The sequence below is a fragment of the Nocardia sp. CA-120079 genome, from assembly GCF_050955745.1.
GTDB lineage: Bacteria > Actinomycetota > Actinomycetes > Mycobacteriales > Mycobacteriaceae > Nocardia.
Window position 1 is genome coordinate 6,284,287 of record NZ_CP192088.1, and the last position, 115,343, is coordinate 6,399,629.

Annotated in this window: 93 protein-coding genes and 1 pseudogene (2 of these 94 only partly in view); 65 read left to right on the plus strand and 29 right to left on the minus strand. The window is 65.3% G+C overall.

Features of this window, described 5'->3' with window-relative positions; all coding sequences use genetic code 11:
- The 4 genes from ACQPYR_RS29090 to ACQPYR_RS29105 form a co-directional block, all read left to right on the plus strand.
- Positions 1 to 179 carry the final stretch of an acyl-CoA dehydrogenase family protein gene (locus ACQPYR_RS29090; protein WP_433622120.1) on the plus strand. Its footprint begins 1,087 nt before the window's first position, so the window shows 179 of its 1,266 coding nt (coding positions 1,088-1,266); its start codon lies off the left edge, out of view; its stop codon occupies positions 177 to 179.
- A gap of 80 nt (positions 180 to 259) precedes the next feature.
- Positions 260 to 781 (plus strand): flavin reductase family protein, encoded by a 522-nt coding sequence (locus tag ACQPYR_RS29095; protein WP_433622121.1) that lies wholly within the window; start codon positions 260 to 262, stop codon positions 779 to 781.
- 195 nt (positions 782 to 976) lie between these two features.
- Positions 977 to 1,207, plus strand: coding sequence for a hypothetical protein (locus tag ACQPYR_RS29100; protein ID WP_433635270.1), 231 nt, complete (start codon positions 977 to 979; stop codon positions 1,205 to 1,207).
- 375 nt (positions 1,208 to 1,582) lie between these two features.
- Positions 1,583 to 1,711 (plus strand): FCD domain-containing protein, encoded by a 129-nt coding sequence (locus ACQPYR_RS29105; protein ID WP_433622122.1) that lies wholly within the window; start codon positions 1,583 to 1,585, stop codon positions 1,709 to 1,711.
- Positions 1,712 to 2,318: 607 nt separating this feature from the next.
- Here ACQPYR_RS29105 and ACQPYR_RS29110 read toward each other — a convergent pair.
- Both ACQPYR_RS29110 and ACQPYR_RS29115 read right to left on the minus strand, forming a co-directional pair.
- The gene (locus ACQPYR_RS29110) at positions 2,319 to 3,323 is read right to left on the minus strand and encodes an alpha/beta fold hydrolase (protein ID WP_433622123.1); all 1,005 of its coding nucleotides are present in this window, start codon (positions 3,321 to 3,323) and stop codon (positions 2,319 to 2,321) included.
- A complete protein-coding gene (locus tag ACQPYR_RS29115; RefSeq protein WP_433622124.1) occupies positions 3,320 to 3,463 on the minus strand; it encodes a hypothetical protein in 144 nt (47 codons plus the stop codon). The genes ACQPYR_RS29110 and ACQPYR_RS29115 overlap by 4 nt, the downstream gene beginning before the upstream one ends.
- Positions 3,464 to 3,911: 448 nt before the next feature.
- Between ACQPYR_RS29115 and ACQPYR_RS29120 the strand changes: the two genes are divergently transcribed.
- The gene (locus ACQPYR_RS29120) at positions 3,912 to 4,946 is read left to right on the plus strand and encodes an AraC family transcriptional regulator (protein WP_433622125.1); all 1,035 of its coding nucleotides are present in this window, start codon (positions 3,912 to 3,914) and stop codon (positions 4,944 to 4,946) included.
- Positions 4,947 to 5,463: 517 nt separating this feature from the next.
- Here ACQPYR_RS29120 and ACQPYR_RS29125 read toward each other — a convergent pair.
- From ACQPYR_RS29125 to folP, 6 genes are all read right to left on the minus strand, one after another.
- The gene (locus tag ACQPYR_RS29125; RefSeq protein ID WP_433622126.1) at positions 5,464 to 5,589 is read right to left on the minus strand and encodes a hypothetical protein; all 126 of its coding nucleotides are present in this window, start codon (positions 5,587 to 5,589) and stop codon (positions 5,464 to 5,466) included.
- A gap of 18 nt (positions 5,590 to 5,607) precedes the next feature.
- Positions 5,608 to 7,527 carry a maleylacetate reductase and hydroxyquinol 1,2-dioxygenase domain-containing protein gene (locus tag ACQPYR_RS29130; protein WP_433622127.1) on the minus strand — a complete coding sequence of 640 codons (1,920 nt, stop codon included), beginning with the start codon at positions 7,525 to 7,527 and terminating at the stop codon, positions 5,608 to 5,610.
- Between the two features lie 471 nt (positions 7,528 to 7,998).
- Complete coding sequence (locus tag ACQPYR_RS29135) at positions 7,999 to 8,580, minus strand: TetR/AcrR family transcriptional regulator (RefSeq protein WP_433622128.1); 582 nt, start codon at positions 8,578 to 8,580, stop codon at positions 7,999 to 8,001.
- Positions 8,581 to 8,702: 122 nt separating this feature from the next.
- Positions 8,703 to 9,086, minus strand: a complete 384-nt coding sequence (locus ACQPYR_RS29140; RefSeq protein ID WP_433622129.1) for a RidA family protein — start codon at positions 9,084 to 9,086, stop codon at positions 8,703 to 8,705.
- Positions 9,086 to 9,811: a hypothetical protein gene (locus tag ACQPYR_RS29145; protein WP_433635271.1), complete on the minus strand. Its 726-nt coding sequence runs from the start codon at positions 9,809 to 9,811 to the stop codon at positions 9,086 to 9,088. Before ACQPYR_RS29145 ends, ACQPYR_RS29140 begins: the two co-directional genes overlap by 1 nt.
- A 146-nt stretch (positions 9,812 to 9,957) precedes the next feature.
- Positions 9,958 to 10,872, minus strand: coding sequence for a dihydropteroate synthase (folP, locus tag ACQPYR_RS29150; protein ID WP_433622130.1), 915 nt, complete (start codon positions 10,870 to 10,872; stop codon positions 9,958 to 9,960).
- A 376-nt stretch (positions 10,873 to 11,248) separates the two neighbouring features.
- On the opposite strand from folP, the gene dxs reads away from it, so the two are divergent.
- Positions 11,249 to 13,192 carry a 1-deoxy-D-xylulose-5-phosphate synthase gene (gene dxs / locus ACQPYR_RS29155; protein WP_433622131.1) on the plus strand — a complete coding sequence of 648 codons (1,944 nt, stop codon included), beginning with the start codon at positions 11,249 to 11,251 and terminating at the stop codon, positions 13,190 to 13,192.
- 105 nt (positions 13,193 to 13,297) lie between these two features.
- Here dxs and ACQPYR_RS29160 read toward each other — a convergent pair whose 3' ends face one another.
- Entirely contained in the window at positions 13,298 to 14,095 is a 798-nt protein-coding gene (locus tag ACQPYR_RS29160; protein WP_433622132.1) for an IclR family transcriptional regulator, read from the minus strand.
- Between the two features lie 434 nt (positions 14,096 to 14,529).
- Here ACQPYR_RS29160 and pabB point away from each other — a divergent pair, with 434 nt between their 5' ends.
- A complete protein-coding gene (gene pabB, locus ACQPYR_RS29165) occupies positions 14,530 to 15,690 on the plus strand; it encodes an aminodeoxychorismate synthase component I (protein ID WP_433622133.1) in 1,161 nt (386 codons plus the stop codon).
- On the opposite strand, the gene ACQPYR_RS29170 is transcribed toward pabB, so the two are convergent.
- The 6 genes from ACQPYR_RS29170 to ACQPYR_RS29195 are packed head-to-tail and all read right to left on the minus strand — an operon-like array spanning position 15,677 to position 21,379.
- Positions 15,677 to 16,591, minus strand: a complete 915-nt coding sequence (locus tag ACQPYR_RS29170) for an HpcH/HpaI aldolase/citrate lyase family protein (protein ID WP_433622134.1) — start codon at positions 16,589 to 16,591, stop codon at positions 15,677 to 15,679. The two genes, pabB and ACQPYR_RS29170, sit on opposite strands and share 14 nt — an antisense overlap.
- Positions 16,592 to 16,648: 57 nt before the next feature.
- Entirely contained in the window at positions 16,649 to 18,031 is a 1,383-nt protein-coding gene (locus ACQPYR_RS29175) for an MmgE/PrpD family protein (protein WP_433622135.1), read from the minus strand.
- Positions 18,028 to 19,218, minus strand: coding sequence for a CaiB/BaiF CoA transferase family protein (locus ACQPYR_RS29180; protein WP_433622136.1), 1,191 nt, complete (start codon positions 19,216 to 19,218; stop codon positions 18,028 to 18,030). Before ACQPYR_RS29180 ends, ACQPYR_RS29175 begins: the two co-directional genes overlap by 4 nt.
- Positions 19,202 to 19,723 (minus strand): MaoC family dehydratase, encoded by a 522-nt coding sequence (locus tag ACQPYR_RS29185; protein WP_433622137.1) that lies wholly within the window; start codon positions 19,721 to 19,723, stop codon positions 19,202 to 19,204. Before ACQPYR_RS29185 ends, ACQPYR_RS29180 begins: the two co-directional genes overlap by 17 nt.
- A gap of 19 nt (positions 19,724 to 19,742) precedes the next feature.
- Positions 19,743 to 20,900: an acyl-CoA dehydrogenase family protein gene (locus ACQPYR_RS29190; protein ID WP_433622138.1), complete on the minus strand. Its 1,158-nt coding sequence runs from the start codon at positions 20,898 to 20,900 to the stop codon at positions 19,743 to 19,745.
- The gene (locus ACQPYR_RS29195; RefSeq protein WP_433622139.1) at positions 20,897 to 21,379 is read right to left on the minus strand and encodes a MaoC family dehydratase; all 483 of its coding nucleotides are present in this window, start codon (positions 21,377 to 21,379) and stop codon (positions 20,897 to 20,899) included. The genes ACQPYR_RS29190 and ACQPYR_RS29195 overlap by 4 nt, the downstream gene beginning before the upstream one ends.
- Positions 21,380 to 21,648: 269 nt before the next feature.
- Between ACQPYR_RS29195 and ACQPYR_RS29200 the strand changes: the two genes are divergently transcribed.
- The 6 genes from ACQPYR_RS29200 to ACQPYR_RS29225 all read left to right on the plus strand — a co-directional run bounded on the left by ACQPYR_RS29200 (position 21,649) and on the right by ACQPYR_RS29225 (position 30,190).
- Positions 21,649 to 22,428, plus strand: coding sequence for a FadR/GntR family transcriptional regulator (locus ACQPYR_RS29200; RefSeq protein ID WP_433622140.1), 780 nt, complete (start codon positions 21,649 to 21,651; stop codon positions 22,426 to 22,428).
- Between the two features lie 309 nt (positions 22,429 to 22,737).
- A complete protein-coding gene (gene ccrA / locus ACQPYR_RS29205) occupies positions 22,738 to 24,012 on the plus strand; it encodes a crotonyl-CoA carboxylase/reductase (RefSeq protein WP_433622141.1) in 1,275 nt (424 codons plus the stop codon).
- Positions 24,013 to 24,287: 275 nt separating this feature from the next.
- Positions 24,288 to 25,553: an acyl-CoA dehydrogenase family protein gene (locus ACQPYR_RS29210; protein WP_433622142.1), complete on the plus strand. Its 1,266-nt coding sequence runs from the start codon at positions 24,288 to 24,290 to the stop codon at positions 25,551 to 25,553.
- Between the two features lie 52 nt (positions 25,554 to 25,605).
- On the plus strand, positions 25,606 to 26,829 hold the full coding sequence (locus tag ACQPYR_RS29215; protein WP_433622143.1) for an acyl-CoA dehydrogenase family protein: 1,224 nt from the start codon (positions 25,606 to 25,608) through the stop codon (positions 26,827 to 26,829).
- A 38-nt stretch (positions 26,830 to 26,867) separates the two neighbouring features.
- Complete coding sequence (locus tag ACQPYR_RS29220) at positions 26,868 to 29,078, plus strand: acetate--CoA ligase family protein (RefSeq protein WP_433622144.1); 2,211 nt, start codon at positions 26,868 to 26,870, stop codon at positions 29,076 to 29,078.
- Positions 29,075 to 30,190 carry an acyl-CoA dehydrogenase family protein gene (locus tag ACQPYR_RS29225; RefSeq protein WP_433622145.1) on the plus strand — a complete coding sequence of 372 codons (1,116 nt, stop codon included), beginning with the start codon at positions 29,075 to 29,077 and terminating at the stop codon, positions 30,188 to 30,190. The genes ACQPYR_RS29220 and ACQPYR_RS29225 overlap by 4 nt, the downstream gene beginning before the upstream one ends.
- A 257-nt stretch (positions 30,191 to 30,447) precedes the next feature.
- Here ACQPYR_RS29225 and ACQPYR_RS29230 read toward each other — a convergent pair whose 3' ends face one another.
- Entirely contained in the window at positions 30,448 to 32,523 is a 2,076-nt protein-coding gene (locus ACQPYR_RS29230) for an acetate--CoA ligase family protein (protein ID WP_433622146.1), read from the minus strand.
- Positions 32,524 to 32,922: 399 nt separating this feature from the next.
- Between ACQPYR_RS29230 and ACQPYR_RS29235 the strand changes: the two genes are divergently transcribed.
- From ACQPYR_RS29235 to ACQPYR_RS29245, 3 genes are all read left to right on the plus strand, one after another.
- Positions 32,923 to 34,107 carry a thiolase C-terminal domain-containing protein gene (locus ACQPYR_RS29235; RefSeq protein ID WP_433622147.1) on the plus strand — a complete coding sequence of 395 codons (1,185 nt, stop codon included), beginning with the start codon at positions 32,923 to 32,925 and terminating at the stop codon, positions 34,105 to 34,107.
- 6 nt (positions 34,108 to 34,113) lie between these two features.
- Positions 34,114 to 34,542 (plus strand): Zn-ribbon domain-containing OB-fold protein, encoded by a 429-nt coding sequence (locus ACQPYR_RS29240; protein ID WP_433622148.1) that lies wholly within the window; start codon positions 34,114 to 34,116, stop codon positions 34,540 to 34,542.
- A gap of 69 nt (positions 34,543 to 34,611) precedes the next feature.
- On the plus strand, positions 34,612 to 35,457 hold the full coding sequence (locus ACQPYR_RS29245) for a MaoC/PaaZ C-terminal domain-containing protein (protein ID WP_433635272.1): 846 nt from the start codon (positions 34,612 to 34,614) through the stop codon (positions 35,455 to 35,457).
- Between the two features lie 128 nt (positions 35,458 to 35,585).
- On the opposite strand, the gene ACQPYR_RS29250 is transcribed toward ACQPYR_RS29245, so the two are convergent.
- Entirely contained in the window at positions 35,586 to 36,293 is a 708-nt protein-coding gene (locus ACQPYR_RS29250) for a TetR/AcrR family transcriptional regulator (protein WP_433622149.1), read from the minus strand.
- A 176-nt stretch (positions 36,294 to 36,469) separates the two neighbouring features.
- Between ACQPYR_RS29250 and ACQPYR_RS29255 the strand changes: the two genes are divergently transcribed.
- From ACQPYR_RS29255 to ACQPYR_RS29270, 4 genes are all read left to right on the plus strand, one after another.
- Complete coding sequence (locus tag ACQPYR_RS29255) at positions 36,470 to 37,345, plus strand: SDR family NAD(P)-dependent oxidoreductase (RefSeq protein ID WP_433622150.1); 876 nt, start codon at positions 36,470 to 36,472, stop codon at positions 37,343 to 37,345.
- Positions 37,346 to 37,947: 602 nt separating this feature from the next.
- Entirely contained in the window at positions 37,948 to 38,157 is a 210-nt protein-coding gene (locus ACQPYR_RS29260) for a hypothetical protein (RefSeq protein WP_433622151.1), read from the plus strand.
- A complete protein-coding gene (locus tag ACQPYR_RS29265) occupies positions 38,111 to 38,368 on the plus strand; it encodes a hypothetical protein (RefSeq protein WP_433622152.1) in 258 nt (85 codons plus the stop codon). The genes ACQPYR_RS29260 and ACQPYR_RS29265 overlap by 47 nt, the downstream gene beginning before the upstream one ends.
- A 191-nt stretch (positions 38,369 to 38,559) precedes the next feature.
- Positions 38,560 to 38,961: a hypothetical protein gene (locus ACQPYR_RS29270; protein ID WP_433622153.1), complete on the plus strand. Its 402-nt coding sequence runs from the start codon at positions 38,560 to 38,562 to the stop codon at positions 38,959 to 38,961.
- 590 nt (positions 38,962 to 39,551) lie between these two features.
- Here the strand turns inward: ACQPYR_RS29270 and ACQPYR_RS29275 are convergent.
- Complete coding sequence (locus ACQPYR_RS29275; RefSeq protein ID WP_433620857.1) at positions 39,552 to 40,760, minus strand: IS4 family transposase; 1,209 nt, start codon at positions 40,758 to 40,760, stop codon at positions 39,552 to 39,554.
- 551 nt (positions 40,761 to 41,311) lie between these two features.
- On the opposite strand from ACQPYR_RS29275, the gene ACQPYR_RS29280 reads away from it, so the two are divergent.
- From ACQPYR_RS29280 to ACQPYR_RS29345, 14 genes are all read left to right on the plus strand, one after another.
- Positions 41,312 to 42,217, plus strand: coding sequence for a bifunctional 5,10-methylenetetrahydrofolate dehydrogenase/5,10-methenyltetrahydrofolate cyclohydrolase (locus ACQPYR_RS29280; protein WP_433622154.1), 906 nt, complete (start codon positions 41,312 to 41,314; stop codon positions 42,215 to 42,217).
- Between the two features lie 36 nt (positions 42,218 to 42,253).
- Entirely contained in the window at positions 42,254 to 43,147 is an 894-nt protein-coding gene (purU, locus tag ACQPYR_RS29285; protein ID WP_433622155.1) for a formyltetrahydrofolate deformylase, read from the plus strand.
- A gap of 114 nt (positions 43,148 to 43,261) precedes the next feature.
- Positions 43,262 to 44,740, plus strand: coding sequence for an aldehyde dehydrogenase (locus ACQPYR_RS29290; RefSeq protein WP_433622156.1), 1,479 nt, complete (start codon positions 43,262 to 43,264; stop codon positions 44,738 to 44,740).
- Positions 44,741 to 44,797: 57 nt separating this feature from the next.
- Complete coding sequence (locus tag ACQPYR_RS29295) at positions 44,798 to 45,712, plus strand: VOC family protein (RefSeq protein ID WP_433622157.1); 915 nt, start codon at positions 44,798 to 44,800, stop codon at positions 45,710 to 45,712.
- A gap of 20 nt (positions 45,713 to 45,732) precedes the next feature.
- Positions 45,733 to 46,521, plus strand: coding sequence for a 2-keto-4-pentenoate hydratase (locus ACQPYR_RS29300; RefSeq protein ID WP_433622158.1), 789 nt, complete (start codon positions 45,733 to 45,735; stop codon positions 46,519 to 46,521).
- 1 nt (position 46,522) lies between these two features.
- Positions 46,523 to 47,290 carry an HpcH/HpaI aldolase family protein gene (locus ACQPYR_RS29305; protein ID WP_433622159.1) on the plus strand — a complete coding sequence of 256 codons (768 nt, stop codon included), beginning with the start codon at positions 46,523 to 46,525 and terminating at the stop codon, positions 47,288 to 47,290.
- Between the two features lie 67 nt (positions 47,291 to 47,357).
- The gene (locus ACQPYR_RS29310; protein ID WP_433622160.1) at positions 47,358 to 48,800 is read left to right on the plus strand and encodes an aldehyde dehydrogenase family protein; all 1,443 of its coding nucleotides are present in this window, start codon (positions 47,358 to 47,360) and stop codon (positions 48,798 to 48,800) included.
- A 298-nt stretch (positions 48,801 to 49,098) separates the two neighbouring features.
- Positions 49,099 to 49,731: a TetR/AcrR family transcriptional regulator gene (locus ACQPYR_RS29315; RefSeq protein WP_433622161.1), complete on the plus strand. Its 633-nt coding sequence runs from the start codon at positions 49,099 to 49,101 to the stop codon at positions 49,729 to 49,731.
- Between the two features lie 121 nt (positions 49,732 to 49,852).
- Complete coding sequence (locus ACQPYR_RS29320) at positions 49,853 to 51,181, plus strand: hypothetical protein (protein WP_433635273.1); 1,329 nt, start codon at positions 49,853 to 49,855, stop codon at positions 51,179 to 51,181.
- A gap of 172 nt (positions 51,182 to 51,353) precedes the next feature.
- On the plus strand, positions 51,354 to 52,370 hold the full coding sequence (locus ACQPYR_RS29325; RefSeq protein WP_433622162.1) for a LacI family DNA-binding transcriptional regulator: 1,017 nt from the start codon (positions 51,354 to 51,356) through the stop codon (positions 52,368 to 52,370).
- A gap of 13 nt (positions 52,371 to 52,383) precedes the next feature.
- A complete protein-coding gene (locus tag ACQPYR_RS29330) occupies positions 52,384 to 53,361 on the plus strand; it encodes a C-terminal binding protein (protein WP_433622163.1) in 978 nt (325 codons plus the stop codon).
- The gene (eno, locus tag ACQPYR_RS29335; RefSeq protein ID WP_433622164.1) at positions 53,358 to 54,650 is read left to right on the plus strand and encodes a phosphopyruvate hydratase; all 1,293 of its coding nucleotides are present in this window, start codon (positions 53,358 to 53,360) and stop codon (positions 54,648 to 54,650) included. The genes ACQPYR_RS29330 and eno overlap by 4 nt, the downstream gene beginning before the upstream one ends.
- Positions 54,647 to 55,639, plus strand: coding sequence for a phosphotransferase (locus tag ACQPYR_RS29340; RefSeq protein WP_433622165.1), 993 nt, complete (start codon positions 54,647 to 54,649; stop codon positions 55,637 to 55,639). The genes eno and ACQPYR_RS29340 overlap by 4 nt, the downstream gene beginning before the upstream one ends.
- A 31-nt stretch (positions 55,640 to 55,670) precedes the next feature.
- The gene (locus ACQPYR_RS29345) at positions 55,671 to 56,453 is read left to right on the plus strand and encodes an enoyl-CoA hydratase/isomerase family protein (RefSeq protein ID WP_433622166.1); all 783 of its coding nucleotides are present in this window, start codon (positions 55,671 to 55,673) and stop codon (positions 56,451 to 56,453) included.
- Positions 56,454 to 56,633: 180 nt separating this feature from the next.
- On the opposite strand, the gene ACQPYR_RS29350 is transcribed toward ACQPYR_RS29345, so the two are convergent.
- The 3 genes from ACQPYR_RS29350 to ACQPYR_RS29360 form a co-directional block, all read right to left on the minus strand.
- Positions 56,634 to 59,921, minus strand: a complete 3,288-nt coding sequence (locus ACQPYR_RS29350; protein ID WP_433622167.1) for a protein kinase domain-containing protein — start codon at positions 59,919 to 59,921, stop codon at positions 56,634 to 56,636.
- 532 nt (positions 59,922 to 60,453) lie between these two features.
- The gene (locus tag ACQPYR_RS29355) at positions 60,454 to 61,341 is read right to left on the minus strand and encodes a class I SAM-dependent methyltransferase (protein WP_433622168.1); all 888 of its coding nucleotides are present in this window, start codon (positions 61,339 to 61,341) and stop codon (positions 60,454 to 60,456) included.
- Positions 61,342 to 61,360: 19 nt separating this feature from the next.
- Positions 61,361 to 61,990 (minus strand): TetR/AcrR family transcriptional regulator, encoded by a 630-nt coding sequence (locus tag ACQPYR_RS29360; protein WP_433622169.1) that lies wholly within the window; start codon positions 61,988 to 61,990, stop codon positions 61,361 to 61,363.
- Positions 61,991 to 62,178: 188 nt separating this feature from the next.
- Here ACQPYR_RS29360 and ACQPYR_RS29365 point away from each other — a divergent pair, with 188 nt between their 5' ends.
- The 9 genes and pseudogenes from ACQPYR_RS29365 to ACQPYR_RS29405 form a co-directional block, all read left to right on the plus strand.
- The gene (locus ACQPYR_RS29365; RefSeq protein ID WP_433622170.1) at positions 62,179 to 62,532 is read left to right on the plus strand and encodes a hypothetical protein; all 354 of its coding nucleotides are present in this window, start codon (positions 62,179 to 62,181) and stop codon (positions 62,530 to 62,532) included.
- Positions 62,533 to 62,685: 153 nt separating this feature from the next.
- Positions 62,686 to 64,125: an MFS transporter gene (locus tag ACQPYR_RS29370; protein ID WP_433622171.1), complete on the plus strand. Its 1,440-nt coding sequence runs from the start codon at positions 62,686 to 62,688 to the stop codon at positions 64,123 to 64,125.
- Positions 64,126 to 64,326: 201 nt separating this feature from the next.
- Positions 64,327 to 65,034 carry a DedA family protein gene (locus ACQPYR_RS29375; protein ID WP_433622172.1) on the plus strand — a complete coding sequence of 236 codons (708 nt, stop codon included), beginning with the start codon at positions 64,327 to 64,329 and terminating at the stop codon, positions 65,032 to 65,034.
- Positions 65,035 to 65,218: 184 nt separating this feature from the next.
- Positions 65,219 to 65,848, plus strand: a complete 630-nt coding sequence (locus ACQPYR_RS29380; protein WP_433622173.1) for a TetR/AcrR family transcriptional regulator — start codon at positions 65,219 to 65,221, stop codon at positions 65,846 to 65,848.
- Positions 65,849 to 65,947: 99 nt separating this feature from the next.
- Positions 65,948 to 66,145 (plus strand): ferredoxin, encoded by a 198-nt coding sequence (locus ACQPYR_RS29385; protein ID WP_433622174.1) that lies wholly within the window; start codon positions 65,948 to 65,950, stop codon positions 66,143 to 66,145.
- Positions 66,142 to 67,347: a cytochrome P450 gene (locus ACQPYR_RS29390; RefSeq protein ID WP_433635274.1), complete on the plus strand. Its 1,206-nt coding sequence runs from the start codon at positions 66,142 to 66,144 to the stop codon at positions 67,345 to 67,347. Before ACQPYR_RS29385 ends, ACQPYR_RS29390 begins: the two co-directional genes overlap by 4 nt.
- Before the next feature lie 539 nt (positions 67,348 to 67,886).
- On the plus strand, positions 67,887 to 69,074 hold the full coding sequence (locus ACQPYR_RS29395; protein ID WP_433622175.1) for a cytochrome P450: 1,188 nt from the start codon (positions 67,887 to 67,889) through the stop codon (positions 69,072 to 69,074).
- Between the two features lie 66 nt (positions 69,075 to 69,140).
- Positions 69,141 to 69,815, plus strand: coding sequence for an MspA family porin (locus tag ACQPYR_RS29400; protein ID WP_433622176.1), 675 nt, complete (start codon positions 69,141 to 69,143; stop codon positions 69,813 to 69,815).
- A gap of 282 nt (positions 69,816 to 70,097) precedes the next feature.
- Positions 70,098 to 70,430 (plus strand): annotated as a pseudogene (locus ACQPYR_RS29405) (transposase); the annotation flags it as partial.
- Between the two features lie 62 nt (positions 70,431 to 70,492).
- Here the strand turns inward: ACQPYR_RS29405 and ACQPYR_RS29410 are convergent.
- From ACQPYR_RS29410 to ACQPYR_RS29425, 4 genes are all read right to left on the minus strand, one after another.
- The gene (locus ACQPYR_RS29410; protein ID WP_433622177.1) at positions 70,493 to 71,884 is read right to left on the minus strand and encodes a 4-hydroxyphenylacetate 3-hydroxylase N-terminal domain-containing protein; all 1,392 of its coding nucleotides are present in this window, start codon (positions 71,882 to 71,884) and stop codon (positions 70,493 to 70,495) included.
- 104 nt (positions 71,885 to 71,988) lie between these two features.
- Positions 71,989 to 72,300, minus strand: coding sequence for a hypothetical protein (locus ACQPYR_RS29415; RefSeq protein WP_433622178.1), 312 nt, complete (start codon positions 72,298 to 72,300; stop codon positions 71,989 to 71,991).
- A gap of 31 nt (positions 72,301 to 72,331) precedes the next feature.
- A complete protein-coding gene (locus ACQPYR_RS29420; protein WP_433622179.1) occupies positions 72,332 to 73,522 on the minus strand; it encodes a CaiB/BaiF CoA transferase family protein in 1,191 nt (396 codons plus the stop codon).
- 25 nt (positions 73,523 to 73,547) lie between these two features.
- Positions 73,548 to 75,362, minus strand: a complete 1,815-nt coding sequence (locus ACQPYR_RS29425) for a flavin-containing monooxygenase (protein WP_433622180.1) — start codon at positions 75,360 to 75,362, stop codon at positions 73,548 to 73,550.
- A gap of 672 nt (positions 75,363 to 76,034) precedes the next feature.
- Here ACQPYR_RS29425 and ACQPYR_RS29430 point away from each other — a divergent pair.
- From ACQPYR_RS29430 to ACQPYR_RS29475, 10 genes are all read left to right on the plus strand, one after another.
- Positions 76,035 to 76,166, plus strand: coding sequence for a hypothetical protein (locus tag ACQPYR_RS29430; RefSeq protein WP_433622181.1), 132 nt, complete (start codon positions 76,035 to 76,037; stop codon positions 76,164 to 76,166).
- Positions 76,167 to 76,371: 205 nt separating this feature from the next.
- Positions 76,372 to 78,714, plus strand: a complete 2,343-nt coding sequence (locus tag ACQPYR_RS29435; protein ID WP_433622182.1) for a LuxR C-terminal-related transcriptional regulator — start codon at positions 76,372 to 76,374, stop codon at positions 78,712 to 78,714.
- Positions 78,715 to 79,120: 406 nt separating this feature from the next.
- On the plus strand, positions 79,121 to 81,127 hold the full coding sequence (locus tag ACQPYR_RS29440) for a flavin-containing monooxygenase (RefSeq protein ID WP_433622183.1): 2,007 nt from the start codon (positions 79,121 to 79,123) through the stop codon (positions 81,125 to 81,127).
- A 33-nt stretch (positions 81,128 to 81,160) separates the two neighbouring features.
- A complete protein-coding gene (locus tag ACQPYR_RS29445; RefSeq protein ID WP_433622184.1) occupies positions 81,161 to 81,904 on the plus strand; it encodes an SDR family NAD(P)-dependent oxidoreductase in 744 nt (247 codons plus the stop codon).
- A 266-nt stretch (positions 81,905 to 82,170) separates the two neighbouring features.
- Entirely contained in the window at positions 82,171 to 83,424 is a 1,254-nt protein-coding gene (locus ACQPYR_RS29450) for an LLM class flavin-dependent oxidoreductase (RefSeq protein ID WP_433622185.1), read from the plus strand.
- A 37-nt stretch (positions 83,425 to 83,461) separates the two neighbouring features.
- Positions 83,462 to 84,322, plus strand: coding sequence for an SMP-30/gluconolactonase/LRE family protein (locus tag ACQPYR_RS29455; protein ID WP_433622186.1), 861 nt, complete (start codon positions 83,462 to 83,464; stop codon positions 84,320 to 84,322).
- Complete coding sequence (locus ACQPYR_RS29460; protein WP_433622187.1) at positions 84,322 to 85,107, plus strand: SDR family NAD(P)-dependent oxidoreductase; 786 nt, start codon at positions 84,322 to 84,324, stop codon at positions 85,105 to 85,107. Before ACQPYR_RS29455 ends, ACQPYR_RS29460 begins: the two co-directional genes overlap by 1 nt.
- A gap of 310 nt (positions 85,108 to 85,417) precedes the next feature.
- On the plus strand, positions 85,418 to 86,626 hold the full coding sequence (locus ACQPYR_RS29465) for an acetyl-CoA C-acetyltransferase (RefSeq protein ID WP_433622188.1): 1,209 nt from the start codon (positions 85,418 to 85,420) through the stop codon (positions 86,624 to 86,626).
- A 1-nt stretch (position 86,627) separates the two neighbouring features.
- On the plus strand, positions 86,628 to 88,778 hold the full coding sequence (locus ACQPYR_RS29470; protein WP_433622189.1) for a 3-hydroxyacyl-CoA dehydrogenase NAD-binding domain-containing protein: 2,151 nt from the start codon (positions 86,628 to 86,630) through the stop codon (positions 88,776 to 88,778).
- 6 nt (positions 88,779 to 88,784) lie between these two features.
- Positions 88,785 to 89,927 (plus strand): acyl-CoA dehydrogenase family protein, encoded by a 1,143-nt coding sequence (locus tag ACQPYR_RS29475; protein WP_433622190.1) that lies wholly within the window; start codon positions 88,785 to 88,787, stop codon positions 89,925 to 89,927.
- A 1,149-nt stretch (positions 89,928 to 91,076) separates the two neighbouring features.
- Here ACQPYR_RS29475 and ACQPYR_RS29480 read toward each other — a convergent pair.
- Entirely contained in the window at positions 91,077 to 92,561 is a 1,485-nt protein-coding gene (locus ACQPYR_RS29480; RefSeq protein WP_433622191.1) for a hypothetical protein, read from the minus strand.
- A 128-nt stretch (positions 92,562 to 92,689) separates the two neighbouring features.
- On the opposite strand from ACQPYR_RS29480, the gene ACQPYR_RS29485 reads away from it, so the two are divergent.
- The 3 genes from ACQPYR_RS29485 (at position 92,690) to ACQPYR_RS29495 (ending at position 95,851) form a co-directional block, all read left to right on the plus strand.
- Entirely contained in the window at positions 92,690 to 93,457 is a 768-nt protein-coding gene (locus ACQPYR_RS29485) for an enoyl-CoA hydratase/isomerase family protein (protein ID WP_433622192.1), read from the plus strand.
- A gap of 370 nt (positions 93,458 to 93,827) precedes the next feature.
- Positions 93,828 to 95,402 carry an ISL3 family transposase gene (locus ACQPYR_RS29490; RefSeq protein ID WP_433622193.1) on the plus strand — a complete coding sequence of 525 codons (1,575 nt, stop codon included), beginning with the start codon at positions 93,828 to 93,830 and terminating at the stop codon, positions 95,400 to 95,402.
- A 263-nt stretch (positions 95,403 to 95,665) separates the two neighbouring features.
- Positions 95,666 to 95,851 carry a hypothetical protein gene (locus ACQPYR_RS29495; protein WP_433622194.1) on the plus strand — a complete coding sequence of 62 codons (186 nt, stop codon included), beginning with the start codon at positions 95,666 to 95,668 and terminating at the stop codon, positions 95,849 to 95,851.
- 469 nt (positions 95,852 to 96,320) lie between these two features.
- Here ACQPYR_RS29495 and ACQPYR_RS29500 read toward each other — a convergent pair whose 3' ends face one another.
- The gene (locus tag ACQPYR_RS29500; protein WP_433622195.1) at positions 96,321 to 97,226 is read right to left on the minus strand and encodes an enoyl-CoA hydratase-related protein; all 906 of its coding nucleotides are present in this window, start codon (positions 97,224 to 97,226) and stop codon (positions 96,321 to 96,323) included.
- Between the two features lie 259 nt (positions 97,227 to 97,485).
- Positions 97,486 to 99,348, minus strand: a complete 1,863-nt coding sequence (locus ACQPYR_RS29505; RefSeq protein ID WP_433622196.1) for a GAF domain-containing protein — start codon at positions 99,346 to 99,348, stop codon at positions 97,486 to 97,488.
- Between the two features lie 268 nt (positions 99,349 to 99,616).
- Between ACQPYR_RS29505 and ACQPYR_RS29510 the strand changes: the two genes are divergently transcribed.
- From ACQPYR_RS29510 to ACQPYR_RS29520, 3 genes are all read left to right on the plus strand, one after another.
- Complete coding sequence (locus ACQPYR_RS29510) at positions 99,617 to 102,574, plus strand: ABC transporter permease subunit (protein WP_433622197.1); 2,958 nt, start codon at positions 99,617 to 99,619, stop codon at positions 102,572 to 102,574.
- Positions 102,571 to 103,308: an ABC transporter ATP-binding protein gene (locus tag ACQPYR_RS29515; protein ID WP_433622198.1), complete on the plus strand. Its 738-nt coding sequence runs from the start codon at positions 102,571 to 102,573 to the stop codon at positions 103,306 to 103,308. The genes ACQPYR_RS29510 and ACQPYR_RS29515 overlap by 4 nt, the downstream gene beginning before the upstream one ends.
- Positions 103,309 to 104,459: 1,151 nt before the next feature.
- Positions 104,460 to 105,884: an ABC transporter substrate-binding protein gene (locus ACQPYR_RS29520; RefSeq protein WP_433622199.1), complete on the plus strand. Its 1,425-nt coding sequence runs from the start codon at positions 104,460 to 104,462 to the stop codon at positions 105,882 to 105,884.
- A gap of 953 nt (positions 105,885 to 106,837) precedes the next feature.
- Here the strand turns inward: ACQPYR_RS29520 and ACQPYR_RS29525 are convergent.
- On the minus strand, positions 106,838 to 107,812 hold the full coding sequence (locus ACQPYR_RS29525) for an NAD(P)H-dependent flavin oxidoreductase (RefSeq protein WP_433622200.1): 975 nt from the start codon (positions 107,810 to 107,812) through the stop codon (positions 106,838 to 106,840).
- Positions 107,813 to 108,103: 291 nt separating this feature from the next.
- On the opposite strand from ACQPYR_RS29525, the gene ACQPYR_RS29530 reads away from it, so the two are divergent.
- The 6 genes from ACQPYR_RS29530 to ACQPYR_RS29555 form a co-directional block, all read left to right on the plus strand.
- Entirely contained in the window at positions 108,104 to 108,892 is a 789-nt protein-coding gene (locus ACQPYR_RS29530) for an SDR family NAD(P)-dependent oxidoreductase (RefSeq protein ID WP_433622201.1), read from the plus strand.
- A gap of 444 nt (positions 108,893 to 109,336) precedes the next feature.
- Complete coding sequence (locus ACQPYR_RS29535) at positions 109,337 to 109,894, plus strand: hypothetical protein (protein WP_433622202.1); 558 nt, start codon at positions 109,337 to 109,339, stop codon at positions 109,892 to 109,894.
- Positions 109,895 to 109,936: 42 nt separating this feature from the next.
- Positions 109,937 to 110,686: a hypothetical protein gene (locus ACQPYR_RS29540; protein WP_433622203.1), complete on the plus strand. Its 750-nt coding sequence runs from the start codon at positions 109,937 to 109,939 to the stop codon at positions 110,684 to 110,686.
- A 467-nt stretch (positions 110,687 to 111,153) separates the two neighbouring features.
- Positions 111,154 to 112,389, plus strand: a complete 1,236-nt coding sequence (locus ACQPYR_RS29545; RefSeq protein WP_433622204.1) for a cytochrome P450 — start codon at positions 111,154 to 111,156, stop codon at positions 112,387 to 112,389.
- A 28-nt stretch (positions 112,390 to 112,417) separates the two neighbouring features.
- Positions 112,418 to 113,944 carry a class I adenylate-forming enzyme family protein gene (locus tag ACQPYR_RS29550; RefSeq protein ID WP_433622205.1) on the plus strand — a complete coding sequence of 509 codons (1,527 nt, stop codon included), beginning with the start codon at positions 112,418 to 112,420 and terminating at the stop codon, positions 113,942 to 113,944.
- 71 nt (positions 113,945 to 114,015) lie between these two features.
- Positions 114,016 to 115,343, plus strand: partial view of a class I adenylate-forming enzyme family protein gene (locus tag ACQPYR_RS29555; RefSeq protein ID WP_433622206.1) — the 5' portion only. Its footprint extends 172 nt past the window's final position; the window shows 1,328 of its 1,500 coding nt (coding positions 1-1,328); its start codon is at positions 114,016 to 114,018; the stop codon falls past the right edge of the window.

Genomic DNA, 115,343 nt, shown 5'->3' on the forward strand with positions numbered 1-115,343 from the left:
CCGCTCAGCTCGCGTTCCAAGCCGGCAGCGCGCGAGCCTCCGGCCGTAGCGAGCCACTGCAGCGATACCTCCGTGACGCGCAGATGTACCTCGTCCACGCCTCGTCCCAACCAATGATCGACGAGGCGCGCGGGCAGGCCGAACTGGGACAACCGCTGACGATGGTGCGCCGCCGGTGACCGCCAAGGGCAGGGGTTATGAGCCACACCACTAACTCACCAAATGCCTGACATGGTCAGTATTGTTCGGAGGAATTCCCATGAGCCTCGAGCCGGTCACAAGCCCGGTGCAGGCCGCAGTGCCCGACCGCTGGACCTTCCGCGACGTCGTGGGGCGGTTCACCAGTGGTGTCACCGTCATCACCACTGTGCACGAAGGCATCCGGCGCGGCATCACTGTCAGCGCCTTCACCTCATTGTCTGACGACCCGCCGTCCGTTGTGGTGTGTCTGAACCGGAAGTCGGCCACTGGCCGCGCCGTGCGAGTCACGCGGCGGTTCGCAGTCAACATCCTCACCGAGCAGCAGCTGGCGCACGCGGGCTCGTTCGCGCGGAGGGGCGATGACAAGTTCGCCGGCATCCCGATCGTCGACGAGGCCGGTGTTCCCCTGCTCGACGGAGCGTTGGCCCACCTGATCTGTGAGGTCGACCAGGACATCGAATCGGGAACGCATGTGGTTCTGCTCGCCCGTGTCACCGCAGTATGGGCGAGGGAGAGCATGCCGCTGGCGTACTACCGCGGAGCGTTCGGCAGATTCGTGCCGAACCCGTCCACCTCCTAAGGGCGGAGTCGCGCCCGAGGCACACGCCCCGAGGCGTCACGCGGCCGAGGACGGGTCGAAAGTTCAGCGGCAGCAGGCAGAGCGCTGCGACACCGAGGACTCGTTGCGAGAAATTCATTCGAACACCGCCATGCGGCCGCCACGCTTCACGCTCCGCTAGCTTTCCTACTCGGTCGCCGTCGCGAGACCGGCTCGATCAGCGCAGCCGCAGAACAGCAACATGTCATGGAGCCGGCGATCAGCATGACGCTCACCGAGCTGGAACGAGCTCTCGAAACCCAGCTGTGTGCGACGCCGCGCGCGGCGTCGAGCTCACCGCGAGTGGTGTCATCTCGTCGGACGAGCTGCCGATCTGCGGGCCGACACCGCGGCCCCACGGAGTCGGCCGGCGATCCGGTCTCCGGCACGGTGGCACGGACTGCATGACAGAACTCGCCCCGATGTTGCTGCCGCCGATCGTTGCTGCTTGTGCGGCCGACATGCCGGCGGTCCGCCTCGACTTGGAGCTATACGACACGACCACACTCGTCGCGGAAATCGATACGGGTGCCGGATCTGGCCATCGCGTCCAACGTCCACCTGCAAGTCCTGCTGCCCGCCGAGGCCGCAGCTGCGAGGGGCTACGCCTCATGACGCGTCAGTGGCTCTAGCCTCCGCGAACGAAGGATCGTCCTGGCCTGGAGTTCGCGGCGCCGGCTCGTGCCCTCCGCCCAGGCTATCGCCGACGTGGCGGTTCGCGAATGGGATGGCCAGCGAGCGAGCTCATGACGGCCATCGCATTCAGGCCAGTGTCGGCCTGCTGTGGCAAGTTCGCTCGGAGCCGCACCCGAGCGTCCGCGCATGTCGGTGGTGGAGATTCCACGGATCGTGGAAGCGGTTGAAGATCGGGACGCGGACACCGCGTCCGCCGCGATGATGGCGCACCTTTGAGCCGTTGCGCAGACAGGTATCAGCGCTGTCGCGGCGGCGACCGTCGATTGAGCCGCTCGAGAGCTCGCCTGTGTTGCAGCTTGGATAGGCTCGCTCGGAGCGCCGAGTTGCCGCCTCCCCGAGCAGGACCTCGTAGAAGCGGTCCTTCGCGGCCAGCACCTCCGGAGCCTCCGGAGCAGACGAGGTCCCGAAGCCGGGTCAATGCGCGGCGCAACTGGACGATATTCCCGGCCCGGGCCCGGTCGACGAAGCGCCGGATCAGGTGACTTTCCAGAACCTCACGCAGGTCATAGAGATCTTCGGCCTCCTCCGCCGACAGGGCCACGCCCCTGCGGAATCGTCTTGACCAGGTCCTCGGCCGACAGTTCACGCAAAGGCATCACGGATCGTTGTGCGAGACACCCCCGGTCATCGCGATGAGCTCGGCGCTCGACCAACCGTTGCCCCAGGCGAGCTGCATGGTCAAGATCGCGTGGCGGAGCACGTCCAGGACCTTTATGGGGCCCTTTCGATCTGTGCGCCAAGGCTGGGCCTCGCCGCAGTAACCACCTCAGAACCGCATGTTCGTCATACGCTCTGCCCTCGAGGTCGCGACCTACGGCCGGGGTCAAACGGCATTGCGAACCCAGTTCGCCAGGACCTCGACCGCCTCCGCGCCGTTGGACTCCATCATCACACCATGGCCGTTGCCGCGGACTCCGCGTTCGGCAAGGTCGATGTACTCAACCGGGACGCCCGCAACAGCGAGGAAATCGGCAACCTGCCTGCCCATGCCGGCCAAGGGCGAAGCCTCGGCCGTCACCAGCGCGACAGGTACCGCGGCCAGCGCCGGCCACCCGGCCGGCCCGTGCCTCCCGCCTTCCCGGAACCCGTTCGGGCAGGCCGTCAGCCCGTGTGCGAGTGTGTGCTGACTGCCGGGGATCGACGCAAAGGGCGGACCGATCGGCTCGATCGCGACGATCGCCTTGACCAGTCCCGGACGCCGATCGGCGGCCACCCAGCCTGCAGGCGCTCCGGCGGAGTGGGTCACCAGCACGGCGGGCCCGATGGCGTCGAGCAGGCGGGCGATTGCCTCACCGTCGCGCTCATGCGCGGCGGGTACGTCGGCCAGCATCGGGCCATTCGACGCGACCAACTGCTCGACGACCGGGTCACCGATCGCGCGCCCCCCCGGCCACGCCGTTTGCCGCTCGGCCACCGCCTCTGGGGCGAAAAGCGCGATCGCGCGCTCGTAGCTGAAGGCCGGGCCCGGCTGACCGATGACGTCCGGGTGCAACGGTGAGCGCCCGTGCCCCGGACGGTCGACCACGTGGACGGCGAATCCCGCATCCACGAAGCGTGCGGCCCAGCCTATGCCGCCGTCCACCGTGCGCAGCCAGTCGGTGCCCTGTCCACCGCCGCCGTGCACCAGCACCAGCGGATACGGTTCAGCGACCCGCTCTGGGGCTTCCCAGGCAACGAACATCGGTCCGCAGGGCAGCGTGCCCACCTGGTCGCGCAGGCGATCTCCCGGAACCCAGAAGACCCCTCGCCGGGACGTTCGGACCGGTGCGGCGGCCAGATCCCATGCCGGCGCTGGAGCCGCAGGATCGAGAGTCCGGTCAGCGCTCACTGCGCCACCCCCAGCTCCAGGCTCGCGATCAGCCAGAAGATCTGGTCCCGCTCAGCCACCTTGCGGTGCCCGGCACCCCGGGGGCTGAAGTGGTAGTCCGGCCTGCCCGGACACAGGTTCGCAATCTCGACAACAGACATGTGTTCCTCCTCGGGCTCACCGTGAGCCCTTGTCCTCGATCTTGTTGGACATCATTCGATCCGCGGTCATGTCAACGCCTTCGACCTTCCGCGCGGTGACTGTCGGGCGAGGCACGCCGCACGCAGAAAACGATCGCGACCGACATCAGGGGCGCTGGAGAGACCAGCGCCTCGAAGTTCGCCATTACCAATGGAGCGGATCAGCACGAATCGCCCGGTGACCACCGGCAACCGGCTTGAATGTCTGACGGCCTGGCCGTAATCTGGCCGCGGGAAACGTAAGCGCCCCCGGGCGTCGCCGCCCGATATCAGCAACCCAGGCCCCGGTGTTGCGGGCAGGACGCGGCAGCGCGTCCGCGAGCTGATCGATCGGACGTGCTAGCACGGCGCGTCGCTCATACTGTTCATCCTCTTCCCTGTCGGCCTTCTCTCGTGACCGGTCGTTCGGGTGACGGTAACCCCGAACGCCCCGCCGCTCGAACGCGTGGCGGGATTGTTCAAGTCACAAGTCTGCGAGGATCAAATGGGCACAAACGCCGACACAGCGAGCTTCTCTACCGCGAACGTTCCAGCTGACCTGCGGGTGCCCCTGTGGGAGGAGCACAACCGCCACTGGCTGCTGAACCTGCGTTGCCGCACGCTGTCGGAGGACGGCCTGCAGGCCGCCTTCCGTAGCATGAGGCTCGGCCAGGTACAACTGACCGAACTGGTTGCCCGCGACCACGTGGTGGAGCGCGCCCCGGAGCACATCCGCGCCGCGCCGAGTGGCACGATCAACCTCTGCATTCTGCTGGCAGGGGAAGCGTTCGTGTACCACCGCGGCGGCACCAGCTTGGTGTCCGCGGGCGACGCCGTGGTGTTCAACCCGAACACGCCCCACGTCTACGGCTTTCCTGGTAGGTTCCACGAACTCGTCGTCCACGTGAACCACGACCTGTACACCGAAAGGCACGGCAGCGTCGAAATCAGCGAGCCACAGATCATCCGCAGCTCGGATCATTCCGCGTTCGGAGCACATCTTCAGGCCACGGTGGGCATCTTCCGCAAGGCGGTGACCGGTGGGCCGGCCCCGTCGGAGTTCCTGGACGAGACCGCGCTCGACCTGTTCGACCTGGTGACGCGCGGCGATGGACACTCCTCCGCCGGATACTGGCTGCCGGCTAAGGAGTACATCCGCCGGAACGTGCACGACCCGGCGTTGTCGGTGCAGCAGGTCGCGAGCGCGGTCGGCATCAGCGAGCGGCATCTGGCCCGCGTCTTCGCCACCCACGCGACCTCCGTCGCGCAGACGATCTCCGACGAGCGGATCCGGCGAGCAAGGGATTTGCTCCTGGATCCAGGCCGAGAGTCCCAGACCATCGGCGAGATCGCGGCTCTGGCCGGCTTCACCTCACCATCCCACTTCGCGCGGGCGTTCCGGAGAGCCTACGGCTGCAGCGCACGCGAAATGCGGCGCAGCGCTACAACGGACCGATCGACTTGACACAGCCACCCGGCTGAGTCCGGACAGGCCACAACGGACAGTGTGATCGAAAGTCTGACGTGAAGGAAGCTCAGATGACGACTGGGCGGCCGGACTCCGATCGATCTTTCCGACACCGTCGTGCGGACCTGCATTGTGCCGACCTTCGGATTATGCCGAGCGGGGTGGTGAAGCCGCCGGTAGTGGGGGGTAACCGGGCTGGCGAGGTCGGCATAATCCGGTTATTGCCCGTCACTGAGCTTGCGCACGTGCCGGTGACGACTTCGCACCGAGATCGTCACGTAACGTGAGCGGTTCGAGCCGATGCTCACGGTGCACGTCGCGAAATGTGCATAGTGTCGCCGACATCAGCGACACTGCTCCCGTGTATTGCCCGGCTTTCTGCCGGTGAGCCGGCGCCGCGGGCGTAGCAGGCGCTGCGCTCGGCCACGTCGTGCACAGCGATGCGTGCGGATGCTGCAGCCGCGCCGCCAGCGCTGCTCCCGCATCGCCTGCGTAACGGCATCTCCGCGATCAGCTACTTGACCGCGACGACCCGGTGGAGACGTTGGTCCCGCGCCCGCCACACGATCCCCATCGAACCGCGCCCGACGTGCGATACCAGCCGGTAGCGGCCCGCGATCAGGTCTTCTTCGCCAGTCACGACGAAGAAGGTAGCCGCTCAGCTGGGCGTGATCCGGAAGGTGAACTCGAGCAGCCGCCACTCGCCGTGGACGGCTCGGCCATCCGGCGTCGGGCCTTGCTGTGACAGGAAATCCACCACGAGCTCGTCCTTCACGCCGAAGACCGTGTCGCCGCGTCCAGCGCTCGTGTCGAGGTATGGCCCGCCGCGCACAAACAACTGCGTGATCAGCTGCGAGTAACCCGGCTTGCTGATCAGGAAGTGCAGGTGCGGCGCACGCCACGGGTGCCGTCCCGTCGCGGCGAGCATCTGGCCGACCGGGCCATCGTCGGGGATCGGGTACTCGCTGGGCAGGATCGACCAGAATCGCAGCCGCCCGTCCTCGTCGGAGTGGAACCTCGCGCGCAGCACGGGACCGTCGAGGTCCGGCAGCTGCACGTCGTAATAACCGTCCTTATTGGACTGCCACACGTCCACGATCGCACCGGGCACCGGCTTGCCGTCGACGTCGGTGATCCGGATGTCCGCCCACAGCGGCGTACCCGGCAGTCCGCCGCTGATGTCGGCGCCCTGCTCGGCGACCGGCGGTCCCTCCACGTAGAACGGGCCGAGCACGGCCGAGGCTGTGGCGTCCGGGGTGCGGGAGTTCGTAAGCACGTCCACCGCACTGGACACGCCGAGCACGTCGGAGAACAGCACGAACTCCTGGCGCTTGTCGTCGGTGATGTGCCCGGCGCGGGTGAGGAAGTCGATCGCGTACTGCCACTCGTTCTGCGTGACGTCGTTGGTGCGCACGTAATGATGCAGGTGGCGTACCAGGTCGGCGACCAGTTGCTTGACGCGCGGCTCGGGCGCCAGGTCGAAACTCGCGACGACTTGCGCCGTCAACCAGGACATGTCCGGAATCGTCCGCCCGCCGCCCCGACGCGTACCGTTCCACGCGTCGCGGAGCAGCGCCTCGATGCCGTCGCGGGTGAGTTCGCGCGGGTTCGGGTAGGGCTGGGACACGGCCAGCTCCGCCGCACGCGGGATGTCGGTCTCGACGAATCCCAAGTCGCGCAAGGAAACCGGGCCGCCGCAGTTGGCGATGAGGTCGTACACCGCGCTGGGCGCATCGGTGGCGCCGAGCGCCTCGGCGATGCGGGCCATCACCTTGGGGGCGGCGGGGGCGTTGTAGGCCATCGCGTGCGGAAGGATCACGGTGTGCGTTTCGGCGTGCGGTAGGTCGAAGGAGCCGCCGAGGGTGTGGCAAAGTTTGTGGTGCAGACTCATGCCCACCGTCGCCAGGCAGGTCCCGGCCAGCCACGCCGCTTCGAGCAGGTCCTTGCGGGCGTCGACATTGGACTCGTCGGTCATGAGGACGGGCAGGGACCGGCCGATCCGGGCGATCGCGTCGAGCGCCATGCCATCGACCACGGGATTGGCCTGGGGCGAGTAGAGGGCCTCGACCGCGTGGGCCAAGGCGTTGATCGCGCTCACGACGGAGATCGGCACCGGCAGGCCGCGGGTCAGTTCGAGGTCGTAGATCACTGTCTCGGGCAGGATTTCGGGAGACGAACGCGTTGTCTTGCGCCCGTTCTCCGTCTCGCCGACGACCGGCGTGACCTCGGAGCCGGCGTACGTCGTCGGCAAGATCACCTGCGGCACCCCGGTGCGCGCGGCGAGTGCCTTCGACAGGCCGGTGGTGGACCCGCCGCCAATCGCGACGACGCAGTCGGCATCGTGCTCGGTGAGGATTTTGAGGGCCTGTTCGGTGACCGCGACAGGCGTGTGCATGGCGGCGCCGTCGAACTCTGCGGCCAGCAACGGCCCAAGCGCTTCGCGCACTACGGCCGCCGATCGGGGCCTGGCCAGCAACAACACGCGCGAGGCACCGAGCCGCTCCACCTCCGCGCGCACCTGCCCGACGGACCCGAACACGACTCGCACCGGCTGGGCCTGGTACACGAAGCTCCCCATGAAGCGCTCACCTCTCTCACGACGCGCGACGACCTCTCCTGAAGTGAACCCGCTTGTTCGTATTCTGTCCAGAAGTGCGTTATGCGCACACTTTTCGGTGTGGCCCGACCGCCACAACCAGCCTTGGAGCCTCACTATCGAGCGGACTATGTAAGTAGTGAGATCGCCCGATGCTTCTTCGAGGCCCCGTATTGCCTCGGAACGTTGGCGGCACTGGTCGCGACCGCGGCTACTTCAGGTCGGGCCGGTATCCTCCAGTGGCGGCGGCCTGCTATGGACCCTGGTTCTCGAGGCTAGATGACCTGACGTGCCGCAGTTTCGCGCGCGATGCCTATGCATCGACACTGCGCCTGCGTGAATACCTTTCGGACTTTTCATGCCCCGTTGGCACTGTGGTTCGGAGTTGGATGTTTGTTGATCGCTGTCGGAGCCCGATCATGCCAGCACGGTCGACGACATCGAGGCCCGCTCTTACCCTCGTTCGGGCGAGCGCAGAATTCCGTGTTGCAGCAGCGCGAGAAAGGCCGATCGGGTCTCCTTCGGCTCACCCGGACGCAGCTCGGTCCATACGGTGACGGTGTTCAAGGTATAGACGATGTACAGGGCCAGTAGTTCCACATCGATCTCACCCGCCAGGTACCCGTCGGCGACGGCCGCCGTCACGAGCCCCACCCAGAACAACCTGAAGTCGCCAAGTTCTTGTTGGAAGCGCTGGCGCAGTTCAGGAGGCAACTGAGGGAGGATCGCGATCGCCGCTGGCGCCAGCGACCCGGACTCGAGTATCGACCCGAGGTGCGCATCGGCGGCAGCCAGCAGCCGGTCCTTAGAGGTCGCCTCGGCGGAGCAGGTTTCCACCGCCTTTTGAGCGGCATTGAGACTGTCGAGCACGCCTCGCCTCGTCACCTCCTCTACGAGGGCAGCACGGTCCGCGAAATGATAGTAGAGGCTCCCGGTCTGCAGATTGGCCATCGCGGCTATCGCGGACAATTTGGTGCCTGTTAATCCTCGCTCGGCGATAATGCTTGCGGCGCAGTGCAGAATGCGCTCGCGCACAGCGAGCAGCCGAGCCGACGGCTCGGTCGTAGCCACATCCGAGGAACCCATGCTCAATAGCATAGGGAGACCGCGAATAATCTCGCCGCCGAGGAAGCCGGTGCCTGCGGCCGTCGATGTAGTTACTCGAGGATCGCGACAAATGTCGCGCTCATGATTGCCCCTCCGTCGCCACCCGCAACGTGGCTGTGCCGGGCCGGCATGGCGTCGACGTCCGGGAACGCCCTCGCCCACTCCCGCTCGATTGCATCGCGCGCTTCGGGATTCGGCAGCCAAAAATCCATCTTCACGACGTCGTCGAACGATCCTTTCTCGGCCAGCAGCATGGCCTGTACGTGGCCGAAGATGTTCGTCGCCTGTTCTTCGAGGTCTTCCGGGAGCTCACGGGTTCCCGGCACAAGCCCCGCGATCACACTCGAGAAGACGAAGGGGCCGATGCGGCTGGCCACTGGAATGCCAGTCTGATGCCATAATCCGGGAATCCGTACCGAACGCCGCTGCGGCATCAGTGCTCACCTTCCTGCCTGCGCTTCTTCCATTCCTCGAACTCTGCTCGACGGTGCTGGGCAATCGGGAACACCTCGTTGGTGGGTTCGCCCCGGCGCACACGGGAGATCGCCCATTCGTCGGCGAGTTCGATGTCGAGGGCCTCGGCCGAGATCTCCTCCGCAAGGGCGAAGGGCACGACAACCACTCCATCGGCATCACCTACGACGATGTCGCCGGGCTGAACGAACACGCCGGCGCAGCTGATGGCTTCATCGATCGACCAGGGAAGGTGTTCCTTCTGCAGCGTCGCGCCGTGCGACGAGCGGTGGAACATCGCACCACCTAGTGAGCGCACCGCACCGGTGTCGCGGACACCGCCATCGGTGACCACCCCGCTCCCGCCGAGCTGGAACACTCGCAGCGCGAAGATATCGCCGATGGTGCCAGCGGACTCGACGCCCCGTGCGTCGATGACCAGAACGTCACCGGGCCGGATAGCCTCCACCGCCCGCCGCTGTGCGCTGTCGGCCGGATCGAGCGTCTTGGCAATGTCCGAGCGGAAGGGCAGATACCGCAAGGTCCTGGCGACACCGACCATGCGCACGTCGGGATCTATCGGACGAAGACCCGCCATGAACGTGTTCGAGATCCCTCGTCGCTGCAGTAACTGAGTCAGCGTCGCCGTACCCACCTGCTCAAGCCGCTTCCGCAAGTGCACGGGCAATTCGGGTGTCACAATCATCCTTTCCAGGGGCGCAATCAGCTTCGTCGGGGAAGTCCCAAGTGTTTGCGCATCATCAGTTATCGAAGCTAACAACGGGAAAGAGGCGCGGACAGGCGCCGTTCCCGATGCTGGAACCCCAACTCGCCGGCTGAGCCACCAGCGCCTTACCCGCGGAGGTCCGTGGCTGCGGCCCACTCTTCGCAACCTCCCAGACGGGAGTTGGTTCGACGGCAGCCGCTGACCGCGCTGACCACCCCGAGCGCGTCGACCGTCGCCCGCACATCGTGTACGCGGACCCCCCACACCCCTGCCGCGGACGCGAGAACCGATGTCGCGAGCGTCGCGGCGTCCCGCTCCGCAGGCGGCCGGCCGGGTTCTCCCATCGCCGTCGCCAGAAACCGCTTGCGGGACGCGCCGACCAGAATCGGCAGGCCGAGAGCCACGAACTCGTCGAGGGCGGCGAGCAGGGCGAGATCATGCGGTGCCTGCTTCGCGAAGCCCAGTCCGGGATCGAGGACGATCCGTTGGAGATCGACGCCTGCCGCAACCGCGGCATGCGCCCTGCGCAACAATGCCTCGCGCACCTCGGTGACGACATCGTCGTACTCGGCCCGCTCATCCATCCGCCTGCTGTGACCTCGCCAATGCATGAGGACCCACGGGACCTCGGCCTCCGCCACAACCCGTGCCATGTCCGGATCTGCCAGGCCACCGCTGACGTCGTTGACCAGGCAGGCGCCGTGTTCGATGGCCGCCGCCGCGACCCGGGCCCGTGTGGTGTCGATCGACACTCCGACACAGGCAGCGGTCAGGGCCTTGACGACGGGGAGTATCCGGCCCAGTTCCTCGTCGACTCCGATTCTGCCTGCGCCCGGCCTAGTGGACTCGCCGCCGACGTCGACATAGTCCGCGCCGGCCCGCGCCATCGCGCAGCCGTGCTGAACCGCCGCATCGACCGCGTCGTACCGGCCCCCGTCGGAGAAAGAATCCGGCGTAACGTTCAGCACCCCGAGCACCGCGCAGCGATCGGGCCGCCGCAGCGCGGCGGCGGTACCCACGCCGGGGACCGGCTCTGGCACTACGTGGATCGTGGTCATCGCTGTCCCGGCTGTCACTGGAAAAGATGGCGCGGTCTAATCGGCATGCACGAAAACGCTACGGTCGACAGCCGGCGACAACAAGGTTTCGTTCTGAGATTTGGAAACTGGCCCGCCCGAAGCATTCTCAGTGACGAGCAGCCGACGCGTTCGCGTCGGACCCAGGAGGGACATACCGATGTCATGGCGCTGCGGTCGAGCCCATGTCGTTGTTGACACGGTCTTGGACCGTGGCTAGCGTGATCGAACCGAAGTTCAATTCGACGGCCTTCCCCATGAATCTCATTGAATGAGAACGACTCTCATTCGAGGCAGCGTGCAGCGCCGAAGGCGGGATCAGCCGGAAGGAGCAAAAGCCGTGAGAGTGCTCTCTCGGGTCAATACACCTGAGGACCTGCGCCGACTGTCGGTACCGGAGTTGTCCGAGTTGGCCGAGGAGATTCGCGAGTTCTTGGTGCGCAATGTCGCGGTGACTGGTGGGCATCTGGGACCGAATCTCGGTGTCGTGGAGTTGACTATCGCGCTGCACCGCGTTTTCGACTCACCCGCCGACCCGATCATCTTCGATACCGGGCATCAGGCGTATGTGCACAAGATCCTGACCGGACGCAGAGATGGCTTCGGTACCTTGCGTAAGCAAGGGGGGATGTCAGGTTACCCTTGCCGTGCCGAAAGCGCGCACGACTGGGTGGAGTCCTCGCACGCCTCGGCGGCGCTGTCCTACGCCGACGGCCTGGCCAAGGCGTTCGCGCTTCGGCGGCAGCAGCGGCATGTGGTCGCGGTAGTCGGTGACGGTGCGCTCACCGGCGGTATGTGCTGGGAGGCGTTGAACAATGTTGCCGGCGGCCAGGACCGTGCCGTCGTGATCGTGGTGAACGATAACGGCCGCTCGTACGCGCCGACCATCGGCGGTCTGGCCGATCATCTCACCGCGCTGCGCATGCAGCCCGCCTACGAGCACGCCCTCGGCGCTACCAAGCGGATTGTGCAGTCCATTCCCCGGGTCGGGGATTCGGCGTACTCGATGCTGCACGCTGTCAAGGTCGGCATCAAGGATGCCGTTGCGCCGCAGAGACTTTTTTCCGATCTCGGGCTGAAGTACGTGGGCCCGGTGGACGGGCACGACGCCGCCGCGCTGGAGTCGGCGCTGCGGCGCGCCAAAGACTTCGGCGGTCCGGTCATCGTGCACGCGGTCACCCAGAAGGGGCGCGGCTACAAGCCCGCGGAAAATCACGAAGCCGATCAAATGCACACCATAGGCCGGATCGACCTGGCCAGTGGCAAGCCGCTGGACGGCCCGTCCGGCCCGAGCTGGACGTCGGTTTTTTCCATGGAACTCATCGCGCAGGCCGAGCAGCGCGACGACATCGTCGCCATCACCGCTGCCATGCCGGGACCGACCGGCCTGGCTGCCTTCGAAAAGCGCTTCCCGGACCGGACATTCGACGTCGGAATCGCCGAACAGCATGCGGTGACGTCCGCGGCAGGCATGGCACTCGGCGGACTGCATCCGGTCGTGGCGATTTACTCCACGTTCCTCAACCGCGCCTTCGACCAGCTGCTGATGGATGTCGCACTATTGGAGCTTCCGGTCACCCTGGTGGTCGACCGCGCCGGAATCACCGGCGAGGACGGCGCCTCGCATAACGGTATGTGGGATCTGTCGGTGCTGGGCATCGTGCCCGGCTTGCGGGTAGCCGCACCGCGCGACGCCGCGACGCTGCGTGAGGAATTGACCGAGGCGCTGCGAATCGACGACGGGCCTACCGCCATCCGATTCGCCAAAGGCACCGCCATCGAAGAGATTCCGGCGGTGGAGCGCTTCGAGGGTGTGGACGTGCTGCTGCTGCCCGACACAAGAGACGCGGCGATCCATTCGGTTCACGCCGACGTCCTGCTCATATCCGTCGGCGCTTTCGCCGAACTCGCTCTCGATGCGGCGAATCTGCTTCGAGCCGAGGGCGTTTCGAGCACCGTGATCGACCCCCGCTGGGTCCTCCCGGTCTCCGATACCATCGTCGAACTCGCTCGAAATTATCGCCTTGTAGTGACTGTGGAAGACAACGGCCTGCACGGCGGCATCGGCAGTACCGTCTCCGCCCGCCTGCGCGATTCCGGCGTCGACGTCCCTACCCGCGACCTCGGCGTCCCGCAACGGTTTTTGGACCACGCGCCCCGCGGGAAGATTCACCAGGAACTGGGCCTGACCCCGGACGCGATCGCCCAGCGTGTCCACGGGTGGCTTGGTGCGAGCGAGCGGGAAATCACCTGTATGGCTTCGGGAACAGTGACATCGACCTGACTGACCCGGGCCGAGCCGAGGGTCTGGGTCTTCGCCGTGGCCAAACGGACCGATCTTCCACGTCGACAGCATGAACGGCCCTTGGGATTCAATGTCGGCTGGGATTCAATGCCGGCCATTTCGGTCGCGTGCGACCGGCCGTACCATCCGGGCGGCGTCGAGAACATGCCGTCCCAACCGTTTGACAGTCTCCGGATCAGTGAACGGGAAAGTCAGGGAAATCGAGCCGAGTATCTTTCGGGTATTCACCTCGAAGATAGGCGCGGCCACGCAGCAGGTACCGCTTTGGAACTCGCACAGATCAACCGCATACCCGCACTGGATCGCGCGATTCAAGGAATCGGCCAGTCCGCTGCCGATGAGCGTATTCCGCGTGCGGCGAGGGAGGTCCGGGGCCGACACCAGCGGCTCACCCATCGCTGGATCGAATGCGAGGATGGCCTTTCCTGAGGCCGTGCAGTGGGCGGGCCGGCGGGATCCGATCCTTGCCCCTGGGTGACCCGGACTCCGAACGCGGTCGATGTAGAGCACCTCGTCGCCGGACAGGATGGCGAGCTGCACCGTCTGGCGGGTTCGCAGGAACAGCTCGGACATCGCCACACCGGCACAATCTCGTAAACCGCCGACCTGGCATTCGGGAATCAGATTACCCAGGTGGAACGTGTGCGGCGAGAGTCGATAGCGGTCTCCGCGCCGAACGGCGTAGCCGTGCGTCACCAGTGTCTTCAAGAACCGGTGCGCGGTCGACTTGGGAATCGCCATTGTCGCCGCCACGTCGGTGACGCCGAGTGTGGCCCGCGTCCCGTCGAAGAGACGAAGAACGTCCAGCGCCTTCCCCGCTGAGCTCTGCGCCTCCGCGGCATATACCGAGCGCGGCGGAGTTTCGAGAGTTGCTTGATTCATCTGCAATGAGCTGTTCGCCGCTGACACCGCTTTGTGCCTCCTTCGAGCGGATCCACATTCCGTTCGCCTCGCTCTTCACCCGCGGGGGCCGGAATTCGCGCGGTACTTCGCCCACGCAAGCCAACCGAATCGAATTTCGATTCGATGCTGAAGGTATGACGTGACTGAGCTCACGTCAAGGGGTAAACCCCTGGTACGGGCGCATTCGTGGGCAAGTTCCAACATCGGGAACACGGGGTTGTCGCCGGGCGGCGGCCGGGCTAGCTTCACCGTGCCGATGGAGATCTTTTTGTTGGCAGCTCACTCTCGGCGAGGCGAGATGGCCCTCGACGGCTCACCCGCGGTTGGGATCATCGCCCGCATTCCTCATGCACCCAGGAGTACGAAATGACCGCTCCGCCCATCGGTCACGGCTGGCTCGCCCAGACATGGCCATGACGCCTCTTCTGGCGTGGGGACGCTTCGATGATCTCCGCGCTGGCATCGCATGGGAATTCCCCGAGGTCACCTCCGAGCTGTGGGCCGATCGGCCTGCCGATGTCCCCGCGGTGCTCGCCGAACTCGACCGGGCGACAGCACAGGGCTGGTGGGCTTTCGGATTCGTCTCGTACGAGGCCGCCGCCGGGCTTGACCCGAGTTTGGTCGTGCACAAGCCGGTTCCGGGGCTTCCGCTGGTCTGGTTCGGCGTCTGTGCGCCGCCCACTATCGTTCCCGTGGTCCAACGGTCCGCCCCGAACTCTTATCGAATAAGCGACTGGTCGCCGGAGTGGGGTCCCGAACTCCATCGCCAGCGCGTAGCTGCCATACAGCAGCAGATCGCAGCGGGACATACCTATCAGTGCAACCTGACCACCCGGATCACCGCGGAGGCGGCGGGAGACCTGTACGCCTGCTATGCCGATCTCGCACTCGGACAAGGCGGTGCCTACAACGCCTACATCGACATGGAACGATTCGCGATCGTCAGCGCAAGTCCCGAGTTGTTCTTCGAGGTCGAAGATGAACTGGTGTCCATGCGCCCGATGAAGGGCACGGCCCGGCGCGGACGTACCGCCGCGGAGGATGCCCGGATCGTCGCCCAGCTGCGGGCCAGCGCGAAAGAGCGCGCCGAGAATGTCATGATCGTCGATCTGATCCGCAACGACCTCGGCCGGATCGCGCGAACAGGCAGCGTGGCAGTCGCATCATTGTGCCGGGCCGAAACCTACGAGACCGTTCATCAGCTCACTTCGGAGATCACCGCCCGCCTTCGCCCCGGAATCGGACTGACCGACATCTTCCGGGCACTGTTTCCCTGCGGTTCTGTGACCGGCGCGCCTAAACCACGCACTATGCGACTCATCCAGGAACTCGAGAGCGGTCCCCGCGGGGTCTACTGCGGCGCTGTGGGCATGGTGGCACCGCTCGGCAACGCGTTCCGCGCCAGGTTCAATGTCGCCATCCGCACCGTTCTGGTCGACCGGGTGACCGGTGTCGCGACCTATGGCACCGGCGGCGGCATAACTTGGGACTCCGAACCTGCGGCCGAATACGCGGAGCTCCAGACCAAGGCTGAGATTCTGGAAAGGTGCCGGCCGACGGCTACATGCCGATGAGGTCGGCGATCGCGATGGTGTTTCGGAGGATCCGCACCGACGCCGCGTCGACCATGTCGCCGTTCACCGCGACCGCGCCCAGGCCCTTGGCCTCGGCCTCCGCATAGGCCTTCGCGAGGGCTCGTGCCCGGTCGACCTCCTCCTGGTCCGGCGAGAAGACTTCATTGGCCAGGGCGATCTGGCTGGGATGGATACCCCATTTGCCATCGAAACCGAGTGTGTGCGCACGGACGGCCTCGCGTCGGTAGCCATCCGGGTCCCCGAACGCGGCGAACGGCCCGTCGATCGCCGCGATCCCAGCCGCACGTGCCGCTACCACGATTTTGCTGCGCGCGTAGTTCCAGATGTCGCCCGGGTAAAGATCTTCGTCCGCACCGCCGCCGGCGACAGCGGTCCTGGCTCCCTGCGACGCCGAGAAGTCACCGAGCCCGAAGACGATCGCGTCGAGCCGCGGCGTACAGCGAGCGATCTCCTCCACGTGGATCAGTGCCTCCACCTCTTCGATGAGCGCCATGAGGCCGATCCGACGGCTGGAGCGATGCTTGGCCTCGATCCCGGTGAGTAGGGTGTCGACGAACCACACCTCCCGCGGAGTTCGGACCTTCGGGACTACGATGACGTCCAGCGCGTCGCGCGCGCCCTCGACGACCTCAATGACGTCCTCGTAGCCGCACTCGCCCGTGACATCGTTGATCCGGATCGCGCGCGTTTTGCGACCCCAATCCAAGGTGGTCAATGCGGTCACGATCTTGCTGCGGGCCGCCGCCTTCTCGCTCGGCGCCACGCCGTCCTCGAGATCGAGCATCACGAGATCGGCGTCGCTCGCGGCTGCCTTGGTCATCATCTTCTCGCTACTGCCGGGGGTCGACAGCCCACTGCGGCTCAAACGGGCGGGGCGCACAGCCCGCTCCTCTCGCTCGGTTCGGATAGGACATCCGTGAAACGGACGATGTTGAAGTCAGTTTTCGTCGCTGGGCGCGCGCAGTGACGCGACCCAATCCGCAGCGTTCGGCAAGTCGGCCATGCCGCGCACGTCGCCCAGGATCCGCGCGCGATCCGCTGCGTCGAAGACGACACTCGCGAGATCGTGGAACTTCGCCTCGACCACGCTCCACGGCAGGGCCTGGCCCGGCTCTCCGATCGGCTGGTCCCTGCGCACGGTAAATAATGGACCCGAGGACGGCAGATAGGTCAGTACGGCGCCGGCGGTCGGCACATTTTCGTCCGCCGCCACGCGCAGGCGCCTGGCGACGGCGCGGACGTCGGCATCGGCGAGGCGGTCGTAGCTCGACCACTCCACGGTGCCGTCGAGCAGCGCCACCGCCGTCTGGAAGTAGACGCTGAACTGCCCATCGACGACGCTGATGGGCGCGGTCTTGTTGGCGTCGGTGCCACCGACGATCTGGTAGGCGCGCGGCGAGATCCGCAGACTCAGCGCTCCGGCCGCGTCGGGAAACCCGCCGAGCCTGCGGCGCAGCTCCAATGCGGCGTCGACGGCACCGTGGGCCAGCCGACAGGACGGGTACGGTTTGATCGCGGTGTCGGTCGACATCCAGCGGCCACCGAGATCACCGTCCAGCAGTTCGGCGACAGGCGCGCCACTGTAGCCGGTCAACAATCCGAAACGGCCCTCGAAGGGCTGCGCGGCGGCTATCACACCGGCCTCGGTGAACGACAGGCACAGCAGGGCGTTGTGCGCGGCGAGCCCGGGGTGCAGGCGCTTGTTCCATGCACCGCTGGCCAGGTATTGCAGCGAGCCAGCGGCCATCGATCCGCCGAGTCCCCACGCGGTCGCCACCTGGTCCTGGGTGAAGCCGAGGAGCCGGGCGCCGGCTGCGATCGCCCCGAACAGTCCAGCCACGCCTGTGAGGTGGAATCCGCGGTCGTACGCAGTCTGGCCCAACGCCGCCCCCACCCGGCAACATACCTCGTAGCCGGCGGCAAGGGCGGTCAGCAGGTCTGCGCCGGTGGCGCCGACCCTCTCTGTCATGGCGAGCGCCGCCGGAATCACCGGGGCGCCAGGGTGTAGTAAGCCGTGAATATTGGTGTCATCGAAGTCCAGGCTGTGCGCGAACGCGCCGTTGAGCAGCGCGGCATACTGGAACTGGTAACCGCGCCGCTCCCCGACCACCGTGCCCGCGCCGTCGGAGGACGCCAACCGGCCCACCCCGCTCCGTATCGCATCACGCGATTCCGATCGCACTCCGGCGAAGGCGGTAACACCGACGAAATCGAGCAGGCACTGTTGTAGCCGCTCGGCCGTCTCTTCCGGCAGGTCGTCCGCAGTGAGCCTGCTGACGAAGCCAGCGAGCCGGTTGGTCGCCGCGCCGTCCACGGTCACCCCGCGATCCCGCCTTCACGTAGTCGCGCAACGGCATCGGGATCGAGGCCGACCTCGCCGAGCACCGCTGCGGTGTGCTCGCCGAGCAGCGGTGGCCCGAGCTTGTTGACGGCATCGATTCCGGAGAACTGCGGCGGATAATCGAGCACTTTGACCTTTCCGACCGCGCTGTCGATGTCGAGTACCATGCCGCGATGCTTCATACGGGGATGCTCGAGCCCTTCGTCGAACTCATTGAGCGCACCGGACGGGATACCGACCTCGTGGAAGCGTTGCAGCCAGTACGCCTGTGGCTTCGCCGCGATCGCGGCGCGCACGATGCTGTCGAGGGCCGCGCGGTTGGCCAGCCGGAGCCCATTCGTCTGGAAGTCCGGGTGGTCGACGAGTTCGGGGTGATCGATGCCATCACAGAACCGCTTCCAGCTTTCGCGGCTCCCGGCACCGGCCGCGACAATGACGCCCTTGCCGTCCTCAGCCGTGTAGGGACCGTAGGGAGTCATCGTGTGATGGTTGAGCCCGACGCGGCCGGGCCGCTGGCCCTGGTACCACCACATGTAGGGGAAGTAGGCAGTCCACGTCATCACTGCATCGAACAGCGCCAAGTCGACGTCCTGCCCCTCCCCGGTCCGTTCACGGTGGAACAGCGCCTGAAGGATCGCCACCGTCGCGTACATCGCACCGGACAGGTCCGCCACCGAGAGACTGATCTTGGCGGGTTGCTCTGGCGACCCGTTCGTGGTGATCAACCCGGTCTCGCCCTGGATAATCAGGTCCAAGGCGCTGCGGTCGGCGTATGGACCGTCCTGCCCGAACCCCGAAACGCGACAGAAAATCACATCCGGACGGGCCTCACGAATCCGCTGCGGTGTAATGCCCCATCGCTCGAGCGTGCCCGGGACGAAGTTCTCCACGACCACATCGGCCTTGGCGACCAACCGCATCAGCACATCCTGCCCCTCCGGACGGGACAGATCCAGCGCGACGCTCTCCTTGCCCGGATTGACCCACACGTGACCGCTGCACATCCCGTTGACGTGAGTGTCCCAGTGCCGGATGATGTCGCCGACCCCCGGGCGCTCGACCTTGATCACGCGAGCGCCCATCTGGGCGAGTAAGCGGGTGCAGAACGGCCCCGCCACGCCCTGCGAGAGATCGACTACGGTCATGCCCTCAAGCGTTGCGCTCATCGGCGAGTTCCTTCCCGTGTCCATCGGCGACGGCCCAGTGCGATCGCCTCTTGACCAGTAATGTCCGTTTTCCCTGTACCACGACCGCACCGTCGCTATTGCGCCCCGTGAAGCGGTAGGCCACGATGCCCGCATCCGGTCGCTCCTCGCTGTCGCGCACTTCGAGGACCTCGCTGGAGGCGTAGAGCGTGTCGTCGCGGTAGACCGGCGTGGAAAGCTTGATCTCGTCCATCCCCAGATCCATGAAGGCGTTTTCGCTCATGTCCTCCGAGGTAAGCCCGACCACGAGGGCGAGGGTCACCGCGCCCATCACCAGGCGCTCGGCGAAGATCCCACCCATCATTTGCTGCCGGTAGTCCAGGTTGAAGTGCACCTGGGCGGTGTTGAGGGTCAGGTGGGTGATCCAGAGATTGTCCGCGTTGTCGATCGTGCGCGCCCGAGGATGGTCGTAGATGGCGCCGACGCGGAAGTCTTCGAAATAGTTGTCGCTGCTCGTTATAGGCATGTGTGCTCCCCGCGTTCGCTCAACGCTCGCCGAGGATCCGCCTGGCGATGACCTCGCGCTGGATGTCGCTGGTTCCCTCACCAATGGGCAGCACGGCCGAGTCGCGCCAGTAGCGGTTCACGTTGGCCTCGCGGGCGTATCCGTTGCCGCCGTGCACATATAGCGCCTCCCAGGCCGCCTTATGTGCAACCTCCGTAGCGAACAGCTTCGCCATTCCGGCTTCGAGATCGGCGCGCTGCCCTTGATCGAATTTGGCCGCCGCGGTGTAGCCGAGCGCCCGCGCGGCCTCGATCTGGGTGGCAATCTCGGCGAGCTTGAAGCGCACCGCCTGGTAGTTGGCGATCGGCTGGCCGAACTGGACGCGCTGCTTGCTGTATTCCACAGCCGTCTCGAAGGCGGCGCGGGCGAGCCCGATGGCGCGGAAGGCGAAGGTGATCCGCGCGGTCTCGTAGCCGCCCATCAATTGCCGGAAGCCCTTGCCCTCCTCCTCACCGACCAGGTTCCGCGCCGGGACGACGAGGTCGTCGAAATGCAATGAGTAGGAGTACATGCCGTGGTAGCCCGACGTCGGAATGTGGGTGCCCGTGAGGTGTGGCGGCGCGAAGCCACCCGCCGGCTTCTCGACCATCAACAGGCTGATCCCCCTGTGCTTCGCGGCCGTGGAGGTGCGGGTGTAGGTGAACAGCACGTTCGCCCGATTGGCGAAGGTGCACCACTGCTTGGCACCGTTGACGATGTAGTTGTCACCATCGCGCCGGGCGCTGGTCTTGATGTTTGCGGCGTCCGAGCCGGCCTCAGGCTCCGTACCCGCCGAGGCGGTCTGAATCTTCCCGGTGGCCATGCCCGGGAGGAAGCGCTCCTTCTGCTGCTCGGTTCCGAACTTGTTGAGGATGTGCCCACAGAGCGAATTGCGATGGATCACGCTGCCGACCGAGAGGCTGGCCCGCGCAAGCTCTTCAGTCACGACGCACAGCGCGACCGTGTCCATGCCCAAGCCGCCGTACTCGGGCGGGAGGCTGAGGCCGAACAGGCCCATGTCGCCCATCTTCGCGAGTACGTCCTCGGGAATCTGCTGATCTTCGAGGTCGAGAGTCGCGGCGATCGGATCGATCTCACGCTCGGCGAACTCACGGGTCGCCTGCTGGAGGGCAAGGTGGTCATCGGTCAGGAAGGTCATCGTGTCGCCTCCAGGGCTCGCATACGGGAAAGATTGGTGCGCCGAAACTCGAGGACGGCCTCGCCGCGCTGGTCGAGGCCGGTTGTGCGCCATTCGACAATTCCCCAGCCCGGCCGGGATGCCGATGGGCGGCGGCTGAGGGTCACCGATCGGGAAGTGACGGTGTCACCGTCGTAGACCGGTTTCAGGAACCGGAGGTCATCCACACCGAGAAACGGGCCGCCGGCCTCGGAGAGGTCCTCCACAGAGAGGCCGATCACCGTTGTGTAGACCAGAACTGGGTTGATGACGATTCCCTCGTAGCCGAGTCGGCGCGCGTACTCGACGTTGAAGTAGATCGGGTTGTAGTTCATGGTGATGCTGCTGTAGCTCATGCTCTCCGAGGCCGTCATCGTGCGACCCCAGTGGTGCTCGAAAGTTCGGCCGATTTCGAAGTCCTCGTAGAGCAGTCCTCGTTCCTTACGAATCACGGTGGTCATCGGTAAATCCCCGTTGCTCGTCGCACCACAGCCTCAACTTCCTCGTGGATTTCACCTGGCGGAGAACCCCTGCCCTCGACAGGATCTAATGTCCGACATTTGATTGGTGATGGGGAAAGCTAATAAGCGATGCAGCTCAGATCAAGGCAGCGTTCCACGGATCAGAACACTCATCGGTTCCCAGCCGGTGACGTCCAGCGCCGAGTGCGGGCTGCGGCGACCAAAACTAATTTCCTGTTCAAAGTCGGACAGTTACACTGCTGGCCATCGTGAACAAAGAACCAGTGCGCCAGCAGCCGATCATCCGCCCTGTGCGGCGGGCCTACGAGCAGGTGGCCGACCAGATGCGGCAGTGGATCCTTACCGGCGTAATCACGGTAGGGGAACGACTTCCGCCCGAGAGCGTACTGGCCGAACGCTTCAAGACGAGTCGCGGCACCATCCGCGAGGCGCTGCGCCTACTGGCTTCGGAGAACCTAATTCTCACACGGCCTGGCACCGGCGGCGGGAGCATCATCAGCCGGCCCGACCCGAATCGGATCACCGACTCACTGATGATGTCGTTGACATTACTGGTCAGCGTGAGCGAACTATCGCCGGGCGAACTCGTGCAGGCTCGTGAGCTCATGGAGATTCCCGCGGCGTCGCTGGCCGCCGCGAATCGCGACGAAGACCACCTGACGAGGCTGGCAACGTTGCTTCCGGACCGCCCCGACGAGATGGATCCGGACGATCTGTTCGAGGTCGACCGCGCATTCCATGAGACATTGCTGCATGCGAGCGCAAACCGCCTGCTGCCGCTCATCGCGTCGCCCATCTACGAGGTCAACGCCCGTCTGGTCAAGCGGAACCGCGTGCCAACGGAATTGTGGCAGGTCGTTGTCGACCAGCACCGCGAGATCTTCCGTGCCGTGCGGGCCGGCGACTCCGCGGCGGCCGCGTTGGCAATGTCACGCCACCTCCAAGATCTGCCCCCCATTTACAACCTCGTCGACGACGTCGCACCTTCCGCCGCGGCCTCCGACAGCCCCCGGGGAACTCGCAGATAACCGACGCGAACCTCCGCGCCAGACCGCACCCACCGCGGGCGGCATTCCGAAAACCTCGACACTCCCGCAGGTTCTGTGTTTCCATAATTATGGAATCGGATTCTACAATCATGGAACGCTGGCCGCATGCGGGGCCGCGCGTTCCTTCTACTTCGCCAGCACGCGAGGGAATCAGGTCCGGCAAGCTGCAGCCCCGGACGTCCCGCCGCATACCGCGGTGAAGGCGCAACCAATCGGCACAGTCCACGCCTCAGGTGCGCCAATTCATTCCGACCACCGGAAATCACAGAACCGTAGAACGGAGTTGCAATGTTCGATGAGCGACGTCGCCGCGTAACTAGCCCCGGCGCCGAGATCAGCCCCCTCGGCGCGCTGCCCCCGCTCGGGGTGGTGCCCCCGCGGATGCACGCGCAGGTCGTCCGGCCCGATCGCTTCGGTGACCCGGCAACGGCCTTCCGGCCCGAGATCGTCGACACGCCGCCGATCGGGCCCGACGAGGTGCTGATCGCCGTCATGGCCGCTGGGATCAATTACAACAACGTGTGGGCGGCGCGCGGATACCCGGTCGACCAGATAGCGGTGCGCCAGAAGCGGGGCGAAACCGAGGACTTCCATGTCGGAGGCTCAGACGCGTCGGGCATCGTCTACGCGATCGGTGATGACGTCACCGGACTCGAGATCGGCGCGCACGTCGTTGTGCATCCGGGCGTGTGGGACGCCGACGACCACTGGGTGCGTCGGGGTAAGGACCCCATGATCGCCCCCAGCGCGAAGATCTGGGGATACGACACCAACTACGGCGCGTTCGGCCAGTTCGCGCGGGTCCAAGCACATCAGGTGATGCCCAAGGCCGAGCACCTGTCCTGGGACGAGGCGGCCGCGCCGACCCTCGTCGGGACGACGGCCTACCGGATGCTGCACGGCTGGGCAGGCAATACCGTCCGGGACGGTGACCTTGTCCTGGTATGGGGCGGATCGGGCGGGCTCGGCTCCCAAGCGTCACAGCTGGTGAAAGCCGCGGGCGGCCGGCCCGTCGCCGTAGTCTCGGACGACGAGCGAGGCGCCTACGCCATGAAGCACGGCGCCATCGGCTACATCGACCGGCGCAAGTACGGCCACTGGGGAGTCCCACCACTGGTGGACGACAGGGCCGGCCAGAAGGAGTGGGCGGCGGGCGCACGCGCCTTCGGCAAAAAGTTGTGGGACATTGTCGGTCACCGTGAAGATCCCGCGATCGTCTTCGAGCACCCGGGGGCCGCCACCATTCCGACCAGCATCTTCCTGTGCGAGCCAGGGGGGATGGTTGTAATCTGCGCCGGGACAACGGGTTTCGACGCCATGGTGGACCTTCGCTACCACTGGACCAGGCAGAAGCGGCTCCAAGGATCGCACGGCACCAACGATGAGCAGGCCTACGCGTACAACGACTTGGTGCGCGACGGCGCGATAGACCCCTGCCTCGGCCGCACTGTCGCCTTCGACGAGCTGCCCGCCGCGCACTCGGCAATGGGCCGCGGCGAGGACGTCTTCGGCAACGTCTCCGTCCTGGTCGGGGCCCCCTCCCCCGGACTGGGCCGCGCCTGACCGGCCTCGGAAGCGGTCGGCCCGAAGGGTTTTCAGAGTCAGGCCCGGGCATCCCGCCAGACCTTCTCATCAAAGCCTGGCGGGGCCGCGTCGCGCCCGCGGACGCCCGGCCACTCGCTGGTAGCCGACAGACGCGGTGGGGATTCCCCGCCCGTCACCGAGCCTTGACTCCGCGCCCAAGCGAGTGCTAATTTGCCATCCTAGAATAGGATTCTAGGATTTCATTCGGTCGCGCCGGGCGCGATGACGAGCGGGTACGGAAAGAGGTAGCTGGAATGTCGCAGCCGGAAGCGTGGTCCGATGACTACCAGGCAGCGCGCGAGGAGGCGCTGAGCTGGCTCACCGCCAACTGGGATCCCGGACTCACGGTGCGCGCGTGGTGGGCAAAGCTGGCCGAGTCGGGCTGGGGCTTCCCCACGTGGCCGACGGAGTGGTTCGGGCGAGGTCTGTCGGCTGATGCCGCCGCTGGTGTCCGATCGGCGTTTCCGGTTGTCGGCGCGCTGCCCCCGCCCGCTGGCCTCGGGCAGCTTCTCGGCGCCCCGATGCTCATGGTCCAGGCCAGCGAGGAGCAGAAAGCGAAATACCTGCCGGCGCTCGCCCGAGGCGAGGAGTCGTGGTGCCAGTTCTTCTCCGAGCCAGGCTCGGGCTCGGATCTCGCCAGTGCGCAGACCCGGGCGGTCCGCGATGACGACGGCTGGCGCGTGCACGGACAGAAGGTGTGGACATCCCGGGCGCAATGGTGCGACCGAGGCATGTTGCTGGCGCGAACCGACCGAGACCTGCCGAAACACCAGGGCCTGACCTTCTTCATCATCGACGTCGACCAGCCGGGCATCGAGATCCGCCCGTTGCGCCAGATGAACGGCGACAGTCGCTTCAACGAGGTGTTCTTCGACGGTGCCCGTGTCGATGACGATCGAATAGTCGGCCAGATCGGCGATGGCTGGTCCGTGGCGTTGACGGTCTTGATGTACGAGCGATTCGTCACCTCGATGCCCACGGCCCGGGCGGGCACTCGGGGTGGGCAACTGGACGAACTCGCTGGCGCAGCTGCCGCCGGCGCAGCTGCTCCGGGCGGGGGCCACGGGCAAAGCGGAGTGAGTAAGTTCATCATCGACGTCGCCAAGGAACTCGGGCAGACCAGCGACCCTGTGACGCGGCAACGCCTCGCGAGCCTGTGGGCAACGGAGACGACGAGCACCTATCTCATCCGCGACGGCCAGAGCGCCCGCGACCAGCAGCGGCCATCCGCACGGGGTTCCCTGGCAAAACTCGGCGGTTCCCGGCTGGCTCGCGCGAGTCGCGACACCGGTCTCGCCGTGCTCGGCGCCGCGGGCATGCTGGACTCTCCAGACACCCCCGGCGGCGGCGCTATCCAGTACCAGGCCCTTTCGAGCCCGGGTCTCACAATTGCGGGCGGCACCGACGAAATTCAACGCAACATCGTCAGCGAGCGCCTTCTCGAATTGCCGAAGGAAGCACGTCCGGACCGAGACATGCCCTTCAAAAACCTCATCGTCGGTAGCCGCCCGACCGAGTGACCGGGCCCCGCCCGCCGCACATATCCGCGCGAGAATGCCCAGGAGAGAATCAATGGACCTCGAGCTCGGTTCCGACACCGCGGAATTCCGCGCCGCGCTACGGAACTGGATCGCCGCGCAGGCGCCCGACGCGCTCGCCGGCCTGACCGACTGGAACGCCTACGTCACCCCCGGTGGCTACGGGCGTCGCGAATTGGCGGCGGCCGCCGAACATCCGGCCTACCTCGAATGGGAATCCGAGCTGCGGGCACAGCGCCTGATCTGCCCGAACTGGCCGGAAGAATTCGGGGGCCGAGGCATGGACGCCCGCCGTATCGCCGTACTCGACGAGGAGTTCCACCGAGCCGGGGTACCACGCGTGTGGCGCGGCATGGGCGAAAGTCTGGTAGGTCCCGCGATCATGGCGCACGGCACAGCCGAGCAGAAGGCGCTTTTTCTCCCCCGGATCGTCTCCGGCGAAGACGTCTACCTCCAGGGCTACTCCGAACCCGACCATGGTTCGGACTTGGCCGGCATCGAGACACGGGGGGTGGTGGACGGCGACGAGATCGTCATCACCGGCCACAAGGTGTGGACGCCGGAGTCGGGCGAGGCCAACCGGATGTTCGTCCTGTGCCGGACAGATCCGGACGCTGAGAAATGCGAGGGACTGTCCTTCGTCCTGATCGACCTCGCCGATCCGGGAGTTCGGTACTGCGCCGTCGAGCAGATGACGGGTGTCACTGAGTACCGCGATTACATCCTCGACGGAGTCCGTGCTCCCCTCTCCAACGTCATCGGCGGGCTGAACAATGGTTGGCGGGTAGTTGCGACGCCGCGTGGGCACGAACGTGACACGCCCGCGACCGCCGCGCATCTGGGCTTCGAGCGTGAATTCTGGGAGCTGGTCGAAGCGTCGCGAAAGGAAGGAAATATCGCGGACCCGCTGGTCCGCCAGCAGCTCGCCTGGGCCTACACCAGGGTCCAGCTGATCCGCTTCACCGAACTGCGCATGCTGAACCAGGAGCTCGAGGGCGATGCGCTCAGTCGGGAGGCACTGGTCGCCAGGCTGTTCGCCAGCGAGTACCACAAGCGCCTCGGGGAGATCGCGATCGGAGTAGAGGGCGTGCACGCGATGCTCCGCCCAGATGGAGACGGATACCCCATCTCCCCGTGGCAAAACACGTTCCTCGCCAGCCGCGCCGACACGATTAACGCCGGTACCAGCGAGATCCAGCGCACCATCATCGGTGAGCAGGCGCTCGGCCTGCCCAGGGAGCCCGGGCCGGCGCGCTAGTCCACACGATCGGGCACAGACAAGGAGTATCTGAGCAGATGAACCTGGCAAAACTCGTTGACGGCGGCCGAGCCACCACCCGCGATCTGATCCCCACCGCGCGGCTCCGAGAGTTCTTCGATTCGCGCAGCATCGCGATGGTGGGCGCGTCGGACAACTCCGGCTGGGCCCGGTTCATTGTCGCCAGCTGCGCGACGGCCGGCTTTCGCGGCCCCCTCGTGCCAGTGCACCCTCGGGCCGAGACAGCCTTCGGCCTTCCCGCAGTCCCGAGCTTGCGCGACCTGCCGGAGCCGGTCGACGTCGCCTACCTCCTGACCCCGGCCCACGTCAACGAAAGCGTCCTCGACGATATGGCCGCGGCCGGTATCCGGAACGCGATCGTGCTCGCGGCCGGATATCGCGAAGCGGGCGCGGAAGGCAAAGCACTCGAGGAAGCGATGGTCGCACACGCCGCGGCCAACGACATCATCGTGCTCGGTCCGAACTGCCTGGGATTCGTCAACGCGCACACCCGCTGCGCACCATTGGCACTCAATATGCCCCCCGTCACGGCGGGGCCGGTAGGCGTCGCTCTCCAAAGCGGAGGGCTGGCCGACTATGTGATGACATTCGCCAACGCCCACGGCATCGGACTGAGCACCGTCGCATCGATGGGCAACGAGGCGATGATCACCACGGCAGACGTGATCAACTATCTGGTCGACGACGAAGCCACCAAGGTGATCTGTCTCTTTCTGGAGGAGATCGGCGAGCCCGCCGGCTTCGCACTGGCAGCGCTGCGCGCGCACGAAGCCGGCAAACCGATCATCGCGCTCAAGGTAGGATCGAGCCCCGCCGGCCAGTTGGCGGCCTTCGTACACACGGGCGCAGTTGCCGGCGACGACAAGGTAATCGACGCCGCGTTTCGGCAATTGAACGTCATCCGCGTCACCAGCCTGGAAGAGCTGCTGAGCACGGCCGCGGCCCTCGGCTACAACCGCTGGCCGCAAGGACGGCGGATGGGCGTCTTGACCCCGTCAGGTGGTGCCTGCGACATCATCGCCGACATCGCCAGCGCCAACGGCATCGAGATACCCGACTTCGCACCGGCGACGGTGGAAGGGATGAGGGCGCTCGTGCCAGCCGAGCAGGAACCGCGCAATCCGCTCGACGTGGGTTCTTACCACTACGCCAACCTGAACTCCACGTCGGGCAACCTTCGCGCCGTGGACCGTGCTCTCGACATCATCACACGGGACCCCGGGATGGATTTCGTCCTGTTCGGAGGTGTCTATGCGCCGGCGCGGCGCCCGGCGGACACAGCCTTGGGAGCTGCGGCCGAAGAACGCATGGACTGGCTGGCGAAACAGATCGCAGCCGCACCGATCCCGGTAATTTCGATCGGCTCCACGTGCCTGGACGTTTCCGGCTACGGCAGCGAGCTACTGACGAACCGCAACATCAATATCCTTCCCGGCATCAACGAAGGCATCCGCGCGATCGGCAACGCATTGCGCTGGCTGGAGAACCGGGAACGCGTCCAGCCGATCGGCCAGCCGACGGAAACCTCCCGTCACGTGTCGATTTCCGGACCGTGGTCAGAGGCACAGGGACGGGACCTGTTGGCGTCTTCGGGTGTCTCCGTCGTGCCCGGCGATCTGGCCACTTCGGCGGACGATGCTGTCGACATCGCACGGCGAGTCGGTTTCCCCGTGGTGCTGAAAATCTGCTCGGCGCAGATCAACCACAAGTCGGACGTCGGTGGCGTCGCCCTCGGCTTGAATTCCGAGGCCGAGGTCCGCTCCGCCTACGAGCGGGTCCGCGCCGCGGGCGCCAGGGTGCCCGGCGCCACGGTCGAGGGCGTCCTCGTGACATCCATGCGGACCGGCGGTATCGAGCTCTTGGCGGGAGTTACGGTCGACCCGACGTTCGGCCCCGTTCTCGCGGTGGGCCTGGGCGGGATATGGGTCGAGGTCCTGCGGGACAGCAGCCTACGGGTGCTCCCGGTGGACACCGCCGAGGTGAAGCGAATGCTCACCGAACTGCGCGGCCTGCCACTGCTGCAAGGGGCACGTGGCACCGTTCCCGCAGACCTGGACGCGCTTGCCGAGGCGATCACCAGGATTGCTCGAACCGCTCAGTCCCTTGGCGCCGCGCTGCGCGCCATGGAAGTCAATCCCCTATGGGTCAACGGCGATCAGGTCGAAGCGCTCGACATCCTCGTCGTCACGGAGCCCGAAGCCACATCGGAGACGGAGAAGACAGCATGACAATCGATCTGGCCGAGGAGCACAAGGAACTGCGTGACTCGGTGCGCCGGTTTCTCACCGACCGCGCGCCCATGTCGACGGTCCGCGAACTTATGGAGACCGGCCATGGGATGGACCTCGCGGTGTGGAAACAAGCGGGTATGCAACTCGGCCTGCAAGGAATCGCCATCCCCGAGGAATACGGTGGCGCCGGATTCACCTTCGTCGAGCAAGCCATCGTGCTCGAGGAACTCGGCGCAGCCCTGTATGGCGGACCGTATTTGGCCAGCGCCGTGCTCGCCGCCAACGCACTGCTCGCTAGCCGGGACGAACAGGCGTGCCACGAACTGCTACCGGGAATCGCCTCCGGCGAGACCATCGCGACGCTGGCGTTCACCGAGGATTCCGGGAGCTGGGACACCGAATCCATCCGTATGTCCGCCGTGCGCAGCGGCGACGCTTGGGTGCTCGACGGGCATAAGAGCTTCGTCCTCAGCGGCCACATCGCCGACCTGGTCCTCGCCGTCGCGACCACCGAGGCGGGACCGACGCTGTTCGCCGTCGACAGTGACGCCGACGGGCTGTCCCCAGCGCTACTGCCCACGCTGGATCAGACCCGCAAGCTCGCTCGTCTGGAGTTCGACTCCGTCGCGGCACATCCCATCGGCGCGCCTGGTGACGCCGCGCGCATCCTCGACCGGACACTCGACGTGGCCGCGATCGCCCTCGCCGCCGAGCAGCTCGGTGGCGCACAACGCGTCCTCGACACGGCCGTGGAGTATGCCAAGATCCGGTACCAGTTCGGTCGGCCGATCGGCAGCTACCAGGCGATCAAACACCGTTGCGCAGACCTGCTCGTCGAAGTGGAAACGCTCCGCTCGGGCGTCACGCACGCGACGTCGGCGGTCTCGTCGAATTCCGACGAGATCCCGGTAGTGGCACCGCTGGTGAAGGCATACGGTTCGGAAACCTTCTTCCACGTGGCCGCCGAAAACATCCAGATCCACGGCGGCATCGGCTTCACCTGGGAACACGACGCGCACCTGTATTTCAAGAGGGCGAAGTCGAGCGAACTCTTCCTCGGCGACGGCACCTACCACCGTGAACGACTGGCGCAACGGATCGGGCTGTGAGCAATCCTCGCACCGCTCGGAGACCCCGGCCGCCCACTCCCCGCTGGTCACGGTCCGGGTTCTCCTGCGGTTGACGTCCACAATTTATGGCCCGCCACCAGCGCGCTGGTGGCGGGCCATAAATATGCTTATCCGCTTCCGTCTCGTACATGAAGAGCGCCTCTGCGCCTACGGTTTTCATGACGTAGGCCGTGCCTCCCGATCTGACGATCCATGGCAGCGGGCGACCGGCCTACCTCACTCCGTACGACGACCGTTCAACACTGCTCGACACGGACCACCGCGTCGACCGCGACCGCGCCTCGGCCGCGTGGACCGACGAGGAGTGGGTTGATCTCGACTTCGCGGACCTCGGGCAACTCGGCCATCGCGGCTTCGAGCCGAATCACGGCCCCAATGATCGCATCGAGGTCGACTCCCGGCCGCCCCCGCATTCCCGCGAGGACGGGATAGTGCCGAAGCGCTTTCACGGCACGTTCGATCGATTCCGGTGAAAGCGGCGGAAGCAGTACCGACCTGTCGTTGTAGAACTCCGCCAGCAATCCGCCCACGCCAACCATGAACACCGTCCCGAACTGCTGGTCGCGCCAGGCACTGACGATGAGCTCTTGGTGCGAGCCGACGACCATCTGCTGGATCAGGTACCGACCACCCTCGCCATGACGAGCCTCCAACCGCGCGATCACCTCAGCGAGCTGGACGGGGCCCTCGACGCCCAGCTCGATGAGACCGGCATCGGACTTGTGCAGAACGCCGTCCTCCAGCCGCTTCACCACCACCGGGTAGCCAGGCACATCAATCGATCCATCGGCATGATCCGTCCGGTGCGTAGTCCAGGCGGCAACCGGCAGGCCGCCGTCGGCGAGCACTTCGAAGCTCACGTCGTCGGGAAGCTGGATCAGAGGACCGGTCGCCTCGCCCATTCGTCCGGTCAGCTCGACCGACGTGTCCACCGATTTCCGAAGCCGGACCAGGCGCCGAAGAGTCGAGAGCCACTCGACAACCTCCTGCGATTCCTGCACAACGTGATAGCCAGCGGCTCTCAGCTCTTCCGCGACGTCCGGAGTGAACGAACCGACGATGCCCACTGGAACGGTCATGGTCACCGCCTCCTCGAGCAGGATCGCCTTGATCGATTCCATCACTCTCGGGCTGAGCCCGACGTAGGCGAGCATGATCACCACGGCATCGATCTCGCCCGCGCACGCCAAGCGCACGAACTCGCGGAACTTGTCCGGTTCCACCGTGACCTGACCGGTCGCGTCGATCGGGTTGAGTGGTACGCAGTACGGAATCACCTCGCGCATCCGACGCTGGACTTCGCCGGGCATCTCGGGCAGGTCGAAGCCGGCGTCGGCCAGCTGTTCGGCAACCATCGCGCCGAGCCCGCCAGAGGTCGTCAGTACCGCGACTCGTTCGACGACTTCGAGTCCGCGCGCCACCGGCCCGGCCTCGACCGCACCGAGAACGCCGCTCAGCGTCGTCGCTCGGAACACCCCGAGCTGATCGAACAATCGCGCGTACACGCCGTCGTCCCCGGCCATCGCCGCAGTATGCGAGCGCACCGCGGCGGCACCGAGGGCGGTACGTCCGACCTTGATGGCAACCACCTGCTTGCCGTTGCGATGCGCGAGCTTCAGTGCTTCGACGACGCGGTCCGCGTCGCGAAAGCCCTCCGCGTACAGGACGATGGTTGTCGTCCCGGCGTCCGCCGCCATGTACTCGAGGCACTCGCCCATCGTCACATCGGCCTCGTTGCCCGTGCTCACGAAGTACCGGACGCCGACGCCACGTTCGCTCAGCAGACTTGTGACGTAGCTCCCGAGCGCCCCGCTCTGACTCACGATGCTCACCGAGCCACAGGTGAGTTGTGTCGAGTCGAAGGCAGTAGTCGCTATCGCCATCAGCCCGGAGTGAAGATTCAGCACGCCGAGCGAATTGGGGCCGAGGAGCCGCATTCCGTACGAAGCCACGACCTCGCGCAGCTCCCGCTCGAGCAGAGCACCATCGTCGCCGAGCTCGGCGAAACCGGCGGCGAGGACCGAGATCACCTTGGCCCCGCTCCGGCCAGCATCATGGACGGCGTCGACGAGGGCAGCAGGCGGCACCAGGAGCAGGGCTTGGTCGACGGTCCTTCCCGACGACGCGATCGTCGGGAAGCACGGCGCGCCGTCGATCGAGTCGTACCGCTCGTTGACGAGCGTGACCTGCCCCGAATATTTGTATCGCGCGAGCAACCGGAGCACTCGACGAGCCGTGGACGTCTCACGGGGCGACGCACCGACAATCGCGAGACTCTGACACTTGAACAGGCTCTCGAGCTGGTTCGTCACCGCGCAGTACCTCCATCTGTGCCGAGGTGGCAACCCCGGGCTTCGCCGTCCGCCCGCTTCACCGGGCGCTCGCGTGGGCGGCAATCCGAGGTGACGGGGATTCGCCAACGCCGGGTTCGCCCCTCGAGCTAGATCAACTTCGAAAGTTTCTAGAATCAAATATTAGTATTATGACCGACACCGAGGTGTCAAGATCGGCTATCAGACCCAATCAGCGCTTCCCATGGGAAGTCTCGAGTTACCCGTATCGGGTTCTGGGTTGACATTACTCACGTAACCGTTTACAAAATATTCTAGAACACGATTCTAGCAAATATGAGTTGGAGACCTCATGAAACTCGACGTCGCCGACGGCAACAGGGGTTGCCCAGGCACACCGACTGCGCCGAGGGCGGAGCGATGACTCCAGCCCGTGCCGCCATTGCGGGAATACACGAGTTCCCAACCCGACTCGCCGGTGGCCTCAGCAAGCTTCAGATCAAGGCGGAGTGCGCCCGGCGAGCGTTGGCCGACGCCGGCTTGAGCTGGTCCGACGTCGACGCGCTATACGATGCCGGCGAGACGGGGCCATTGCCGGGTGTCGGCGTCGCCGAATACTTCGGTGTCACTCCTCGGGTCATCGACACCACAGCCGTGGGCGGAAGCGCCTACCAGTACCACGCCGCCCACGCGGCACGCGATATCGCCGCTGGCCGCGCGAACGTGGCGCTGCTCACATACGGGTCGACGGCGCGCAGCGAGTCGCGGCCTGTCGGAACCGGTAGCCGGATCCAGGCCGAACCGCAACCCGGCCCGAACATGGAAACTCCCTACGACCCGCCGCTCATCGGGATCTACGCCCTCGCGGCCCAGCGGCACATGGCCCAATACGGCACCACACCCGAACACCTCGCCGAAATCGCGGTGACGACCCGGGGGCACGCCGTCCGCAACCCGGACGCCGTACAGGGCCTCACCGATCTCGGCGTGAAGCACACCGGCGAGATCACCGTCGACGATGTCTTGAGCTCCCGGCTCATCGCCGATCCACTGCATCGTCTCGACTGCTGCCTCATCTCCGACGGCGGTGGCGCGGTCGTCATCGTATCGTCAGCGGTGGCGGCGAGCCTGCCGAAGCCGCCCGTGTGGATCCTCGGCACCGGCGAAGCCATCGGCTATACGGGCAACCAGACCGACATCACGACGTCCGCGGCCGTACGGTCCGGGAAGGACGCATTCGGCCAGGCGGGGGTCCGGCCCGACGATATCGACATCGCGATGATCTACGACTCCTTCACGATCACCGTTTTGACGGTTCTGGAAGACCTCGGCTTCGCCAAGAAAGGGGAAGGCGGACCGTTCGCCGCCGGAGGGCGGCTGCGCTTCGACCGTCCCGGCGCGCCCGCGCTGAACACAGACGGCGGAGGTCTGTCGTCCAATCACCCGGGCATGCGCGGCATCTTCCTACTCATCGAGGCCACCCGGCAGTTGCGCGGCGAATCGACCGCGCAAGTACCCGGAGCGCGACTGGCCGTAGCGCATGGCAACGGCGGGTGGCTCGGAAGTCGACATTCCGCCGGCACCGTCATCCTCGGAAGGGAGTAACTCGCGATGTCATCAAGCAAAGCAATCGACGTAGTGGTGCCTACCCGGCCGCTGCCGGACCTGTCCGAACCGGACACCGCGCCATTCTGGGCGGCGACCAAGTCGCATCGTCTCATCTACCAGGTCTGCACCTCTTGCGGCGAGGCTGTGTTCCATCCACGCCGGCACTGCGGCGCGTGCGGCAGCGCGGAACCGCAATGGCACGAATCCGCGGGCCGGGGCACGGTCTACAGCTATACGGTCATCCGCCAGCACGGTCGGCCCTACTTCCGCGACAAGTTGCCCTACGCCCTCGGATTCATCGACCTCGATGAGGGCTTTCGGATGCTGGCAGAGATCGATGCACCTTTGCAACGCATCCATGTCGGGCTCCGGGTGATCGTCGGGTGGGAGGACCACCCCCAACTGGCCGTGCCCATCTTCCGCCCCGCATGAGCGACAGCACCAGCACAATCCGAATGAACATCTGGCGAGGAGGTTGCCGTGGCGCTTGATCACAGCATCGTGGGAGTACCGAGCGACCCCATCGAGTGGTCGTGGGCGTCGAAGGACGCATTGCTCTACGCGGTCGGAGTCGGCGCGGGCACCGACGATCCACTCCGCGAGCTCGAGTTCACCACCGAGAACAGCGAGGGCATCCGCCAGCAGGTGCTGCCCACCTTCGGGGTCATCGTCACCCAGGACCGGACGGGCCGTCGCGTGGGCGAGTACGACCGCGCCAGAGCCGTGCACGCCGAACAAGCCCTCGAGCTCCACCGACAGTTACCCGTTGCAGGGACGGTCCGCGTGACCTCCACAGTTACCGGCATCTACGACAAACGATCCGGCGCACTCGCAGTCACCGAGAACGTCGCCGTCGACGCAGCCACCGGCGAACCGCTGGTTACCGGCCGCAGCAGTATCTTTATCCGCGGTGAAGGCGGCTTCGGCGGGCCACGCGACTCCACCCCACTTTGGGAACGGCCATCCCGCGCCCCGGACTACCAGATCGTCAAGCAGACCAGACCAGAGCAGCCGCTGATTTACCGGCTCTCCGGGGATCGAAACCCCCTGCACTCCGATCCCCAGTTTGCCGCGCGAGGAGGGTTCAGGAAGCCCATCCTGCACGGCCTGTGCACCTACGGCATCACCGGGCGCGCGCTCCTGCAGGCCCTCGGCGACTCCGACCCGCGACGAATTCACCACATCGCAGTCAGGTTCAGCCAGCCCGTAATGCCCGGCGAACCCCTTACGATCTCGGTTTGGCAGCAACAAGGAACCGGAACCGCCGTTTTCCAGACCGCACGGCAAGACGGCACCGTCGTCCTCGACAGAGGAATCGTCCGGGTGGGTGAACCACTCCCAGAGTGACGCTCCCCGTACCGCCGAACGTCGGAGCGTGACGGTATCGACTGAACCACTACTCCACTGCGGTGACCGACACCGGAAATCGCACGCGATGACACGGCGGACCGAGAACCACCCCGGTCCGTCTCCAGCTAACCGGCTGCCCGGGTCCGCCGACGAGCACTCGCCGTGACGACGTTCTCGACAGCGCTCGTCTTCACCGGCTCCCGCGACGGCGCCCATGGCCCATCGGCTGTCAACCGTCGCACGTAGCCGATCGACGCCTCGATGATCTGGTTCGCCTGCCGACGGCTCTTGGCCAGCATCACAAAACGGGAGCACTCACCGATCATGGAGGTCAAGACGCGGACGTAGAGTTCGTCGAACGTGGAGTCGGAAAGACCGAGCAGCATGTCATTCTGCCCGATCCAGTCACTGGTCCGCTGCCGCCGCATGACTTCGAAGCCGGGAGGCCCGTCACCGGCGAAGAAGAGGGCCACGAGGTCCCGACGTACCCAGCATCCATCCAGCACAGCCCGTGTGCCCGCCTCGAACAGCTCGGCCGGATCGGTCACGCCGACTGCCTTGGCGCGCGCGACCGCCTCGTTGGCGGCCCGCTGCTGAGCGATCTGATGTTCCTGCCAGAGCGCGATGAACAACTCGCTCTTACCACCGAAGTGGTGGTACAGACTGCCGACGCTCGAACCGGCACGCTCCACGATTTGAGCGATGCTCGCCTCGGTGAATCCTTGTTCGACAAAGATCGCGCGCGCGGCATCCAGAAGCGCGCGCTGTGTGTCGGCCGTCCGGCTCCACTGCCAGGCAACCTCACCACGTGCGCGCTTGGGGATAGCTTCCACCGGGTGTTCTCCCTTCCGCTGGTTTCCAGAATTTCATTCTAGGACATATCGGCCGACTTCGTGCCGAGATACCGCCAGGCCACGCTTCGCGCTTGACAGAGAACGACTCTGGATAGAAGCTAATTTTAGAAGTAAATTCTGGAATTCAGAACGACCGAGAGGTTTGGGTGAGACATATGGCTGCCTTGGATGGGCGGGTGGCAATCGTGACAGGAGCCGGGCGGGGGATAGGCCGGTCGGTCGCGTTGCTACTGGCGAGCGAGGGCGCATCCGTGATCGTGAACGATCTGGGGACCGCGTCGGACGGGAAAGGGCAGGACTCCGGTCCCGCGCACGACGTCGTCGCGACGATCACCGACGCCGGCGGGAAAGCGATCGCCAACGGCGCGGACGTCACCGACCACGTCGCCGCCGAAAACCTGATCCGCACCGCGGTCGAGGAGTTCGGGCGGCTCGACATCCTGGTCAACGCGGCCGGCTTCCTTCGTGACCGGATGATCTTCAACATGTCCGAGCAGGAGTGGGACGATGTCATTCGGGTGCACCTGAAGGGCACGTTCAACACCACGAAGTTCGCTGCGGTCCACTGGCGGTCGTTGCGAGACGAATCGGCGCAGAACCGCATCATCAACTTCACGTCGAGGGCCGGGTTGGAGGGAGCGCCAGGGCAGCCCAACTACTCGGCCGCCAAGCTGGGCATCGTGAGCCTCACGTGGTCGACCGCCCAGGCGCTGGCCAAGTACGGAGTAACGGCGAACGCGATCTCACCGGCTGCGGCGACCAGGATGACCGACACCGTGCCCGCCGACCGACTGCCCAGCGGCGCACTGTCCGCCGAGCGTTCCCCCGACAACGTGGCGCCGATCGTGGCATATCTCGCCTCGCCCAGGTCTGGTTGGATCACCGGGCAGACCTTCCGCTCGGCCGGTTACGAGGTCTCGCTCTACAGCAAGCCGGTTCCTATCAGCCGCCTGATCGGAACCGGGCCGTGGGAGGTCGACGCACTCGGCGAGCAGGTCGAAGCCTCATTCGGTCCGCTCCTGGGCCGGTAGTAGTCCCCCGACGCGGGCCCTCCCGATGCGCGGGGGCCCGCGCTACCATGCCATCGACGCTCGGCGTTACGGACGTCGCGGCCTCCCCCATATCCCTCAGTTTCACATCCGCCGACCGCAGGAAATGTTGCGCACCGCACTGTCCATTGCAGACAGTTCGAAACCGAGTCGCCGCGAGCCTTCCTGCCGGTCCGTTATGTCGGCCCAGCGCCAAAGCTTGATATATCACCCTGGCACGAAGATCCGGCGCCACTCACTCTGTGCTCATTCTTTATCGCTGTCCGACCAGGTTGCTCCGGCAAGATCGTGCTGCTCATCAGTTCGCGCTGATCTTCGTCGTCGCGGGCCGACCGTCGATACCTCCTGCGCCGATGGCCACTGGGTGCGCAACTCTCAGCGTAAACCCTGGCGAACCGCGGCGCGTTCCAACATCGGGAACCGATGATTGCCCGACTGTTGCTCGATGGTTAGCGTCGAATCACAGAAGTTCGGGACCAAATTATTCATTCCGTTCCGACAGTCACAGATGTCGCACACTTCTGCGATCGTTCCGCTAACCGTGTCCCGACATATTGCTTTGATGGTGAAACCGAGGAAATGCCATGACTGCTCAGGTCATCGATGGGCGAAAAATCGCCACGAACCTCAAATCGCAGGTATTCGATGAAATTGCAAACCTGAGAAGCAACGGGTTCCATTGCGGTATTGCGATCCTTACCGTCAGCGGCGATTTCGCCTCGGACTCCCCCGCGCGACGGATCGGCCGTGAGCGGCTTCATCGTTATGCGTCCGCTGCCGCATCACGTCGATGAGTCCGCGGTCTTTCGCGCGTTGTCGCCCGCGAAGGACATCGAGGCGGTGCATCCGGTGAACGCGGGACTGCTCGCGCTCGGCGCACCCCGCTACGTGCCGTCCACCGCCGCATCGGTATTCCATATTCGCGACCCATGCATTCCCGATTACCGAATCAACGTTTTCGTGCACGCGGTTTCCTGCTGCGGCCGCCGCGGAAACAGGTCTTAATGTGCAATGACAATATTGCATTCCCATATATCAACCACCAACTAATCGCATCGACAAAAGGACGGACAATGCCCAACTCCTCATCAGCTCTCGGTGATCGCACCCTTCGGATGTTCGCTGTGTTGTGTGCTATAGCGATGTGGCTGGGCCTCTTGGGGCCAGCGTGGCAGTACTCTCCCGGCAATCCGGCGATGGAGATCCCGCCGATGCAAGCCAATTTCGCGCAGCTGATACCGATTATGCAGAACAGTCCATCAACGCTGCAGGCCGCCTTCTTCGGCTGGATGGCATGGCTATTCGCCTTGATCGCAACCGTGCTCGTCATCGTGGCTGCCCGGTCTGCGACGCCAGTGGTGGGTGGCGTGTGCGTACTGGTCGGAATCGCGGAGTCCGTCATCACGATTCTCGCGCTCAAAGGCACTGAGCCATGGTCGGCTGTCTTTGACAGCTTGCAATTCATTCGCGTCGGTGCCGTCATGTTTGTGATCGGCATGATCGCGCTCATCGTCGCAGGGGTGCGATGCCTGGTCGGCGCGCAGGCTGGTCGCTACGCGAGTCTGGAAACGACGCCTGCAAGCCCCTCTGCTGCATAGTCGGCTGTGCCCGAACTGGTGAATGAGCCGATCGACCGTTCCGTTTCCGGCGGGCATACTCGTCGCGCGAACGCGAGTGAGAGCGGGCGGCGATGTCGTGGTTGGCAGCAGTACCGCTGCACGAATCCGTCCTGCCCGATGGTGTTTCATTCCACGAGTATGTGCCCGAAGCCGGTTCCTGAGGATGATGGGCATGCGGGTTCTGTACCGGTGAGCTGGGCGTGAATTGTTGTGCCGCACAACACAGGAGGACCCCGCTGGCTACCGACCAGCGGGGTCCTCCTGTGTTCCGGGTTCCGTTACATGGCGCTCGAGGCGGCCTAAGGGCAATACCAGTGACTTAAGGCTGTTTGGGTCTGGCTGTTGCGTTGGCTAGCGATGTGGTTGATGCCGTGCGCCAGTGTGGGGCGATGGTGACTGCTTCGATCGGATTCGGTTGTCGTGGAACAGGTTTGCGGTGTTTGTCGCGTTTGACCTTGAAGCCCGACATTTTGCGTTTGACGACGCGGGGGTTGGTTCGTCCGCGTCTGGGTGGCAGCAGGTGACGGGCGATCTCGCGCAGGCCCTCGGCCAATGCTCTGGCCAGGTCGTCAGGGGGAAAAACCCGCCTGCGCGCTCACCTGGCGGCGCGCGAGGCGGATGCTGCGGGTGAACGATAACCGGTCGGCGTCGATACGGGCAGCGTCGGCGGTGTCGTGCATCAGGGTGCGAATGGCGTAGTGCACCAGCAGGTGTCCCCAGATCTCCTGCTCGACACCCTCGGGCGAACGCGACCGCAGCACTTGCGCGGGTCCGCGCTGGTGGGTCTTCAACTCATCGAGTGCGGTCTCGATCTCCCAGCGCTCGTGATACAACGCGGCCAGCTCGGTCGCCGGGGCCGCGGCGGGATCCAGGATCGTGGTGATCAACCGGTAGGGCGCCTCCTGCTGCGGGAATCCCGGCCCCTCGAGGGTGTACTCGATAACCCGTACCCTCGTCGGATCGGCGCGTTTGCGGTGATCTTTCGCCTCCACGATCTCCGACAGATACGAGCCGTCGCCCAACTCCTCGACCACCGGCAGGACGAGGTGGGATCGTATGCGCCACAACAGATCCGCACCACCAGCGCACGCCGCCCGCCACAGCTGCATACCGGTGAAACCACGGTCGGCCAACAACAGATCGCCAGACCTCAGATGCCCGAACAGCCCACGGGCCAGGACCGGTTCAGCGGTCGTGAACGACCCCAGAGCCGCCGCAGTGATCGCATGCGTGCCGCACTCGGCCAGAGCCACCATCCGCACCTGCGGATACGCGCACCGCTCAGTGCGATGGGTCTTCGGACGCCCGAAACACTCCGCGTTCTCGGCACTGTCGGGGACATCGAAGGTGGTGCCGTCCACCGCGACCAGCCGCCAACCCCGATACCAGCCACCCGGGGTCGATTCGGTCGCCAACGGCCGCGCGACCTCGGCGAACAACGCCTTCAACGGCGCCGGACCCAGCTTCACCCGCGCCCGCGAGATCGCCGCCGTGGTCGGCACCTGCCACGACCCCGACCAGCGCTTGGCCCACACCAAACCCTGCGTGAGCAGCCGCGCAACCTCCTCATAGCCCTGACCGGAAAACAAGCACATCGCCAGCACGAAATACACCACCACACGCGGCGGCAGCAACCGCGTCCGCTGCCCCGCCCGCCCGCAATCGGCCACCACCCGATCCACCAACTCCGGCGGAAACGTCCTCGTCAACAACCCGACCGCGATACGGTCAGACAACCGCTCATCCGTCTCCGTCTTGACCTGCCCAGGCCGCGGCATACACACCTCCCGGGCACAGAACCTACCAGCACACAAACCTTAAGTCACTGGTATTGGGCCTAAGGGAGGTCCTCGCAACCGATCTGAGCCTCAGCGAAGCACCGCACCGGATGAGGTGACTCGCTCACGCCAGCCGCTGGTGCGGACGTAGCCGAGCGCTGCCTATGTCTGGTCGAGATCGTCGAGGGTCGCGGTTGAGCCGGGCTAGAAGCTGACGCGAGCCTCCCGGCCGATCCGATGTGCCGGCCTGGTCGCCAAGGCTTGAAATATAACCCCGGCGCGCAGCTCCAACTCCATACAGACCTTCGGTACTTCCTGCGCCGATGGCCACTGGGTGCGCAACTCTCAGCGTAAACCCTGGCAAACCGCGGCGCGTTCCAACATCGGGAACCGATGATTGCCCGCCCGCTGCCCGATGGTTAGCGTCGAATCACAGAAGTTCGGGACCAAATTATTCATTCCGTTCCGACAGTCACAGATGTCGCATAATTCCGCGATCGTTCCGTTAACCGTGTCCCGACATATTGCTTTGGTGAAACCGAGGAAATGCCATGACTGCTCAGGTCATCGATGGGCGAAAAATCGCCACTGACCTCAAATCGCAGGTATTCGATGAAATTGCAAACCTGAGAAGCAACGGGTTCCATTGCGGTATTGCGACCCTGACCGTCGGCGGCGATTTCGCCTCGACCGCCTACGCGCGACGGATCGGCCGTGTGGCCGCCGAATTCGATGTGCAGTGCCAGCATATCCGGCTGGACTCAGCTGCCACGCAGGACGAGATTCTGGCAGCGGTGCGACAGCTGAACGCGGATCCGGCGGTGAGCGGCTTCATCGTTATGCGTCCGCTGCCGCATCACGTCGATGAGTCAGCGGTCTTTCGCGCGTTGTCGCCCGCGAAGGACATCGAGGCGGTCCATCCGGTGAACGCGGGACTGCTCGCGCTCGGCGCACCCCGCTACGTGCCGTCCACCGCCGCATCGGTATTCCATATTCTCGACCACTGGCTCGATGAGGCAGGCGAGGATCGGCGGGAGTTCTACCATCGCAGCCAAATCGTGGTCGTCGGCCGCTCGAGCAATGTCGGCAAGCCAGCGCTCGCGCTCGCGTTCGAACGACAGGCGGCGGTCAACTCGGTCGACGAGTGGGCGAGCCGCAACGGCAGGCTCGGATGGCACACCAGGCGCGCCCACGTGCTGATCGTCGCCGCCGGTCAACCGGGACTCATCCGCGCCGAGCACGTCCGTCAAGGCGCGGTCGTGATCGATGTCGGCATCAACGCCGTTCCCGATGACCGAACGGGCGGCGTTCGCGTGGTCGGCGACGTGGCCTTCGACGAGGTGCTCACTCGCGCGCGGGCGATCACGCCGGTACCGGGCGGCGTGGGACCGGTAACCGATGTGTGGTTGCTGCGCAACGCCGCGCTGGCCGCCCGCCACCTACAGGCCGAGCACTGACATGCGCGCCGGCGAATTCGGACACGAAAGGGCCCCATGGAACCGATAGCTTCGGCGACGCCGGAGGACAAACCGGCGGAGTATATTCTCACCCTCTCCTGCCCGGATGTCCCCGGGATCGTGCACGCCGTCGCGGCGTTCTTGATCGAGCACGACATGAACATTCGGGAGAGCCAGCAATCCTCTGATCCGGAGGACGGAACGTTCTTCATGCGCGTCCAGTTCACCTCGATCCAGCACCGGCCGCCACACGACTTCCCAGGAATACGGCAGGATTTCGAGTCGGTTGCCGATGCCTTCGGCATGACGTGGCGGCTCACGACCACCGCCGATAAGCCGCGTGCGGTGATCATGGTGAGCAAAATGGGGCACTGCCTCAACGATCTGCTGTTCCGCGCCGCCACCGGCCGACTGGCCATCGATATCCGTGCGATTGTCGCCAATCACCCCGACCTGGGCTATCTGGCCGACAACTACGACATCCCGTTCCACCACATCCCGGTCACCGCCGACTCGAAACCCGCCGCGGAGGCCCGGCTGATCGATCTGATCACCGATCAACAGATCGACCTGGTGATTCTGGCCCGCTATATGCAGATCTTGTCCGCGGACTTGTGCAAGTTTCTCGAGGGCAGGGCTATCAACATCCACCACTCGATGCTGCCGAGTTTCAAGGGCGCTCGTCCCTACCATCAGGCGCATCGGCGGGGGGTCAAGCTCATCGGTGCCACAGCCCATTACGTGACCTCTGACCTCGATGAAGGCCCGATCATCGAGCAGGAAGTCGCGCGCGTGGACCATTCTCATACCACCGCGGATGTCGTGGCCCTCGGCCAGGACAACGAATGCTCCGCTCTCGCGCGTGCCGTGCGCTGGCACGCCGAAAACCGCGTCCTGCTCCACGGCCACAGCACCGTGGTGTTCCGATGACGCGGCTCGACCACGACTTACCCGGCCGCCCACGAGGAGGAGGCGGCCTCGCCGCCGTGCCGCAATGAACCAACCCCGCCGACCCCACAACGAACGCCAGAAGGAGCAAACACAGTGACAACCGAGGACAACGCAGTCACCGCGCGGGTAGACGGCGTCGAGGTCGCGACCGGACACTTCATCGGCGGAAAGCGGCGAGACTCCACGGAGGTCTTCGAGGTTCACTCGCCGATCGACGGCAAACACCTCGCGAACGTCAGCCGCGGTACCGCGGCCGACATCGACGATGCCGTCGCGGCTGCGAAGGCGGCGTTTCCGGCGTGGGCGGCCCTCGGGCCCGAAGGGCGTTACCCGTACCTCATCCGGTTCGCCGAACTTATCCTCGAACACCGGGACGAGCTCGCCACAGTCGAGACGGCCGATGTGGGTATGGGACTTCAGATGACCAGGACGCACATGGTCGACCGGTCATCGCGCAATATTCGGTTCTTCGCCGATCTGGCACTGAAGATCAACGATCGCGTCATCGATTCTCCCGAGGTGACCAACTACGTCCGGTTCGACCCATCGGGTGTCAGCGCCCTCATCACACCGTGGAACGGACCTCTCATGCTCACGACATGGAAGATCGGTCCCTGCTTGGCCGCGGGTAACACCGCGGTCGTCAAACCGCCGGAGTGGGCACCGCTGACCTGTTCCCTGCTCGCCGATCTGATCGCCGAGGCCGGTATCCCCGACGGGGTGGTCAACTTCGTGCAGGGATTCGGCGCGGAAGCAGGTCAGGCGCTGGTCGAACACAAGGACATTCGGCGGATCAGCTTTACGGGGTCGCCGCAGACGGCGAAGACCATCGCCCGCGCGGCGGCTGACCGGCTGGTTCCCACCAGTTTCGAGCTCGGCGGGAAGTCCCCCAACATCGTATTCGCGGACGCGGACCTCGACCTGGCCGTGAACCATGCGGTGGTGGCGTTCCGAAGTGGGGGGCAGGGCTGCACGAACGGCACGCGCCTGCTTGTCGAGGAATCGATTGCCGAGGAGTTCGAACGCAGGCTCACCGAGACCGCAGCCAAGATGGCTGTCGGTGACCCGCGCGACCCTGCCACGCAGCTTGGCCCGTTGATCCACCCCGTCCACCGGGACAGGGTTCAGGGATTCGTCGATCGTGCGGTCGAGGATGGGGCCGAGATCGCTTGGGGCGGTGGCACTTTCGATCAAGGCGAGCTGTTCTACAAGCCCACACTCGTGAAGAACATCCGACGGGGCATGGAGATCGAGCAGCGAGAGGTATTCGGGCCCGTCGTCACCTGGCAGACCTTCCGCACTGAGGACGAAGCCATCGACCTGGCCAACAGCACAGAGTACGGCCTGTCCTCGGAAGTGTTCACCCAGAGCGAGGAGCGAGCCATGCGCATGGCCGCCCGCATCCGCTCCGGGATGGTCTGGGTCAACTGCTACATGGTGCGCGAACTCGCTGCCCCCTTCGGTGGACTCGGCCTGAGCGGCATCGGCCGCGAGGGCGGCGAATGGAGCTTCGACTTCTACTGCGACATCAAGAACATCGCTGTCCGCAAGGAGAGCCTCCCCCGGGACTGAAAGACCGAGACCGACCAGAAAGACATCTACCTAATGAACAAGCAAGGAGTCTCTTCGATGAGCGGGGTCCTCGAACTGGGCTACCTCGGGTTCGGCGTGTCCGACCCGAGCGAATGGAAGAAGTTCGCCGCCGAGGTTCTCGGTCTGGAATATGTGCCAGGCCCTGACGAGAACACCTACTTCTTACGGATGGACTACCAGCATCATCGCATCATCGTCACCGAAGACCCGGCTGACGACCTGACGGTGATCGGCCTTCGCGTCGCCGATGCCGAGGCACTGTCGCAGATGCAGGACAACCTCGCCGCGGCGGAGATTCCGTTCGTCGTCGGAACGGAGGCCGAGGCGTTGGAGCGACATGTCCTCGGGTTGATCAAGCTCGAGGATCCGGCCGGGATCCCCCTCGAGATCTATTACGGGCCCGAACTGATCTACAGCCGACCATTCCATCCCGGACGTCCGATGCACGGCAAGTTCGCCACCGGTGCCGCGGGAATGGGGCATTGCTTCATTTCCGGTGATGCAAAGGAGAGTCTCGAGTTCTACCGCATCCTCGGTATGCGCGGCGGCACCGAGTACAAGCTTCCCAGCCCCGACGGCGATGGTCATATCCACGTCGTGTTCATGCGCGGTGCGAAGCGGCAGCACTCGATCGCGTTCGGCGCCCCCCTTCCCAAGCGCATCGACCATTTCATGCTTCAGGCCACCGATTTCGATGATCTCGGCTTTACCCATGACATCGTGCGGGAACGGAAGATTCCCGTCACCGAGACTCTCGGGAAGCACTCCAACGACCAGATGTACTCGTTCTACTTCAAGACGCCGTCCGGCTTCGGCATCGAGTACGGCCACGGCGGCAGGGACGCCTTCGAGACCAGCGAGTACTACGCCACCGACGTCCACGGCCACCTGTCCGAGGCCCCCGGAAGCTTCGGCAGGGACGAAGATCCCCAAGTTTCGGTTCAGTCCTGAACCGCTCGACAGGAGACACCATGTTGACGGATGAACAGCGCGATGAACACGCGCGTGACCTCGTCGAGGCCGAGCGCACCGGCCAGTGGACCAAGTCACTCGTCACGGTTCACCCCGACGCAACGATCGAAGACGCCTATCACGTCGCCGCAGCCGTCACTGGACTGAAACAGCAGGCCGGCCGGGTCGTGAAGGGGCACAAGATCGGCCTTGTTTCGCGAGCGATGCGTGAAGTGGCGGGGGCGACCGAGCCCGATTACGGAGCGCTGTTCGACGACTGGTTCGTCGCCGAGGGCGATGTTCTGGACATCAGCCGCCTGAACCGCCCGCAGGTCGAGGTGGAAGTTGCGTTCGTACTCGGACGCGACATCGACGGCAGGACCGCGACGGCAGCGGATGTGATCAGCGCGACCGACTACGTGTTGCCCGCTCTCGAGGTGGTGGACAGTCGTTACTCATCCTCACCCGGCGGCGTCGTCGACAGTGTCGCCGACGCCGCAAGCTGCGGGCGCGTCGTCCTCGGCGGGAACCCCGTCGGTTTGCGTGATATCGACATCCGGGACGTCGCGGCGACGCTGTTCGTAAACGGCGAGCCGATCCGGTCGGGGATGTCCTCGGCCGTTATGGGCAATCCGGTGAACGCGATCGTGTGGCTGGCCAGGAAGCTGGCGGAGTTCGGTGTCACTCTCGAAGCGGGGCACGTGGTCCTGCCTGGCTCGTTCCTCCAGCTCGCTCCCTTCCGGGCCGGTGACACGGTGAGCGCCGTGTTCTCCGCACCGTTCGGCTCAGTCGGTTTCGGGGTCCGGTGATATGACGGCTTCCCGTAGCGGACTCGGGGGCGAGGGCATCGCGCTCGGGGCGTGGCTGTTTCTCCGCGAGCCTTTGGCCGCTATCTCGGCAGCGAACCAGGGCTATGACTACGTGTGCGTGGATATGCAGCACGGCTTGGCCGGCGACAGTGATATCGGTGATCTCCTCGGTCCGTTGGCCGTTGGCGGCGCGTTCCCCACGGTCCGCGTGGCTGGCAACGACGCGACCGTCATCGGCCGAGTGCTCGACGCCGGGGCGCGCGCCGTCATCATTCCGATGGTCAACACCGCAGCCGAGGCGCGCGCGGCGGTCGAGGCGTGCTACTACGCCCCGACCGGGAAGCGCAGCGTCGGGCCTCTGGCTGCGGGTACCTACTACGGCCGCGGCTACCTCGGCACCGCGAACGACGACGTGTGGTGCATCCCGATGATCGAGACCGAGGAGGCCGTCGCGAACATCGACGAAATACTCGCCGTGCCCGGGGTCCGCGCCATCTACGTCGGCCCGGCCGACCTCAGCCTGTCCATGAATATCGGACTCGATACGACACAGGACGATCCAAGGCTGGTCCAGACCCTCGCGCATATCGCGAAATCGGCGAGGCGCGCGGGGGTCCTGCCCGGCATCCACGCCAGTGCGGAACTCGCTCGGGGCCGGGCGGACATGGGGTACCGCATGATCACCGTCGGATACGACTGGCTGCCCCTGGTCGCCGGCCTCGACGAAAGCTTGAAGGCAGCCCGCGACACGGCGGTGCCGCGGCGATGATCATCTCTCGCCTATCTCCCTGTGACGTGAGTTCAGAACGACCTGAGAAGGAATGGTGACGTTCGCCATGACCGCGACAATCATCGAACACACGAGGCAGTACATCGGCGGCGCGTGGGTGAACTCCACTGGTGAGGGCGTCATCGAGGTCCGCAACCCGGCCACTGAGCAGGTCATAGCCGTCGTGGCCAAGGGGACCGAGGACGACGCGGACGCCGCGGTCGCAGCCGCCAAAGCGGCCCAGCCGGCGTGGGCGAGGCTGTCGACGTCCGAGCGGGCGACGTGGTTGCGACGGCTCCAAGCCGCCGCGGCGGCCGATCGCGAGAATCTGGTCCGGATCATCCAGGACGACGTCGGCTGCCCAACGCCACTGGCCGATCACGTCCAGGTCGGCGTGCCACTGGCCAACTTGGGCGCCTTCGCCGATCTCGCCGAGACCTACCCGTTCGATGAGCAAGACACCGAAGGGCGATGGGTGCGTCGCGAGCCGGTGGGGGTCGTCGCGTGTATCACCCCGTGGAACTTCCCGCTGCACCAACTGGTCCTGAAGATGGCCCCGGCTCTCGCCGCGGGCTGCACGGTGGTCCTCAAACCAACCGAGGTGACACCGCTGTCAGCGCTGCGGCTGGTCGAACTCGTCGACGGCATCGGGCTGCCGCCGGGTGTAGTGAACCTTGTCAACGGTTTCGGCCCGGTGGTAGGCGCACGACTGGCGGGCCACCCGGACACAGATATGGTGTCGTTCACCGGTTCGACTGCGGCGGGTAAGCGTGTCGCGGCGCTGGCTGCGGGCAATGTCACTCGCGTCGCCCTCGAACTCGGCGGGAAGTCCCCGAACATCATCCTCGATGACGCGGATCTCGAAGTGGCGGTCCGCGACGGTCTGGCCTGGTGCTTCGTCAACTCGGGACAGACCTGCTCCGCACTCACTCGGATGATCGTGCCGCGCGATCGGCTCGCCGAGATCGAGGAGATCGCCGCTCGGGAATTGCGGGAGTATCGGATCGGTGATCCACGCAAGCCCGGTGTGAACCTCGGTCCGCTGATCAGCGATGTCCAGCGCGAGCGGGTTCGAAGCTATGTCGACGTCGCCGCCGCGGAAGGCGCCCGGCTGGTCGCGTGCGGGACACCTGCCGACGAGCAGACCGGATACTTCGTACCGCCGGCGATCTTCAGCGACGTGACTACCGACATGCGCATCGCGCAGGAAGAAATCTTTGGTCCCGTCCTGGCCATCCTTCCCTACGACGATGAAGAACAGGCCGTGACGATTGCCAACGACACCGTTTACGGACTGGCTGCTTGCGTGTGGTCGTCGGACCCGGATCGAGCGGCCAGGGTCGCCACCCGAATCCGGGCTGGACAGGTACGGATCAACGATGGCGACCGGTGGCCTGGGGCGCCGTTCGGCGGCATGAAGCAGTCCGGCCTGGGCCGCGAGGACGGCAGCCATGGTCTCGAGGAATTCCTCGAGATCAAGGCGATCCTTCTACCGAAGCCGACGGCATGAGCAGCCGCGAAGGGTGGGCCGTCTCGCGTCTACGCGAGGGGGAAACCCCCTACGCGGCCTTTCCCATGGCCGAGCACCGCCGCGCCGAGTTCGGAGGATGGAAATCACGTCGGCAGGAAGGTGAACTCTGATGCCGAAACGCCCCCCGATACGAAACAACTCTCCCACGTCGTCCGGGGCTTCGAGTGGAGCCGTCCACCGCGTGGTGCGGATCTCGGAACCCCGGCGGTCGCCGGAGACCGGCCGGGGTGAACCCCAGATCCGCCGGACCGGGTGCCACCCACTCGAGCTGGACGATGTGAGCCCCTCGGACGTATCCGATACCGCACCGTCGGCTCGATTGCTCGCGGTTCGCGAACGCATCCTGCGCGGGGCGGCCCGGATCTTCGTCGAGCGAGGTTTCTCGGGCACCAAACTCACCGACATCGCCTCTGCGGCCGGCCTGCAAACCGGAAGCCTCTATTACCACTTCGTGGACCGCGCGGCCCTCGTTCATGAAGTGACACGCAGAGGCGTGCTCGACAGCGTCGAAGCCGCCCGGAAAGCTGTCGCCGAGTGCTCTTCCGAAGCGACATCGCGGGACCGGCTGCTGGCCGCCGTTGACGCCCACATCTGGTCGATATTGCGACCCGACTCCCTGGCGCCCGCAGCGATCTCGCTTCTACCCCAATTGCCGCCCGAGCAACGCGAGCGTGTTCACCAGGAGACCAGCATTTTCAAGTCGTTCTGGGTAGGGCTCGGGACCGCGGCGGCGGCGGACGGATACCTGGATGACGAAGTCGACGTGAACCTGCAAATCCTGGTCATCGTCAACACCTTGAACTCTGTCATCTCGTGGACGGAGGCGCAGCGAAGTAACCGCGCGGCCACGACATCGGCCTTCCGCAGGCTGCTGGAGGCAGGGTTTCTGCGTCGGTCCAAAAAAATGTGAATTGCCGCCGCAGTTGCCGTCAATATGTGCACGACCGATTATTCCGTATCGAGCGGCTGAATCGGCCTCGCCAACAACTAATCCGTAAATCAAGTGTATTAACCAAAACCGGAGGCCGATGATGCTCTTCACTCCCGACAGCCCAATTTTCCAAGGGGCGAGTCTGTACGCCCCATTCCACTCGACCGTGGTACCGGTCGCGTACACCGGCATGAAGGACGAATACCTTGCCGGCCGCAGCGCGGCCTGGCTGGGGGTCGCCTTGAATTTCTCGCCCGTATTCGATGTGAAGGGCCCTGACGCGGTCCGGTTCCTGAACTGGGTCGCGGTGAACAAGGACTTCGGGAACTTTCCGGAGGGAATGTCGAAGCACGTCCTCATCTGCAACGAAGAGGGATACATGCTCGCCGATGGTGTCGTCATCAAGGTCGCGGAGAACCACTTCCGCACCTACTGGCTTGCACCGGTGATTCATTACTTCCTCAGCACCAGTGGCATGAACATCGAAGGCGAGTACGTCACCGACGAGTACTTCTTCCAGATCGACGGGCCGAAGTCCCTCGAGATCGTCGAGCGCGCAACGGGTGCCGACCTGCACGACCTGAAGTTCGCCCGCAACAAGCGCATCGACTTCGATGGGCACGAGGCAGTGGTGCACCGTCTGGGAATGTCCGGTGCTCTCGCCTACGAGATGCACGGAAACGCCGAAAACGCAGTCGAGGCATATAAAAAGCTCCGCGCGACTGTCGAGGAGTTCGGCGGAAAGGTTCAGGGCGTTTTCAACTACCCTGTCGTCAACCACACGGTCGCCGGCTACCCCAACCAGTACTTGCACTACATCTATCCAGTACACGAAAGCGGCGAGGGTCTTTCGGAGTTCATCACGCAGACGCCGTATCTCGTTCTCACGCCGACCGGCAGCGCGGCGGATAGACTCACGAATTTCTATGCGACGCCGTACGACGTCAACTGGGGCTACCTCGTCAACTTCGACCACGACTTCATCGGCAAGGCGGCGCTGGAGAAAATCGCGGCGAACCGGCCACGCAAGACCGTCACACTCGAGTGGAATCCGGAGGACATCGCCGATGTCGTCGCCTCTCAGTACCGCGGCACCGAGGTCGAGCCCTACGACGACATCAACCATTCCGGTCTCCGGCCCGAGGAATTCGCCGCCGGCACGATTCGGGGCGATTACGTAGTGGACGGAGACGCGAAGGTAGGAGTCGCCACCGGCCGGACGATCGCCTACCACGAGCGAAAGATGGTCTCGCTCGCCTCCATCTCGACCGAACTCGCTGTGGAGGGTCGTGAACTCGAGGTCTTGTGGGGTGATCTGGGGCACCCCGTGAAGCGTGTACGTGTGAAAGTGGCGCGGTTCCCGTACTACAACGGTCCCTACCGCAACGAGAAGTTCGATACCTCGAATATCCCGCGTCTGGTCCACTGACCGTTCCACATCGACCCTCCATGGCAATAGCCCGCAGCCACCAACCTGCCTGCGGGCTCTCCGCCTGATGCCGAGCGTCCCGGTTCACGTTTCACGCGGCGGGCGTGCCGAGCGACACGGCTACGTTGGAGCAGTCGAGCTGTGCGATCGTTAGCATAAGCGGAGGAAGAGCATGACAACCGCAAAGGACCTGGCCGCGAGCCTTGGCCTCTCCGTCTCGACGGTGGGTCGGGCGCTGGCCGACGATCCGCGCATCAGCGCGGAGACCAAGGCCCGAGTCGCCCGCGCCGCGGAGAACACGGGATACATCGCCAATCGGGCGGCCCGCATGATGCGTGGCGCATCGAGCGACGTCATCGGGGTGGTCGTCCCGGACATCAGCAACAGCTTCTACGCCACAATCGCCCACGCACTGTCGGAGACTCTGGCACGCAATCAATACCAGCTGATGCTCGGTGAGACGGCAGACGACCGGACCGCGGAGCTGCGGCAGATCCGAGGATTCGCGGCGGCACAGGTGGCCGGCGCCATCGTCGTGCCGACCGCCCTGCCGACTCCGGCGACCGTGCGCCTATTGCAGACGCTGCCGCATGTGCAGCTGTTGCGGAACAGCGCGGCGCTGAGTCAACAGTGGTTCGGTATCGACGACGAACGGTCGCTGCGAATGGCTACCGAGCACCTGACGGCCCTGGGGCACCGGCGGATCGCGTTCGTCGGTGGCACCGCAGACCTGCCCACCGGCGCGGCGCGCCAGCGCGGCTATCAGGAGGCGCTCGCCGCGGAAGGCCTCCCGATAGACCCGACATTGATCGAGCTCGGGCCGCCGTCGTCGGTCGAGCACGGCCGCAGCGCCGTCGCACGACTGATCGACCGCGCCGACCCGCCCACCGGGATCGTCACCGGGTCGGTGCAGGCCACCCGCGGTGTGCTGGAAGCTCTGCTCGCGCGCGGCGTCGACGTGCCGGACGAGGTCTCGGTGGTCGGTTTCGGTGACGAGGCCGGCTGGTCCTGGTGGGGGCCGGGCCTGACCACCATCGCGCTCCCGATTCGACAGCTCGCGAGGACCTGTGCGCTGTGGCTGCTCGACCGGCTCGCGAATCCGGCCGCCGCCACAGCGCTCGCACCGTTCTCGTCCATCTCACCCGGTGTCCTGACCGTCCGGGGTAGTACCAGCCCCCCGACCCTCTGACCAGGAGAATTCATTGTCCATCTTCCCGCCTGTAGTCCTGCTCACCGATCGGGCTTGGCCCGATGATCTCGTGGAACGCGAGATCATCGAGGGTGCCGGCTTCACGTTCGTGAGCGGTCCGGCCGACCCCGCTCCGGCGGCCGTGATCGAGAAACTCGTGCGCGAGCACCAGCCCACGGCGATCCTGACCTGCTGGGCCCCAGTCAGCGCCACCGCGATCGGAGCAGCGCCCGAGCTGCGGGTTGTGGCCCGGATGGGCGTCGGACTGGACAATATCGATGTCACCGCCGCCACCGACCGCGGCGTCCTGGTCACGAACGTGCCCGACTTCTGCGTAGCCGAGGTCAGCGATCATGCCGTCGGGATGATTCTCGCCTGGACGCGTGGTCTGGTTACCGCCAACAGCGCCGTGCGCGCAGGCCGTTGGCAACCCGCCGGCGCCAGGCTCCGCCGCATCGGCGCCCTGACCTGCGGGATCGTCGGCTATGGCCGGATCGGCCGGGAGACCGCGCGCAAGCTCGCCGCATTCGGCACCCGCATCCTGGCCACCGATCCGCATCCACCCGCCGCTCCGGACCCGGCCGAATTCGTCGACCTGGACAGCCTGCTCGCGTCCTCCGACGTCGTCGTTGTCCACGCACCACTCACGCCCGAGACGCGTGGTCTCATCGGGGCGCCGCAGCTGGCTCGGATGCGTCCCGGCGGGCTGCTGGTCAACGTCAGCCGCGGCGGTCTCGTCGACACCACCGCTGTGATCGACGCACTCGCGACCGGACACCTCGGCGGGGCCGCCCTGGACGTACTCGACACCGAACCCGACGTGCCCGCGGACCTGCTCGCGCAGGAGGGCGCGCTGATCACGCCGCACGTGGCATTCACGTCCGAACTCGCGCTGCTCGACCTACGCCGCGGCGCGGCCGAGGAGGTCGTGCGTGTGCTCACCGGCCAGCCGGCTCGTCACCCTCGGAACACCGTGTCGGTGGCGGGATGACCCGCATCGAGGCGGTCCATGCCCGCCAAATCCTCGACTCCCGCGGGCGGCCGACCGTCGAGGTGGACGTCATGCTCGCCGACGGCACACTGGGGCGTGCCTCGGTGCCGTCCGGGGCGTCCACGGGCACCCACGAGGCCCACGAACTGCGCGACGGCGATCCCGGCGACTACGCCGGTCTCGGCGTGCGCGGCGCCGTCCGCGCCGTACGAGACGAGGTATCTCCCGTGCTGCGGGGCCACGATGTCACCGATCAGCTCGGCGTCGACAGTGCGCTGCGCGATCTCGACGGCACCGACAACCTGACCCGACTCGGAGCCAACGCCGTCCTCGGCACTTCACTCGCGGTGTGCCGAGCCTCAGCGCTGGCGCTGGGCCGGCCGCTCTACCGTCGGATCACTGAACTCGCCGGTGTCGACACCCCGATGCTGCCGATGCCGATGGTCAACATCCTCTCCGGTGGGCAGCACGCCGGGCGAGGCATGGACGTGCAGGATTTCCTCGTGGTGCCAGCCGGTGCCACGAACATCGCCGATGCGCTGCATGTGGTCGCCCGGGTCCGCGCCGCGGCGAGCGACGCCCTCGCCGCCCGTGGCCTGCCGACCCTACTCGCCGACGAGGGTGGGCTGAGCCCGGGTTGTGCCAGTGGGCACGAAGCGCTGGAACTCATGGTGGAGGTCATCGAACGCGCCGGGCTGGAGCCGGGAGCAGACGCCCTGATCGCGATCGATGTCGCCGCGCACTCCCTCGTGGACGCCGACGGTCGCTACGCCCTCGACCGTGAGGGTGTCGTCCGCACCACCGCCGAGATGATCGACATGGTGGAGAGCTGGGTCCGGGAGTATCCGATAGTGTCCGTCGAGGACGCGCTCGACGAAGAGGACTGGGCCGGCTGGACGGAGCTCACCGCCCGTATCGGAAAGTGCGCGCGGCTCATCGGAGACGACCTGTTCACCACCAATGCCGCACGCCTGGAGCGCGGTATCGTCGCGCGTGCCGCGAACGGAATCCTCGTTAAGGTCAACCAGAACGGCACACTGTCGGGCACGCTCGACGTTATGGCCCGCGCTTGCGAAGCCGGCTACGTGCCAGTGGTCTCCGCCCGCTCGGGTGAGACCGAGGACGACTTCCTCGCCGACCTCGCTGTCGGGACCGCGGCGGGCCAGATCAAGATCGGTTCACTGCGCTGCTCGGAACGGCTGGCCAAGTACAACCAGTTGCTGCGAATCGCCGAGGACGAGACGCTGCCGTTCGCGCCTTCGCCCGCGACCCTCGTAGGCATACCGTGACCACCCCTGCGGAATTCATGCTGCGCAGCGGGCTTCAGTCGGCGGAGGAGTCCGCGACGTGGACCGCGTTGACCGGCGGTGTGTCGTCGGATTTGTGGCGAGTGGATCTGCCGGGGCGCAGCCTCTGCGTGAAGCGGGCGCTGCCCACGCTGCGGGTCGGCGAGAAGTGGCAGGCCCCGGTGACCCGCAACGCGGTGGAGTACGCCTGGTTGACATTCGCCGCCCGGCACCGCCGCGGCAATGTACCCCGGCTGCTTGCCCACGACCCCGAAGCCGGCTACTTCGCCATGGAGTTCCTTCCCCACCCCGTGTGGAAGACCGAGCTCATGGCGGGCCGGGTCGATCCAGCGGTCGCGGCCGCCGTTGGCAACGTGCTCGGCGAGCTACACCGCATGTCGACCCGGGAGTCCGGCCTGGCGACAGAGTTCGCCAACGACGCGAACTTCGCGGCCTTGCGGCTCGAGCCCTACTTCACCACGGCCGCCCGGCGCCACCCGCAGGTGGCCCGCCAGCTCGTAGCCCTCGCCGACCGCACGGCTGCCACTCACCTTGCCCTCGTGCACGGTGACATCAGCCCGAAGAACATCCTGGTCGGCCGCGCAGGGCCGGTCTTCCTCGACGCCGAGTGCGCGGTATTCGGCGACCCCGCCTTCGATCTCGCGTTCTGCCTTACCCATCTGGCGCTCAAGATGCTCGTCCGCCCTGATCGGGCGGACGATCTGCGTGCCGCGGCGGACTCACTCCTCGCTGCGCACGCCTCGCAGATCGACTGGGAGTCGGTAGCCGCGTTCGATCACCGCGTCACCACCCTTGTTCCCGCGCTACTCCTGGCGCGTGTGGACGGCGCCTCACCGGTCGAGTACCTGACCGACGTATCCCGGACGGCCGTGCGGAAGGTGGCGATCGGCATGCTGCTGGCCCCGGTGTCTTCCACACACCGACTGTTCGACCGGTGGCGCGCCGACATCAAGGTAAGTCATCGATGCTAACGATGGCATACGAGAATCGAGAGGAACGAATATGAGCTGGCGGATCGAGCGACGTGGTCGCGTGGCCGTGGTGACCATGACAACCAACCCGGTCAACGCGCAGAACCGCGCCTTCTTCGCCGACCTGCACGAGGCTTTCGACCGTCTCCAGCGCGATCATCCGGACTCTCCCGTCGTGCTGACCGGCACCGGCAAGCGATTCTCGGCAGGACTCGATCTCGGTGAGCATTTCCCGCTCTTCGCTGGTGACCAGGAGGCCATTGCGTCCTGGCTCCGGGACTATCGAGCGACCAATATGCGACTGTTCACCTACCCGCGCCCGACCGTGGCGGCTGTGAACGGGCATGCCCTCGCGGGAGGGCTCCTCACCGCGGGTGTCTGCGACTACCGCCTCGCGGTCACCGACGATGAAGCACGGCTCGGCCTCAACGAGGTCCGGATCGGGGTACCGATGGCAGCGGTCTGGGTCCGCATGCTCGCCTACGCGTGGGGCGAGCCCGTCGCTGGTCGCACCTGCCTGCGAGGTGAGGTCTTCTCCCCTGCGCGGGCGCATGAGCTGGGCTTGGTACACGAGCTCGTGCCCTCGCATGACCTCCTCGACCGTGCGATCGCTGTTGCCGAGCTAACGCCCGAAGACTGCCTCGATGCCTATGCGTTCACCAAGCGAGCAAACCAGGCCGCCGTGCTCCGTGATATCGAAGACCTGTCCGATCCCCTCGACAAAGAATTCCCCGCGGCGGTATCCAGTGCTGATTCCCGCGACGCCCACCGGCGCTACTGGCACCAGCTCAAGAACTCCGCCCCATCTTGGTGAATACCGCTGCCGATAAACCCTGAATTCGGTTCTGTCGCTGAGGTTTATGTCGACCGACATCGCAGCCACCCTGAGCACTTCCGAGTAGCTTGCTGCCGCGATCCGGGCGTCCAGGTGGTTACGTTGCTGGGCCTCTCAGCCGTTTGGCCGTGGGCGCATGATCGCGAACTCGCGTAACGGTCAAACACCGCTCTGTTGGGATTCCGCGACGATCCAGGCCGCGATCTGAGTACGAGAGTTGAATCCGAGTTTGGTCAGGATGTGTTCGACGTGACCTTGGGCGGTGCGCTGGGAGATCACCAGTTCGGCAGCGATCTGCTTGTTGGTGAGTCCTTGTGCGACGAGGCCGGCGACCTGCCGCTCGCGCTTGGTCAAAGTTGCCGAGGGGCCCGCCGCGAGCGCATCGGCTGGCTGCTGTTCGCCGAGTGCGTACGAGACCGCGGCGTCCGCACTCATCGCCTCGCCCTTCCGGAAAGCCGCCTCGAATCGGCGAACTCCGAGCGTCCGGCGCGCCATCCGCTCGCACTTCTCATGCTCATGCGCCATGTTCGGAAAGACGCTCCCTGCGCTGCTTCCCAACAGCCAGCGCCGCTGCGCGGCTCCGATCAGAACAGCCGCGCGTTCCGCGTTTCCCTCGTCGGCGACGATCCACGCTAGCGTCTCGAGACCAAATGTGGTGACCAATTGGCTGCGAGTCCGCCGGTTGACCCGTAACGCTTGCTCGAGCAGCCGTCGCGCACGATCCCCTGCGCCTTCCCGCCAAGCGCCGACTGCCATGCCACGAAGCGCCACCGAACGATAGAGCAGTTCGCCGCGCTCTTCGGTGATCGAAGCTACTTTTCGGTAATATTCACTCGCGCGAGTAGTGTCACCACACAGTTCGTAGGCCCAGGCGAGAATCGTCACGGCACTGATGTAGGAAGCCGCAGTTTTGTTCGAACCGAGCATCTCGACGGCACGCGCGAGGAAGGCCAAGGCGTCGGTGACCTCACCGCGGGCGAGTGCGAAGAAACCGGTGGTATAAGTGATCTGCGCCTGAATCGCGGGAGTGGGCGCCCGATCGGCGATCACGCGCGCTTCCGCGAAAAGCACGGCAGCCGCATCGAAATCGCCCTGGGCCGCAGCCATCTCGCAGCCAACGCAGAGCGCCCTGACGCGATCGGGCGCCGATGCCGCCTTGGCGTGGCCGAGAACATTGTTCAGCCAGGATCGAGCTTCGCCATACAGACCACGGAAGCTCCAGAACTGGTAAAGCCCCGCCGCGATGCGCAATCCCGTTTCGGCCGCATCTACGGACCGGCAGGCTTCGACTGCCTCGCGCAGGTTTGGCAGCTCGCAGGCGAGCCGATCGATCCATTCCGGCTGCTGGTCACTGATCCAGCCAGCCTCCGCCGCCAGAACCAGCGCGTGATACCAGTCGCGATGCCGCCGCCGCAAGTCGTTGTCTTCCCCGGACTCCCGGAGCTTTTCCCGGCCGTAGTCCCGTATTGTCTCGAGCATCCGAAAGCGCACCGCATGGTTCGTTTCCTCGGCGACCAAGATCGACTTGTCGACCAGCGACGAGAGGACATCGAGCGGGCTGCACTCGCCCACGTCAGCCGACAGGCCAGTGGTCAGTCCGGTACCACAGATTCCAACGGCCGCCTCGAGTTCGAAGCTGCCCGCGAACACCGATACCCGGGCCCACATCCGCTGCTCGACGGGCGTGCAGAGCTCATAGCTCCAATCGATGCAGCACTTCATCGTCTGCTGCCTGCTGGGAGCGGTCCGACTCCCGCGAGTCAGCAACGTGTACCGATCGGTGAGCCGCTCCAGGATCTGCGGCGGCGTCATTGTGCGCGTCCGCGCTGCGGCCAATTCGATGGCGAGCGGCAAGCCATCCAATCGAGCGCAGATCCGGGCCACGGCGACCTTGTTCTGATCATCCAACTGGAAGCCACGCGCGGCAGCCGCGGCCCGGTCGGTGAACAGCATCACCGCGTCGAAGCGGGGCATAGCGGCGAGCGCCGGTTCCCGGACCGGGTCTGGGATCGGGAGAGGCATCAGCCGCAGCACCGCTTCCCCCGCGATATTCAACGGTTCGCGGCTGGTGGCAAGGATCCGCAGCTTCGGACACGCCCGCAGCAGCATCTCGGTCAACTCGGCTACGGATCCGACTACCTGTTCGCAGTTGTCCAGAACGAGCAGCGTTTCCTGTGCGGCGAGAATCTGGGCCAACGCCTCGGGCAGCAGCCGGGCCGCTGCATCGTGGAAACCAAGGGTGGCCGCCACAACGCCGGCTACGCCCGCCGCGTCCGTCACGTCGGCCATTTCGATCAACCACACCCCGTCGGCGTAGTCCGCCTGAACTTGCGATGCGGCCCGCAACGCCAGCCGCGTCTTGCCGACACCTCCGATGCCGCTCAACGTCACCAGGCGGTTCCCGGACAAAAGATTCTTCAGCTCCGAGAGCTCGGTCCGACGATTGACGAAGCTGCTCAGCTCTAGCGGGAGGTTGCCGTCAACAGGCACGGCGCTGGCCGCCCACGGACGTCGCTTCTCCGCTTCTAGTGTGCGGTATCGGGCCGGGTCGGCGCGTGGCGTTGTTTGGCCTGGGACCGAGCGTAGCTGTTGTTGCACTCGCCTGAGGCTCTGGCCCAGCGCAGCTGCGGTCGGCCGCTTGTGGGGATCACGGTCCATCGCGGCTTGCACCAGTGCCGAGACCTGTGCGGGAATACCTGTCTCCCGCAAGTCCGGCACCGGCTGGGTGGTGATCCGCACGAACTGCGTCACCATGTTCTCCCCGCTGCGGCGCTCGAACGCGGCGTGCCCGGTCAGCGCGGCGAACAACGTCGCACCCAGCCCGTAGACATCTGCCGCCTGTGTCGGGGTCCCTCCCTCGAGGACCTCCGGCGCGGTGAACGCCGGCGAGCCGGTCAACGTTCCCGCCGAGGTCTGGAACCCGCCAGCGAAATGCGCGATACCGAAATCGGTCAATGCCGCGTCCCCGTGCTCGGTGAGCAGGATATTGCCCGGTTTCACATCCCGATGCACGATACCGAGCCGATGCGCCTCCGCCAGGGCACCAGCGATCCTGTCGCCCATCTCCAACGCCTGCTCCACCCCCAGCGGCCCATGCTCGCGTATCCACACATCCAGCGAATTCAGCGGGTGATACGGCATCACCAGATACGGGCGTCCGCTCGCGGTGGTACCGACTTCCAGCACGGTCACGACATTGGGATGCCCGGTCAACCGGCCCATTGCCCGTTGCTCACGAAGAAACCGCGCCCGGTCATCGGCATCCCCCTCCGCGTTCAACACCTTCACCGCCACCGTCCGATCCAGCTCGGACTGCCAGCAGCGATACACCACCCCGAAACCACCCCGGCCGATCTCCACCGCGTCCTCGAAACCAGCCGCGTCCAACTCCGCCGCGAGGGGCGTCCCAATATCGCGGCGGGTACGCAACGGATCATCATCACTCATCGACCACAGGCACGCCGACCGGCATGCTCACCGACACCAGGCAACATGCGCTCACCTTTCGTCAGTGTCAGCCTATCGCCGAAGAACATCGGTTAAGAGTGAATGCCAGCTTCGCGGCCGCATATGGCCTGCAGCTAACCGTGTGACCAGTGTTGTCGAGGGTTACTTCCGTCCAGCCGTGAGCCAGCCTCAATGCGATGTCGAAGGCGCTCAGAGCGGTCTTCCAACGGGTGACCCACCGTTTTGCCTGGATGTCGTGGTTATTGCCTGCTGCCGTTCAGCACCCAATGGGCGTGGACATGGTTTCGTCTCGAGAAGCGACTTGGTGATTCACCGCCGCGGACCTCGTGGTCCCGCTCGACAAGCAGTCGCTGAGCCCGGCCGCCGACGCGGGCGCTGCGGATTGTTGTCGGTCAGTGCTCGTTCGGCGGCCGGTGCGAGGTCCTCGGCGATGGCCTGGTCGAGGGCGGCACCGCGTGCGGACCCGAAATCAATACCGGCGCTTGATTTCCCAGCCGTATGGGTCCTCGGCCTACTGCGGTGCAGGTTGCTTATCTGCCACGGCGACCCGTCCGAGGCGGGACAGGCGGGACTGTCTTGTCGGCAGGTCGAGCCGCTGGGCGACCGACATCAGTTCATGGTCATCGATCACGGTGAACCCATACTCCGCTGTCAGGGCCCGAATGGCCTCCGGTTGCCAGGTCGAGATATGCGGCTCGTCCTGCAAGGGATCACGAGCGCCGACCACCCGGGTAGCCACCCGAAGTACCCGGCCGCCGATTGCGGTGAGCCTGTTCGGTGTTGGATAAGTGACGATCAATCGGCTACCTGCGGCCGACCGTTCGCCGATCGCGGTCAGGGTGGCCCGCACCGCAGCTTCGGTGAGGTAGGGGACGACGCCTTCCCAAATCCAGGTGGTCGGTGTCGCCGCGTCGTGTCCGGCGGCCGCGAGCGCGGGCCCGAGCGGGTCGTGCCCGAAGTCCACCGGGACGTGGGTCAGCGATTTGGCCACCGGCTGCAGGCCGTCGATCCGATCACGTTTATCGTGTTGGGACGCAGGATGATCCACCTCATACACATCGACATCACCCAATTCGGGCAGACGGTAGGCGCGCGCGTCCAAGCCTGCACCGAGCACAACCAGTTGCGGATTCGCCTTCGCTCGGACCGCGTCGTCGATCACGACCGTGCGCGACACCAGTACTGCCGTGGTGGCGTCGAGCACCATCGCCTCCAGCCGCACCCTCAACCCGTCCGGCGCGCTCTCATTGCGTGCGCGTTCGACGGGCACCCGCTCATCCTTGCGGAGCAGGTGCGCGGCTATCGGATCTCTGAAACGGCCGATGCCGAGACGGTCGTCGGCGACTGCGCGCGCCTGGCACACCAACACAGCGGTCCGACTTGCCGGTTTGGTCGTCATGTATTTCCTCCAGGTCGAATTAGATCGGCCAACCATGTGGCCGCGACGGGTAACGCAAGATCGGCGCGGCGGGTAAGGAACTCGCCGCCGGTGGCGACAAGCTGTCGAGCACGAGCCCGAGATAGCGTCGCCAGCCATCACTTTCGGGATCCATCGTCCACAGCACCGAGAACAGCATCGCCATGATCCTGCGGAGGTCGTCGGCGACCAGATCGCCGCGGATACGGCCCGCTTGCTGCGCCCGCTCGGTCAGTGTGGACAGAGCTTCGAAGAACGGGCTGGATAGATCTGCAGTCAGCGAACCGGCGTGCTTGGCGGCCGCGAGTGTGTTGAACTCGCGGGAGGCCATCGACAGGGCGGCCTCCACCAGCGACACCAGCCCTCGATACGGGTCGTCGTCTGCAAGCGCCCGCATCATGGCAGGCGCGAGATCCTCGGCCAAACTCTGCTCCAGCGCTGCCCTGACCAGGTCCGCCTTGGTTGGGAAGTGCCGATACAACGTCCTGGCACCGACTCCGGCATGCCGTGCCACATCTTCCAGTAAGGCATCCGGCCCGGCCGCGGCGTACACGGTGCGTGCCGCCCGCACGAGTCGTTCGACGTTGCGCGCGGCATCGGCCCGTAACGGCCGATCAGGATAGACAGCCACTTCCCCACGTTAACAAACTGACAGTCGACTGACAATTAGGTATTCTGCGACGAGAGGTAGATCTGACAGTCAGCTGCCAATTAGTCTGCGGAGAAGGGACACTCATGCGTCGGTTACTCCTCGAACGCGCAACGGCGTCCGTGACGAAAGCGCCGACATGGGCGCGCTACCTGGTTGCAGGATTGGCCATGGGAGGTATCTGGGCCGTACAGAGCGGGCCATTATGGCACCGCGCCGTCGGACTGGTCGGTCTGTCCCTCGTGGGACCACCGGTTATCCATCTCGTGCGAGCCAGGCTCCGCCGCCATCGTGCGCGTTCCGGTCCACGCATATCCCTGACACGGTTCTTCGCCGCGAAGGCTATCGTCGTGGCCTTCGCCCTGATCGCAACCTGGCTACTCGGATACACCCACGAAAACGCGCCTCTGCACGCCGGGCTACTGATGGCGATGGTAATCGCCATCGCTGGTCCGATACTGCATCCGCACCTACTGATTCCCGAGCCCGAACCGGCCGCCGAACCGGCGTTTCCGCATCCGTGACGATGACAAAACTGCTGGCATACCGCTGCCCTCGGCGATCCATTGTGACCACTAGCTTTCCCGCGGCGTGTGCCGAGCCCGGCAGCGCCGCAGCAACTTCCGTCGACAAGGTCCACTTGCTGGTCCTGCTTTCTGTGATGTGAGTGGAGTTCGATGAACAAGATCAAGCAATTGCCGAGCCTCGATGCCGGCGGCCTGCCGGTGCTGGCGCTGGCAGCAGCGGCCTTCGCGTTGGCGCAGACAGCGATCGTGCCGGGAGTGAGCACGCTGTCGCACACCCTGCACGCGTCGGCGGCCGACGTCTCGTGGGTGATGAGCGGTTATCTGCTGGCGGCGGCAGTGCTGACGCCGATTCTCGGGCGGCTCGGCGATATGTACGGCAAGCGCCGCATGCTCGTGGTTGCTCTAACCGGGTTCGCCCTAGGCAGCGTTGTCGCGGCGCTCGCGCCCAACGTGTGGGTACTAGTCGCGGCGCGGGTGATGCAGGGCGCTGGAGGGGGCATCATCCCACTGTGTCTAGGGCTCATCGGCGAGCGGTTCGAGCCCAATCGGCGCGCGGTGGCGCTGGGAGTGGTCTCGGCGATCGCTGGCATCGGCGCGGGAGCGGGCCTACTTATGGGCGGTCTGCTCATCGCTCACGCCTCCTGGCATTGGATCTTCTGGATCGGCGGCATCATGGCCTCATTGGCCGCGCTGGGCGCGCTTCGGCTGCCAGCCGATGTCGGCGACGCGCGCGGCCCACTGGACTTCGCAGGTATGGCGCTGCTGACAGTGGGGCTAATCGCCCCACTGTTCGCCCTGACTCGCACCTCGACCTGGGGATGGGTGGACCCACGCACACTCGGCCTAATTACATTCGGCATCGTCGTGCTCGTGATCTTCGTATTCGCCGAGAGGCGTACGACTGCCCCACTCGTGGATATGAGGGTGCTGGGCCGCCCGACCGTACTCGTCACCAACATCACAACGCTGCTCTTCGGCTTCGGCATGTTCGGCGCTTTCATGCTCATCCCACAGCTCGCCCAGACCCCCACGGCGGCGGGGTACGGCTTCGGCTTGGACGCTGCCGGGGCAGGCCTGCTGCTACTACCTGCCTGCATCATGATGCTGGTTGCGGGCGCCTTGTCCGGCCGGCTCAGCGCCCGACTCGGCGCGAAGACTGCGTTGGCGGCCGGCGCGGTCGTCGCAGCAACCGGATTAGCCGCGCTCGCCGTATCGCACAACGCACAGACACCAGTCATCATCTGGTCGATGGTGCTGTTCAGCGGACTCGGCCTCGGGATGGCCGCAATGCCCAACCTCATCATGGACGCCATCCCACCCGAGATGAGCGGCCAGGGTAACGCCGTCAACAATCTCATCCGGACGGTCGGCTCTTCCCTCGGCACCCAAATCGTCGCCACCCTGCTGGCCGGCAGCATCACCACGACCCACCCCATTCCCTCCAACGACGCCTACAGCCAGGCCTTCTGGATCGCCGCCGCTGGCATCGCCATCGCCGCCGTCGCGGCGCTCCTGATACCCCGTGGCCGTCCCACCGTCGCTATCAGCGAACCCGATCGGCGACCAGCAGGCCATGGTGCGCCCTCCTGACGTTGTCTGCGATGAACACCCAGGGCGGGGCGTCGAGCAACGGCCGGAGACGCTGCCCGGCGACCTACCGCGCCGTCGAACACCCTCACTTTTGGAGTTCAGTGAGCCAGATAAACCGCGTGAACCCCGCGCCTCCCGATCTCGGGGTGGTCCGGTAATGGAAGGTTACGGCGCCATAGGTTCTTGTAATCGTTCCGTGGTGTGGAGATTTACTGGAGGACGTGGATGCTGCCTTACCTCGCCCGGGCTGTCGAGGCGCCGACGGGGGGCTTGGCCGGCTGGGCCGTGGACCTGATCGACACGCTGGGTGGGCCAGGGCTGGCGTTGATGTCCGGTTTGGACAGCATGCTCTCGGTCGTGCCCGCCGACTTGGTAATGCCCCTCGTCGGGTTCTCTGCCACGCAGGGAGCCATTAATCTCGGGGCCGCTATCGCCTGGGCCACAGCGGGGTCAGTGGCGGGTTCACTCGCCCTGTACTTCCTCGGGATGCTGCTCGGCCGTGAACGGGCATGGGCGTTGCTGATCAGGATCCCGGGAATCAAACCAAAGATGCTCGATCGTTCCGAGGTATGGTTCGGCCGCCACGGCGCCAAAGCGGTCGTGTTCGGTCGGCTGTTGCCCGGCGTCCGTGCCCTGATCTCGCTACCAGCGGGTGTCGAGCGGATGTCGCTGCTGAAGTTCGTAATACTCACCGCCGTCGGCAGTCTGATGTGGAACTCCACCTTGCTACTCGCTGGTTATCTGCTCGGCGCAAACTGGCACCTCATGGCCGACATCTTCGGCATGCTCATCTATGTCCTCATCGGTGCAGCAGCCCTGGTTGTGGCCTACCTCGTCGTCCGGCGCTGGCGCACGAAGCCGGCCGGGCCGACATATGGAGGCAGCGGGACGAGCCCGAAGACCCGGTAATCGCCCTGAATACTTCATGGATGCTTTGTGGCCCACGGCACAGTGCGAGGCTGGACGTCGTGACCGAGCCGCATGCTCGGTCGTAGCCTGGATTCGTCGCGGACGCGACCAAACATTTATGTCAACGAGCGTTTATGTACTGCTGAGAAGGCTTTACGCTTCTGGTCAACCTGGAAGGACCGCGATGACCACAAGCCCTCCCCCAGCCGGCCGCGAAGTTCCGAGCCAACTTCGACGCCGGGACTCGGCTAGGACGCGTCAGCGACTGCTCGACGCCGCGCGCCACCGTTTCGCCCGGAACGGTTACGCAGGCACGCCTGTCCGGGAGGTCGCCGACGAGGCGGGGGTCAATGTGGCCCTGATCAACCGGTACTTCGGGTCCAAGGAAGGCCTGTTCGCGGCCTGCCTGACCGAGGCCATCGACGGGCTTCGCCGCGCCACCGTCGACACCCCGCAGCACATGTTGCCGAGCATCATCGCCATGGAGGTCGCCGACCCGGGTCACTACGAGCACCTCCTGCTGTTGGTGCGCTCTTCCGGTGACGAGCGTGCCGACGAGATCCGGAGCGCCGTTCTGCGCGACTACGGCGAGGCGCTGGCCGCACGGGCCGGATGGCAACCAGACGCCCCCAACGGCGAGGATCTTCTCCTGCGCGCCCAACTCATCCTGGGTACCGCGATCGGGATGGCGCTCCTGCGTTCCTCAGGACTGCGCCCCCTCGCCTCCGTCCCCGAAGAAAGCCTCGTCACTCCTCTCCGAGATCTGGTCAACGCGGCACTACCCCCCATCAGCGCTAGCCCGAAACAGGCATAAAAGACCCGCATCCCCCGTATGTAAACAAGCTTTGACAACTGCGGTAGATTTCTTTACTCTCGGCTATGTCAACATTTGCTTACATGTTCGGGAGACGGGATGAAAGTCACGGTCCACGCTGAGAGGTGCGTTGCCGCAGGGCAGTGCGTGCTGCTCGCGCCGGAGGTCTTCGACCAGCGCGAAGAGGACGGCGTCGTGCTGCTGCTGGACGACGCGCCCCCAGCGGAGCTGCACGCCAGGGTGCGGGAATCGGTCGCGGTCTGCCCCGCTGCCGCCATCGACACGGTTGAGGACTGACCGCCGTGAGCACCGACACGACCGGCCTGCCGGCTTTCCCCGGCGAGCACAACGCCCGTTGCCCGTTCGACCCGCCAGGTGAATACACACAGTGGCGGAAGACCGTCGGGTTGCGGCGGGCGGTATGGAAGGACACTCCGGTCTGGGTGGTCAGTCGACATGAAGACATCCGGGCCGCACTGGCCGACCATCGGATGAGCGCCGACACGGGCGAGCTTCAGTCGTTCAGCGGGATCGACAATCCACCACCGGTTTTCCCTCGGATGGACGACCCCGAGCACGCCCGGCTACGCCGCATGTTCACCAAGGACTTCACGGTCAAGCGAGTCAACAGCATGCGCCCACAGATCGAGAAGATGGCGCACCAGTTCATCGACCAGCTGATCAGCAAGGGACATCCCGCGGACCTCGTGCGTGACTACGCGCTGCCCATCCCCTCGCTGGTGATTTCGCTGATGCTCGGCGTGCCCTACAAAGATCATGAGTTCTTCCAGCGGCACAGCACGACCATGTCCACCATTCACGCCACCAAGGAGGACAAAGGCGAGGCCGCGTTCGCGCTGTTCGGGTACCTACAAGACCTAGTCGCACGCAAGGAAGCCGAGCCCGGCGACGACCTGATCAGCCGTGTCCTTCGTGAGCACGTGGCGACCGACGAGCTGGACCGAGTAGCCCTGGTGATGAACGGCCTCATCCTGCTTTTCGCCGGTCACGAGACCACTGCCAACGCAATCGCCCTCGCCACCCTCGCCCTGCTCCGCAACCCCGACCAAGCCGCGCGGATGCGCGAAACCGACGACCCCGCGGTCCTCGCCACAGCGGTCGAGGAACTTCTTCGGTACTTGCCGATCGTGCACGCCCTGGTAGCCCGCATCGCCAAGGACGACGTCGAGATCGCCGGCCAACACATCAAAGCGGGTGAGGTTTTGCTGATGAACCTGCCCGCCGGCAACCGCGACGCCGCATTCGTCCCCGACCCGGACACCCTCTACCTCGACCGCCACGCTCGGGGACACCTCGGGTTCGGTTACGGAATCCACCAGTGCCTCGGCCAGACACTGGCACGCGCAGAGATGCAAGTCGCGCTACCGGTACTGCTGCGCCGACTGCCTGACCTGCGGCTCGCCGTCCCATTCGAGGAACTGCGGTTCCGGCACGACATGAACATCTACGGCGTCCATGAACTCCCGGTCGCATGGTGATCATGCCCCGGACCTGCTACTTCGGCGCCGGCAAGCGCACCGTCGACCCACGCTACGTCGAGCGGCGCGAGGCCCGCTGTGCGGGCCCAGCTCCAGCACGGCGAACCGGTCTGGCTGGCCACCCCGCGAACAACAGCCGAGCGGGAAGGACACTGTGCCTAGCCGGTACGAACCATGGACTTGAACCGCCTGTGCGCTGCTGCTCGACCGGAAGGACTTCCGGTGGGACCACAGGCATTTTCACGGCTGTCTGATTATCGAGAGGACCAGTTCAGCGGTCTGACCTACCAGATCCATCAGCGCGTCAACGCCGCCGAGACCTTGACCTGGTCAGCGGCGGGCAGTCGATCCCTGTAGTCGACGACTGTCGTGACGCCGAGCGCAGTCAGCCATTCGGCGTCTGCCGGGATGCCGTTGCGACCACGACGTGGCGCTGGCCGTCAGCAACTGGACAGCACTAGACCTACCCCACCCGTAGCACCGTTGACCAGTACGACCTGGCCTGGGCTGCGGATCGATGCGATTGATGGGAAGCGAACATGACTGACACACACATGACCTATCCATTCGACACCGACAAGCTGACCGTCGATCCGCGCTACGCCGAGCTACGGGAAGGACCGCTGCACCGAGTGCGTCTGCCCTACGGCGAACCGGCCTGGCTGGCGACCCGGTACGCCGATATCAAGACGGTCCTGGCCGACCCGAGGTTCAGCCGAGCCGCTGCGGTGGGCCGCGATGAACCCCGCACCCGGCCCCATGCGGTCGGGCCCGGCACGATCATGAGCTTCGACCCGCCAGAGCACAGCCGGTTGCGCAGACTGGCAAGCCAGGCGTTCACGGTCCGCCGTGTCGAGGCGCTTCGGGTCCGCGCGCAACAGATCGCCGACGAACTGATAGACACAATGCTGGCCAAGGGCGCACCCGCTGACCTCGTCGCAGACTTCGGACTGCCGCTACCGACCATCGTGATCTGCGAATTACTCGGTGTCCCCGTCGCCGACCGCGGCGAGTTCCGGGTCTGGTCCGATGCGTTCATGTCCACCACCAAATACACACCCGAGCAGGTGAAATCCTATCTGGCCGAGCTGACCGACTACATGGCCGGCCTAATCGTCGAACGCCGTAAGTCAGCGCGCGATGATCTGCTCAGTGCGCTCGTTGCCGCACGCGACAACGACGACCGGCTCACGGAGGAGGAACTGCTGATCTTGGCGCAGTCCCTGCTCGTCGCCGGCCACGAGACCACCGCCTCACAGATCCCCAACTTCGTCTACACACTGCTCACCCACCCAGAACAGCTCGCCGCTCTGCGCACGGACCCCGACCTGATACCGCAGGCAGTGGAAGAACTGCTGCGCTACGTCCCGCTCGGCACCGGCGGCGGGCTACCCCGATACGCGGTCGAAGACGTCCAACTGGGTGCGGTCACCGTCCGTGCTGGCGAACCCGTTCTCGTCGCATTGCACTCAGCAAACCGCGACGAGACCGTGTTCACCCGCCCCGACGAGCTCGACCTGCTACGCCCACCGACATCCCACATCAGTTTCGGCCACGGAGCACACCACTGCCTTGGTGCGCCCTTGGCCCGCATGGAACTGCAAGTGGCCATCGCCACCCTCGTCAACCGCGTACCCGGCCTCCGCCTCACCCGGGAGCACGACATCGTCTGGAAAACCGGCGTATCCACCCGCGGCCCGGAACGGATGCCCATCACATGGGGCTAACCCGACGAAGCCTGTCTTCTTACCCGGATGACCTGGCCGTCGCTTACTTCGATCCAGAGAAGAACCATGATCAACCGCAAACAATGGGCACGCATCGCTGGTCTCGCTGCCACATCAACCCTGGGCCTGTACTTCGCTGGAATTGCCGAGGCCGACACCGTTATCGCACTTCCCGGAGGTGAGATCACCAAGAGCCTGTCCGACGGCACCGTCGTCACGGTCCGGCTGGTCGGGGAGTCGGCCAACATCAGCCCGTCGTTGGGTTCGACCCCGTTGCACCGCAACGCATGGGTATCCGGTAGCGCGCAAGTCGAGCTGTCGAACCCGGCAGGCGAAGCGGGGGGCATCGTCTTTCCGGGCTATACCGTGGGCTGCCAGGTCGACATCACAGGCGGCGGTACAAGCGGTGGAGTCGACGGGACGCTCGACTGGAGTGATGGCCAGAAAGTCACACCTGAGGCCAGCGCGACCTCCGCTGGCAACCTGACCCTAGGACCCGGGCAAGCCAAGTCGTTTTACATCCTCGACCAGGAAAAACCCGACAACTTCGGAAACGAGGCCCACAAGAAATACAACCGCTTCTCCGGTAGCAGTAGTTCGGTGACTTGGGCCGACGAAACAATCGGGCTGAACGGCTGCGGCGGTTACGCCCAAGCACGCGCCTTCGTCAGCGTCGGAGTCACAACCTCCAACGTCTCCACCTGGATCACGTTGTGGGGACAGCCCTTCAGCCTCAACTAGGGCCTGGTCGCTGACCGCACCCGTGTCATCAATCGCCTGCGAGGTTTGCTGCTGGGGGTCTTCCCCGCGCTCGATCGTGTTCTCGCGGACCTGACGCGCACAGGGCAACTGACGCTGCTGACCGGCTACCACACCCCGGCCGCGCTACGCCGTATCGGCGCCGTCCGACTCGAACGCTGGTTGCGCGCAAGGAAAGTCCGCAACAACGACACGATCGCCGCGACGGCTGTCGCCGCCGCACACCAGCAGCACGTCAGCCTGCCAGGCGAGGCGCTCACCGCCATGGCCGCGCTTGCCGGTCTGGCGCCCGCTTCCTGAGATTCGGGCCGCATCCGCGGAAATCTGCACCGACCTCGCCGCTACCACCGCGGTCTCAACCGTGTCTTCTACATGTCGGCCATGATCAGCATCACCTGCTGTCCGGAATCCAGACGGTTCTACGATCGAAAACGCCGCGAAGGCAAGCGCCACAACCAGGCCGTCATCGCCCTCGCCCGACGACGCGTCAATGTCGTCTGGGCACTCAGCCGCGACAACCGGCTCTACCAACCGACTAAACACCTACCGGACCTCACCCATACACCGACGCAGACAACAGCTTTCAAAAGCAGTTGAGGGTGCACCACACAGAGGTGCTCCCTCAACTCATTTTGACACACAACCTAGGTCAGCCGCCCTCAAGCATGCGGCGGTGAACCCACCTGAGGATCTTCGAGCTCGACGAGTGCCAGTGCCTTGTCCCGGGCCGCTTGGACGTCGAAGTGCTTGCGCAGCACGGTACGTTGCGCATGCAGGCCACCGCCCGAGTGCAGGGCCGTGATTGCCCGCCAGCTACCGTATGTCTGCGCGGTCAGGTCCCGGATCGCGAGCAGGAGACGCAGCCGGTACTCGCCGTCGACGGCGCCCTGCATATACTTGCGCAACTGTCCCCCGACATCGGGGTTGCGCAAGTCCGCCAGGATCGGTGCCGTGGCCAGCGAGCCGCCGCAGATGTCCCAGACTTCTCGCGTCATCTCGTTGTAGTGGAAGGCGCCATAGAGCTTCCCAGCGTTCGTGTAGAGCTCGTCGGGGAACACCGCGCCGCCGTCACCCACTTTGCAATTCGCGATCGATGCGTCGAGGGTGGCGCGGATCAGGGTGGCCTTGAGCATTAGCTCAGACAGCTTGTCCTTGATGTGCGAGATCCTGAGGAGCCCGTTGGCCTCGGCGATCAGGTGCGCGAGCCCGACGAGCACGTGGGCGCGCTCCGAGAGGTTCATCAACCCTCCGGCCCGCTCCCACAAGCCCAGCGAGTGCGCGAAGACACCGGCCTTCGCGGTGTTGCCGTCCATAAAGATGCGCTCGTTCGGCACGAAGACGTCGTCGAACATGACGAAGCCTTCAGGGAAGTAGTTCTTGCGCGAAAAGACGAAGTTCTCCTCGTCGCCTGCGGGCGGGTTGTTGAGCGTGTCGATGATCCTGACGCCGGGCGAGTTCACGGGCACCATGCAGGCGATGGCGTACTCCTCCTCGCCCGGCTTCATCGCCTTCGTCGGGATGACCATGAGCTCGTGGCCCAGCGAGGCACCTGTGATGTGCAGCTTTGCGCCACGGATCACCACGCCGTCACCGGTGCGCTCGACGACGCGTGTATAGGCGTCGGGATCTGGCTGCTTGGCCGGAGCTAGGCCCCGGTTCCCCTTCGCATCGGTAATGCACTCGGTGATCCGGATGTCGCGGGGGCCGACTTCATCGACGTAGCGGTGGATCCGCTCGACGACCTCCGGCGCGTCGCCCAGCCTGCCGGCCGCCGTCATCAGGGTCATCACGCAGGTCGAGGTGATGTGCGACAAGAGCCCCATGCGTGTGTGGTGCTCGACGTGTTCGCGTAGCTCCTGGGCATCGCGCGGCACGGCCATCACGCTGCTCACCCCCGTACCGTCACCGTAGTAGGTGTCATACTCGGCAGCGATGTCCTCGACGCACAATCCCAGGACCGGATGATCCGGCATATTCGGGACGCGCTCGCCCTTGAAGTAGATAGACCGTCCGTCTTGGAGGGACTTCTTGTATTCCTCGCCGGTCATCATTGCTTCAAGTTCCTATCGTTTCGCTAAATCGAATGAATGACTGATTTCACATTGCCGCTACAACAACGCCGCGCGGTCGGTGGCCGCGTGGCGGACGGTCCGTCTTAGTCGGAGGAGGGCAGCGGCTTGGCCTGCCGGAGCGGCAAGGGCGTATTGCCAGCGCTGAGCGTGCCGGCGCCGGCCTTGCAGCACAGCAGCTCGAGGTCACCTTCCGGGGACGCGTACCGCTTGCCGATGACCGAGCCCCCGTCCAGTCCGGCCACGATTGGCTGGCTCGCTCCCTGCGTGGACTCGTCCGCGGCAACCATTGGCTCGCCGCCGCAGCGCAGGTCCATGTCGCCGTCGGGAACCCGAACTGCGATGACTTCGGTCTCACACGTGACCGACCGATACCGCTTACCAAGTACCAATTGCATATCGCTCACCTTCGCTTGCCGAGTGGGCGCCTCACAGGACACCCCCGCTGTCCTTGAGAGCCGCGATCTCCGGCCAGGTGTAGCCGAGTTCGAGTAGCACCTCCTCGGTGTGCTCGCCGAGTTCCGGAGCGCGCCCGAAGGCCCGCATCGGCTGGCCGACGAAATCGACGGGTGAGGCCACCGAACGCATATCCGTATCGGCGACCTCCCGGAACGCGTTCGACGCGACCATCACCGGGTCGGCCACGACGTCCGGGAAGTTCTGGATCGGATCCCACCAGACGTCCTCCCGGTCGAAGATCTCGGCCCATTCCGCGAAAGTCCGCTTTGAGAACGCCTCGTCGAGGACGGTGATGATGTCGCGCCGGTTCTCCATCATCGCGCGCAGGTTCGCGAAACGCGGGTCCGCGGCCAAGTCCTCACGCTCGATGGCCCTCATAATGTTCGGCCAGTGCCGCTCGCCCTGGTACGCGAGCAGCCAGAACCACTTGTCGTCGGACGAGCGGTAGCAGCCCAGCAGCGGGTTGAAGATCGTCCGTCGGAACCCCGGCTGCGGATTCATCCCGTTCAGCTCCGAAAACAGGTCGAGCCCGATGAAGTAAGCGCCGTTGCGCACCAGCGACGTGGTCACGAAATCGCCGACCCCACTGGTCGCCCGCGCGGTCAACGCCGCAGCGATCCCACCAGCCAACGCCAGCGCCGTCATGTGATCACCCATGGCCGGCCGCTGCACCGGTGGCTCGCCGCCTCGTCGCATGAGCGAACGCCCAACACCTGCGCGTGACCAGAACGCACCGATGTCGTAGCCGGCCTTCCCCGCCGCAGGACCCTCTGTTCCATACCCCGTGATCAGCCCGTACACGAGCCCACGGTTACGTCTACGCAAGGACTCGTAGTCCAAACCCAGCCGCCGCAATGCGGACAGCCGCAGGTTCGTTACCAAAACGTCCGCGCGGTCGATCAGCCGGAGCGCGACCTCGATACCCCCGGGCGTCTTCAAATCCGCCGAAATACTGCGCTTGCCCCGGTTGTCCAGCTCGAAGTATTGCTTCACGGCATTCCCGCGCTGAAAGTCCCCCGTCGGGCCCTCCAGCTTGACCACCTCGGCCCCCCAATCGCCAAGGATGGCCGCCGCGGCGGGCCCGGCCACTGCGACGCCAAGCTCGACAACCAGGAGACCACTAAGCGGTCCATCGCCGCCGGACGCTTCCGGATCGGCCATCCAGGATGATGCTGTCATCTTCACCTCAGCCTGCGATCGAGTCCGAAACCAGCGCATCAGCGTCATCCTCAGCGCAACCCGGCTCACCCTGATCGGTGACAAACAGCGAGAAGTCCGGACTCTGCGCAACATGCCAAACATCCACGGCTCGCCACGGAAGAATCGCCGTCGGTTCGCTGGACCCCGCTTTGAACCAGGTGGACACACCTGGGGCACTCCATACCAGGTTCCGAAGGCTCTCCCTCGACTCGGCCACGAACTGCTTCACAGCACTGTCGCGGATCTCGATGGACCTGCTCCCCTCCTCCAGCATGTGGCGCACGCAGGACAACGCAAAACCCAGCTGCATCTCCGCCGTCACGGCGCCATTGCTGCCGTGCGCGGTGATACCGTGCGGCCCGAATGTGTTGAACAGGTTCGGACAGTCCGCCATCGCGATACCCATATACGCCTCCGGCTGCTCATCGAGGCGAGCCCGCACATCCACGTCGTTGCGGCCCCGGATCTCGATCGGCCACAGCACACGACTGGTATCGAACCCGGTCGCCAGCACTATGACATCCAGCGGCACGAACCCGTCAGCGGTAACGACCCCGGTCTCGGTGACCTCCTGAATCGGGTCGGTCACGAGCGTGGTATCCGACCGCAGCAGAGCTTGGTACCAGCCGTTGTCAACCAGGATCCGCTTGGCGTGCGGCGGGAAGTCCGGCAGCACCTTCTCCAGCAGGTCCGGCCGCCCCTTCAACTGCTCGCTCGCGTACTCAACCATCCGCCGACGCATCTCGTCGTTCTTGGCGTTGACCGAGTCACGGCGCGGCCAGTCCGGGTCGACCCGCAGCGACTCCAGGATGTGATCGCCCAACAACCAGGACTCCTTGAAACGCAACCAATTCAGGTAAAATGGAAGCTTTTCGATCAGCCACCGCTCGGCGCCCACCAGCGACTTTCCGTACCGCGGATGAGACATGATCCAATGCGGCGAACGCTGGAAGACGGTGACATGTTCACAGGTTCCCGCGATCGCAGGGACGATTTGGTTGGCACTCGCCCCAGCCCCGACTACAGCAACCCTCTTACCCCGGAGATCCACATCGGACCGCCACGTGGCCGAGTGCATCGTCACACCCTCGAACCGATCCAACCCCGGCAACTCGGCGCGCTTAGGCCAGTGCAGGATGCCAGTAGCACCCAGAACAACGTTCGCCCGCGAGATCTCCTGGCGACCATCCGGGCCGACCACCACGATCTCCCAAACTTTGTCCGCCTCGAGCCAACGTAATCCCCGCACCTCAGTGTTAAGCCTGATGTGCTCTGCAATGCCATCAGCGAAGGACTCCAGATACTGCAGCACGGCCGGTTGGAAGCTGAAGTGATCGGGCCAACCCTGGTCAGGAGCGAACGAGTACGAGTAGAACACACTCGGGGTATCGACGCGGCATCCCGGATAGACGTTGTCCCGCCACGTCCCACCAACGCTCGCGCCCCGCTCGAAGATCGTGTAGTCCGCGACACCGGACCGCTCCAGCAACACGCCAGCCAGAATCCCAGTCAAACCCCCGCCGATGACCGCGAAGCTGAAGCCCTCCGGTATTGGCAACGGCTCCACGTCCTCCGGCGGCCCCAACCGCATCTGCTGACGAGTCATGGGCAGCAACTCCTCCGGCACCGATTCGCCGGCCACCAAGTCGGCACACGCCCTTAGCAGTTTGTCGGACGGGTAGCCCGCAACCTTCTCACCGGTCAGGAACGCGGGCAGGATTTCGTCCGCGAGATCCAGCAACTCCTCCCAATCCCGCGGGTTGCCGATAACCGCCGGATCACCACTCAGATGCGTGATCACCCCGCAAAGCGTGCGTCGATCCGCCTGCCGAAGCACGTCACGCAACGAGACGGACCTGTCATCGATGGATATACGCACGAAGACCTCTCCTCTGACAATTGCCCGCCCGTCCCGCAGCCCCCAGGACAACCGAGCGAACCAACTGCAGCGAGTGACTCAACTGCAGTGAACTAGCGTAATGCTAAATGTCTGGACGTCGGCTGCGCAAGTCAGCTCATGGCCAGCGCGGTCTGGCTGCGGGGGTGAGGAGATGGCGTCCATGAAGAGGCCCCAGCCTCGTAGTTGTCCCGAGTCAGGACTCTGACCAGGCATCCGAAAGGCCTGTCGCATCACCCGCGTCCAGGAAAGCCACGGACGATCACCGACCGGCAAGGTCGATTAGGTGATCGTGATCACCTTTGAGGTGACCCCGGGTGAGGACACATACTGGTCGACCCGGTCGATGGTGCAGGCGATGAGCTCTCGCAGTCGACGGTCTGGCGGATCTCGCGCGCCTTCGGTCTCGAGCCGCATGCGATCGAACCCGGAACTTTCGACCCGAAGGTGATTCGTGCACCAGGTTCGGGAGTCGTGAGCCCGTGCATGAGCCCACCGCATAATGCGTTGGTCCCCGCGGTCGACAGGAAGTCGCAGAGGCAGGCGCTCGACCGCCCTGTCCCGATCCTGCCGATCATGCCCACCACCCCGGCACGGATGACCAGCCACGAGCGGATCCGCGACGGCACCGACGACCGACCTGCTACCTGCGAGTTCGCCGCCCCGGCGCTGCGACGGAAGGAAGGCCGGCAACGGGGCCGTCCGTGATGCGGGGAGTCAAGTCGCTTAACCGACGGCCAAAGCGTCGCCGAGAGCAACGTCGCCGGACTCAGGGCGATGAAGGTGGAGCAGGCCCTCGAGGCCTCATTAAGCTGGCACCGTCATCGGTCCACCTGAGGTAGTTGGTTCCTTAGGGGCACTGCCAGCAGGCGTAGGATGCTGCACGGGGACGCCGTCGTGGAGAGAGTCGGACATGTCGCGCAGCGCCGCCCTGCGATCGCGAGTCGGCTGCCTGCCGGCGGAGGTGGACAGCTTCGTCGGTCGCAGGCGTGAACTCGATGAAGTACGCAGGCTGTTCAGCCATTCCCCGATGGTGACGATCGTTGGACCCGGCGGGGTGGGGAAGACTCGCCTAGCCCTCCGCGCGGCCGCCGGCCTGGCTCGCTCCTTCCGCGACGGAGTGTGGTTGGCGGAGCTGGCGAAGCTGCAAGACCCTGCGCTCGTCACCCAGGCCGTCGCCGACGCTTTCGGCGTTGTGGATGAGTGGACGACGCTGACCGATAGGTCGTTGGTCCACTCGGTTTCGGACCGGCACCTTCTACTGGTGCTCGACAACTGCGAGCACCTGCTCGAGGAGACAGCCAGGCTTGCCGACGCTCTCCTCAGGGGGGCGCCGGAGCTGCGCATTCTCGCCACCAGCAGGGAGCCGCTCGGTATCGCGGGCGAGACGATCATGCCGCTGACGCCGCTCGTCGTACCCCACCCCTCCAAATCGAAGTCTGCCGAGACGCTGCCGAGTTACGAGGCGGTGCAGCTGTTCCTGGACCGAGCCGTCGCGGCCAGTCCGGACTTCGAGCTCACCGATGACAACGGCGTCTACGTCGCACAAATTTGCCGCCAGCTGGACGGAATCCCCCTCGCCATCGAGCTCGCCGCGGTGCGAATTCGGGCCCTTGCGCCCAAGGAGCTCGCGGACCGGCTGTCGGACAGATTTCAGGTCCTCACTGGCGGAAGCCGGGTAGGCCCTCTGCGGCACCGGACCTTGCGGCGCTGCATTGACTGGAGCTATGAGCAGTGCTCGCCGGCGGAGCAACTGCTGTGGAATCGTCTCGCGGTCTTCGCCGGCACATTCGACCTCGAGGCCGTCGAGAGCATCTGTGCCTTCGACGGGCTTGAGCACAAGCAGATTCTCGAACTCGTCGCCACGCTGGTCGACAAGTCGGTGGTCTCCCTGGAGGCGCGCCACGCAGGAACCCACTACAAACTGCTCGAGTCACTGCGTGAGTACGGCATGGAGAAGCTGGTCGAGTCGGGCGAGGCGTCCCCCATGCGTCGTAGGCACGCGGACTGGTACCACCGGTTCGTTGCGCGGTTCGAGGCGGGATTTATGACGGCCAGGCAGGCGGAGCTCGCCGACGGCCTCGACGCCGAACTCCCCAATGTGCGAGAGACCCTCGACTTCAGCCTTGGTGAGGGCCAGGACCCAGTGGCTGCCGTGCGGACGATTAATGCGATGTACTTCTACTGGCTCTCGCGGGGGCTGGTGTCAGAAGCTCGCTACTGGCTCAGGCGAGGCCTGGCGGGCGAGCTTTCCCAGGCATCCCGTGACCGTGTCGTCGGGCTCCATTACTCTGTGGGCCTCGCTGGCCTCCAGGGGGACCTGGACGGGGCGAGAGAGGCGGCCGAAGCAGCCCGCGTTCAGATACGTCAGCTCGAAGCCCCGGCCGTAGAGGCGTTCGGCGCCACCATCGAAGCCATCCTCGCAATGTTCGAGGGCGATCCTCAGCGCGCTTTGGCACAGCTTCCCAAGGCGATCGAGGGTCATCGGCTGTCCGGCGACCTCCACCGAGAGCTCGAGATGCTAGTGGCGTACGAGTTCGCGCTGGCCCTGACCGGGGACGGGCCGGGATCGGCGGCCGCTCACGAGCGTGTTCTCGAGCTCACCCGGCCGCGCGGCGAGAGCTGGTTCCAGGCGTACTCTCTCTGGGCCGCAGGACTGGCCGCCTGGCGGCGCGAGGACAATGAGCGGGCAGGCAGGTTGCTGGAGGAAAGCCTCCGTCTCCGCCGGTTGATGCAGGACTCCATGGGATCAGTGTGGAGTCTCGTCGGCCTCACCCTCGTCCTCGGGGCAACCGGTGAATCCGAGAAGGCAGCAGTACTGCTGGGAGCGACGCGTTCCCTCACTACCGCCGCCGGGATCCCGGCCTCAGTGTTCCCTGGGCTCGCCGAAGCCGTCACCGACTGCGCGTCGACGCTCATCCGGAATCTCGGGGACGCTGCTTTCGACAAGGCCATCGATCAGGGACGGCAGCTCGATGTGTTGGAGGCGGTCACGTTCGCGCTGGATGACGCGTCGCCACGCCAGAAAACCTCGCAGCCGGCGCCGTCGGTCCTCACCAAGCGCGAGTGGGAGGTCGCGAGCCTCGTTGGTCGCGGACTGACGAACAAAGAGATCGCCGCCAAACTGGTCATCTCCCAACGCACCGCCGAGGGGCACGTCGAGAACATCCTGACCAAGCTCTCGTACACATCCCGCACCCAGATCGCCGTCTGGGTCGCTGACCAGCAGCAGGACGGGACAGCGCGCCCCTCGTGACGCCGTACGTGGTGGTCGTCGTCACGAAACTAGGTACCTGACTAGGTATCTGCCCCCGGGCCTTTCCGCGTCGGTCAGTGGAACGGTGGAGAACAGGTCCGGGAAGCGGGCCGGTCCATCAAGCGACGGGTGAGCCGATGCTCGTTCTGCTCGCGGACGCGCAGGAGCGGTTAGTCGCGGATGAGTTCGCCGCCGAGGTGGCGTCGCGCTGTCCAGGCCCGTTGAGGGCTATCACACCACCCCGCCGTCTGCGTCCCATGCGAGGTTGCGGCAATGGTCGGCACGTCGAGCGCCGCTGCCTGATCGCGTTCGGTTCTGCGGTCGGACCGGCTGGGGTCGTTCAGCCTGGGGTCGTTAGCACTGTGACGGTTCATGCGGGACAACCTGTACACCGCCTGTACGGGGCTTGATCGCGTTGTTGCATCCGTGCTACGTTCACGTCGATTTAGCAAAGTGTCAAACGCAATGTTCGATGAGGAGCATCTTCGATATGGAATCGACAGCCACTTCCTCTGTGATGACATCGGAGTGGGGAGACATGCTGTCCCGGGCGCTCCGCGTTGCCGACCTGAATGTCATGCGTATCGTGGTCAATCAACTCACCGGCGATGAGTCCATGCTCCGCATGAACACTGTGAAGGTGCCTATCCGGGGCGGATCTCGCTTCATCGAGCAACTCGCGCCCGAGCACCACGACAAAGTGCGGGCGGCCGCGACGGCCTTGCTCTCCCAAGGGCCGATCGAGGATGTCCGCATACCGCAGCCGGACGAGCTGCGACGCCTGATGACAATCCTCGGGGGTGAGCCGCTCGACGACATCGGGTTCCGGTTCGCCCGTGAGGAGTTCGCGATCGATGACTTCCCGCGCGACGTCGAGTGGGAACCAAGTGCTGCAGCTGCCGAACGGCTCGAGAACTTCCGGGTCGTTGTCGTGGGCGGCGGAATCAGTGGGATCGCGACCGCGGTTATGCTCGGTCGCTGCGGGATCCAGTACGAAGTGATTGAACGCCAGTCGGATCTCGGGGGGACCTGGACGCTGAACGACTATCCCGAGGCCAGGGTCGACGTCACCAGCTACCTGTACCAGTTCAAGTTCGAGAAGCGTTATCCGTGGACCGAGTACTTCGCCTCGCAGGACGAAACGCGCAGCTACCTGCGCGGCGTCGCCGCCAAGTACGGCGTGCTGCCCCACGTCACGTTTGGGGCAGAGGTCGTCGAGGCGACCTGGGACGAGGACACCGCAGAGTGGATACTGCAAATCTCCGCGGCTGGTGAGGTCACCGAACGTCGCGCTGACGTCGTGATCAGCGCGAGCGGGCTCTTCCACCTGGCGAAGCGCCCGAACATCGAGGGCCTGGAAGACTTCCAGGGTGCAATGTTCCACACCACCAGCTGGGATCACTCGACCGAGCTGGCCGGCAAGCGCATCGGGCTGATCGGGAACGGCTCCAGCGGCACCCAACTCATGCCGTATCTGGCGTCGGTGGCCGGCACTCTCACGGCGTTCCAGCGCACTCCCAGCTGGATCACCCCGATGGAGCGTTACCGGGAGAAGGTCCAGCCTGAGATGCAGTGGCTATTCGACCACGTTCCGTTCTACTGGAACTGGTATGTGTTCTCCCAGTACATAGCTACGACGCGCCTGGAGGCGGCTCAGACCTATGACCCGGAGTGGCAGGCTGCGGGCGGGCTCATCAGCGAGCGCAACGACGCCCTGCGCGAAGCCGCGCTCACCTATATGCGTACCAAGCTGGCAAGCCGTCCGGACCTTATAGAGAAGTCCACACCCACCTACGCGCCCCTGGCGCGACGGCTCGTCGTCGACAACGGCTGGTACGACGCCCTGCTCCAGGACAACGTCTCGCTCGAGACCGACCCGATCGACCGGGTCACCGCCGAGGGTGTCCTGATGGCCGACGGGACCCTGCACGAACTCGACGTGCTGGTCCTGGCAACCGGCTTCGAGGTCGGGCGCTACTTCGCCCCCATTGACTACGTCGGACGCGACGGCGCCACCCTGAACGACCTCTGGGCCAAGGACGGCGCTCGGTCCTACCTCGGGATGGCCATCCCCGGCCTTCCGAACCTGTTCTGCACCTACGGCCCCAACGGACAGCCACGCACGGGCGGCAGCTACTACTCGTGGGCCGAGATCTGGGCGCGCTACATCGTGAAGGCCGTGATCGGACTACTCGAGAGCGGTGCAAGTTCGATCGAGTGCCGCAGGGACCGGTACGACGAGTACAACGAGCGGATGGACGCCGCGACGGCCGAGATCATTTGGGAGGGTGAGGGCGTCGGGGGCTACTACGTCAACGAGTTCGGGCGCTCCGGCGTCAACATGCCGTGGGGGTTCCTGGAGTACTTCTCGTGGGTCATCGAACCAGACTTCGACGACTACATATTCGCCTGAGATCGGTCTGCGCAAAGTGAGTGGAGGTGTTCGTTGAACCGTTTTGACGACAAGGTGGTCCTGGTGACCGGCGGAGCTCGAGGGCTCGGCGCGGCCACCGTCGAGTTGTTTGCGCGTGAGGGTGCGCGAGTGGTCGCGGGCGATCTCGTGCTAGGTGCGGCCCTGCCGGGATCCGCACGCTCGGTCACGCTCGATGTTGCTTCGGAGTCCTCCTGGGAGGCCGTCATGGCCGACATCGAGCGCCGTGAGGGACCTGTTGATGTCCTCGTCAACAACGCCGGGATTGTCCGGCCCCGATGCATCGCGGACGCGTCCCTGGCCGAGTACCAGCAGGTGCTGAACATCAACGAGACGGGCACCTTCCTTGGCTTGCGTGCCGCCTTTGCACACATGAGCAAGAAAGGGAAGGGGGCAATAGTCAACGTTTCGTCCGTCGACGGCATTCGTGGTTCGAACGCCTCGGTCGCCTACTGCGCCACCAAGCACGCGATCATCGGCATGAGCCGGGTCGCGGCATTGGAGGGCGCCGCGAAGGGGATCCGGGTCAACAGTGTCTGTCCTGGGTCAATGATCACCCCGATGTTGGAAGGCGTGGACGCCAGCGCGTACGGCGAGCTCGATGTCGAGGCGATTCTGGCGAGCATCCCGCTCGCCCGTCCGGCACGGCCTGAGGAGGTCGCCGAGGCGATCCTCTTCCTTGCCTCCGACCAGGCTTCCTACATCACCGGCACGGAGATCGTGGTCGACGGTGGCTGGACGACGGGTCACGGCGTTTGAGCAACCCCAACTTATCGATTTGCTATTTCATGATGCGAAAAGAAGTGCAGGTCGAGCAACGTAATGCCTATTGAGAACGACCACGGTCCGCTGACCGGAGAACTGCCCGCTCGATCCCGCCCAAATGGGTTGCAGCGGATTAACATAGTGACAAGGAGTCTTGCTTCATGATCGAACTGGCTGTTCTGAACAACGGTTACACAGATCTCCCCGCCTACAAGAACGCGGACGGGCGCACCCTGCCGAAGGGGACCTTGGACGACTCGATGGCGGCCATGCAGCGCCAGGTCCTGGCTCAGTACGAACAGGGTGTGCTGGCCGACCGCCTGGGGTTCGACTACTACTTCCTGACCGAGCACCACTTCCAGCCGGAGGGCGCCGAGTTCAGCCCGAACCCATTGATGCTCCAGGCAGCCCTGGCCGTGAACACGAGGCGGATCCGCCTCGGGCAGATGGCGAACATCCTTCCGTGGCACCACCCAGTGCGGATCGCCGAGCAGGCCGCCACCCTCGACATCCTCAGCGGTGGCCGGCTGGAGTTCGGGATCGGTCGTGGCTACCAGGCCCGCGAGGCCGAGGTTCTCGGTCGTCCCTACGGTGCGGGCATCCAGGATCAGGAGGCCAATCGGGCGATGTTCGAGGAAGCCTACGAGATCGTTCTCAAATGCTTCACCGAGAAGTCGTTGTCCCACCGCGGCGAGTTCTTCAGCATCCCGCCGTCCTATCTGACCTGGCATCACGCCCAGACCATCGCCTATTTCAGCCAAGAGGGTGTGGGTCGCACCGTCGACCAAGTCCTCAACCTCGGCGTGGAGACCGGTGGCCCCGGCGTGCAGAGCGGCAGCACGACCCTTCGCGAGATCACCGTCGCTCCGCAGCCCCTGCAGAAGCCGTACCCGCAAATGTGGATGCCGATGACGAGCAAGCGGTCGGCACAGTGGGCGGCCGCGCACGGCGTCAACGGGATCTACGCGGCGGCTCCCACGCGTAGCCTCCAGAAAGAAATCGACACCTATTTCGATGCCGCGGAGAAGGCTGGCTGGGTCGACCGCTTCGGCGACGGGAAGCCGCTCAAGCGCGGCTGGGATGCAGAGCGCAAGCGGGGCGTGGCTGCGGTGCGCATGGTGCACACCGTCCACGGTGAGTTGGGCAACGCGGAGCGCTACCACCAGGGCGCGAACCTGTACTTCAACTACATGCAGCCGTTCGGGTTCCTGGGCGCCATCCTGACCGGGATCGACGACGCTGCGGTGCCCTCCGGCGAGGACCTGGCGGACGCGGGGCTCCAGCTGGTCGGCAGTCCAGACCTCATCCTCGACTCCATCGACCGGATGAAGACCGCGGGTGGCTTCGAGGACCTGTTCATCGTCCTGAACTTCGACGCCCACTCGCTGTCGAACCAGGAGGTCATGGACCAGATGCAGTTCTTCGCCGAAGACATCATGCCGGTGCTCCACAAGGAGTACGGACGCAAGCCCCAGGATGAGCCTGCCCTCACGCCGCCGCCCCTGTCCATCTGAACAAGACCGAATCCGGTCACCTCACTGAGGAGTTTCTGTGCCGAAAAAGTTTGAGCCGACGGTGGTGCTCGACGGGTTGATCTTCCCGGAGGGTCCGCGGTGGCACGACGACAAGCTGTGGTTCGCCGACATCCATGCCCACAAGGTCTACACGTGGGTGCCCGGTGGGTCGCCAGAGACCGTTGCGGACCTGCCGAATTGGCCGTCTGGGATCGGGTTCAGCGAGGACGGCGAGATGATCGTCTCGTCGATGAGGGACGGAATCGTCTACAAGCTGGTCGACGGTAACCTCGAGGTACTCGCCGACCTGTCCGGCCACGGCGCAGGCACCGGCAAGGTCAACACCATCCTCAACGACCTGACCACCGACGGCCGTGGTAACACCTACGTCGATATCTACGGGATCGACGGCGATGCCGACAACGGTGGCATCGCGCTGGTGCGGCCAGACGGTAAAGCCGAGATCGTCGCTGACGGGCTCGCCTTCCCCAACACGGTCGTGGTCACGCCGGACTACAAGACCCTCATGGTCTCTGAGACGAGCTCTGATGTGATCACGGCCTACGACCTGGACGAGGATGGGCGGCTGAGCAACAAGCGGCTGTGGGCGCGCATCCCCGGCGCCACGCCGGACGGGATGTGTCTGGACGCCGAGGGCGCCTTGTGGGTCGGATCGGCGTTCACCGATCACTTCTACCGCGTCAAGGAGGGTGGCGAAATCCTGACGAAGATCCACATGCCCGGCAAGTTCACCCTCGCGCCGGTGCTGGGCGGGCCGAACGGAACGACCCTCTACCTGATGACCTGTATCTCGACAATCCCCCAGCTCGAGCAGGGCATCGGAGACGGCTTCATCGAGAGCGTCGAGGTGGATGTGCCCGGCGCCGGGTGGCCGTGATGGACGCCAAGGTGCTCGACGGCCGGGTAGCGGTTGTCACCGGTGCAGGGTCCGGGATCGGGCGGGCGGCGTGTGAGCTCTTCGCCCGCGAAGGCGCGCACGTGATCGCGACCGACGTCAACAAGGCCAGCGCTGAGGAGACGTGCGACCTCATCATCCAAGCGGGCGGCAGTGCCGAAGCGCGTGCGGTCGACGTCGCCGACGTCGAACAGATCGTCGCGCTGGCCGACTACATCGAGCGCGAGCACGGCATCCTCCACGTCCTGTTCAGCAATGCGGGAGTCGCCGGTCCGGCTGGCCTGGACATCACGCCAGAGGAGTACGACCACACCGAGGCGGTCAACGTCCGGGGCGCGTTCTTCATCACCGGGAAGATGATCCCGCTCCTGCGTCGAGCGGCGCCGCATGCCTCGATCGTCTACACCAGCTCGGTCTCTGGTCTGATCGGCTCACCCTCCGGGCCTGCCTACGGCGTATCGAAGGGCGGCATCCAGATCCTGACTCGGTCCGTGGCGAAGATCCATGGGCCGGAGGGGATCAGAGCGAATGCGATCTGTCCTGGCTTCGTGGTTACCGGCATGACGCCGATCGTCGCCGACCCTGGACGGGCGGGGGTCACTGACGAGGAGTTCGAGAACTTCACGCAGCGCGCCATCGAGACCTATCCACTGCGGCGGGTCGGGACGGTCATGGAGATGGCGCAAGTGGCGCTGTTCCTCGCCTCCGACCAGTCCAGCTTCGTGACCGGTGTCAGCATCCCGGTCGATGGCGGCATGCTGGCGTGACGTCGGCCGGGAGCCCCGAAGCGGTCACTCCCATGTGTACCTCGCGAGCGAGGACAGTTCGGTCACAGACGAGGTCTTTTCGGCGATCGGCGGCCGTTTTGCGCGAGCGTTCACCGGGTTGTGTGACAGATGGTTCGGCGGCAGCCCAATCCCGCAGCAGTCGAGGACATCGCGGAAAACCTCGAGACGACCAAGTCCACCGCGACGTACTCGATTCACAAGAGCAATGACGAAGAGCTGACGATGGTCGAACCCACGATCAAACCTGCTGTTGCGACGTCGAGCTCTCAGTCAGAGAAAGGACGTTGATATGGAGAGCGTCTACCTTTACGACGCGGTGCGTACACCCCGTGGCAAGGGCCGGGGCGGAGCACTGCACGGGGTCAAGCCGATCTCGCTGCTGGTCGGGCTTCTCGGCTCGCTGCGCGAACGCAACTCGTCCCTTGATCCCGCAGTAATCGAGGACTTCGTGTGCGGATGCGTCGCGCCGCTGGGTGACCAGGGAGCGGTGATCCCGCGGGTGGCCCTGCTCGCCGCCGGCTATCCAGAGACGGTTGCCGGCGTCCAGCTCAACCGCTTTTGCGCCTCCGGTCTCGAGGCTGTGAACATCGCAGCCCAGAAGATCGCGTCCGGCTGGGAGTCCGCGGTCCTGGCCGGGGGGGTCGAGAGCATGTCGAGGGTCCCGATGGGATCCGACGGCGGCGCCTGGGCCAATGACCCGGAGACGAGCTTCGCGACCGGATTCGTGCCGCAGGGCATCGGCGCGGACCTGATCGCGACGCTGGAAGGCCTCCGTAGGGAGGACGTCGACCGTTTCGCGGTGGAGTCGCAGGCGAAGGCGGCCAAGGCGTGGGCTGATGGGCGGTTCGCCAAGTCGGTTGTGCCGGTTCGGGACGCCTCGGGGGTCACTGTCCTCGACCACGACGAGCACATGCGGCCGGGTACGACTCTCGAGACTCTCGCCAAGCTGAAACCCGCCTTCGCCGAGTCCGGGAAGCGTGACGGTTTCGACGCGGTGGCGCTGCAGAAGTACCACTGGGTCTCCGAGATTGAGCACGTCCACACCGGAGGCAACTCCTCGGGCATCGTGGACGGCGCGGCGGTGCTGCTGCTCGGCAACGCGCGGTTCGGCGCCGAGCAGCAGCTGACGCCTCGCGCGCGGATCCTGTCGACTGCTGTGGTCGGCTCCGAGCCGACGATCATGCTCACCGGTCCGGCACCAGCCAGTCGGAAGGCGCTTGCCGCCGCCGACCTGACCGTTGACGACATCGACCTGTTTGAGGTCAACGAGGCCTTTTCGTCGGTCGTGCTGCGCTTCATGAAGGACCTGGACGTCCCGCAGGAGAAGGTGAACGTGAACGGTGGGGCCATCGCGATGGGGCACCCGTTGGGTGCGACCGGCGCGATGTTGATCTCGACCGTCGTAGACGAGCTCGAGCGTCGTGATCAGCGCAGGGGGCTGGTGACCTTGTGCGTGGGGGCCGGTATGGGTATCGCGACGATCGTTGAGAGGGTCTGAGATGGATTCAAGTGGGAGCGCAGTTACCTGGGACGACCAGGATGGTGTCGTCACGCTGACGTTCGACCATCCGGGCAAGTCGGTGAACGTCGTCGACCAGCTCTACCTCGACTCGGTGAGTGCGGCACTTTCACGGCTGCGCAGCCAGAGGAACCAGCTGGCCGGTGTGATCGTTACCTCTGCGAAGAAGACATTCCTGGCGGGCGCTGACCTCCGTATGCTCGCTGCGAAACAGCCCGGGGACGCCGAGGACGTCACGGCCTTCACCACGCAGGTCAAGGCGCAGTTGCGCGAGTTGGAAACCCTCGGCGTCCCGGTCGTCGCGGCGATCAACGGCAGCGCACTCGGAGGTGGATACGAACTGGCGCTCGCATGCCACCACCGAATTGCGGTCGCGGCGCCTGGCCTGCGCGTTGGGCTCCCGGAGGCCACCCTTGGGCTGCTTCCGGGCGGTGGCGGCCTGGTGCGAACCGTCCGCCTGCTCGGCCTGGACCGGGCGCTCGACGACGTCCTGCTCACTGGCCGGACCTACGATGTCGAACGTGCCCTGGAGCTCGGCCTGATCGACGCGACGGTCGAGTCCGTCGACGACCTGTCGGCGGCTGCTCACGAGTGGATCCGGACCCATCCTGCGGCCGTGCAGCCGTGGGATGAGTCGGCCGCTCTCCCCGGGGGTGACGTGAACGACCCACGGATCGCCGCCTCACTGCCGGCTCGGATTTCTACACTGCGGGCCCGGCACAAGGGATCTCCCGCGCCCGCTCCAGAGGCGATCCTCAGCGCTGCCGTTGAGAGCATCCAGGTCGACGTCGACACGGCGTTCGCGATCGAGACCCGCTACTTCGTCCGGCTGGTCACGGGCCAGGTGGCCAAGAACATCATTCAGGGCACCTTCTTCGACCGGCAGGCCGTCAACTCGGGGTCCGGCCGACCGACGGACTTCCCACGCCACGAGGCCCGGGAGATCGCCGTGTTGGGCGCCGGCCTTATGGGCGCTGGCATCGCCCTGACTGCGGCGCTCTCAGGGGCCCTGGTCCGGCTCAAAGACGTCGACCAGGCGGCGGGTGAGCGCGGGAGGGAGTATGCCCAGCGCTACCTGAACCGTCAGGTCGCCTCGGGCGGACGCACCCGAGCCGACGCTGATGCGGTGCTCGACCGGATCAGCGTCGTGACGGATCCGACAGACCTCACCACGGCTGATCTGGTCATCGAGGCGGTCTTCGAGGACCCGAACCTGAAGGCGCGCGTGATCCGCGAGGTAGCCGACGTGGTCAGCGCGGACGCGATCCTCGCTTCGAACACATCGACGCTGCCGATTTCCGCCCTGGGCAGTGCCGTCGGCCAGGAGGAGCGGCTGGTGGGTATGCACTTCTTCTCGCCGGTGGAGCGAATGGACCTCCTCGAGATCGTCGTCGGCGAGCGGACAAGTGAGCAGACGGTCGCCCGGGCATTCGACGTCGCACGTCAGCTCGGTAAGACCCCGATCGTCGTCAATGACGGTCGTGGCTTCTTTACTAGCCGCGTCATCATCCAGCGCCTGCTCGAGGCGGCCGCGATGCTGGCCGAGGGAATCTCGCCGAGCTCGATCGAACAGGCATCGATGCAGGCGGGCTATCCGCTCGGCACGCTCGCGCTCAACGACGAGACCTCGATCTCACTGCCGAACACGATCTACACGCAGTTCCGTGACGAAGCGTTGCGTGCCGGGGCAGCCTGGGTGGATCATCCGGGCGGCGCGGCCCTGGCGGCCATGGTGGCCGCGGGACGCACGGGACGTGCCGCCGGTGGCGGATACTACGAGTACCTCGAAGGGCGCCGGGCCGGGTTCTGGCCAGCCCTCGCGGAGATGTTCGGCCCGTTCCGTCCGGCCGAAGATATCGGGGACCTGGTCGACCGACTGCTATTCGCCGAGGCCCTGGAAACCGCGCGTTGCCTCGAGTCCGGCGTGCTCCGCTCCACTGCGGACGCGAACGTTGGCTCGATTCTCGGCATCGGCTACCCGGTGTGGACGGGCGGGGCCGCCCAGTTCGTCGCCGGCTACCCAGGCGGTCAGGCAGCGTTCGTCGCGCGAGCAACTCAGCTGGCGCGCACATACGGCCAACGGTTCGAACCGCCGGCGGGGCTTCTCGAGTCCCCCAGCACGTCGCGGTAGGCGCCGATGCGTAGGACGCTCTATACAGAAGAGCACGAGGTGTTCCGAACTGCCTTCCGCTCGTTCGTCGATCGTCAGGCGGTACCGTACGTCGACCATTGGGAGAACGCCGGCACCCCCGACCGGGCGTTCATCGAGAAGGCGGCCAAGGCAGGCTTCCTCGGCTTCGAATTCCCCGCTGCGTACGGCGGCCTCGACGTCGCGGACTTCCGGTACAACACCGTGGTCGCCGAGGAAGTCGTTGCCTCCGGCATGGCCGGCGATACATTCAGCATGCAGAACGACATCGCACTGCCCTACCTGCTGACCCTGACCACCGACGAGCAGAAGCAGAGGTGGCTGCCTCGCTTCACCCAGGGCCAGCTCGTGACGGCCATCGCCATGACCGAGCCGGGAGCCGGATCGGACCTGCGATCCATCCGGACCACCGCTCGTCCAACTGGAGACGAGCTGGTGATCAACGGCTCCAAGACGTTCATCACCAGCGGCTCCACGTGCGACCTAGTCCTCGCCCTGGTCACCTCCGAGGTGGGAGGCGGCGAGTTAAGCGTGGTCGCCGTCGAGAACGGTACACCCGGCTTCGAGCGCGGCCGACCGATGAAGAAGATCGGACGCAAGGGTCAGGACACGGCGGAGCTGTTCTTTTCCGAGTGCCGCGTCCCGATCACCAACGTCGTCGGACAGCTGGGTCGGGGGCTCGCTCACATTGTGGCGAACCTCCCCCGCGAGCGACTGTCGATCGCGGTACAGGCCGTCGCATCGGCGCAGCGTGCGCTGACGATGGCCGCAGAGTACGCGCAGCAGCGGGAGGTGTTCGGGGCACCATTGGGGTCGATGCAGTCGGTGCGAATGGCCATCGGGGAAATACACACCGAGGTAACTGCACTTCAGGAGTACCTCGACCGTTGTGTCCTAGCGCTAAATGCCGGCGACTTCAGTCCCGCGGAGGGCGCTGGCGCAAAATTCCTCGCGACCGAGCTGCAGTGGAAGGTCCTCGACCGGACGATGCAGATGTTCGGTGGTTACGGCTACATGGAAGAGTCCGAGATCGCCCGCATGTGGCGCGACGCCCGAGTCCAGCGTATCTACGGTGGAGCCAACGAACTGCTGCTGGACTCGATCGGTAAAGCCGTGCTGGGCGGACGCTGAATGCGAGCCAAGTCGTCGAGCCGGTGGATCCGGCCAGCTGGCTAGCGATTTTTGCGAGTTGTGGGAACATCCAGGCGGGGCTTCCGGTCGCTCGGCCGCTGCATTGGCGGAATGAGCTATCGGGAGCCCTTTGATTCTGCTAACTGTCAAGGCGCGGCAGGATTTTCAGGTTCAGAAGCTGGATCGCCGAATGGAATGCGGTCGGACGAGGCGGAGTCGATGTTCGTCGTTTCTGCGTGTGCTGTGCCGCGTTTGAGGCGAGAGGATCGGCTGTTCTCGTGCTGTTCGCGATCCAACCTCGGTTGGTGGACCGCCTCCTAGCGCCGAAACCTGCCATTGCTGACGCGCCGCTACGATGACCACGCCTCCAGGGGTTCTCACTCTTGAGCACACAGCGCCGGGTGGATTCGAGGTTGCCGCGGTCGGCGTTTGTCCCCACGCTGGCGACAATTACGGCAAAGACGAGCCGATGCATCGCATCGCGCTGGAACGAACTTCCCGACGAAGCCACACGTTCACCGACGCTTTCGTGAACCTGGTGCGGACGGCGTCGCGGCTACCGCTGTCTACAACCCACCGGCGTGAATGTTGGCAATCGTGTCACGCAGGTCACTCTCTCCGGGCACCTCGCCCTGTCGCGGTCGGCACCGGACTCCGCGCCCATGGCACGGCCTGACCCGGGCGGTCAGCGGTGAAGGTCGCGGGCACACCAGCCCGTCACCGCGCCGAGCAAAATACCGAGAGCAAACGTCAACAAAACATCAATCATCCTGGGGATCACTGCCTTTCGGGTCGACACCCCCGAGAGTTGTCCGATACCAATCCTGTTCGTGGCCAATCGACGGCTACAGCTGTCTATGCCACGGCACCTTTACGATTCCGCTATTGACGCGCCCTCATCGGCGCACGCCTACGAGAAGCCGCCGGAATGTCTTTGGCCGATCTCGCACCGCGTCCCCTACCGCCAAGCCGCACTCGGGATTCTTCGAAACTGGAAGCAGCACACCGACTCCTGAGGTCACACCCTGCGAGGAAGTGGCAGTCGGTTCCATCTCGAAGATGCTGCTCGTCGAAATTACCTGTGGCGTTTTGCTAAATCGACGTGAACGTAGACGGTTGCAACAACGCAATCGAGCCGCGATTGTGGCTTCACAGCCGGGCGCGACCTCTGTCAACCCGCAGGGACTGTCCCACCCAATCCGACTCCAAGAACGCCGCAAGCACGTTGTCCTCGGTCGAGCTGACAATTGTCCCCTCACCGTCGCCGGTGCGGACCAGCGCGAATGCTCGTGCCGGTTCGTTGCGCTCGAACAGGACGGTCACTCCCTCGATCTCGGCGGGGCCGGAATACTGCAGCACGCTACTACGCCGCCTCACCGCTATGCCCGCCCGCGGGGTCAGGTCCAACGCCTGGAACGGTGACTGGGGCCGGTCCCTGGCGAACGAAACCGCACCCTGCTTGGTCAGGTAGCCGGAGTTGGCCGTGACGAAGGCGTTGGACCCAGCGCCCTCCTGGATGAGCTCGACCGCGCGCGCGAAGGCTTGAATTGCGGCGTGGTTGAACCCCCCGCCACCGAACGACATCCCTCCGGTGACGCTGGGCACGCGATCGGCCGAGATCCCGAATGCGTCGCACTGTAAATCGAGGGCGACCGGGAAGCAGTTGTAGAGGTCGAGCAGGTCGTAGCTGGCCACCGGGCGGCCAGCGGCCTTTTCTACCGCCTCGGACATCAGGACCCACTGATCGTTGCGACTCGGGTCGGCTCGGTTCGCCAGCGGTACGACGTGGGAACAGCCGACCCCGACCTCGGGGTAGACCCACCGATCCTCGGGTACGCCGAGGCGCTTGGCCTCGGCCTCTGTGCAGATCAGCAACGCCGCCGCCTGGTCCAGGTACATCTGCGTCACGGTCTTCACCGAGTACGGGTAGGCCAGCATTCGGTTGCCCGGCCTGCTGGTGTCGAGGAGTTCGTCGGCCGACCACAGTGATCGCTCCCACGCAGCGGGGTTCGCGACCGCGACCCGGCTGAGCTGCTCGTAGCGTCGTGCGATCGCCTGGCGGTGCGCGGTCATCTCGATGCCGAGCCGATGCCGACGGGCGCTGTCCACCAAGACGTACTGCAGGTACGGCTCCCGGATGCCCCAAGACTCCTCCTCGTTGCCCACGAACGGGCTTGGGGCGGCCTGGACAACGTCTGGCACCTCACCGACCTGGACCGTCTCGAGTGCCCGCATGTTCGCCTTGCGTGCCTGACGGCGCCGATCCAGAGCTTCGCCTCCGATCACGACGGCCGACTCGACACGTCCCTCAGCGACCGCTTGGATCCCAGCGATCAGCGTGTCGCTCTGCAGGATGCCGACCTCAGAGACGAGGGTCGAGCTCCGCTCTGCGCCAATCGCTCGCGCGACCAGGCGGCCCGCGTCGCTGTACTTCCAGGTACCCCGCGGGACGGCGACCAAGCCGACCTGCGGTAACAGCTGCTCGGCGTGGTGACCAGCCGCTGCGACGCACGCAGCCGCCATGAGACCGGCGGCGTCCAGGGTGCTGTCGAGCGACGAGTCACAGTGCTGGACTACCCCAGCCGCTCCGACCACGACGGGCTGACGTCCCGCACCAGCACTGCGATTGACCATGTCGAACGCTTCACCTCTCAGCAACTTTCTGCCACGCATCGAGAGGCAGTATCGTATCGGCAATCGCTAGCGTATCGCTAATCTAAGCTGTCACACAAACACCGCCGATCGAAGGAGTGCTGCCTGCGATGCCCGATCTAGAGACGGTCCTTACCGAGACGCACGCGCGCACCCGCCTGGTGCGAGTGAACCGACCGTCCCGGGCAAACGCGCTGGACCCGGCAACTGACGAAGCGCTGCGGCGCGCACTTGTGGCCGCCGACGAAGACCCACGGGTCGAGGCGATCGCGCTTACCGGCATCGGGCGACACTTCTGTGCGGGGGCCGACCTGGACTCCGTCGTGGCCACCCAAGACGGCAGCCGGGATTGGAGCTCCGGCGGCGGGCTCACCGGCATTGACGGCGGGAGGTGGACACCGCGCAAGCTGTCCATCGCGCTCGTCAACGGAGCGGCGGTCGGTGCCGGCGCGGAGCTCGCGCTGGCCTGCGACTTTCTGATCATGAGCTCGACCGGCTACCTTGCGTTCCCCGAAGCAACCGCGGGCGTGGTCGGAGGTGCCGTAGTTGGGCAGCGTCTGGTGCGCCAGCTTCCCTTCCGCATTGCGCTCGAGATCGTGGTCACTGGCCGCCGACTGACCAGCGACGAGGCGCTGCGCTGGGGGCTCGCGAACGCGGTCACCGAACCCGACGATCTCCTCGAGGTCGGGCTGGGACTGGCCGCGAAGCTGACCAAGCCTGAGTCTGCGGAAGCGATCCGTGCCACCGCTCGGGCTCTCGGCCACGACGCCGAGTCGACCATCGGTGATGCTCTCGGTCGGTGCTACCCGGATGTCGAGGCATATGTGCAGAGCCCCCGAATGCAAGCGGCAGTGGCCCGACTGGCCTCACGCGACTAAGTCTGCGGCGGCGTCTGCTGGGCGTTTGTAGCACCCCATAGCCGCCGACGTCACGGTGAACCGCCATATCGCCGACGCAGGCACGCTGTTTCCATGAGCGAAGTGGTGAAACTCAACGCGGTTTGGACTCCCATCAGCCGCCGCCACATCGCTGTCGGTCAGTAATCCTGGGCTGGTCCCAGGCCGTGTTCTGGGGTCGAGTCGGTGAGCTGTGTCAACGTCGGTCGAATCTTGGATCTGGCACGGTTTGCGTGATTGACCGGTCCTGGATTGCCAACGGGCGCTTGATGATCGATCATGTCGTCAGTGTTCTGATCTTGGACCGATCGAGGTCCTGTTCCCGCACCTGGATGGGCTGCAGTTCGACGGCATGACCGCGGTCGGGCTTCGAGTGAACCTCGATGCGAGGACTCGCGACGAGGAGGCTGTCTGTCCGGGCTGCGGAACGTTATCCCGCCGGGTCCATAGCCGTTATCGGCGGCGGTTGTCCGACACCGCGATCACCGGCCGTGAGGTAGTGATCCGGTTGCTGGTGAGGCGGTTGTTCTGTGACAACTCCGATTGCGACAGAAGGACTTTCGCCGAGCAAGTCCCAGGGTTAGCGGCGCGGTACGCTCGGCGCACGAGCATCCTGCAACGGCTGCTGTGTGCGGTCGCGCTGGCCTTGGGTGGTCGTCCGGGGGCTCGGATGACCCGGCATCTGGCGTCCACGGTCAGCCGGATGACGTTGTTGCGGCAGATCCGGGCACTGCCCGATCCGGACCGGGCGACTCCACGGGTGCTCGGTGTCGACGATTTCGCGCTGCGTCGCGGGCATCATTACGGATCGATTCTGATCGACATCGAGACCCGGCGTCCGGTCGATGTGCTCGAAGACCGCCGTGCCGAAACCCTCGCAGCCTGGCTGCGAGCCCATCCCGGCGTCGAGATCGTCTGCCGGGACCGCGCTGGCGCCTATGCCGAAGGCATCGCCGCCGGAGCACCCCACGCATTGCAGGTCGCAGACCGCTGGCACATCTGGCACAACCTCGGCGAAGCGGTCGAACGCGTCGTGGCCCGGCACCGCGACTGTCTGGTTGCTGTCGCCGAACAGGCGATGGCCGATGCAGAGTCAGCCAGCGAACTGGACATCGCGGCCCAACAGGAAATCCCAGTAACCGGCGCGAGGACCGAGTCGCCGGCGGACAGGACCGACAAGTGGGCTATGCGGGCGCGCGAACGTTATGCCGCGGTCCACGCCCTACTCGACGACGGCGTGAGCATCCTGGCGATCGGCGCCCGGCTCGGTCTTGCCCGCGGAACCGTTCGGCGCTTCGCCCGGGCGGCCAGTGTCGAGGAGTTACTGGTCAACAACGGCACCGGGCAGCGGCCGAGCCTGTTGGAGGAGTTCAAGCCTTACCTGCATCAGCGATGGAACGAGGGCTGCACCAACGCCACCGAGCTCTTCCACGAGATCAAAGCCCGCGGCTACCAAGGTGGAGCCAAGATCATCATGAACTATCTACAGCCATTCCGCACGACCGGCCACGTCCCCCGCTCAGTCCGCAAACCACCCTCGGTTCGCCGGGCCGTCACCTGGATCATGACCGACCCCGCCAACCTCGAGCCCGACGATCGTCAACGGCTCGAGGCGATCTTGGCCGCGAGCCCCGAACTCACCAGCTTGGTCGGTCACGTCCGTGCTTTCGCCACGCTCATGCGCCAGCTCCGCGGCCGTGAACTCGAACAGTGGATGAAAGCCGTCGACACCGACGACTTCCCGGCCCTGCACTCGTTCGTCCGAGGCCTGCGCCGCGACCTCGATGCGGTCACCGCCGGTCTGACGCTGCCCTGGAGTAGTGGACCGGTCGAAGGGCACGTCAATCGCATCAAGATGATCAAACGCCAGATGTTCGGGCGAGCGAAACCGGACCTCCTCCGAAAGCGAATCCTGTTGAGCGACTAACCAATCCAGCTGGCCGAATCACGAAATTTGTGCCTGATCCAGTATTCAGCCGGACGCGACAAGCTGCATCCCGATCGCCGCGGCCATGAACACCGAGTGCGGCTACGGGTATCCGGTGCCGCCGAAGTATGAGAAGCGCAACGAGTTCCCCGCTCAGTTCGAGGGCCGAACGCATGCCCGCAGGTGGGGAACAGCCGCGTTCGGGCTGCGTTCGCAGCACCTCGCGAGGGTTGCCTGGGACGCAGGCCACTTCGACACCCCAGGTGGCACTGCTGGAGGTCCCGGAGCGGGGCACGGCCGACGAGCTGGCCGAGCTCGGTGCGGTCTCGGACCCGGAGGGCGTCCACACAACCGTTAGTGCCTCCCAGTTCTCCGACGGCGCGGCTGCGGTGCTGCTGGCGTCCGCCGAGCGGGCTGGCGATATGCGGCTGTCCCCATCGCCTGGGTAATCCTGCCCGGTGGGCAGCGATCCGCGGCTCATGCTGACCGGCCCGATCCCCGCGAGGGAGCGCGTCCTCGAGCGGACCGGGCTCGGTCAGGAAACTTCTTGAACTCCGCGGCGCGGTGGCGGCGGTAGATTTCGCCGATCACCTCGGCGCAGGCGATGTCGGACCCGGGCGGGGCTCGTCAATCAAACCCTCAATGCATTGTCCAAGAACTGTTTTCGCCACTTGGTCACCGTCCAGGGCCAGATACCCAGTCCGGCAGCGACTTCCTTGTTGGACCGCAACCCGCCTTCCTCGGCGCAACCCAGCATGATCCGGCAATGCAGCGCCAACGCCTGTGACGACTTCGCCCGCCGCGATCAGCGCAACAATGCCTCCCGCTCGTCGTCTGTCAGCGCGAGAGGTTCTTCGGTCGACCAGTCCCAGCCACACGTCACAACCGACATCAATTCCCCGAATACCTGTCGCGGCACTAATCCTGTCCGCGGCCTTCTTCGCCAGCGAGCCGTGACATGAGCTCCTCGGCCATGCCAAGGCGCTGCCAAGCCTTCATGTACTCCGGCAAGTCGGACGAGACCCGCATAGGGAACCGTGGCGGCCGCTTCTCGAGGAATGCTTCGACCCCCTCGGCGCAGTCGGCGCTGCGACCTAGGAAGTGGATACCCCGAGAGTCGATCTCGTGCGCCAGCTCGGGGCTGCCAGTGCCGAACATCTGCCACAGCATGCGACGTGAGATCGCGACCGCGACTGGCGAGGTCGCTTCGCGCATCTCCCGTGCGAGCCGGTAGGCGGCCGGGAGCAGGTCCTCTGGCGGGTGGACGCTGCGCACGAGTCCAGCCCGGCACGCCTCGTCCGCGTCGAAGACTCGTCCCGTGAAGACCCATTCGGCGGCCTGGCTGATCCCGACGATGCGCGGGAGGAACCAGGACGAGCAGGACTCGGGCACGATGCCGCGACGGGCGAAGACGAAGCCGAACCGGGCCGCCGACGATGCCAGGCGCACATCCATGGGCAGCGTGGCGGTTGCGCCGACGCCTACGGCCGCACCGTTGATGGCGGCGATGAGCGGCTTGGTACTGTCGAACAAGCGCCGGGCTAGATAGCCGCCGTAGTCCGCGTGGCGGGCCATGTCGAACGGCTCATCGGCCCCCCGCTCGAAGACGCCAGCGCCGTCGCCGATATCCGCGCCGGCGCAGAACGCCCGTCCTCGCCCGGTGAAGACGGCCACTCGGACGTCGTCATCGCTGTCGATACGGTCCATGGCGTCGATGACTTCACGACCCATCGCTCGGGTGAACGCGTTCAGCCGGTCTGGGCGGTTGAACTCGACGGTGGCGATCCCGTCGTCGGTCGAATACTCGATGAACTCGTAGCTCACGGTGCTCCTCTGTGCTTCTAGACGATCTCTTGACGATCTCTGCTGCTTAACCAGGCGGCATCAGCCAGCAAGCGCGGTGCCGCGTCGGCCAGCCGCGCAGTCGGAGGTCCGCGACGGCGGTGTGGCTGTCGATGGTGTAGGCCCCCTGGTTCTGCTCGTACTGAACCGGCACAGCGCAAGTCCAGCCACGGGAGGTCGCTCTCGGGCCAGCCGAAGGCCCATCTCCGCAGCACGATGTCCTCCTCGACCTAGCGACTTCCTAAAGGGCAGCCGCCAACTCCTGCAGCTGGAGTGCCAGCGCGACGTTCATCAGCGAGTCGAGTCGTTCGGGCTCGATCGCGGACAGTTCGCGGATGCGATTCAACCGATAGCGGACGGTGTTCTCGTGCACGACGAGGGCAGCGGCGGTGGCTCGGATCTGCCCCTGAGATCGGGTGAAAGCGACCAGTGTCTGTAGGAGCGCACCCCCGGTTGCCCGGTCGTATTCTCGCAGCGGGCTCAGAAGTTCCTCGGCGAACGCCGCCGCACCAGCCATGCCCTCACGACGAGTAACCAGCCGCGCCAGGGCCAGGTCGCGCTCGATGACAACCCTGGGCGGTGTGTTCGCCTCGCTGAGGAGCAAGGCGATGTCCTCGACCCGGTTGGCCATTCCTGCGATCGCGACAAGCGAGCATGAGGCATCGGAGACGACGACGTGCTGTACCCCGAAATGGTCGACGAGGTTCGGTAGTGCTCGTCGCAGCGCTGTGGTGAGTCTGCCGTCGGAGGCGCCCAGCTCGTCCACCGGCACCTCCAGCAGCAACAAGTCGGCGCCGGGCACGGCGGTCCCGGTGAAGGCTCGTCCCGCTCCGTCCAGTAGACGGTCCAGTACAGCGAGGAGGTCCTCCCGATGGTGCACAAGGCTGTAGGTCCGGCCGCTGTTACGCGGATACTGCAGGCGCAACACGACGTGGCGCCGCTCGAGGTCGATGCCTAAGCGCTCGGCGTATTGAGCCAGCGACTCCGCATCGCGGCGGGGATGGAGCATCTCGACGAAACACTCCTCGCGCTCCCGTCTCTCACGATCAGCGTTACGTTCGTCAATGACCAGCTTGAGCGCGATCGCCATCGAGGCTTCCTCGAGCGATTTCGCGTCGACCGCGCTGAAGGGGTGCCCGACCTCGCAGAGCTCCAGGTAGCCCGCGCAGCGTTCACCCACGGCCAGTCGTACGAGCAATCGCCGCCACCGCGTGTCAGGGCCGGCGTGCAGTACGACGCTCGAGCTGCCGTTCTGCAGAGACGCGATGCTGGCCCGCACCCACGCCAGCTCCAACTGCTCTGCGGTAAGTCCCGGACAGCGGCGCACCGTCGACCGCTCCGGCGCTGCCCATTCGGTCACACGGAGTTCGGCCGAATACAAGACCACCGGCTTGCCAAGTAGCCGGGCAACCAACTCAAGAGTCTGCGGAATGTCGCGGCCGTCGAGAACCGCGCGCGTCACCAGGTTGTGCACCTTGGCCGAGGTGCCCAGCACCTTGCGCTGGTCGTCGATCACCTTGACTCGTTCCCCAAGCTGCCGGTACAGCCACGCTTGTTGGACGGCCAGCGCGCAGAGTCTGGCGAAGGTCTGCGCGAGCTTGACATCGTGCTGGGAGTAGGTTCGCTTCTGATCGTCGTTGTCGACGAAGATGACACCGATGACCTCGCCGTCGAACACCAGCGGCACCCCCAGCATGTCGCTCGAGCCCCAGCGTCGCCTGGCCCGTTGGACGATCAGCGGATCCTCGGTCGCATCGGCGACGACCACCGGCGCCGAGCTCGCGACGATCTCCGCGGTCAGCCGGTTCTCGGGCCAACTCGACACGAGCTTGCTGACGGCACCGTCGATCCGCCGACCCTCACAGCACCCGACGCGGCCGTGCAACCTGCCGTCCTCAGCGCGCAGGTAGACCGAGAACCTAGTGGCACCGATGAGCTCGCACAGTCGTTGGCCGGCGAGTCTGAGGACGTCGTCCACGGGCGTGACGTCCGAGGACGCGAGCAGCGCGACCTCCTCGAACGCTCGGACTGCCCGGCCAGTGAACTCATCCGGGCCGAGGTCGTCGACATCCTCAAGGGCGAAACGCTCGGCGATATTCGACACGGACGACCTCCTGGAACCGATTAGCAAATCGCTAGATCGAGTGGAATGTACTTTGCCGCCCGACGGATCCGCTAGCAGTTCGCCGAACTGGCGACCGCTATGTACCCCGCCTACGCAGCACGGACAGCAAGCACCTCCGCCAACGGGCTGATTGAGGTTACATGATCCCGTTGACATCTCGCTAAGAAAGTGGTCCGATCAGTGAGCTCGACGGGATGGCAGCTGTCCGGGGCATGTGTAGGACCAACTCGGAAGGAGGGCGCTTCCTATGGAGGTCTTCAAGTCATTGGTGCTCTTCGCTCTCATCGGGCTCGGTACGGGCGCGCTGTACAGCGGACTGGGCCTCAGCCTGGTGACAGCGTTCAAGGGAACCGGCGTCGTCAACTTCGCACAGGGCGCGATCGCCATGTTCGTCGCGTTCCAGTTCTCGATGCTGCGCAACATCGGCGTCATGTACTTCCCGTGGCCGCACCTGTTCCCGGGCTGCCCGACGGAGCTGACGATTTCGGACACCGGTGTGGGATGGGTCCCGGCGTTGCTGCTGTCGCTCGCCACCGCGCTCCTGCTCGGGGCCCTCCTCCATTACCTCGTCTTCCGGCCACTTCGCGCGGCGCCCGTGCTGGTGAAGGTCGTCGCGTCCGTCGGCGTCCTGCTGTACGTGCAGGGCGTCGCGGCGAACAACTTCCAGGACCAGTCGGCCGATATCCCGCCGACGCTACCGACCGATACCTGGAACAACTTCCTGGGCCTGGGCAGCGTCCCTTCGCTCTCGATGTATTCGGCGATCACCGTCGTCGGCATCGGCCTCGGGCTCATGGCCTTCTACCGCCACACCCTCCTCGGCGCGGCGACCCGAGCAGCCGCCAGCAACGAACAGGGCGCGATGATCGTGGGCTTCTCCCCCAACCTGCTAGCCCTCGGCAGCTGGCTGATGTCCAGCGCGGTCGCCGCACTCACCGGCATCCTCCTCGGCCCGGTCGCCGGCGGCGTCGACACAACCAAGTTCACCCTGCTCCTCATCCCTGCCCTCGGCGCAGCACTCCTCGGCTCGCTACAGTCAGTGCCGCTCACCCTGATCGGCGGATTCGCACTCGGCATGGGCGGCTCGATATGCGTATACCTCTCCGGGTTCCCCTGGTTCCCTGACGAACTGCGCAACTCGGCGTCGCTGATCTTCCCGATCGTGATCATCCTGGTTCTACTGCTGACCCGCGGCTCGAAGCTGCCCATCCGGCACATCGTCGGGCACACACAGCTACCACGCAGCCCGAGCCCGCACCACGTGCTATCGACCTTCCTCATATGCGTCCCCATCGCCATCCTGATCGGCTGGTGGCTCGACGGACCCGCCCGCCTCGCCTACACAGCGTCGATCATCGGGGCACTCCTGACGCTGTCCTATGTCGTGATCGCGGGCTACGTGGGACAGATCTCGCTGGCCCAACTGACTTTCGCCGGTATCGCCGCGTTCGCCGCAGCACGACTGCTCTCCGGCCACACCGAGGGCGGCGGCTTCCAGCTCCAGGGACCGGGATGGCCGGTCATCGCTGCCGTGCCGGTGGCAGTGGCGGCGTCGGTGGTGATCGGTATCCTCTTCGCGATACCAGGACTGAGAACAAGAGGGATCCAGCTCGCCATCGCCACGCTGGTGATGGCCTACACGGTGGAAAACCTCTACTTCACGAACTCTGCACTATCGAAGATCGAGGGACAGCCGAACATCCCAGCGCCGACGCTGTTCGGATGGAACATCGGCGTCCAGTCCGCCAATGGGCAATCGGATCGGCTGACCTTCACAATCGTGACTATTGTCGTCGTCGCGCTCTGTGCCGTGGTCGTGGCAAACCTGCGTCGCGGCGGTACCGGCAGCCGGTTCCTCGCCGTACGCAGCAACGAGCGCGCGGCCGCCGGCGTCGGGATCAACGTCTCGACCACGAAGCTGCTGGCGTACGGCGTCGCGGCGGCGATCGCCGGCCTGGCCGGCTGCTTCACGTCCTTCCAGCAGCAGGCCGTCGGCTCGACGGTGTACGCGACGCTCACCGGCCTGTCTGTCATCGCCTTCGCCTACATCGGCGGCATCACCACGATCAGCGGCGCGTTCATCGGAGCGTCGATGGTTCCCGCGGGCATCGGGTTCTTCCTGCTGGACAAGGCGACGAGCAGCAGCCACCAGTACATCGCGATCATCGGTGGCACGGGCGTCGTGCTGTCCTGCCTGATGAATTCCGGGGGCGTGTCGCTGGAGGTGCAGCACAATATCGGCCTCTTGAAGAACAAACTGCTCGCGAACCGCGGCAACACACGGCGCACTACGGAACCGGAGCTGAGCCCGGAGCCCGGGCCGAGCACACCGGACGTCGTCGTGGTCGACCACAAAGTGGTGCGCAACGGTTCAGACGAGCCGATCCTCGAGGTCACCGATCTCTCCGTCACCTTCGGTGGCCTACATGCGGTGCAGGACGTGTCACTCACGCTGCACGAAGGGGCGATCGTCGGTCTAATCGGCCCGAACGGCGCCGGTAAGTCGACGTTCATCGAGGCGGTCACTGGCTACGTCCAGCCGTCGTCCGGGCGAGTCAGATTCCGGGGCACCGACGTCACGGGCGCGCCGATCCATCGCCGTGTCGGGCTAGGAATCGCGCGTACCTTCCAGGGCGCGGAACTCTTCGAGGACCTCACTGTCCGGGAGAACCTGCTCGTCGCGGCCAGCACATGGACACCGCTGTCGTGGGTGCTCGATGTCATCATGCCCCGACGGCGCAAGCCGGGAGAGCTGCGCGCGGACGAACTGCTGCGCCGGTTCGAGCTCGGGCAACTCGCGGGCGTCTACCCGAGCGAGCTGTCGCACGGGCAGCAACGGCTGGTCAGCGTGTCCCGCGCACTCTGCACCGCTCCGCAGGTCGTGCTGCTCGACGAACCGGCGGCCGGTCTCGACAACCACGAGACGCAGGTGCTGACCACCAAGCTGCGCGGCCTGCGTGACGAGGGCATGAGCATCGTGATCATCGATCACGACATGTCGCTGATCATGGGCTTGTGCGACTACATCTACGTGCTGAACTTCGGCAAGCTCATCGCCGAGGGGACGCCAACCCAGGTGCAAACCGACCCGGTCGTAATCGACGCCTACCTCGGCACATCGAAGCACGGCGAGACCGATCCTCCGCCCGAACTGAGTGACGGCCGATCCCTCGTTCAGGCCGTCCTCGAGGAGACCCAGTCATGAAGCCGCTGCTCTCGATGACCGATGTCGACGCGGGCTACGGGTCCGCGCGAGTCCTGCGGGGCATCAACTTCGACGTCCGGCCGGCCGAGGTCGTCGTCGTACTGGGCGCCAACGGCGCGGGCAAGACGACACTGCTGCGCGTCGCGACGGGCTTCGTCCAGCCGTTTGCCGGGTCGGTCGAGACGCTCGACGAGCCACCGAAGGACCCGGTGAAGACCGCCCGGCGCGGCGTGGCGTATGTGCCGGAGGAGCGCGGCCTGTTCACCGACATGAACGTCCACGAGAACCTCGCCCTCGGCGCCCGGGGCGCGCGCAGGGAGCGCAAGGAACGCATCGAGCGGGCCCTGGCCTACTTCCCGCCGCTGGAGCGGCTGATGCGACGGCAGGCGGGGCTACTGTCCGGCGGCGAACAGCAGATGCTGGCCGTGGCGCGAGCGCTCGCCGGGGGTCCGAAGCTGCTGCTCATCGACGAGATGAGCCAGGGCCTGGCACCCCTGATCGTCGAGCAGATGCTCCCGCGGATGCGGGAGGTCGCTGCCGACCTCGGTCATGGTGTGGTGCTCGTCGAGCAGCACGTCGATCTCGCGCTCGAGATCGCCGACCGCGCCTATGTGCTGAGCCGGGGCCAGGTGGACATCGCCTGCGACGCAGCCGACCTCATCAAGGACCGCTCAGTGCTGCAGCGCAGCTACCTCGGCAACGTCACCGACCCGGAAGCCGCAACGGCCACCTGATGCGAACGCTGGCCGAGCATGCGCCGGCCCCGGGCTCAGCTCCTATCCGCCACTCGACGCGCCTGTGCATCGACCTCGGCGGCGCGGGGCGCGGTCGGCCAGCGACGGCGGGCGCACGGGTCGATCCTCTCGCCTGGGACCGTCCCGCCGCCGCGTCGGTCGCGTCGAGTATGGCGGGGAACGTCTGCGTCCCAAAGCGGGAAGTGGGGTGGGACTCGAGGATGCGCAACGCGCCACGGGTTTAAGGCGGCCGAGCGGGTCCTAGAGGCGGAAAAACGAGCAGGCACCGCCGCGTCGAGGATGCCGCCCGGCGTCTCGCGGGCCCACCAGCCGACATCCAGCAAGACCACCGCAGAATCTTGGCCACAAGGACCACATTTCGGTGCGGTTGCATCACCAACGTCTCGTAGAGCGGACAGACCTTCTCGATTTCCGCGCGGGATAGCTGGAGGAACCACTCGGCGAACATATGCGAGGGCAGGAAGTTCGCGAAGTCGGCCTGGAACTCGCCGACCAAAGTCGAGCAGGTCGTTGACGATAACCGCCACGCCGTCCTCGAGGCGGATGACGTGCTTTTGGTCTAGAAGCTGGCGAGGTGCCGGGGAACCTCAGTGCGGCATGGTAGGTCGACGTCGGCCGAACATTGCGAAGCTCGCAGATCGGCACGACCGCGTCGCCGTCGATCGCCGACGACCGGCCCTGCCAGTCCACGACTGCCAGGCAGATAGCCTCGTAGTCAGCATGGAACGCAGAAGCGACCGTGCTTGTCACTGTGCGCGACCGCGCACCACTATAGAAGGCCGCTGATCGGCAGCCGCGATTTCATCCTGAACTCGACCTCCCGCATGAAAGTCGCGCGGTTCCGAAGGACCTACCCATGCGCGTCCTGCCCACGGAGTACGACCGGAAGGATAGCGACGAACATTCCTGCTCCGCCACCTGCCTTTTAGTTATCCCGGCCTAAATGCGGCAGTAGCAGTTTCGGCGGTCGCCCAATTCAATATGTCCAGCCTCGACCCGAGAGCGGTTTGGCGGAGTCAACAACACATCGAATGCATTTCGGAAGCGCACTCAACGGTATAGCTGGTTTTCGGCGACACTTCCTTCGGGCCGCGGGCGATCGCGCGTCGGCACATATCGTAGGAGGCAAGTTGATCAACAGGACAATGACGTATCGGCTCGGTGGGAGTGTCACCGTAGCCGTGTTGTCAGCTGCCATGCTCATTGCATGTTCATCCGGATCCGGCGACTCGGCGTCTGGCGGCTCCGCCGGTGGCCCGAGCGCCGCAGGCGCGGCCTGCACGGCGGCGGATCCGTCGCTGGATAAGGACCTCGGCACGAACGCCACGATGGCGCAAACCTTGATCAGTTGCGGCGAGCATTCCCCGCTGAAAGCGGCCGGCACGGCCATCAAGGTGGCGCTGGCGAACCTGCAAGGTGACCCGGCGGCGAACTTCACCGACTACTCCGACGGTATTGCCGCCGCGGTGAACTACATCAATGACACCCTCGGCGGTGTCGGTGCCGACCCGGTGAACGGCAAGGCTGGTGCGCCAATTTCGCTCGATGTCTGCCCGCTCGGACTGTCTCCTGCCGACAACGTGACCTGTACGAACAAGTTCGCGTCGTCGAAGCCAGACCTCGTACTCAACGGCATCAACCCGTTCGGCGCTGGCATGTACCCGCCGCTGGCCAATGCGAACGTGCCGGTGATCAGCAGCTACCCGGTGTCCGACGCCGACATGCAGACCTCGCATGTGCCGGCAATCATCCCGGGCGGCGGGCAGCTGGGCGCCTCGCTCGGCACGCTCAACTACGCGGTGAAGGTGCTGCATGCGAAGAAGCTCGCGTTCGAGTACACCACCCCGCAGGCCGACGCCGCCTACCAGAACTTCACCGCGAACGTTGTCAGCAAGTACCTTCCGGGTGTTGAGACGCAGGGCTTTGGCATGACCGCAGGAAAGGCGAATGCACAGTCACTGGCCGGTTCGATCCTGAACTACAAGCCGGACGCGATTGTGGTGCTGGACGGCCCCGATGGCTTCGCGGCCATGGTGAACTCGCTGACCCAGCTGGGCTGGTCGCCATCGAAGACCCCGATGCTCGCGTGGACGAGCAGCATCGACAACAAACAACTGCCAACGGTGAAGTCGCAGGCGAACGGCTCGATCTTCCTGAGCCCGACCCTTGTTCTGAGCCCGGAGCTCTACACCGGCCTGAAGGCAACCGAGGCCAAGCTGTACACCGACCAGCTTGCCAAATACAAGTCGTCGTCCAAGCCGGACAACGTCGGAGCCCAAGGCTTTGCGTCGATGATGACGGTGTATCTGCTCATGAACGAGTTCGTGGCGAAGAACGGCGGCACCCCCTCGCTGGGCCAGGGTCAGGCCTTCACCGACTTCGTCCTGGGCACATCGAACGAGCACCTGTGGGCGGATGACCCATTCAGCTGCGCCGCTGCGCCGAAGCAGTACCCAGGGGAGTGTGCGATCTCTAGCGCGCCGTACAAGTACACCAATGGCAAGTTCGTCCAGGAAGGATCCAGCTCCAACCCCGCGGCGCTGTTGACGTCATAGCGTGTAGGCAACCTTCGCAGTGGGGGCACGTCGGCGGCGACGTGCCCCCATAATCACAGTGCGGGGACGGCACCGACGGCGGCCTCGCCCAACATCCGGGCCAGGTCGTGGTTGCCGTGCCTGGTTGCGAGTCGCCCTTCCCTCCCAGCGGATTCCTTCACCCGGGGCGCAACGAGCCCTGGCAACCAGGCGCCTGGGAAACGAAGTGACGTCCAGCCCGACGTCGACGCGGACCGGCATCCGGCATGGCGTCACCGCCCTGGATATCAGCAGGGGTCAGGTGATCGGCTCGATCCAACGTCGCCACCGGCCGGTTGAGTTCAAGAATTTCCTGACCAAGCTGGACACTGAAATTCCGGCCAGCCTTGATGCGCACCTGATCTGGGATAGTTACACCACTCGCAAAAAGCCGCACAATCGAGAATTGGCTGGCGGCGCAATCTCCGTTTTAGAGGCTTTTCACGCCCGCCTACCCATCCTGGCTCAATCAGGCGGTTCGGGTCGCTCACCAATAAATGCCTGGGGCACAGCGCTTACAAATCCCTCAGCGGGTTGGAGAACAACCTCCGCGACCAGCTCGCCAACTCGAATCGCGCTCCCAAGCCATTCGACTGGACCAAAACCGCGGACACAATCTTCGAGCGCCCCCTCACATCTTCAACGGATTCCCGCACGCAGGACACAAGCTGTCGCGCGAAGTTAATCCTCCCGTCGGCCGACCGCCTCCAGGTCGATCATGTGGACGTGCGCCGGGACGTCGACCAGGTCGATCGAGGCGCCGCCGTGACTCGACCGATGTGCCAGCGCCGTCGGCAGCGTCGGCCGGCACCCTCCCCTCCACGTAAAAGAGAGCGCCGATCACTTCCCTGCCCTCGCAGAAGCCAAGGAGGTAAGGCGGGCACGGCCGTGCCCGCCAGCGCCGAGGCGGTGCTGGCGGGCGATGTTGTGCACGGTCACGAGACAGCGACGGACAGCTGTCGCTCGATGATCTGCTCGGCCTGCGAGATGATGCGTTGCACGAGCTGGCTGACGGTCGGTGTGTCGCGGATCAGTCCCCCGGCGATCCCGACGCTCCAGACGCCTCGGTTTGCGTCACCCGACTCGTACACCTGTCGCCCCCGTGCGCCACTGACCAGGTCACGGACGTCCTCGAAGGCGCCGCCGGCCGCCTCGATGCGCACTACCTCGCGGCTTACCTCGTTGCGCGCCACTCGTGCGGTATTCCGCATCGTCCGGAAGATCAGTTCGGTACTACGTTCGTCCATTTCAACAATGCGGCGCTTGATCGCGTCGTGGACCGGCGACTCAACTGTCGCCATAAACCGCGAGCCCATGTTGATCCCGTGTGCTCCCAGGGCTAGCGCGGCGACCAGACCACGGCCGTCCGCGAATCCGCCGGACGCAACGATCGGGACCGACAGCGCGTCGGCCGCGGCGGGAATCAGCACAAGGCCCGGGATGTCATCCTCGCCGGGGTGTCCTGCGCACTCGAACCCGTCGATCGAAACGGCGTCGACGCCGACTCGCTCGGAAGTGGAGGCATGGCGCACGCCGGTCGCCTTGTGAATTACCTTCGTGCCGGCAGCGCGGAAGTCGGGCACATGGTCCTGCGGGTTGTATCCGGCCGTCTCGACCACCGGCACCTTCGACTCGATGATCACCTGCCGATACTCGGCATACGGGGGCGGGTTGATAGCGGGCAGGATCGTCAGGTTCACCCCGAAGGGGCGGTCGGTAAGCTCGCGCGTCACGCGGATTTCCTTCTCCAGTGCTTCCGGCGTCGGCTGTGTGAGCGCGGACAGGAACCCCATGCAGCCGGCGTTCGCCACGGCGGCGACCAGCTCAGCGCGGCCCACCCACTGCATGCCACCCATGCAGATCGGGTTATCGATGCCGAGCAGCTCGGTCAGTCTTGTCTGAAGCGTCATAGCGGGATTGGACAACAGATTCGGCTTTTCGACGTACCTGCTGCTCGCCGGTCTTTGGAGGTTTCACCAGGAACAACGGAGATCCGACCAACGGCGCGGCCATGGCGACAGTACGTTGTCGCAATGGCGGAGTGGAAACCAATCGATGCAGACAACAGCTTCGATTTAGCACAATGTTAAGGATTGCTAAGGATCGAGTTCGACAGGCCGAAGTCCTCAACGCGGTCGACGGCACGGGGCCGGTGAGTCAGGCGGTACGCCGATCGCTCAATCCTCGAAAGGGAGCAAAACGTGGAGAAAAGTACGTACCCGATTCCCAACTCCTCGACTGATTTGACCGGTCAGGTTGCGGTGGTGACTGGAGCTGGATCAGGACTGGGACAACGGTTCGCAACAGTTCTTGCTGCAGCCGGCGCGTCGGTAGCTGTGGTCGGGCGCCGCGAAGCGCGTCTGGCCGAGGTTGCATCGGAGATCGTATCCCGTGGGGGCCGGTGCCTGCCCGTGGCTGCCGATATCACTCAGGAAGACGCTTGCGTCTCCGTCATTGATCAAGCATCGCAGCAGCTCGGACCGGTGTCCATTCTTGTAAACAACGCGGGCATTCCCGACGCGCGCCGTCCGCATCGGATACCGATTGATATTGTGGATGCCGTCATCAATACGAACTTCCGAGCGCCATTCTTGTTGAGCACTGAAGTCGCAAAGCGACTGATCGCCGACGAGCTGCCAGGAAGAATTGTCAATATATCCTCAAGTACTTCTTTCTATTACACCGGGGGCGCCGCCGCTCTGTACTCGAGCACCAAAGCAGCTATCAATCGTTTAACAGAGGTTCTTGCTGTTGAATGGGTCAAGTACGGAATAAACGTCAACGCGATCGCTCCTGGCGCTTTCGAAACGGATATGATGCAAGGAATGATTGATAGGGTTGGTGACCCATCATCGTCGTTTCCCCGGAAGCGGCTGGGTAACCCGGCTCAGCTCGACAGCACACTTCTCTACTTGGTCTCGCCCGCGTCTGACATGGTCACCGGAACGGTCATCAAGGTGGACGACGCTCAACACGCGCTAGGTGTATAAGGCCTTATGCCAGCGCTTAGACGCTGGCTGATGGCCGGTATTCGGCGGCCGATAGGGCGATGTCAGTTGTAGTACTTTCCGGATCGAGCGTTCCCGGACCGGTCCGCGTCGATCGCCGGCTTGCCGGTTCGGCCGCGTCCGTCACCTACGCCCGGTAACGATCCATCGATTCAGGACAACGGAGCAATTTCACCACCGGTTCGCGATACAAAAGCGATCCAATAGAAACCGCATCCGTTGTCGATTCCGAGAATTGTTTCATTCGAGCGCGGTCGATATGTTCGACTCCAGCCGTGAATACAACCGGCATGATCACGGGGGCCGAATTCCGGCCTGATCGCGTCGTGGCACTGCGCTGCGCTGATCTGGTTTCCATCCTGAACTCAGTGCCAGGACGATGCTTTCCCTCCACATCGTACGAGGGAATGGAAGAGAGAGAACACGATGAGAAAATTCGCCTTGACCCCGATACCGCTGCGAGCCGCCAAGTATGCCCCCACCGCGGCGGGGCTGGTTGCCCTGATCACAGCCTCGGCAATAACAGCGGGGACTGCGACGGCCGACACCGCCACGCCGGACCAGGCCGCGGTGATTTCGCAACCAGTGTCGGCGGACGGATCCGAACAGCCCGGCCCGTCTCCGGCCGCGCCGGTCGATCCCGGCCAGGAGTACCTCGACGCCTTCAGCAGGGTTGCCGGTGCATTCGCCCTCGACTCGACTTCTGGACGTGTCGTGGGTACGGCTGCGGGAATCGTGATCGGTTGTCCGCTGGGGGCGGTGACCGGCGGTGCGTTGACCCTCCCCACCGCGGTCTTGACTCCGGTTGGGATCGTCGGCGGCTGCGTTATCGGTGCAAGCACACTGGGATTCTTCGGGGGTCTGGCCGGCAGCCTGATCACCGGTTCACCGGCGGGCGTGAACGCGCTCAACCAGGAATACGGCGCGCTGCGCGCGAAGGGCCTCATCGCCGCCCCGGGGCCGGACACCAGCACCGCCCGATAACCGAAATCGCCGCAACATCAGTTGAATCAGAAAGCAGTAGTAATGATGAACGTCAAACCCCAAGGCGTGGCTGTTGTCTCACTGGCCGCGGCTGTGGTCGCCTTCGCAGCTGGCACCGCGCACGCCGATGCCGGCTCCCCGGCTCCCGTCGACTCCCCGCAGGCCCCCTTCACCACCGAGGTGGCCCCGGGCATTCGCTTCAGCGACAACGTCGCGACAGGTGTGTCGTCACTGGCCACCCCGCTGGGCACGGTGCTAATGCAAGGCGGGCATTATTCTGTCCTGGATGCTGGCGGCCAGACGGTGGTCGGCACGCCGATCACGGACACCGCCGCCCCGGCGACGCCTGGCCTGCCCGGGACCACCAACTCCGCATCACCGTCGGTGGTGGCACCCGAGATCGCCGCCGCCGCTGGGGTGCGGCCGGTGGCGGGCGGCGATCTCATGTCCGACCTCAACCAGGCCGTAGAGGCCGCGAATCCCCCGATGGGCGCCGCGCTGGCGGTAGGGTCCACGGTCGGTTCGGTAGTCGGCGCGATCATCGGCTGCCCCTTCGGCATGGCAACAGGCGGCACGCTGACCAGTCTGATATCGGTTGGCACACTGACCGTTCCCGCGATGGCGGCAGCCTGTCTTGTCGGCGCGGTCACCTTCGGCGGCTTCGGCGCCGTGGTCGGCGGCGTCGGCCTGGCAATACCGGTCGGCATCGCCGCAGGCGTGCAGAAGTTCAACCAACTGCAGGCTCAGCACTCCGCTAACGAGTCGGCTCCGCATAGCCCGGCAAACTCCTGACGGCAGCAAACCGCAAACGACCCCGGTGGCGACCAGCGGTGCCGGTGCCACAGTCAGGCCAGAACCAACAGCCGCTCTCAGGTCGGCGGGGTACACGCGTCGGGTTCCCGTGGTGGCAGAACGCGACCGCGCTGCCGTGACGATCGATTACCGCGCCCAGGCAGTCGCTGCCATCCTCGGGCTCACCTGCCCGAAGTCTGGAGCCTTCAAGCTCAGGTCTCGTCCGACGCTGTCGCGTCCGATATAGAGGTACGGCCGAAGAGGCACTCCGGCGGTTCAGCCCCTCGGTCGGATGATCATCCGACCGAGGTCGGCGCCCTGGTCGCGTTCGTGTGCCGTGAGCACGCCGCCGCCGTTACCGGACGGGAGCAGCAATGTCGACGTCGGCTCCCTCCAATCTTGACAACAATTAGCTTTTCGTTAAACATACAAGGAATTAGCTTCCTGAGTCCGAAGGAGTTCCGCACGTGAGCTTGGAACCCAACATTGCAGCCGACTTCGACCCTCTCAACCCGGATCTAGCAGAGGGCAATGCCGTCGACGGTGAGCGCTTCTGGCCGGTCGTTGCTGAGTTCCAGCAGAAGTGCCCGGTGGCCCGCGCCGAGACCCACGGCGGGTTTTATTACCTGACCAAGTACGACGACATAAGGCGCGCGGCCACAGACTGGAAGACCTTCTCGTCGTCGCTGCGCGGAGGCTCGGCCGTCCAGTTCGGCCTCCAAGAGCCGCTGCTGCCGCTGGACGCCGACCCCCCGCTGCAGCGAGAGATGCGGACTCTGATGGCGCCGCACTTCACGCCCGCTGCGGCCCAGCGCTCTGCCGACCGGATCAGGGAGATCGTCAACCAGACGATCGACAACTTCGCTGAGCCGGATCGTTGTGAGTTCGTCGAGGAGTTCTCCAACACCGTCGCGCCACTGGTCGTCTTCGAGTGCGTCTTCGGTCTACCGACCGAAGAGATCGAGTACATAGCGCCCATCGCGCACCAGTTCCCGGCCGCCCCCGAGAAGGCTGCGGCCGTGATGCCCGCCTTCCAAGAGTGGTGCCACAAGGTGCTCGCCGAGCGGCGGAATCAACCGCCCCGCGGCGACTTGATGGACGTGATTGTCCACGGGAAGCCGGATGGCCAGCACCCGCTCACAGACTCCCAGCAAGTCTCGACGATGGTCGTCGTCGTGGGCGGAGGCCTGGAGACAGTCGCCCTCGCGTTCTCCAATATGGCGCGCCTGATGGCTACCCGGCCAGAGCTCCGGGCCGAGTTGGAGGCCCCCGACGCCGACCTGGGTCGCGCCATCGAGGAGTTCCTCCGGTACGAGGCACCCGCACCGCACATGGGCCGCGCGGCCCGCAACGACGTGACGATCCGTGAGGTCGACATCCCTGCGGGAGAGCGCGTTGTGCTCGGATACGGCGCCGCGGGCCGCGACCCCGAGATGTTCGAGAAGCCGGACGAGTTGTGCCTGACCAGGAGCAACGCGAACAAGCACCTCGCGTTCGGCGCCGGTGCGCACGTCTGCCCAGGCTCGCACCTGGCTCGTGTTGAGCTGCGGGTCGGCCTCGAGGAGATGCTCCGCCGCCTCCCCAAGTTCTCCATCGACCCAGCCAGTGAAGTCGAGTACCGGACCTCCCTCTCACGCGGAGTTCAGGTACTGCCGCTGGTCTTCGAGAAGCCGATCCCCGGACACCCGAAGGCGCTACGTTGAAGAAGACAAACGGCGACGGAGGGGTTTGATGAACCTCTCCGTCGTGCTCGAGATGGCGGCGGCCGGCTTTGGCGACCGCGTGGTCGCCGGCCGCCGTGCACATGGATTCTCGGCCGCGCAGCTGCTGGAGCTGAGCGTTGGTGGTGCGCGGCTTGTGCAATCCCACGACGCAGACGCTGTCGTCTTCCTCGATGTCAACGGCCCGGCGTTTCCGGTCGCCCTGTTCGCCGCGGCCCGTGCGGGCGTGCCCTTGGTGCCGCTGAACTACCGCTTGGCCGACGAGCAGCTTGCGAAACTTCTGGCCCGTCACCCGGGCGCCGTGGCGATCGGTCGGTCCGCCGCCCAATTGGATACGCGGATCGGTGTTCGTGCCTGGACGGCAGCGGAGTGGCTGGCGGCCTGCGAGACCGAGGGCGGCGTCGAAGGCGCGGCGGAGCCGGCTGACGAGGCCGCAGTGATCATCTACACGAGTGGCACGACCTCAGAGCCCAAGGGGGCGCTGCTCAGCCACCAGAACCTGCTGAGCTACGTGTGGGGCACCGTCGAGTTCGCATCGGCGGGGGCCGAGGAGGCGTCGCTGGTCAGTGTGCCGCCGTATCACATCGCGGCGGTCGCGAACACGATCACGAACCTCTACGCCGGGCGCCGCACCATCGTGCTCGACCAGTTCGACGGCGCCCAGTGGCTGGAGCTGGTCCGGGCGGAGGGTGTCACCCACGCACTCGTCGTGCCGACGATGTTGGCCCGCATCGTCGGCACGGATGGAGACCGTTCCGTGCCGACTCTCCGCTCGCTGGCCTACGGCGGAGCCAGTATGCCGCCTCAGGTGATCGCCGAGGCGCTCACCGTCTGGCCGCACGTCGATTTCGTGAATGCCTACGGCCTGACCGAGACGAGTTCGACGATCTCGGTCCTGGGGCCGCAGGAGCATCGAGCCGCGCTGGACAGCGGCGACCCCGTCGTCCGGGCTCGACTCGGCTCGGCAGGCCGACCGGTACCCAGCGTCGAGGTGGAGATCCGTGCCGAGGACGGGTCCGCACTGCCCGCCGGGGTGGTCGGACGTATCTGGGTGCGTGGCGAGCAGGTCTCTGGACGCTACGTCGGCTCCGGGTCGACCCTCGGAGTGGACGGGTTCTTCGACACCCGCGACGAGGGCCAGCTAGATTCCGAAGGCTACCTTTTCGTGGCCGGGCGCGCCGACGACACCATCATCCGCGGCGGGGAGAATATCGCGCCGGCCGAAATCGAGCAGGTCATCCTCGGCCACCCGGATGTGCTGGACGTCGTCGTCGTGGGCGTCCCCGACCCCGAGTGGGGCCAGCACCTCGAAGCAGCAGTCGTGGCCAAGCCGGGCCACCAGGTCGACCCGGAGGAGCTACGCACCTTCGTCCGTCAACGACTGCGCGGCTCGAAGACGCCGGACCGGATCCTGGTCTGGGCAGACCTCCCGCGCACCGAGACCGGCAAGATAATCCGTCGAGAGGCGCTGACACAGATCCAGCAGGACCGGCGGAGATCGGCCACGACGGGCACGTCGCTCGACTCTGTACGGTAGGTAACTCAAATTCGCCGATAACGCGAAGAGGCCGTCTCAGACGGCTCGGTAACATTCGAGGAGCAAGGTTCGTGTTCTACGACATCGGCAGCATCCTGACGCGCTCTGTCGACAAGTTCGGGTCGCGGCCCATGCTGTCCTGGCATGGCCGGACGATGACATACAACGAGGTCTACGAGCAGGCCACCCGATTCGGCAGCGGGTTGCTTGCGCGTGGCTTAGCCCCTGGTTCGCGGCTCATGCTCTCTATGCGCAACTCCCCCGAGTACGTCATCGCCATCTTCGGTGCCTCTCTGGTCGACATCACCCCGGTCCCGGTGAACCGGCGCTACGCGTTGCGCGACATCCGCCACATCGTGAACGACACCGCCGCGCCCGCTGCGCTGATCGACGTCGACGGCCCCTTCGCCGACCTCGTCGACGACGAGGCGCTCAATGTCGACTGGATCATGGCCGGAGAACGAGGCTCGAACAAGAGCACCTTCGAGGACGTCCTGCGCGCGGGGGCGTCGACCCAGCTGCCGCAGTTGTTCCTCCCCGACGAGGCAGAGAGCGCTATCCACTTCACCTCGGGCACCACATCGTTGCCCAAGGGCGTCATTCGCTCACACGTCTCCAACGCGTCGATGGCGCTCGGCTGTAACGAGGCGAACCGCGTCGATGGCGACACGACCTGGCTGGTGGCGCTGCCAATGCACTCGTCAGGTGTCCACGGGTTCATCCTCGGCGCGCTCATGGTGGGCGGCAGGTTCGTCCTCTGCGACTATGACGAGAGCACGCTCGGCCAGGTGATCGATGAGTACCAGATCACCCACGCGGCCATGGGGCCGACGATGTACCGCGCTGCCGCCACCAGCCTCCGCAAGGCGAACCTGAGCACCCTCCGCCGTGCGCTGTCGGGTGGTATGACCAACTCGGAGGCGACGCTACGCTACATGGAGGATGTCTTACCGGTGCCCGTGCTCGGCAGCTTCGGCATGACCGAGGCCACCATGGTCACATTCTCCACCGACGAGGTCTACGCCTCCGGCCGGGTTGGCTCTTCCGGCTACCCGACGAGCATGATGCAGGTGCGTGTAGTCGACCCGAGCGGCAACGACCGTCCACCTGGCGAGTTCGGCCAACTACTGCTTCGTGGCGCGACGTGCTTCACCGAGTACCTCAACCTCCCGGGCAGAACAGCCGAGACGCTGATCGACGGCTGGCTCCACACCGGAGACAGGGCGTACCTGGACGTCGACGGGGCGGTGACTGTTAGCGGCCGCCTCGGCGAGATGATCGTCAGCGGCAACGAGAACATCTCCCCAGCCGAGGTCGAAGAGACGATCGCTCGGCTGGTCGGCGTACAGGACGTCGCAGTGGTCGGCGTCCCGAGCGAGAAATGGGGCCGGGAGGTGCG

Excerpts from the sequence above, each read along its gene's own strand:
- ACQPYR_RS29095 (WP_433622121.1), top strand. The coding sequence starts at position 260 with ATGAGCCTCGAGCCGGTCACAAGCCCGGTGCAGGCCGCAGTGCCCGAC.
- ACQPYR_RS29115 (WP_433622124.1), bottom strand. The coding sequence starts at position 3,463 with ATGTCTGTTGTCGAGATTGCGAACCTGTGTCCGGGCAGGCCGGACTAC.
- ACQPYR_RS29130 (WP_433622127.1), bottom strand. The coding sequence starts at position 7,527 with ATGGGGAGCTTCGTGTACCAGGCCCAGCCGGTGCGAGTCGTGTTCGGG.
- ACQPYR_RS29140 (WP_433622129.1), bottom strand. The coding sequence starts at position 9,086 with ATGCCGCAGCGGCGTTCGGTACGGATTCCCGGATTATGGCATCAGACT.
- ACQPYR_RS29145 (WP_433635271.1), bottom strand. The coding sequence starts at position 9,811 with ATGATTGTGACACCCGAATTGCCCGTGCACTTGCGGAAGCGGCTTGAG.
- ACQPYR_RS29160 (WP_433622132.1), bottom strand. The coding sequence starts at position 14,095 with ATGAATCAAGCAACTCTCGAAACTCCGCCGCGCTCGGTATATGCCGCG.
- pabB (WP_433622133.1), top strand. The coding sequence starts at position 14,530 with ATGACGCCTCTTCTGGCGTGGGGACGCTTCGATGATCTCCGCGCTGGC.
- ACQPYR_RS29180 (WP_433622136.1), bottom strand. The coding sequence starts at position 19,218 with ATGAGCGCAACGCTTGAGGGCATGACCGTAGTCGATCTCTCGCAGGGC.
- ACQPYR_RS29185 (WP_433622137.1), bottom strand. The coding sequence starts at position 19,723 with ATGCCTATAACGAGCAGCGACAACTATTTCGAAGACTTCCGCGTCGGC.
- ACQPYR_RS29190 (WP_433622138.1), bottom strand. The coding sequence starts at position 20,900 with ATGACCTTCCTGACCGATGACCACCTTGCCCTCCAGCAGGCGACCCGT.
- ACQPYR_RS29195 (WP_433622139.1), bottom strand. The coding sequence starts at position 21,379 with ATGACCACCGTGATTCGTAAGGAACGAGGACTGCTCTACGAGGACTTC.
- ccrA (WP_433622141.1), top strand. The coding sequence starts at position 22,738 with ATGTTCGATGAGCGACGTCGCCGCGTAACTAGCCCCGGCGCCGAGATC.
- ACQPYR_RS29210 (WP_433622142.1), top strand. The coding sequence starts at position 24,288 with ATGTCGCAGCCGGAAGCGTGGTCCGATGACTACCAGGCAGCGCGCGAG.
- ACQPYR_RS29215 (WP_433622143.1), top strand. The coding sequence starts at position 25,606 with ATGGACCTCGAGCTCGGTTCCGACACCGCGGAATTCCGCGCCGCGCTA.
- ACQPYR_RS29220 (WP_433622144.1), top strand. The coding sequence starts at position 26,868 with ATGAACCTGGCAAAACTCGTTGACGGCGGCCGAGCCACCACCCGCGAT.
- ACQPYR_RS29225 (WP_433622145.1), top strand. The coding sequence starts at position 29,075 with ATGACAATCGATCTGGCCGAGGAGCACAAGGAACTGCGTGACTCGGTG.
- ACQPYR_RS29235 (WP_433622147.1), top strand. The coding sequence starts at position 32,923 with ATGACTCCAGCCCGTGCCGCCATTGCGGGAATACACGAGTTCCCAACC.
- ACQPYR_RS29240 (WP_433622148.1), top strand. The coding sequence starts at position 34,114 with ATGTCATCAAGCAAAGCAATCGACGTAGTGGTGCCTACCCGGCCGCTG.
- ACQPYR_RS29255 (WP_433622150.1), top strand. The coding sequence starts at position 36,470 with ATGGCTGCCTTGGATGGGCGGGTGGCAATCGTGACAGGAGCCGGGCGG.
- ACQPYR_RS29260 (WP_433622151.1), top strand. The coding sequence starts at position 37,948 with ATGACTGCTCAGGTCATCGATGGGCGAAAAATCGCCACGAACCTCAAA.
- ACQPYR_RS29270 (WP_433622153.1), top strand. The coding sequence starts at position 38,560 with ATGGAGATCCCGCCGATGCAAGCCAATTTCGCGCAGCTGATACCGATT.
- ACQPYR_RS29275 (WP_433620857.1), bottom strand. The coding sequence starts at position 40,760 with ATGCCGCGGCCTGGGCAGGTCAAGACGGAGACGGATGAGCGGTTGTCT.
- ACQPYR_RS29280 (WP_433622154.1), top strand. The coding sequence starts at position 41,312 with ATGACTGCTCAGGTCATCGATGGGCGAAAAATCGCCACTGACCTCAAA.
- purU (WP_433622155.1), top strand. The coding sequence starts at position 42,254 with ATGGAACCGATAGCTTCGGCGACGCCGGAGGACAAACCGGCGGAGTAT.
- ACQPYR_RS29295 (WP_433622157.1), top strand. The coding sequence starts at position 44,798 with ATGAGCGGGGTCCTCGAACTGGGCTACCTCGGGTTCGGCGTGTCCGAC.
- ACQPYR_RS29300 (WP_433622158.1), top strand. The coding sequence starts at position 45,733 with ATGTTGACGGATGAACAGCGCGATGAACACGCGCGTGACCTCGTCGAG.
- ACQPYR_RS29305 (WP_433622159.1), top strand. The coding sequence starts at position 46,523 with ATGACGGCTTCCCGTAGCGGACTCGGGGGCGAGGGCATCGCGCTCGGG.
- ACQPYR_RS29310 (WP_433622160.1), top strand. The coding sequence starts at position 47,358 with ATGACCGCGACAATCATCGAACACACGAGGCAGTACATCGGCGGCGCG.
- ACQPYR_RS29320 (WP_433635273.1), top strand. The coding sequence starts at position 49,853 with ATGCTCTTCACTCCCGACAGCCCAATTTTCCAAGGGGCGAGTCTGTAC.
- ACQPYR_RS29325 (WP_433622162.1), top strand. The coding sequence starts at position 51,354 with ATGACAACCGCAAAGGACCTGGCCGCGAGCCTTGGCCTCTCCGTCTCG.
- eno (WP_433622164.1), top strand. The coding sequence starts at position 53,358 with ATGACCCGCATCGAGGCGGTCCATGCCCGCCAAATCCTCGACTCCCGC.
- ACQPYR_RS29345 (WP_433622166.1), top strand. The coding sequence starts at position 55,671 with ATGAGCTGGCGGATCGAGCGACGTGGTCGCGTGGCCGTGGTGACCATG.
- ACQPYR_RS29350 (WP_433622167.1), bottom strand. The coding sequence starts at position 59,921 with ATGAGTGATGATGATCCGTTGCGTACCCGCCGCGATATTGGGACGCCC.
- ACQPYR_RS29355 (WP_433622168.1), bottom strand. The coding sequence starts at position 61,341 with ATGACGACCAAACCGGCAAGTCGGACCGCTGTGTTGGTGTGCCAGGCG.
- ACQPYR_RS29365 (WP_433622170.1), top strand. The coding sequence starts at position 62,179 with ATGGGAGGTATCTGGGCCGTACAGAGCGGGCCATTATGGCACCGCGCC.
- ACQPYR_RS29370 (WP_433622171.1), top strand. The coding sequence starts at position 62,686 with ATGAACAAGATCAAGCAATTGCCGAGCCTCGATGCCGGCGGCCTGCCG.
- ACQPYR_RS29380 (WP_433622173.1), top strand. The coding sequence starts at position 65,219 with ATGACCACAAGCCCTCCCCCAGCCGGCCGCGAAGTTCCGAGCCAACTT.
- ACQPYR_RS29385 (WP_433622174.1), top strand. The coding sequence starts at position 65,948 with ATGAAAGTCACGGTCCACGCTGAGAGGTGCGTTGCCGCAGGGCAGTGC.
- ACQPYR_RS29395 (WP_433622175.1), top strand. The coding sequence starts at position 67,887 with ATGACTGACACACACATGACCTATCCATTCGACACCGACAAGCTGACC.
- ACQPYR_RS29400 (WP_433622176.1), top strand. The coding sequence starts at position 69,141 with ATGATCAACCGCAAACAATGGGCACGCATCGCTGGTCTCGCTGCCACA.
- ACQPYR_RS29410 (WP_433622177.1), bottom strand. The coding sequence starts at position 71,884 with ATGATGACCGGCGAGGAATACAAGAAGTCCCTCCAAGACGGACGGTCT.
- ACQPYR_RS29415 (WP_433622178.1), bottom strand. The coding sequence starts at position 72,300 with ATGCAATTGGTACTTGGTAAGCGGTATCGGTCGGTCACGTGTGAGACC.
- ACQPYR_RS29420 (WP_433622179.1), bottom strand. The coding sequence starts at position 73,522 with ATGGCCGATCCGGAAGCGTCCGGCGGCGATGGACCGCTTAGTGGTCTC.
- ACQPYR_RS29430 (WP_433622181.1), top strand. The coding sequence starts at position 76,035 with ATGCCCACCACCCCGGCACGGATGACCAGCCACGAGCGGATCCGCGAC.
- ACQPYR_RS29435 (WP_433622182.1), top strand. The coding sequence starts at position 76,372 with ATGTCGCGCAGCGCCGCCCTGCGATCGCGAGTCGGCTGCCTGCCGGCG.
- ACQPYR_RS29450 (WP_433622185.1), top strand. The coding sequence starts at position 82,171 with ATGGCGGCCATGCAGCGCCAGGTCCTGGCTCAGTACGAACAGGGTGTG.
- ACQPYR_RS29460 (WP_433622187.1), top strand. The coding sequence starts at position 84,322 with ATGGACGCCAAGGTGCTCGACGGCCGGGTAGCGGTTGTCACCGGTGCA.
- ACQPYR_RS29465 (WP_433622188.1), top strand. The coding sequence starts at position 85,418 with ATGGAGAGCGTCTACCTTTACGACGCGGTGCGTACACCCCGTGGCAAG.
- ACQPYR_RS29470 (WP_433622189.1), top strand. The coding sequence starts at position 86,628 with ATGGATTCAAGTGGGAGCGCAGTTACCTGGGACGACCAGGATGGTGTC.
- ACQPYR_RS29475 (WP_433622190.1), top strand. The coding sequence starts at position 88,785 with ATGCGTAGGACGCTCTATACAGAAGAGCACGAGGTGTTCCGAACTGCC.
- ACQPYR_RS29480 (WP_433622191.1), bottom strand. The coding sequence starts at position 92,561 with ATGGTCAATCGCAGTGCTGGTGCGGGACGTCAGCCCGTCGTGGTCGGA.
- ACQPYR_RS29485 (WP_433622192.1), top strand. The coding sequence starts at position 92,690 with ATGCCCGATCTAGAGACGGTCCTTACCGAGACGCACGCGCGCACCCGC.
- ACQPYR_RS29490 (WP_433622193.1), top strand. The coding sequence starts at position 93,828 with ATGACCGCGGTCGGGCTTCGAGTGAACCTCGATGCGAGGACTCGCGAC.
- ACQPYR_RS29510 (WP_433622197.1), top strand. The coding sequence starts at position 99,617 with ATGGAGGTCTTCAAGTCATTGGTGCTCTTCGCTCTCATCGGGCTCGGT.
- ACQPYR_RS29515 (WP_433622198.1), top strand. The coding sequence starts at position 102,571 with ATGAAGCCGCTGCTCTCGATGACCGATGTCGACGCGGGCTACGGGTCC.
- ACQPYR_RS29525 (WP_433622200.1), bottom strand. The coding sequence starts at position 107,812 with ATGACGCTTCAGACAAGACTGACCGAGCTGCTCGGCATCGATAACCCG.
- ACQPYR_RS29535 (WP_433622202.1), top strand. The coding sequence starts at position 109,337 with ATGAGAAAATTCGCCTTGACCCCGATACCGCTGCGAGCCGCCAAGTAT.
- ACQPYR_RS29540 (WP_433622203.1), top strand. The coding sequence starts at position 109,937 with ATGATGAACGTCAAACCCCAAGGCGTGGCTGTTGTCTCACTGGCCGCG.
- ACQPYR_RS29550 (WP_433622205.1), top strand. The coding sequence starts at position 112,418 with ATGAACCTCTCCGTCGTGCTCGAGATGGCGGCGGCCGGCTTTGGCGAC.